At 71.5% G+C, this 112,870-nt stretch carries 99 protein-coding genes, 3 tRNA genes and 1 pseudogene (1 of these 103 only partly in view); 60 read left to right on the top strand and 43 right to left on the bottom strand.

What is annotated here, in order from left to right; translation table 11 throughout:
- Nucleotides 1–21: 21 nt before the first annotated feature.
- Nucleotides 22–459 (bottom strand): DUF3052 domain-containing protein, encoded by a 438-nt coding sequence (locus tag ACIBL4_RS13130; RefSeq protein ID WP_010048512.1) that lies wholly within the window; start codon nt 457–459, stop codon nt 22–24.
- A gap of 459 nt (nt 460–918) precedes the next feature.
- Between ACIBL4_RS13130 and aceE the strand changes: the two genes are divergently transcribed.
- Nucleotides 919–3,666 (top strand): pyruvate dehydrogenase (acetyl-transferring), homodimeric type, encoded by a 2,748-nt coding sequence (aceE, locus tag ACIBL4_RS13125; RefSeq protein WP_399409264.1) that lies wholly within the window; start codon nt 919–921, stop codon nt 3,664–3,666.
- 83 nt (nt 3,667–3,749) lie between these two features.
- Nucleotides 3,750–4,484, top strand: coding sequence for a potassium channel family protein (locus tag ACIBL4_RS13120; protein ID WP_399409262.1), 735 nt, complete (start codon nt 3,750–3,752; stop codon nt 4,482–4,484).
- 187 nt (nt 4,485–4,671) lie between these two features.
- Here the strand turns inward: ACIBL4_RS13120 and ACIBL4_RS13115 are convergent, their stop codons facing one another.
- Complete coding sequence (locus ACIBL4_RS13115) at nt 4,672–4,983, bottom strand: small hydrophobic protein (RefSeq protein ID WP_399409260.1); 312 nt, start codon at nt 4,981–4,983, stop codon at nt 4,672–4,674.
- 235 nt (nt 4,984–5,218) lie between these two features.
- Complete coding sequence (locus ACIBL4_RS13110; RefSeq protein WP_399409258.1) at nt 5,219–6,844, bottom strand: MFS transporter; 1,626 nt, start codon at nt 6,842–6,844, stop codon at nt 5,219–5,221.
- 116 nt (nt 6,845–6,960) lie between these two features.
- Here ACIBL4_RS13110 and ACIBL4_RS13105 point away from each other — a divergent pair, with 116 nt between their 5' ends.
- From ACIBL4_RS13105 to ACIBL4_RS13095, 3 genes are all read left to right on the top strand, one after another.
- Nucleotides 6,961–7,593: a TetR family transcriptional regulator gene (locus ACIBL4_RS13105; protein WP_399409256.1), complete on the top strand. Its 633-nt coding sequence runs from the start codon at nt 6,961–6,963 to the stop codon at nt 7,591–7,593.
- A 73-nt stretch (nt 7,594–7,666) separates the two neighbouring features.
- A complete protein-coding gene (locus ACIBL4_RS13100) occupies nt 7,667–8,875 on the top strand; it encodes an alpha/beta hydrolase (protein WP_399409254.1) in 1,209 nt (402 codons plus the stop codon).
- Nucleotides 8,876–8,941: 66 nt separating this feature from the next.
- The gene (locus ACIBL4_RS13095; protein ID WP_399409368.1) at nt 8,942–9,811 is read left to right on the top strand and encodes a DUF4429 domain-containing protein; all 870 of its coding nucleotides are present in this window, start codon (nt 8,942–8,944) and stop codon (nt 9,809–9,811) included.
- 108 nt (nt 9,812–9,919) lie between these two features.
- Here the strand turns inward: ACIBL4_RS13095 and ACIBL4_RS13090 are convergent, their stop codons facing one another.
- Nucleotides 9,920–10,936, bottom strand: a complete 1,017-nt coding sequence (locus ACIBL4_RS13090; RefSeq protein ID WP_399409252.1) for an aldo/keto reductase — start codon at nt 10,934–10,936, stop codon at nt 9,920–9,922.
- The gene (locus ACIBL4_RS13085; protein WP_356929090.1) at nt 10,933–11,397 is read right to left on the bottom strand and encodes a MerR family transcriptional regulator; all 465 of its coding nucleotides are present in this window, start codon (nt 11,395–11,397) and stop codon (nt 10,933–10,935) included. Before ACIBL4_RS13085 ends, ACIBL4_RS13090 begins: the two co-directional genes overlap by 4 nt.
- A 98-nt stretch (nt 11,398–11,495) precedes the next feature.
- Between ACIBL4_RS13085 and ACIBL4_RS13080 the strand changes: the two genes are divergently transcribed.
- Both ACIBL4_RS13080 and ACIBL4_RS13075 read left to right on the top strand, forming a co-directional pair.
- Nucleotides 11,496–11,963: a GNAT family N-acetyltransferase gene (locus tag ACIBL4_RS13080; RefSeq protein WP_399409249.1), complete on the top strand. Its 468-nt coding sequence runs from the start codon at nt 11,496–11,498 to the stop codon at nt 11,961–11,963.
- 18 nt (nt 11,964–11,981) lie between these two features.
- The gene (locus ACIBL4_RS13075; protein ID WP_399409247.1) at nt 11,982–12,797 is read left to right on the top strand and encodes a serine hydrolase domain-containing protein; all 816 of its coding nucleotides are present in this window, start codon (nt 11,982–11,984) and stop codon (nt 12,795–12,797) included.
- Nucleotides 12,798–12,812: 15 nt separating this feature from the next.
- Here the strand turns inward: ACIBL4_RS13075 and ACIBL4_RS13070 are convergent, their stop codons facing one another.
- The gene (locus tag ACIBL4_RS13070; RefSeq protein WP_399409366.1) at nt 12,813–13,463 is read right to left on the bottom strand and encodes a pirin family protein; all 651 of its coding nucleotides are present in this window, start codon (nt 13,461–13,463) and stop codon (nt 12,813–12,815) included.
- A 61-nt stretch (nt 13,464–13,524) separates the two neighbouring features.
- On the opposite strand from ACIBL4_RS13070, the gene fasR reads away from it, so the two are divergent.
- The 5 genes from fasR to fabF all read left to right on the top strand — a co-directional run bounded on the left by fasR (nt 13,525) and on the right by fabF (nt 18,455).
- Nucleotides 13,525–14,727: a fatty acid biosynthesis transcriptional regulator FasR gene (fasR, locus tag ACIBL4_RS13065; RefSeq protein ID WP_399409245.1), complete on the top strand. Its 1,203-nt coding sequence runs from the start codon at nt 13,525–13,527 to the stop codon at nt 14,725–14,727.
- A gap of 89 nt (nt 14,728–14,816) precedes the next feature.
- A complete protein-coding gene (locus ACIBL4_RS13060; RefSeq protein ID WP_399409243.1) occupies nt 14,817–15,749 on the top strand; it encodes an ACP S-malonyltransferase in 933 nt (310 codons plus the stop codon).
- 16 nt (nt 15,750–15,765) lie between these two features.
- Nucleotides 15,766–16,767, top strand: coding sequence for a ketoacyl-ACP synthase III (locus tag ACIBL4_RS13055; protein ID WP_356929095.1), 1,002 nt, complete (start codon nt 15,766–15,768; stop codon nt 16,765–16,767).
- A gap of 81 nt (nt 16,768–16,848) precedes the next feature.
- Nucleotides 16,849–17,097: an acyl carrier protein gene (locus ACIBL4_RS13050; protein ID WP_003989952.1), complete on the top strand. Its 249-nt coding sequence runs from the start codon at nt 16,849–16,851 to the stop codon at nt 17,095–17,097.
- Between the two features lie 86 nt (nt 17,098–17,183).
- On the top strand, nt 17,184–18,455 hold the full coding sequence (fabF, locus tag ACIBL4_RS13045) for a beta-ketoacyl-ACP synthase II (RefSeq protein ID WP_399409241.1): 1,272 nt from the start codon (nt 17,184–17,186) through the stop codon (nt 18,453–18,455).
- A gap of 132 nt (nt 18,456–18,587) precedes the next feature.
- Here fabF and ACIBL4_RS13040 read toward each other — a convergent pair whose 3' ends face one another.
- Complete coding sequence (locus ACIBL4_RS13040; RefSeq protein ID WP_010048534.1) at nt 18,588–19,082, bottom strand: DUF3145 domain-containing protein; 495 nt, start codon at nt 19,080–19,082, stop codon at nt 18,588–18,590.
- A gap of 259 nt (nt 19,083–19,341) precedes the next feature.
- Here ACIBL4_RS13040 and ACIBL4_RS13035 point away from each other — a divergent pair, with 259 nt between their 5' ends.
- Both ACIBL4_RS13035 and ACIBL4_RS13030 read left to right on the top strand, forming a co-directional pair.
- A complete protein-coding gene (locus ACIBL4_RS13035) occupies nt 19,342–20,241 on the top strand; it encodes an SGNH/GDSL hydrolase family protein (RefSeq protein WP_399409238.1) in 900 nt (299 codons plus the stop codon).
- 15 nt (nt 20,242–20,256) lie between these two features.
- On the top strand, nt 20,257–21,228 hold the full coding sequence (locus tag ACIBL4_RS13030) for an aldose epimerase family protein (protein ID WP_399409236.1): 972 nt from the start codon (nt 20,257–20,259) through the stop codon (nt 21,226–21,228).
- A gap of 88 nt (nt 21,229–21,316) precedes the next feature.
- Here the strand turns inward: ACIBL4_RS13030 and ACIBL4_RS13025 are convergent, their stop codons facing one another.
- Nucleotides 21,317–23,797 (bottom strand): beta-glucosidase, encoded by a 2,481-nt coding sequence (locus ACIBL4_RS13025; RefSeq protein ID WP_399409363.1) that lies wholly within the window; start codon nt 23,795–23,797, stop codon nt 21,317–21,319.
- Between the two features lie 64 nt (nt 23,798–23,861).
- Here ACIBL4_RS13025 and ACIBL4_RS13020 point away from each other — a divergent pair, with 64 nt between their 5' ends.
- Complete coding sequence (locus ACIBL4_RS13020) at nt 23,862–24,443, top strand: TetR/AcrR family transcriptional regulator (protein ID WP_399409234.1); 582 nt, start codon at nt 23,862–23,864, stop codon at nt 24,441–24,443.
- Nucleotide 24,444: 1 nt separating this feature from the next.
- On the opposite strand, the gene ACIBL4_RS13015 is transcribed toward ACIBL4_RS13020, so the two are convergent.
- On the bottom strand, nt 24,445–24,834 hold the full coding sequence (locus tag ACIBL4_RS13015; protein WP_399409232.1) for a RidA family protein: 390 nt from the start codon (nt 24,832–24,834) through the stop codon (nt 24,445–24,447).
- Between the two features lie 49 nt (nt 24,835–24,883).
- On the opposite strand from ACIBL4_RS13015, the gene ACIBL4_RS13010 reads away from it, so the two are divergent.
- The gene (locus ACIBL4_RS13010) at nt 24,884–25,822 is read left to right on the top strand and encodes a LysR family transcriptional regulator (protein WP_399409230.1); all 939 of its coding nucleotides are present in this window, start codon (nt 24,884–24,886) and stop codon (nt 25,820–25,822) included.
- Between the two features lie 107 nt (nt 25,823–25,929).
- Nucleotides 25,930–27,210 carry a pyroglutamyl peptidase gene (locus ACIBL4_RS13005; RefSeq protein ID WP_399409228.1) on the top strand — a complete coding sequence of 427 codons (1,281 nt, stop codon included), beginning with the start codon at nt 25,930–25,932 and terminating at the stop codon, nt 27,208–27,210.
- On the opposite strand, the gene ACIBL4_RS13000 is transcribed toward ACIBL4_RS13005, so the two are convergent.
- Complete coding sequence (locus tag ACIBL4_RS13000) at nt 27,164–27,988, bottom strand: EI24 domain-containing protein (RefSeq protein WP_399409226.1); 825 nt, start codon at nt 27,986–27,988, stop codon at nt 27,164–27,166. The two genes, ACIBL4_RS13005 and ACIBL4_RS13000, sit on opposite strands and share 47 nt — an antisense overlap.
- 143 nt (nt 27,989–28,131) lie before the next feature.
- Between ACIBL4_RS13000 and ACIBL4_RS12995 the strand changes: the two genes are divergently transcribed.
- Both ACIBL4_RS12995 and ACIBL4_RS12990 read left to right on the top strand, forming a co-directional pair.
- Complete coding sequence (locus tag ACIBL4_RS12995; RefSeq protein WP_399409224.1) at nt 28,132–30,705, top strand: M14 family zinc carboxypeptidase; 2,574 nt, start codon at nt 28,132–28,134, stop codon at nt 30,703–30,705.
- Entirely contained in the window at nt 30,702–31,847 is a 1,146-nt protein-coding gene (locus ACIBL4_RS12990; protein ID WP_399409222.1) for a serine hydrolase domain-containing protein, read from the top strand. Before ACIBL4_RS12995 ends, ACIBL4_RS12990 begins: the two co-directional genes overlap by 4 nt.
- A 69-nt stretch (nt 31,848–31,916) precedes the next feature.
- Here the strand turns inward: ACIBL4_RS12990 and ACIBL4_RS12985 are convergent, their stop codons facing one another.
- A complete protein-coding gene (locus ACIBL4_RS12985) occupies nt 31,917–32,336 on the bottom strand; it encodes an organic hydroperoxide resistance protein (protein WP_399409221.1) in 420 nt (139 codons plus the stop codon).
- Between the two features lie 94 nt (nt 32,337–32,430).
- Entirely contained in the window at nt 32,431–33,453 is a 1,023-nt protein-coding gene (locus ACIBL4_RS12980; protein WP_399409219.1) for an NADP-dependent oxidoreductase, read from the bottom strand.
- Nucleotides 33,454–33,569: 116 nt separating this feature from the next.
- On the opposite strand from ACIBL4_RS12980, the gene ACIBL4_RS12975 reads away from it, so the two are divergent.
- Nucleotides 33,570–34,016 carry a MarR family winged helix-turn-helix transcriptional regulator gene (locus tag ACIBL4_RS12975; RefSeq protein ID WP_399409217.1) on the top strand — a complete coding sequence of 149 codons (447 nt, stop codon included), beginning with the start codon at nt 33,570–33,572 and terminating at the stop codon, nt 34,014–34,016.
- Between the two features lie 16 nt (nt 34,017–34,032).
- On the opposite strand, the gene ACIBL4_RS12970 is transcribed toward ACIBL4_RS12975, so the two are convergent.
- From ACIBL4_RS12970 to ACIBL4_RS12950, 5 genes are all read right to left on the bottom strand, one after another.
- On the bottom strand, nt 34,033–35,589 hold the full coding sequence (locus ACIBL4_RS12970) for a PLP-dependent aminotransferase family protein (protein ID WP_399409215.1): 1,557 nt from the start codon (nt 35,587–35,589) through the stop codon (nt 34,033–34,035).
- A 52-nt stretch (nt 35,590–35,641) separates the two neighbouring features.
- On the bottom strand, nt 35,642–36,343 hold the full coding sequence (locus tag ACIBL4_RS12965) for a B3/4 domain-containing protein (RefSeq protein ID WP_399409213.1): 702 nt from the start codon (nt 36,341–36,343) through the stop codon (nt 35,642–35,644).
- 1 nt (nt 36,344) lies between these two features.
- Nucleotides 36,345–36,950: a LysE family translocator gene (locus tag ACIBL4_RS12960; RefSeq protein ID WP_399409361.1), complete on the bottom strand. Its 606-nt coding sequence runs from the start codon at nt 36,948–36,950 to the stop codon at nt 36,345–36,347.
- A 94-nt stretch (nt 36,951–37,044) separates the two neighbouring features.
- Complete coding sequence (locus ACIBL4_RS12955; protein WP_399409211.1) at nt 37,045–37,725, bottom strand: class I SAM-dependent methyltransferase; 681 nt, start codon at nt 37,723–37,725, stop codon at nt 37,045–37,047.
- 109 nt (nt 37,726–37,834) lie between these two features.
- Nucleotides 37,835–38,653, bottom strand: coding sequence for a hypothetical protein (locus ACIBL4_RS12950; RefSeq protein WP_399409209.1), 819 nt, complete (start codon nt 38,651–38,653; stop codon nt 37,835–37,837).
- A gap of 243 nt (nt 38,654–38,896) precedes the next feature.
- On the opposite strand from ACIBL4_RS12950, the gene ACIBL4_RS12945 reads away from it, so the two are divergent.
- The 8 genes from ACIBL4_RS12945 to ACIBL4_RS12910 all read left to right on the top strand — a co-directional run bounded on the left by ACIBL4_RS12945 (nt 38,897) and on the right by ACIBL4_RS12910 (nt 49,467).
- Entirely contained in the window at nt 38,897–40,060 is a 1,164-nt protein-coding gene (locus tag ACIBL4_RS12945) for a mandelate racemase/muconate lactonizing enzyme family protein (protein WP_399409207.1), read from the top strand.
- 61 nt (nt 40,061–40,121) lie between these two features.
- Nucleotides 40,122–41,126, top strand: coding sequence for a zinc-binding dehydrogenase (locus ACIBL4_RS12940; protein ID WP_399409205.1), 1,005 nt, complete (start codon nt 40,122–40,124; stop codon nt 41,124–41,126).
- Between the two features lie 129 nt (nt 41,127–41,255).
- The gene (locus tag ACIBL4_RS12935; RefSeq protein WP_356929115.1) at nt 41,256–42,224 is read left to right on the top strand and encodes a hypothetical protein; all 969 of its coding nucleotides are present in this window, start codon (nt 41,256–41,258) and stop codon (nt 42,222–42,224) included.
- Nucleotides 42,225–42,366: 142 nt separating this feature from the next.
- A complete protein-coding gene (gene chvE / locus ACIBL4_RS12930; protein WP_399409202.1) occupies nt 42,367–43,479 on the top strand; it encodes a multiple monosaccharide ABC transporter substrate-binding protein in 1,113 nt (370 codons plus the stop codon).
- Nucleotides 43,480–43,511: 32 nt separating this feature from the next.
- Entirely contained in the window at nt 43,512–45,062 is a 1,551-nt protein-coding gene (gene mmsA / locus ACIBL4_RS12925; protein ID WP_399409200.1) for a multiple monosaccharide ABC transporter ATP-binding protein, read from the top strand.
- Nucleotides 45,059–46,303, top strand: coding sequence for a multiple monosaccharide ABC transporter permease (gene mmsB, locus ACIBL4_RS12920; protein ID WP_399409199.1), 1,245 nt, complete (start codon nt 45,059–45,061; stop codon nt 46,301–46,303). The genes mmsA and mmsB overlap by 4 nt, the downstream gene beginning before the upstream one ends.
- 56 nt (nt 46,304–46,359) lie before the next feature.
- Nucleotides 46,360–47,508, top strand: a complete 1,149-nt coding sequence (locus tag ACIBL4_RS12915; RefSeq protein WP_399409197.1) for an aldose epimerase family protein — start codon at nt 46,360–46,362, stop codon at nt 47,506–47,508.
- Nucleotides 47,509–47,670: 162 nt separating this feature from the next.
- Entirely contained in the window at nt 47,671–49,467 is a 1,797-nt protein-coding gene (locus tag ACIBL4_RS12910) for a pyridoxal phosphate-dependent aminotransferase (RefSeq protein WP_399409195.1), read from the top strand.
- Between the two features lie 83 nt (nt 49,468–49,550).
- On the opposite strand, the gene ACIBL4_RS12905 is transcribed toward ACIBL4_RS12910, so the two are convergent.
- The 3 genes from ACIBL4_RS12905 to ACIBL4_RS12895 all read right to left on the bottom strand — a co-directional run bounded on the left by ACIBL4_RS12905 (nt 49,551) and on the right by ACIBL4_RS12895 (nt 52,679).
- On the bottom strand, nt 49,551–50,990 hold the full coding sequence (locus ACIBL4_RS12905) for a family 43 glycosylhydrolase (protein ID WP_399409193.1): 1,440 nt from the start codon (nt 50,988–50,990) through the stop codon (nt 49,551–49,553).
- Nucleotides 50,972–51,952, bottom strand: coding sequence for an arabinan endo-1,5-alpha-L-arabinosidase (locus ACIBL4_RS12900; protein WP_399409191.1), 981 nt, complete (start codon nt 51,950–51,952; stop codon nt 50,972–50,974). The genes ACIBL4_RS12905 and ACIBL4_RS12900 overlap by 19 nt, the downstream gene beginning before the upstream one ends.
- Nucleotides 51,953–52,127: 175 nt before the next feature.
- Nucleotides 52,128–52,679, bottom strand: a complete 552-nt coding sequence (locus ACIBL4_RS12895; protein WP_399409189.1) for a YciI family protein — start codon at nt 52,677–52,679, stop codon at nt 52,128–52,130.
- A gap of 101 nt (nt 52,680–52,780) precedes the next feature.
- Between ACIBL4_RS12895 and ACIBL4_RS12890 the strand changes: the two genes are divergently transcribed.
- Nucleotides 52,781–53,512: an alpha/beta fold hydrolase gene (locus tag ACIBL4_RS12890; RefSeq protein ID WP_399409187.1), complete on the top strand. Its 732-nt coding sequence runs from the start codon at nt 52,781–52,783 to the stop codon at nt 53,510–53,512.
- Nucleotides 53,513–53,568: 56 nt separating this feature from the next.
- Here the strand turns inward: ACIBL4_RS12890 and ACIBL4_RS12885 are convergent, their stop codons facing one another.
- Nucleotides 53,569–54,222, bottom strand: coding sequence for a DUF4360 domain-containing protein (locus ACIBL4_RS12885; RefSeq protein WP_399409185.1), 654 nt, complete (start codon nt 54,220–54,222; stop codon nt 53,569–53,571).
- Between the two features lie 368 nt (nt 54,223–54,590).
- Nucleotides 54,591–55,049, bottom strand: a complete 459-nt coding sequence (locus tag ACIBL4_RS12880) for an Rrf2 family transcriptional regulator (RefSeq protein WP_356928340.1) — start codon at nt 55,047–55,049, stop codon at nt 54,591–54,593.
- Nucleotides 55,050–55,130: 81 nt separating this feature from the next.
- Between ACIBL4_RS12880 and ACIBL4_RS12875 the strand changes: the two genes are divergently transcribed.
- Nucleotides 55,131–58,103, top strand: a complete 2,973-nt coding sequence (locus ACIBL4_RS12875; protein WP_399409183.1) for a beta-galactosidase — start codon at nt 55,131–55,133, stop codon at nt 58,101–58,103.
- Between the two features lie 88 nt (nt 58,104–58,191).
- Nucleotides 58,192–59,298 (top strand): hypothetical protein, encoded by a 1,107-nt coding sequence (locus tag ACIBL4_RS12870; RefSeq protein WP_399409181.1) that lies wholly within the window; start codon nt 58,192–58,194, stop codon nt 59,296–59,298.
- A 13-nt stretch (nt 59,299–59,311) separates the two neighbouring features.
- Here the strand turns inward: ACIBL4_RS12870 and ACIBL4_RS12865 are convergent, their stop codons facing one another.
- The 4 genes from ACIBL4_RS12865 to ACIBL4_RS12850 all read right to left on the bottom strand — a co-directional run bounded on the left by ACIBL4_RS12865 (nt 59,312) and on the right by ACIBL4_RS12850 (nt 64,099).
- Nucleotides 59,312–60,826, bottom strand: coding sequence for an alpha-N-arabinofuranosidase (locus tag ACIBL4_RS12865; protein ID WP_399409179.1), 1,515 nt, complete (start codon nt 60,824–60,826; stop codon nt 59,312–59,314).
- Between the two features lie 101 nt (nt 60,827–60,927).
- Complete coding sequence (locus ACIBL4_RS12860; protein ID WP_399409177.1) at nt 60,928–61,782, bottom strand: carbohydrate ABC transporter permease; 855 nt, start codon at nt 61,780–61,782, stop codon at nt 60,928–60,930.
- A complete protein-coding gene (locus tag ACIBL4_RS12855) occupies nt 61,779–62,741 on the bottom strand; it encodes a carbohydrate ABC transporter permease (protein ID WP_399409359.1) in 963 nt (320 codons plus the stop codon). The genes ACIBL4_RS12860 and ACIBL4_RS12855 overlap by 4 nt, the downstream gene beginning before the upstream one ends.
- The gene (locus ACIBL4_RS12850; RefSeq protein WP_399409175.1) at nt 62,741–64,099 is read right to left on the bottom strand and encodes an extracellular solute-binding protein; all 1,359 of its coding nucleotides are present in this window, start codon (nt 64,097–64,099) and stop codon (nt 62,741–62,743) included. The genes ACIBL4_RS12855 and ACIBL4_RS12850 overlap by 1 nt, the downstream gene beginning before the upstream one ends.
- Before the next feature lie 237 nt (nt 64,100–64,336).
- Between ACIBL4_RS12850 and ACIBL4_RS12845 the strand changes: the two genes are divergently transcribed.
- Genes ACIBL4_RS12845 through ACIBL4_RS12835 form a run of 3 tightly spaced genes read left to right on the top strand, consistent with a single transcriptional unit; the run spans nt 64,337 to nt 67,562 of the window.
- Nucleotides 64,337–64,942 carry a toxin-antitoxin system, toxin component family protein gene (locus ACIBL4_RS12845; protein WP_399409173.1) on the top strand — a complete coding sequence of 202 codons (606 nt, stop codon included), beginning with the start codon at nt 64,337–64,339 and terminating at the stop codon, nt 64,940–64,942.
- Nucleotides 64,939–66,159 (top strand): MAB_1171c family putative transporter, encoded by a 1,221-nt coding sequence (locus ACIBL4_RS12840; protein WP_399409171.1) that lies wholly within the window; start codon nt 64,939–64,941, stop codon nt 66,157–66,159. The genes ACIBL4_RS12845 and ACIBL4_RS12840 overlap by 4 nt, the downstream gene beginning before the upstream one ends.
- Nucleotides 66,156–67,562 carry an NAD(P)/FAD-dependent oxidoreductase gene (locus tag ACIBL4_RS12835; RefSeq protein ID WP_399409169.1) on the top strand — a complete coding sequence of 469 codons (1,407 nt, stop codon included), beginning with the start codon at nt 66,156–66,158 and terminating at the stop codon, nt 67,560–67,562. The genes ACIBL4_RS12840 and ACIBL4_RS12835 overlap by 4 nt, the downstream gene beginning before the upstream one ends.
- 147 nt (nt 67,563–67,709) lie before the next feature.
- Here the strand turns inward: ACIBL4_RS12835 and ACIBL4_RS12830 are convergent, their stop codons facing one another.
- A complete protein-coding gene (locus ACIBL4_RS12830; protein WP_399409168.1) occupies nt 67,710–68,561 on the bottom strand; it encodes an SMP-30/gluconolactonase/LRE family protein in 852 nt (283 codons plus the stop codon).
- Nucleotides 68,558–69,331, bottom strand: a complete 774-nt coding sequence (locus ACIBL4_RS12825) for an IclR family transcriptional regulator (protein WP_356928330.1) — start codon at nt 69,329–69,331, stop codon at nt 68,558–68,560. The genes ACIBL4_RS12830 and ACIBL4_RS12825 overlap by 4 nt, the downstream gene beginning before the upstream one ends.
- 239 nt (nt 69,332–69,570) lie before the next feature.
- On the opposite strand from ACIBL4_RS12825, the gene ACIBL4_RS12820 reads away from it, so the two are divergent.
- Entirely contained in the window at nt 69,571–71,616 is a 2,046-nt protein-coding gene (locus ACIBL4_RS12820; protein ID WP_399409357.1) for a TerD family protein, read from the top strand.
- A gap of 42 nt (nt 71,617–71,658) precedes the next feature.
- On the opposite strand, the gene ACIBL4_RS12815 is transcribed toward ACIBL4_RS12820, so the two are convergent.
- A complete protein-coding gene (locus ACIBL4_RS12815) occupies nt 71,659–72,903 on the bottom strand; it encodes a PucR family transcriptional regulator (RefSeq protein ID WP_399409165.1) in 1,245 nt (414 codons plus the stop codon).
- A gap of 2 nt (nt 72,904–72,905) precedes the next feature.
- Complete coding sequence (locus ACIBL4_RS12810) at nt 72,906–73,058, bottom strand: hypothetical protein (protein ID WP_010042314.1); 153 nt, start codon at nt 73,056–73,058, stop codon at nt 72,906–72,908.
- A gap of 214 nt (nt 73,059–73,272) precedes the next feature.
- On the opposite strand from ACIBL4_RS12810, the gene ACIBL4_RS12805 reads away from it, so the two are divergent.
- The 10 genes from ACIBL4_RS12805 (at nt 73,273) to ACIBL4_RS12760 (ending at nt 85,269) form a co-directional block, all read left to right on the top strand.
- A complete protein-coding gene (locus ACIBL4_RS12805) occupies nt 73,273–74,268 on the top strand; it encodes a DUF3068 domain-containing protein (protein WP_399409162.1) in 996 nt (331 codons plus the stop codon).
- A 221-nt stretch (nt 74,269–74,489) separates the two neighbouring features.
- Nucleotides 74,490–75,641 (top strand): glycosyltransferase family 4 protein, encoded by a 1,152-nt coding sequence (locus ACIBL4_RS12800; RefSeq protein ID WP_399409160.1) that lies wholly within the window; start codon nt 74,490–74,492, stop codon nt 75,639–75,641.
- Complete coding sequence (locus ACIBL4_RS12795; protein WP_399409355.1) at nt 75,641–76,438, top strand: class I SAM-dependent methyltransferase; 798 nt, start codon at nt 75,641–75,643, stop codon at nt 76,436–76,438. Before ACIBL4_RS12800 ends, ACIBL4_RS12795 begins: the two co-directional genes overlap by 1 nt.
- Nucleotides 76,435–80,610, top strand: coding sequence for an alpha-(1->3)-arabinofuranosyltransferase family protein (locus ACIBL4_RS12790; RefSeq protein ID WP_399409158.1), 4,176 nt, complete (start codon nt 76,435–76,437; stop codon nt 80,608–80,610). Before ACIBL4_RS12795 ends, ACIBL4_RS12790 begins: the two co-directional genes overlap by 4 nt.
- Nucleotides 80,607–81,971 (top strand): condensation protein, encoded by a 1,365-nt coding sequence (locus ACIBL4_RS12785; RefSeq protein WP_399409156.1) that lies wholly within the window; start codon nt 80,607–80,609, stop codon nt 81,969–81,971. The genes ACIBL4_RS12790 and ACIBL4_RS12785 overlap by 4 nt, the downstream gene beginning before the upstream one ends.
- Nucleotides 81,968–82,702: a methyltransferase domain-containing protein gene (locus ACIBL4_RS12780; protein WP_399409154.1), complete on the top strand. Its 735-nt coding sequence runs from the start codon at nt 81,968–81,970 to the stop codon at nt 82,700–82,702. The genes ACIBL4_RS12785 and ACIBL4_RS12780 overlap by 4 nt, the downstream gene beginning before the upstream one ends.
- Nucleotides 82,703–82,717: 15 nt before the next feature.
- On the top strand, nt 82,718–83,623 hold the full coding sequence (locus ACIBL4_RS12775; RefSeq protein WP_399409353.1) for a hypothetical protein: 906 nt from the start codon (nt 82,718–82,720) through the stop codon (nt 83,621–83,623).
- Nucleotides 83,620–83,841, top strand: a complete 222-nt coding sequence (locus tag ACIBL4_RS12770; RefSeq protein ID WP_399409152.1) for a Trm112 family protein — start codon at nt 83,620–83,622, stop codon at nt 83,839–83,841. Before ACIBL4_RS12775 ends, ACIBL4_RS12770 begins: the two co-directional genes overlap by 4 nt.
- The gene (locus tag ACIBL4_RS12765; protein WP_399409150.1) at nt 83,838–84,665 is read left to right on the top strand and encodes an FkbM family methyltransferase; all 828 of its coding nucleotides are present in this window, start codon (nt 83,838–83,840) and stop codon (nt 84,663–84,665) included. Before ACIBL4_RS12770 ends, ACIBL4_RS12765 begins: the two co-directional genes overlap by 4 nt.
- The gene (locus ACIBL4_RS12760) at nt 84,640–85,269 is read left to right on the top strand and encodes a hypothetical protein (RefSeq protein ID WP_399409149.1); all 630 of its coding nucleotides are present in this window, start codon (nt 84,640–84,642) and stop codon (nt 85,267–85,269) included. Before ACIBL4_RS12765 ends, ACIBL4_RS12760 begins: the two co-directional genes overlap by 26 nt.
- Here the strand turns inward: ACIBL4_RS12760 and ACIBL4_RS12755 are convergent.
- Together ACIBL4_RS12755 and ACIBL4_RS12750 are read right to left on the bottom strand one after the other, a co-directional pair.
- Nucleotides 85,250–86,649: pseudogene (locus ACIBL4_RS12755) on the bottom strand (MFS transporter). The gene ACIBL4_RS12760 and the pseudogene ACIBL4_RS12755 sit on opposite strands and share 20 nt — an antisense overlap.
- A 52-nt stretch (nt 86,650–86,701) precedes the next feature.
- The gene (locus tag ACIBL4_RS12750; protein WP_399409147.1) at nt 86,702–87,571 is read right to left on the bottom strand and encodes a RimK family alpha-L-glutamate ligase; all 870 of its coding nucleotides are present in this window, start codon (nt 87,569–87,571) and stop codon (nt 86,702–86,704) included.
- Nucleotides 87,572–87,717: 146 nt separating this feature from the next.
- Between ACIBL4_RS12750 and ACIBL4_RS12745 the strand changes: the two genes are divergently transcribed.
- Nucleotides 87,718–88,788, top strand: a complete 1,071-nt coding sequence (locus ACIBL4_RS12745; protein WP_399409351.1) for a MerR family transcriptional regulator — start codon at nt 87,718–87,720, stop codon at nt 88,786–88,788.
- A gap of 82 nt (nt 88,789–88,870) precedes the next feature.
- On the top strand, nt 88,871–89,170 hold the full coding sequence (locus ACIBL4_RS12740; RefSeq protein WP_399409145.1) for a hypothetical protein: 300 nt from the start codon (nt 88,871–88,873) through the stop codon (nt 89,168–89,170).
- Nucleotides 89,171–89,184: 14 nt separating this feature from the next.
- On the opposite strand, the gene ACIBL4_RS12735 is transcribed toward ACIBL4_RS12740, so the two are convergent.
- Nucleotides 89,185–89,892, bottom strand: coding sequence for a FadR/GntR family transcriptional regulator (locus tag ACIBL4_RS12735; protein ID WP_399409143.1), 708 nt, complete (start codon nt 89,890–89,892; stop codon nt 89,185–89,187).
- Between the two features lie 196 nt (nt 89,893–90,088).
- On the opposite strand from ACIBL4_RS12735, the gene ACIBL4_RS12730 reads away from it, so the two are divergent.
- The 5 genes from ACIBL4_RS12730 to ACIBL4_RS12710 all read left to right on the top strand — a co-directional run bounded on the left by ACIBL4_RS12730 (nt 90,089) and on the right by ACIBL4_RS12710 (nt 96,073).
- Nucleotides 90,089–91,525 (top strand): SLC13 family permease, encoded by a 1,437-nt coding sequence (locus tag ACIBL4_RS12730; RefSeq protein WP_399409141.1) that lies wholly within the window; start codon nt 90,089–90,091, stop codon nt 91,523–91,525.
- Nucleotides 91,526–91,578: 53 nt separating this feature from the next.
- Nucleotides 91,579–93,036 carry an acyl-CoA synthetase gene (locus tag ACIBL4_RS12725; protein WP_399409139.1) on the top strand — a complete coding sequence of 486 codons (1,458 nt, stop codon included), beginning with the start codon at nt 91,579–91,581 and terminating at the stop codon, nt 93,034–93,036.
- A complete protein-coding gene (locus tag ACIBL4_RS12720; RefSeq protein ID WP_399409137.1) occupies nt 93,029–94,399 on the top strand; it encodes a carboxyl transferase domain-containing protein in 1,371 nt (456 codons plus the stop codon). The genes ACIBL4_RS12725 and ACIBL4_RS12720 overlap by 8 nt, the downstream gene beginning before the upstream one ends.
- A gap of 80 nt (nt 94,400–94,479) precedes the next feature.
- Nucleotides 94,480–94,707 (top strand): hypothetical protein, encoded by a 228-nt coding sequence (locus tag ACIBL4_RS12715; RefSeq protein ID WP_399409135.1) that lies wholly within the window; start codon nt 94,480–94,482, stop codon nt 94,705–94,707.
- A 328-nt stretch (nt 94,708–95,035) separates the two neighbouring features.
- Complete coding sequence (locus tag ACIBL4_RS12710) at nt 95,036–96,073, top strand: rod shape-determining protein (RefSeq protein ID WP_399409133.1); 1,038 nt, start codon at nt 95,036–95,038, stop codon at nt 96,071–96,073.
- A gap of 24 nt (nt 96,074–96,097) precedes the next feature.
- Here ACIBL4_RS12710 and ACIBL4_RS12705 read toward each other — a convergent pair whose 3' ends face one another.
- Nucleotides 96,098–97,051 (bottom strand): anti-sigma factor RsbA family regulatory protein, encoded by a 954-nt coding sequence (locus ACIBL4_RS12705; protein ID WP_399409131.1) that lies wholly within the window; start codon nt 97,049–97,051, stop codon nt 96,098–96,100.
- Entirely contained in the window at nt 97,048–97,404 is a 357-nt protein-coding gene (locus tag ACIBL4_RS12700; RefSeq protein WP_399409129.1) for an STAS domain-containing protein, read from the bottom strand. The genes ACIBL4_RS12705 and ACIBL4_RS12700 overlap by 4 nt, the downstream gene beginning before the upstream one ends.
- Before the next feature lie 186 nt (nt 97,405–97,590).
- On the opposite strand from ACIBL4_RS12700, the gene ACIBL4_RS12695 reads away from it, so the two are divergent.
- Nucleotides 97,591–98,286: an ANTAR domain-containing protein gene (locus tag ACIBL4_RS12695; protein ID WP_399409127.1), complete on the top strand. Its 696-nt coding sequence runs from the start codon at nt 97,591–97,593 to the stop codon at nt 98,284–98,286.
- A gap of 154 nt (nt 98,287–98,440) precedes the next feature.
- Entirely contained in the window at nt 98,441–98,590 is a 150-nt protein-coding gene (locus ACIBL4_RS12690; RefSeq protein ID WP_399409125.1) for a hypothetical protein, read from the top strand.
- Between the two features lie 172 nt (nt 98,591–98,762).
- On the opposite strand, the gene ACIBL4_RS12685 is transcribed toward ACIBL4_RS12690, so the two are convergent.
- Nucleotides 98,763–100,445 carry an SWIM zinc finger domain-containing protein gene (locus ACIBL4_RS12685; RefSeq protein ID WP_399409123.1) on the bottom strand — a complete coding sequence of 561 codons (1,683 nt, stop codon included), beginning with the start codon at nt 100,443–100,445 and terminating at the stop codon, nt 98,763–98,765.
- Nucleotides 100,446–100,637: 192 nt separating this feature from the next.
- Here ACIBL4_RS12685 and ACIBL4_RS12680 point away from each other — a divergent pair, with 192 nt between their 5' ends.
- Both ACIBL4_RS12680 and ACIBL4_RS12675 read left to right on the top strand, forming a co-directional pair.
- Complete coding sequence (locus ACIBL4_RS12680; protein WP_142164117.1) at nt 100,638–100,901, top strand: type II toxin-antitoxin system Phd/YefM family antitoxin; 264 nt, start codon at nt 100,638–100,640, stop codon at nt 100,899–100,901.
- The gene (locus ACIBL4_RS12675; RefSeq protein ID WP_399409120.1) at nt 100,898–101,152 is read left to right on the top strand and encodes a Txe/YoeB family addiction module toxin; all 255 of its coding nucleotides are present in this window, start codon (nt 100,898–100,900) and stop codon (nt 101,150–101,152) included. Before ACIBL4_RS12680 ends, ACIBL4_RS12675 begins: the two co-directional genes overlap by 4 nt.
- Before the next feature lie 435 nt (nt 101,153–101,587).
- On the opposite strand, the gene ACIBL4_RS12670 is transcribed toward ACIBL4_RS12675, so the two are convergent.
- The 3 genes from ACIBL4_RS12670 to ACIBL4_RS12660 all read right to left on the bottom strand — a co-directional run bounded on the left by ACIBL4_RS12670 (nt 101,588) and on the right by ACIBL4_RS12660 (nt 102,003).
- Nucleotides 101,588–101,664 (bottom strand) — tRNA-Ile (locus ACIBL4_RS12670).
- 188 nt (nt 101,665–101,852) lie between these two features.
- A tRNA-Asn gene (locus ACIBL4_RS12665) sits at nt 101,853–101,925 on the bottom strand.
- Between the two features lie 5 nt (nt 101,926–101,930).
- Nucleotides 101,931–102,003: transfer RNA gene (locus tag ACIBL4_RS12660), tRNA-Asn, on the bottom strand.
- A 160-nt stretch (nt 102,004–102,163) separates the two neighbouring features.
- Between ACIBL4_RS12660 and ACIBL4_RS12655 the strand changes: the two genes are divergently transcribed.
- The 4 genes from ACIBL4_RS12655 to ACIBL4_RS12640 all read left to right on the top strand — a co-directional run bounded on the left by ACIBL4_RS12655 (nt 102,164) and on the right by ACIBL4_RS12640 (nt 107,854).
- Nucleotides 102,164–102,469, top strand: a complete 306-nt coding sequence (locus ACIBL4_RS12655; RefSeq protein WP_086560002.1) for a YtxH domain-containing protein — start codon at nt 102,164–102,166, stop codon at nt 102,467–102,469.
- 171 nt (nt 102,470–102,640) lie between these two features.
- Entirely contained in the window at nt 102,641–104,089 is a 1,449-nt protein-coding gene (locus ACIBL4_RS12650; RefSeq protein ID WP_399409117.1) for an FGGY-family carbohydrate kinase, read from the top strand.
- Nucleotides 104,090–104,192: 103 nt separating this feature from the next.
- Complete coding sequence (locus ACIBL4_RS12645; protein WP_399409115.1) at nt 104,193–105,926, top strand: ABC transporter ATP-binding protein; 1,734 nt, start codon at nt 104,193–104,195, stop codon at nt 105,924–105,926.
- Nucleotides 105,926–107,854, top strand: a complete 1,929-nt coding sequence (locus ACIBL4_RS12640; RefSeq protein ID WP_399409113.1) for an ABC transporter ATP-binding protein — start codon at nt 105,926–105,928, stop codon at nt 107,852–107,854. Before ACIBL4_RS12645 ends, ACIBL4_RS12640 begins: the two co-directional genes overlap by 1 nt.
- 169 nt (nt 107,855–108,023) lie before the next feature.
- On the opposite strand, the gene ACIBL4_RS12635 is transcribed toward ACIBL4_RS12640, so the two are convergent.
- The 4 genes from ACIBL4_RS12635 to ACIBL4_RS12620 all read right to left on the bottom strand — a co-directional run.
- Nucleotides 108,024–109,316, bottom strand: a complete 1,293-nt coding sequence (locus tag ACIBL4_RS12635; protein ID WP_399409111.1) for an RNA polymerase sigma factor — start codon at nt 109,314–109,316, stop codon at nt 108,024–108,026.
- 86 nt (nt 109,317–109,402) lie between these two features.
- Nucleotides 109,403–111,325, bottom strand: coding sequence for a DNA primase (dnaG, locus tag ACIBL4_RS12630; protein ID WP_399409109.1), 1,923 nt, complete (start codon nt 111,323–111,325; stop codon nt 109,403–109,405).
- A 38-nt stretch (nt 111,326–111,363) separates the two neighbouring features.
- Nucleotides 111,364–112,629, bottom strand: a complete 1,266-nt coding sequence (locus tag ACIBL4_RS12625; protein WP_399409107.1) for an NAD(P)/FAD-dependent oxidoreductase — start codon at nt 112,627–112,629, stop codon at nt 111,364–111,366.
- A 167-nt stretch (nt 112,630–112,796) separates the two neighbouring features.
- Nucleotides 112,797–112,870 carry the 3' end of a deoxyguanosinetriphosphate triphosphohydrolase gene (locus ACIBL4_RS12620; RefSeq protein ID WP_399409105.1) on the bottom strand. It continues 1,204 nt past the right edge of the window, so 74 of the gene's 1,278 nt are visible here — the last part of the coding sequence; its start codon lies off the right edge, out of view; its stop codon occupies nt 112,797–112,799.

Below are 112,870 nucleotides of genomic sequence, written 5' to 3'. Positions count from 1 at the left end.
AACGGCTGACGTGCGGTACGGCTAACGCTTCGACTTGGCGGCCTTCGGCGTCGCCAGCCGGCTGCCGCTCCAGTCCTTGCCGACGCTGACGCTCTTGGACGCCGTCAGACCCGCCGTGGTGGCGGCTTCCGAGATGTCGCTCGGCTCCACATAGCCCGAACGGCCGGTCTTCGGCGTGAGGAGCAGGATCGCACCGCCCTCTTCGATGTACGTGGTGGCATCGACCAGCGCATCCGTCAGGTCGCCGTCGTCGTCACGGAACCACAGCACAACGGCGTCGGCCACGTCGTCGTAGTCCTCGTCCACCAGGTCGCCCTCGACGATGCCCTCGATGGCCTCGCGGAGTTCCTGGTCCACGTCGTCGTCGTAGCCGATCTCCTGGACCACCTGCCCGGGCTGGAACCCCAGCCTGGCGGCAGGGTTCGTCCGCTCCTCCGCGTGGTCCGCGGTCGCGCTCACGGGTTGCCTCCTGATCATTTCTTGGGATGTCGGAACCCCCTGCTCCTGTGAGCTCGGGGGAATCTCAGCCACGCGCGTGCGCGAAGCATTGGCCGTAGTCCACACGGGCGGGGCGGATCGCGCAAGTACCCGGCCGTTCAGACCGCCGAAACGGTGACGATCCTGGCGGTGTCACCGCAACTCCAGGCACACCATCATGGTCCGAGGTGACGCACACCACACCTTTCTGCCCTGTTTGGGCGTTTGGGAATCGTCTGGGGGTACGAGACTCGAAGGTATTCACCCCATACGTCACGGAGCCGGTCCCACGCCCGGGTTACCGCTGGGTAGAGATGACGTTTACGGCCCCGAGGTGGACCATGGGGAGCGGCGCGGCCCTAGGCGCCCCTAAGCGACAACGCCCGGCGACGACAGCGAAACAAGCGGCCCTCGCAGGCCCTCTGACAGGTAAGGAACAGCGTGGCTTCCGCATCCGATCGCAACCCGATCATCATTGGCGGCCTTCCGAGTCAGGTTCCTGACTTCGATCCCGAAGAGACGCAGGAGTGGCTCGACTCCCTCGACGCCGCCGTCGACGAGCGCGGCCGTGAGCGCGCCCGCTATCTGATGCTGCGGCTGATCGAGCGGGCCCGCGAGAAGCGCGTGGCCGTGCCGGAGATGCGCAGCACGGACTACGTCAACACCATCCCCACCAAGAGCGAGCCGTTCTTCCCGGGCAACGAGGAGATCGAGCGGAAGGTCCTCAACGCGACCCGCTGGAACGCGGCCGTGATGGTCTCCCGGGCCCAGCGTCCGGGCATCGGCGTCGGCGGCCACATCGCCACGTTCGCCTCCTCCGCCTCGCTCTACGACGTCGGCTTCAACCACTTCTTCCGCGGCAAGGACGAGGGCGACGGCGGCGACCAGGTCTTCTTCCAGGGCCACGCCTCGCCGGGCATCTACGCCCGCGCCTTCCTGCTGGACCGGCTCAGCGAGCAGCACCTGGACGGCTTCCGCCAGGAGAAGTCGAAGGCGCCGTACGCGCTGTCGTCGTACCCGCACCCGCGGTCGATGCCGGACTTCTGGGAGTTCCCGACGGTGTCGATGGGCCTCGGCCCGATCGGCGCGATCTACCAGGCGCGCATGAACCGCTACATGGAGGCGCGCGGGATCGCCGACACCTCCAAGTCGCACGTGTGGGCGTTCCTCGGCGACGGCGAGATGGACGAGCCGGAGTCGCTGGGCCAGCTGTCCATCGCCGCGCGCGAGGGCCTGGACAACCTCACGTTCGTCGTCAACTGCAACCTCCAGCGCCTCGACGGACCGGTGCGCGGCAACGGAAAGATCATCCAGGAGCTGGAGTCGATCTTCCGCGGCGCCGGCTGGAACGTGATCAAGCTGGTCTGGGACCGCACCTGGGACCCGCTGCTCGCCCAGGACCGCGACGGCGTGCTGGTCAACAAGATGAACACCACGCCCGACGGACAGTTCCAGACGTACGCCACGGAGACGGGCGCGTACATCCGCGACCACTTCTTCGGCGACGACCACCGGCTGCGGGCGATGGTCGAGAACATGACCGACGACCAGATCCTGCACCTGGGGCGCGGCGGTCACGACCACCGGAAGATCTTCGCGGCGTACAAGGCGGCCGTGGAGCACAAGGGCCAGCCGACGGTGATCCTCGCCAAGACGATCAAGGGCTGGACGCTGGGCCCGAACTTCGAGGGCCGCAACGCCACGCACCAGATGAAGAAGCTCACGGTCGACGACCTCAAGCGCTTCCGCGACCGTCTCCACCTGCCGATCTCCGACAAGGAGCTGGAGTCCGGCGTGCCGCCGTACTACCACCCGGGCCGGGAGTCGGAGGAGATCCAGTACATGCACGACCGCCGCAAGTCGCTCGGCGGTTACGTCCCCACGCGCGTCGTGCGGTCCAAGCCGCTGCCGCTGCCTGAGGAAAAGACGTACGCGACCGTGAAGAAGGGCTCGGGCCAGCAGTCGATCGCCACGACGATGGCCTTCGTACGCCTGCTCAAGGACCTCATGCGGGACAAGGAGATCGGCAAGCGGTTCGTGCTGATCGCGCCGGACGAGTACCGCACGTTCGGCATGGACTCGTTCTTCCCGAGCGCGAAGATCTACAACCCGCTCGGCCAGCAGTACGAGTCGGTCGACCGCGATCTGCTGCTCGCCTACAAGGAGGCGCCGAACGGCCAGATGCTGCACGACGGCATCTCGGAGGCGGGCTGCACGGCATCCCTGATCGCCGCCGGCTCGGCCTACGCGACCCACGGCGAGCCGCTGATCCCGGTCTACGTCTTCTACTCGATGTTCGGTTTCCAGCGCACCGGCGACCAGTTCTGGCAGATGGCCGACCAGCTGGCGCGCGGTTTCGTCCTGGGTGCGACCGCCGGCCGGACGACCCTGACCGGTGAGGGCCTCCAGCACGCCGACGGCCACTCGCAGCTGCTGGCCTCCACCAACCCCGGCTGCGTGGCGTACGACCCGGCGTTCGGCTTCGAGATCGCGCACATCGTCAAGGACGGCCTGCGCCGGATGTACGGCGGCTCCGAGGAGCACCCGCACGGCGAGGACGTCTTCTACTACCTGACCGTCTACAACGAGCCGATCCAGCACCCGGCCGAGCCCGAGAACGTGGACGTCGAGGGCATCCTCAAGGGCGTCCACCGCTTCAGCGAGGGCACGGCCGGCTCGATCCCGGCGCAGATCATGGCGTCGGGTGTCGCGGTGCCGTGGGCGGTCGAGGCGCAGAAGATCCTCGCGGAGGACTGGAACGTCAAGGCCGACGTCTGGTCGGCGACCTCCTGGAACGAGCTGCGGCGCGAGGCCGTGGCCTGCGAGGAGCACAACCTGCTGCACCCCGAGGAGGAGCAGCGGGTGCCGTACGTGACGCGGAAGCTGGCGGGCGCGGAGGGCCCGGTCGTGGCCGTGTCCGACTGGATGCGATCGGTTCCGGACCAGATCGCGCGCTGGGTGCCGCAGACGTACCAGTCGCTCGGCGCGGACGGCTTCGGCTTCGCTGACACGCGGGGCGCCGCCCGCCGCTTCTTCCACATCGACGCGCAGTCGATCGTGGTGGCGGTGCTGACCGAGCTGGCCCGTGAGGGCAAGGTCGACCGGTCGGTGCTCAAGCAGGCCATCGACCGGTATCAGCTGCTCGACGTGTCGGCGGCCGACCCGGGGGTCGCGGGCGGCGACGCGTAGCACGACGGAGTTTGTCAAGGGGTGGTGAGCCTCACGGGTACACCGTGGGCACACCGCCCCTTCACCTTTTCTACGATTCGGCCATGCAGCAGCAGTCGGCCCAACTCCGTTGGGAACAGCACACACAGCGGCCCCTGTTCGGCCTGGCCCTGGTCTTCGCCGTCGCCTATGCCGTGCCGATCGTCCGTCCCGACGCGAGCCGGGACGTGGTGGAGGTGTGCACGGCCGTCGAGTGGGTGGTGTGGGGCGCGTTCGCGCTCGACTACGTCATACGGCTCGCGCTCGCCGAGCAGCGGCTGGTGTTCGTCCGGACGCACTGGCTCGACCTGGGCGCGGTGTTGCTGCCGATGCTGCAGCCGATGCGGTTGCTGCGGCTGGTGTCGACGCTGCTGCTGGTCGGGCAGCGGGCGCGGATGGCCTCGCAGATAAGGCTCACGACGTATGTCGTCGGTGCGGTGGTCGGGCTGCTGATGTTCGGGTCGCTGGCGGTGCTGTCGGTGGAGCGGGACTCACCGGACGGGAACATCCGGACGCTCGGTGACGCGGTGTGGTGGTCGTTCACGACGATGACGACCGTGGGGTACGGGGATCATGCGCCGACGACCGGGCTGGGGCGGATGCTCGCGGTGGGCCTGATGCTGTCCGGGATCGCCCTGCTGGGTGTGGTGACGGCGAACATCGCGGCGTGGTTCATCGCGCGGTTCGAGAAGGACGATGTGGAGGAGCGGCGGCAGACGGAGGCGATACGGGAGCTGACGGAGGAGGTTCGGGCGTTGCGGGGGGAGTTGGCGGCGTTGAAGGGAACGTCCGTGGAGTAGCCCTCGGCGTTGACGCCCGGGGCGGGTGGGTGCGCAGCCCGGCGGGGCGGGGTGCCGCTGCGCCCACCCGTGCCGCCCTGGGGGTACCTCCCAGGCCCTTGAGGCACTGGAGGAGGAACGATTGTCCGCAGCTACGAAAGGTGGGCCCCCGGCCTGTGGCCAGGGGCCCTTCCCTCAGTTCCCCGGGTCAGAACAGCATGCCGTTGCCCGGGGTTGTCGCTCCTGCCAGCCAGATGATGGCCATGAGCGTGTCGATGGCGCCCAGGACCAGGGCGGCCACGGCCGTGGCCGGGCGGGAACCCGCCCACGTGCGGCCCATGGCGAGCCAGCCGCAGACGATCGCCACGGGGCCGAGGATGATCCCCAGCACGAAGAATCCGGCGACCGCGCAGATGACTCCGATGATTCCGAGCGTCGCGCGATCCGGCCCGGTCCGTGACCACGTCCGGCCACGTGAGCGGGGGTGCCTGCGCGTACCGTGTCCGAAGCTCGCCATCATCAACTCCCGTAAACCCTCAGTTGGTTGGGGTTCCGTTCGGGTACGACATGGCGAGTACCCCCAAATGTGGGCTCAATCCCGCTGCTTGCGCGCCGCCCCCCTCCGGCAGCGCGCCGCAGCGTCCGCCCTCCATGCCCTGCGGAGGACTTGACCCACTGTGACCTGCGATGCCCGCCGAAGGGGAGGGGTCGGCGGTTTTGTTCACCCTGATAGGCGAACACCCGGGATTCGACCGTCAGATGTGCGCGGCGCCCGCGCCGGCGCCCGCGTTCTCACCGCGCTTGGTGAGGAACGCCACCAGCACCGCCACCACGGCGACGCCGCAGGCGACGAGGGACGCCGCGCTCATGCCGGAGATGAACGTGTCGTGCGCCACGCCCGTGATCTTCGCGGCGATGGCGTCCGGCGTCCCCGGCGCCACCGGCGGGACACCGACCTGGACGGCCTCGGACGCCTGGTGCTCCTGCTCCGGGGTGAGCGGCGGGAGCCCCGCCTTCGTCCAGTTGTCCATGAGGTCGCTGTTGACCTTGGAGGCCATCACGGCACCGAGCACGGCCGTACCGAGGCTGCCGCCGATCTGCATGGCGGCCTGCTGGAGACCGCCCGCGACACCCGACAGCTCCATCGGGGCGTTGCCGACGATGACTTCGGTCGCGCCGACCATGACCGGGGCGAGGCCGAGGCCGAGCAGGGCGAACCAGAGCGACATGATGCCGCTGCCGGTGTCCGTCTCCAGCGTCGACATCCCGTACATGGCGATCGCGGTGAGCGCCATACCGCCCGCGAGCGGGACGCGGGGGCCGAACTTGGTGATCATCGCGCCGGCGAGCGGCGAGCCGACGATCATCATGCCGGTGAGCGGCAGCAGGTGCAGACCGGCGTCGACCGGGCCCATGCCGTGCACGTTCTGCAGGTAGAACGTCACGAAGAACAGGCCGCCCATGAAGGCGATGGCCATCAGGACCATGAGCACCACACCCGCGGACAGCGCCACGGAGCGGAACAACGCGAGCGGGATCAGCGGCTCCTTCACCTTCGTCTCCCAGAAGGCGAACAGCGCGAAGCCCAGCACGGAGGCGCCGAGGAACGCCAGCGTCTTGGCGTCGCCCCAGCCCCACTCGGACGGCGGGGCCTTGATGAGCGCCCACACCAGGCAGAACACGGAGGTCGACAGCAGGGCGATGCCCAGGATGTCGAAGGAGCGCGGGGCGTTCTCGGCGCGGTGGTCGAGGAGGATCCAGACGCCGAGGACGACGGCGAGGACACCGACCGGCACATTGATGAAGAACACCGACTGCCAGCTGACGTGCTCGACGAGCACGCCGCCGAGGATCGGGCCGCCGGCGGTGGACGCGCCGATGACCATGCCCCAGATGCCGATCGCCATGTTGAGCTTCTCGGCCGGGAAGGTGGCCCGCAGCAGGCCGAGCGCGGCCGGCATCAGCAGCGCGCCGAAGAGGCCCTGCAGGACGCGGAAGGTGACGACCAGCGCGATGCTGTCGGACAGACCGATGGCCCCCGAGGCGGCGGCGAAGCCGACGACGCCGATGAGGAAGGTCTGCCGGTGACCGAAGCGGTCGCCGAGCTTGCCCGCGGTGATCAGGGAGACCGCGAGGGCGAGGAAGTATCCGTTGGTGATCCACTGGACCTGGGCGAAGGTGGCGCCCAGGTCCTTCTGTATCGCGGGGTTGGCTATGGCCACGATGGTGCCGTCGAGGGCCACCATCATGACCCCCACTGCGACGGTGATCAGGGTGAGCCACGGGTGCCCTCGCAGCCCCTTGCCCGGCGTCGCGTCCGACGGCGTCGCCGGTGGCTTGCCCCCCGACCCCGTCGTGTCGATGGTGGTCTGACTAGTCATCCTTCGAGGCTAATGACAGTCACTGACAATTGACAAACCAATTCACAAGCCGGTAACTGACACGGCACCTTCCCTATAGCCTGAACTGGGCAAACACCGAAGAGAGAGGCACCTCTTTGAACCTGCGCGAACGCAAGAAACGGCGCACCCGGGACGCGCTGCTGCGGGCCGCCCTGGAACTGTTCGCCACGCGCGGGTACGAGGAGACGACCGTCGACGACATCGCCGCCGCCGTCGACGTCTCGCAGCGCACCTTCTTCCGCTACTTCGCGGGCAAGGAGGAGACGGCGTTCTACGTGCCGCGGCTCGCGGAGACCCAGGTCGTCGAGGCCGTACGGGCCCGCCCGCCGGGCGAGGCGCCGCTGGAAGCGCTGCGCCGGGCCGTGCTGGAGAGCTGGGACACGATCAACGAGACGATCGAGGAGATCGTGCCGGTCGAGCTCCACCTGCGCGTCTACCGGGTGATCGAGTCCACGCCCGCGCTGCTCGCCGCCCATCTGCGGCGGTCGGCGGAACTGGAGGAGGAGCTCGCGCGCATCATCGCCGAGCGCGAGGGGCTGGACGTGGACACGGACCCGCGGCCCCGCATCATCGTGGCCCTCTTCGGCGGAGTGGTTCGCGTCACCGAGCGACTGTGGTCCGCGGGGGACGACCTCACCCTGGAAGGAATGCGCCAACTCACCACCGCCTACCTCGATCAGGTGGGTCCGGCCCTGGCCGGGAACTGGCGTACGGAGCAGTCCCCTTAGCGCATCCCACGAAACGTGATCCCGGTCACTTGGTTAACGCGAGACCCTCTCGTTCTCCTAGTGTGTCCTTTCAGTGACTTCCTTCGACACCACCCCGCAGCTGAACGTCTGGCGCGCACTGCTCGCTCTGGCCGTCGTGTTCGTGATGCTGACGACCACCGGCTGGACCGCCCTGCGCAACCAGCGGGGCGACACGCCGCTCCAGGCCTCGCTCTCCGCCTGGGAGCACGGCCGGATCGGCGGTTACCGGCTGCCGGACCCGCAGTCCCAGCCGACGAAGCTGGCCCGCTTCTTCTCCTCGCTCACCGAGCGGGAACGCGCGAGCCTGGTCCGCAAGTACCCGCTCGCGGTCGGCAACATGAACGGCGCCCCGGTCGAACTGCGCTACCGCGCCAATCGCGTCGCGCTCGGCAAGGCACGCGAGGTCGAGCGGGAGCGTATGCAGGACAGCCGTCTCACCCCGTCCGGGAAACACGAGGCGCGCCGCCGGATGCACCGCTTCGAAGACCTCATGGAGAAGGGCCGCCACATCCTCGCCTTCGACCCCGACGGCTCGGGGCGCGTGGCAGAGGTCTTCGGCGACCTGCGCGAGGCGGAGCGGGTCTCGGTCGTCGTGCCCGGCGTGGACACCAACCTCCTCACCTTCCAGCGCACCCAGCGCAAGTACGCGGCGCCCGTCGGCATGGCCGAGTCCCTGTACACGGCCGAGCGGACGGCGAGTCCCTCGACCCGTACGGCCGTGATCGCCTGGGCCGACTACACGGCACCCAGCGGGCTCGGCATCGACTCGGCCACGGCGATGCGCGCCGAGGAGGGCGCCGTACGGCTGAACGCGCTGGTGCGGGCGCTGCCGGGCAGCTCGCCGGTCTCGCTGTTCTGCCACAGCTACGGCTCCGTGGTGTGCGGGGTCGCCGCCCACTCGCTGCCGGGCCGGGTCTCCGACATCGCGGTGGCCGGCAGCCCCGGCATGCGCGCGCAGAAGGCCGCCCAACTGCACACCGCCGCCCGGGTGTGGGCGATGCGGGACGCCGACGACTGGATCCAGGACGTGCCCTACCTGGAGTTCGGCGGGCTCGGCCACGGGGCCGATCCGGTGTCCGCCGGGTTCGGTGCGCGGGTGCTGTCGGCGCAGGGTGCCAAGGGTCACGCCGGCTACTTCGAGCCGGGTACGGCAAGTCTGATGAATTTCGCAGAGATCGGCGTTGGCGCATACCGCTCGGTGCACTGCGCGCACGAGGACGGCGTCTGCCGGACCGGTTTGTCCGGCACGGCCGCGGCCTGACGCGCGTAGAGGCGAAGAAACTGCGGTCTGCTCGGGAGGGGGACGGAGGAGCGCGTGCCGCATACGATGAGCCGCATGGGTGACGTACTGGCCGGATTTCATGCCGCCTGGGAGTTCGAGTCCGACTCCGTGCTCATCCGCTACGAACGGGGGATTCGAACACCCAGACTCTTCCAGGCGCTGGGGGAACGCCGTGTGCCCCTGGACGCGATCGCCGGGGTGACACTGACGCGCGGCAAGCGCGGCACGGTGGTGCTGCGCGTCGAGCCGCGGCCCGGTGCGGATCCGTTGATGGAGGCCGCCGCCGGACAGCTCAAGGACAGCGGCGATCCCTACCGGCTGGTGCTGCCCGCCGATCGGGAGGTCCTCGCGGAGTACTACGCCGACGAGTTGCGGTCGCTGCTGACGGAGTCGGAGTCCGGGCCGGCGGATCGGTTCCTGGTGGAGCCGCCGAAGGGGCCGCTGTCGTTCAAGGCGTACGACGGGAAGGCCTCGTTCGACGGGCGGACGGTGAACTTCCGGTGGTTCTGGACGGGGGCGTCGTCGGCGAAGTGGAAGGCCGGGGACCAGAGCTTCCCCGTCGGGGAGCTGAACGGGGTGGAGTGGCGCTCGCCCGAGGTCTTCGAGGGGCATCTGCGATTGCTGCGGCGCGACGAGTCGGGGGCCGGGGTGGTTGCGCAGGCCGACCAGGATCCTGCCGCGGTGGTGTTCGGGCTGGGGTACGGGCCCGTGCATGAGTCACTGCCGTTCGCCGCGGCGGTGTTGGCGGCGGTGCGGGCGTCGAGTCCGGTGGCGGCTGTGTCCGCGGGCGGGCCGCGGCGTGATCCTGCGGATATCGCCGAGCGGATTCGGCACCTTGGTGAACTGCATCAGGCCGGGTTGGTGACCGATGAGGAGTTTTCGGTCAAAAAGGCGGAATTGCTGGCGGAGCTTTAGCGTCTGCGGGGTGCTGCGCGCCGGCGGGTGCGGGTGCTTCGTGGCCGGTCGCGCACACGCGGCGGAGCCGCAGCAAATCGATACAGCCCCGCGCCCCTTATGTCCGCTTCACTCCCGTCCGGCGGAAGTGAAGGCCATGTCCGCGTAGCGGTTGCCTGCCACCTGGGCCGCTATGCCGTTCAGCAGGTCCAGTTGGTCGTCCGTCAGGACGATCCTGGTCGCTGCCGTGTTCTCCTCCAGCCTCATTGGCTTGCGGGTGCCGGGGATCGGGATGACCGGGAGGTGGTGGACCGCCGCCTGCTGCTGGACCCAGGCCAGGGCGATCTGGCCGAGGGAGGCGCCGTGGGAGTCGGCCACCGAGCGGATCAGCTCCAGCAGGGAGGCGTTGGTCGCCGCGTTGTCCCCGGTGAAACGGGGCTGCTGGCGGCGGAAGTCGCCCGGCGTCAGGTCCTGCTCGGCGTTGGTGAAGGAGCCGGTCAGGAAGCCGCGGCCGAGCGGGGAGTACGGGACCAGAGCCACGCCCAGGTCGCGGGCCGCGGGGACGACCTTCGGCTCGATGTCACGGCTGAACAGCGACCACTCGGACTGCACGGCCGTGATGGGGTGCACCGCGTGGGCGGCGCGCAGTTCGTCCGCCGTGACCTCGCTCAGGCCCAGGTGCTTGACCTTGCCCTCGCGGACCAGGTCGGCCATGGTGCCGACGCTCTCCTCGATCGGCACGTTCACATCGCGCCGGTGCATGTAGTAGAGGTCGATGACGTCGACGTCGAGGCGCTTCAGGCTCTCCTCGACGGCCTGGCGGATGTAGGGCGGGTCGTTGCGGACGATGCGGCGCGTCGGGTCGTCCGGGGGGATCGACAGGGCGAACTTGGTCGCGATGACGACCTCGTCGCGGTGTGCCTTGAAGAACGGTGACAGGAACCGCTCGTTCTCGCCGGCGCCGTACGCGTCGGCCGTGTCGTAGAGGGTGACGCCCAGTTCGAGCGCCCGTTCGAGGGTGGCCCGGGAGGCGTCCGCGTCCGAGGGGCCGTAGCCGAAGCTCATGCCCATGCAGCCGAGGCCCTGGACGCCCACCTCCGGGCCGTTGTCGCCGAGCTTCGCCGTTGTGATCCTGCCGTCCGTCATCGGGACCTCTCCGACGCCAGGGCCCGCCCGGCGTCCGCGTAGAAACTGATCTTCCGGTCGAGCACGGCGAGCGTGCCCCGGAGTTCGTCGATCCTGGCCAGCACGTCCTCGCGGGTCGTCTTCAGCAGCTCGAAGCGCTCGCCGTAGGTGTGGTCGCCCTCACGCACGAGTTCCGCGTACCTGACCATGTCGGCGACCGGCATGCCCGTCAGGCGGAGCTTGCCCACGAGGTCGAGCCAGTCGAGGTCGCGGTTGGTGTAGCGGCGCTGGCCGGTGTGGGACCGGTCGATGTGCGGCATCAGGCCGATGCGCTCGTACCAGCGCAGGGTGTGCGCCGTCAGGCCGGTCAGGGCGACGACCTCGCTGATCGTGTAGCGGTCCTCGCCGTCCGGACGCCGGTTCTGCTGGGGCGGGCCGGCGCAGCTGTCGGCCCTGGCACCCGTGGTCTCCATCACCGTCATGACCCCAACGCTAGAACCTTGGAGTGCACTCCAAGCAAGCGCGGACGGTAAGAAATCGGCAGGACGCTTCTTGATCCGGCTGGTTAACGTGGGGCGTCATGAGTGCCGTACGCCGCGCCCTGCCCGAGGACGCCGAGGAAGTCCTCCGTCTGCGCCAGATCATGATCGACTCGTTGTTCGGTGATCCCTCCGCGGTCTGGCACGGGGAGTCGCTCCCCACGCTGAGGGCCAAACTGAGCGAGCCGGACGGGGACTTCACGGCGTTCGTCGTGGACCACCCGGAGCGGCCGGGGGCGCTGGCGTCGCTGGTCGCCGGGACGATCGACTACCGCATCGGGAAGCCGGGCGAACCGCGGGGCATGGTGGGCTTCGTCTTCAGCGTCGCCACCGACCCGTCCGCCCGGCGCCGTGGATACGCGCGCGCGTGCATGACGACGCTGCTGGAGTGGTTCCGCGAGCGCGGCGCCCGGCGCGTACAGCTCACCGCCTCCCCGGAGGCCGAGCCGCTGTACGTCTCCCTCGGCTTCCGGCCCAAGCCCGACCCCTTGCTGGAGCTGACGCTCTGAGCGCATAGGCTCGAACCCATGTCGCTGAAGAGCCTCGCGTTGATCGAGAACTGGCCGGTTCCCACCGCCGCGGCGGGCGTCGTACGGGCGGACGGCACCGTGCTGGGCACCCACGGACCGGCCGGACAGCGGTTTCCGCTCGCGTCGGTGACCAAACCGCTCGCCGCCTACGCGGTTCTCGTCGCCTACGAAGAGGGGGCCGTCGAACTCGACGAGCCCGCCGGTCCGGCCGGGTCGACGGTCCGGCACCTGCTCGCGCACACCTCGGGCCTCGCCTTCGACGAGCACAAGGTCACGGCCCCGCCCGGGGAGCGGCGGCTGTACTCCAACGCCGGTTTCGAGCAGCTCGGCGACCACCTCGCGAAGGCGACCGACATCCCGTTCGGGGAGTACCTGCGGCAGGCCGTGCTGGAGCCGCTGGGGATGACCTCGACGACCCTGGACGGCTCTCCCGCCAAGGACGGCGTGTCCACGGTCGAGGACCTGCTGCGGTTCGCGGCCGAGGTGCAGGCCCCGCGGCTGCTGGACCCCCGTACGGTCGCCGAGGCGATGACCGTGCACTACCCGGGCACCAAGGGCGTCCTGCCGGGGTACGGGCACCAGAACCCCAACGACTGGGGGCTCGGCTTCGAGATCCGCGACTCCAAGTCCCCGCACTGGACGGGCTCTTCGTCCTCACCCCGCACGTTCGGACACTTCGGGCAGTCGGGCACGTTCCTGTGGATCGACCCCGACGCACGGGCCGCGTGCGTGGCGCTGACGGACCGGCCGTTCGGGCCGTGGGCGATCGAGGCGTGGCCGGCGTTCACGGACGCGGTGCTGGCGGAGCTCTAGAAGCGGCCCGGAGTTCTAGGCCATCTCCCAGACCAGCAGCTCGGCCTCCGTCACGCCCTCGGCCTCCAGGCCCTTCGCGTCGGTGATCCGGGCCGCGTCGCCGGTGCTCAGCGTCTCGCCGTCCAGGCGTACGTCCCCGCGTACGACGTGCACGTACGCGAACGCCGCGTCCGGTACGGCCGTCCGCTCCCCCGGCCCCAGGCGCCGGACGTGCAGCATCGCTCCGGCCTCGGGGACGGCGTAGGGCGTCGAGTCGGCGATGCCGTGGACGACCTCGTAGTACGGGTCGCCGCCGGGGCGGAGCGGGGCCAGCCACATCTGGACGAAGATGAGGCGGCCGGGGCCGTCGTTGCGCTCCACGTGACGCACCCCGCCCGCCGAGCTGAGCCGCTGGACGTCTCCGTGGCGCACCACCGACTCGTGCCCGGTGGAGTCCCGGTGCGTCAGCTCGCCCTCGACCACCCAGGTCACGATCTCGGTGTGGCTGTGCGGATGCTCGTCGAAGCCGGCGCCGGGCGCCAGGTGCTCCTCGTTGCAGGCGATCACCGCGCCGAAACGGAGGTTGTCCGGGTCGTAGTGGGGCCCGAAGGAGAAGGCGTGCCGACTCTCGATTCCGGCCGCCGGGTCACCGCCCTGGTAGCGCTCTTCGGCGCGCCGAATGTCCATCACGGAGTCCACCGTAGACCCGGCGACGCACCTTCCCGTCCGGATAAGGCAGTCTTGTCCCGTGCCCGAACCCGAAACCAGCAAGAACCAGGCCGCAGCCCACGTCCATCCGCATGCCGCGACGCTGAAGCGGCTGGAGAAGTCGTCCGGGTCGCTCGCCGCGCAGGCCATCGCGCGGATGGACGAGACGCTGCCCTGGTACCGGGCCATGCCCCCGGAGAACCGTTCCTGGATCGGTCTCGTCGCGCAGGCGGGTATCGCCGCCTTCACCGAATGGTTCCGGCATCCGGAAGCCCCGCAGGCCATCTCCACCGACGTGTTCGGAACCGCGCCGCGCGAGCTGACCCGGGCGATCACGCTGCGCCAGACCGTGGAGATGGTGCGCACCACCATCGAGGTCATGGAGTCCGCGATCGACGAGGTCGCGGCCCCCGGCGACGAGCGGGTGCTGCGCGAGGCGCTGCTCGTGTACGCCCGGGAGATCGCCTTCGCCACGGCCCAGGTGTACGCGCAGGCCGCAGAGGCACGCGGTGCCTGGGACGCCCGCCTGGAGTCCCTGGTCGTGAACGCCGTGCTCAGCGGCGAGGCCGACGAGGGCGCCGTCTCGCGGGCCGCCGCCCTCGGGTGGAACTCGCCCGAGCATGTGTGCGTCGTGCTGGGCACCGCGCCCGACGGGGACAGTGAGCTGACCGTCGAGGCCATACGGCGCGCGGCCCGGCACGCCAAGCTCCAGGTGCTCACCGGGGTGCTCGGCGACCGGCTGGTCGTCATCGCGGGCGGCAGCGACAACCCGCTGGCCGTGGCGAAGTCGCTCATCGGCCCGTTCGCGGCCGGGCCGGTCGTGGCGGGCCCCGTGGTGCCCGACCTCCAGGCCGCGACCCGGTCCGCGCAGGCTGCCGCGGCGGGCCTCAAGGCGTGTTCCGCCTGGCAGGACGCCCCGCGCCCGGTCCTGGCGGACGACCTGCTTCCGGAGCGGGCGATGGCCGGTGACCCCTCGGCCCGCGACCAACTGGTGGAGGAGATCTACAGACCGTTGGAGGAGGCCGGGGCCGCGCTCCTGGAGACCCTCAGCGTCTATCTCGAACAGGCGAGCAGTCTCGAAGGGGCCGCGCGGATGCTGTTCGTGCATCCCAACACCGTCCGCTACCGGCTTCGACGTGTGACTGACGTCACCGGCTGGTCACCCTCCGATGTACGCTCTGCGTTCACCCTGCGGATCGCGCTGATCCTGGGGCGTCTGGTCGATGGAGATCTCCAGCCCTAAGGTTTTGTCGGGGCTCGACAAAACCCCCTCGTGTTCTTCGTCCCTGTCCCCACGGGCGGCCGTGCCCGTCCCCAAGAGAGAGTGTGAGAGTGCTCGTACTCGTCGCTCCCGGCCAGGGCGCCCAGACGCCCGGCTTCCTGTCAGCATGGCTCGACTTCCCCGGTGTCCGCGGTGCCCTCGAGGCCTGGTCGGACACCGTGGGACTCGATCTGATCCGTTACGGCACCGAGGCCGACGCGGAGGAGATCCGCGACACCGCGGTGGCACAGCCGCTGCTGGTCGCGGCCGGACTGGCGTCCGCGTACATGCTCTTCGACGACCCGGCCGAGCTGCCGCGCAAGGTCGGTGCCCTCGCCGGTCACAGCGTCGGTGAGATCACCGCGGCCTCGCTCGCCGGGGTGCTCCCGCACGAGGAGGCGCTCCGCCTGGTCCGCACCCGCGGGCTCGCCATGGCCGAGGCCGCCGCCGTCACAGAGACCGGCATGGCCGCGCTCCTCGGCGGCGACCCCGAAGTGACGGTTCCGCACCTGGAGAAGCTCGGCCTGACCCCGGCGAACATCAACGGCGCGGGTCAGATCGTCGCGGCCGGCACCAAGGAGCAGCTCGCCGCGCTGGAGGCGGACAAGCCCGAGGGCGTGCGCAAGGTCGTCGCGCTGAAGGTGGCCGGCGCCTTCCACACGCACCACATGGCCCCCGCGGTCGACACGCTGGCGAAGGCCGCCGAGGGCCTGGCGCCCGGCGACCCGGAGGTCACCTACGTCTCGAACAAGGACGGGCAGGCGGTCGCCACCGGCACCGAGGTGCTGGACCGTCTGGTCGGCCAGGTCGCCAACCCGGTCCGCTGGGACCTGTGCATGGAGACCTTCAAGGAGCTCGGTGTCACGGCCCTGATCGAGGTGTGCCCCGGCGGGACCCTCACCGGCCTGGCCAAGCGTGCCCTGCCCGGCGTGAAGACGCTGGCCCTGAAGTCCCCCGCCGACCTCGACGCGGCTCGCGAGCTCATCGCCGAGCACAGTGCCTGAGAAGGAGCCCGAGAGCATGGCGAAGATCAAGCCCAGCAAGGGCGCCCCGTACGCGCGGATCCTCGGCGTCGGCGGCTATCGCCCGACCCGGGTCGTGCCGAACGAGGTGATCCTGGAGACGATCGAGTCGTCCGACGAGTGGATCCGCTCGCGCTCCGGCATCGAGACGCGGCACTGGGCCTCCGACGAGGAGACCGTCGCCGCGATGTCGATCGAGGCGTCCGGCAAGGCCATCGCCGACGCCGGCATCTCCGTCGAGCAGATCGGCGGCGTGATCGTCTCCACCGTCTCGCACTTCAAGCAGACTCCGGCCGTCGCCACCGAGATCGCCGACAAGCTGGGCACCGACCGGGCCGCCGCGTTCGACATCTCGGCGGGCTGCGCGGGCTTCGGCTACGGCCTCACGCTCGCCAAGGGCATGATCGTCGAGGGCTCCGCGGAGTACGTCCTGGTGATCGGCGTCGAGCGGCTGAGCGATCTGACCGACCTGGAGGACCGCGCGACGGCCTTCCTGTTCGGCGACGGAGCCGGCGCGGTCGTGGTCGGCCCGGCCCAGGAGCCCGCGATCGGCCCGACCGTGTGGGGCTCCGAGGGCGACAAGTCCGACACCATCAAGCAGACCGTGCCGTGGACGGACTACCGCGACGGGACGGTCGAGAAGTTCCCCGCGATCACCCAGGAAGGCCAGGCGGTGTTCCGCTGGGCCGTGTTCGAGATGGCGAAGGTCGCCCAGCAGGCGCTGGACGCGGCCGGGATCACCGTGGACGACCTGGACGTCTTCATCCCGCACCAGGCCAACGTGCGGATCATCGACTCGATGGTGAAGACACTGAAACTGCCGGAGCACGTCACGGTCGCCCGTGACATCCGCACCACCGGCAACACCTCGGCCGCCTCGATCCCGCTCGCGATGGAGCGGCTCCTGGCGACCGGCGAGGCGAAGAGCGGCGACACCGCGCTCGTCATCGGCTTCGGGGCGGGTCTCGTCTACGCCGCGACTGTCGTTACCCTCCCCTAGGCACGCTGTGCCGGATCATGCGGTCCGGCACAGGAGAAACACCTGCCACACCCTCTGGAACATCTACGAAGGAGCGCCGACATGGCCGCCACTCAGGAAGAGATCGTCGCCGGTCTCGCCGAGATCGTGAACGAGATCGCCGGCATCCCGGTTGAGGACGTCCAGCTGGACAAGTCCTTCACCGACGACCTGGACGTCGACTCGCTGTCCATGGTCGAGGTCGTCGTCGCCGCCGAAGAGCGCTTCGACGTCAAGATCCCGGACGAGGACGTCAAGAACCTCAAGACCGTCGGCGACGCGACCGACTACATCCTCAAGCACCAGGGCTGATCGACCGATCAGGCCTTTGGGCTGACTGCCCCGCCACCCGGCGGTGGCGCCGCTTAATCCTCGGATCCGTTGGAGAAAGAATTCCCGTGAGCTCGACCAATCGCACCGTGGTCGTCACCGGTATCGGCGCAACCACACCGCTGGGTGGCGACGTAGCCTCTACCTGGGAGGGCCTGATCGCCGGACGTTCCGGCGTCAAGCCCCTGGAGCAGGACTGGGCCGCCGAGCAGGCGGTCAAGATCGCCGCCCCGGTCGCCGTGGAGCCGACCGAGGTCATCCCCCGGCCGCAGGCCCGCCGACTCGACCGCTCGGCGCAGTTCGCGCTGGTCGCGGCCAAGGAGGCCTGGGCGGACGCCGGTTTCGAGGCGAAGGCCGGCGAGGACCCGGCCGTCGACCCCGACCGGCTCGGCGCGGTCATCGCCTCCGGCATCGGCGGCGTGACGACGCTCCTCGACCAATACGACGTGCTCAAGGAGAAGGGCGTCCGCCGCGTCTCCCCGCACACCGTTCCCATGCTGATGCCCAACAGCCCGTCGGCCAACGTCGGTTTGGCCGTGGGTGCCCGGGCGGGCGTGCACACGCCGGTCTCCGCCTGTGCCTCCGGCGCCGAGGCCATCGGCTACGCCATCGAGATGATCCGCACCGGCCGCGCCGACGTCGTCGTCGCCGGTGGTACGGAGGCGGCGATCCACCCGCTGCCCATCGCCGCGTTCGGCAACATGATGGCGATGTCCAAGAACAACGACGACCCGCAGGGCGCGTCGCGTCCCTACGACGTGGCCCGCGACGGCTTCGTCCTCGGCGAGGGCGCCGGTGTCGTCGTCCTGGAGTCCGCCGAGCACGCCGCCAAGCGCGGGGCCCGGGTGTACGCCGAGGCGGTCGGGCAGGGCATCTCCGCCGACAGCCACGACATCGTGCAGCCGGAGCCGGAGGGGCGGGGCATCTCGCACGCCCTGCAGAACCTGCTGGAGCGCACCGATCTGGACCCGGCGGAGATCGTGCACGTCAACGCGCACGCGACGTCGACGCCGGCCGGTGACATCGCCGAGCTGAAGGCGCTGCGGAAGGTGTTCGGTGACGACACCGACCACATCGCCGTGTCGGCGACGAAGTCGATGACCGGGCATCTGCTGGGTGGTGCGGGTGGTGTCGAGACGGTGGCGACCGTGCTCGCGCTGTACCACCGGGTGGCTCCGCCGACGATCAACGTGGAGAACCTCGACCCGGAGGCCGAGGCGAACGCCGATGTCGTCCGGGGTGAGGCTCGGAAGCTGCCGGTCGATGGGCGTATCGCCGCGTTGAACGACTCGTTCGGGTTCGGTGGGCACAACGTGGTGCTGGCGTTCCGGACGGTTTGATCCTGCCTTACGGCGAGTGGCCCGGACTCTTCGTGAGTTCGGGCCACTCGCCGTTCTGTTTCGCGTTGTATGCCGGGTGCGGGTTCGTGGGGGCTTGTCGCGCAGTTCCCGGCGCCCCTTAAAAGAAGGGCGCTACACCACCTGGTGGAGCCAGCGGACCGGGGCGCCCTCTCCTGCGTAGCGGAAGGGTTCCAGTTCGTCGTCCCAGGGCTTGCCGAGCAGCTTGTTGAGTTCGGCCTCCAGGTCCGTCTCGCCGCGCTGGCTGCGTTGCAGGGCCGCGCGCAGGCGGTCCTCGGGGATGAGGATGTCGCCGTGGATGCCGGTGACGGCGTGGAAGATGCCCAGGTCGGGCGTGCAGCTGTAGCGCTCGCCCTCGGCGGTGGGGCAGGGTTCCGCGGTGACCTCGAAGCGGAGCAGGTGCCAGCCGCGCAGCGCGGAGGCGAGCTTGGACGCCGTGCCGGCCTGGCCCTGCCAGGAGAACTCCGAGCGCCAGGTGCCCGGGGCGGCGGGCTGACGGATCCAGTCCAGGCTGACGCGCGTACCGAGCACCCCGGCGACGGCCCACTCGACGTGCGGGCACAGCGCGCGCGGCGCCGAGTGCACGTACAGAACTCCACGTGTCGTCACCGGAACCTCCGGGCAGAGCGGGACATCTTGGAAACGGGCGGAACGGCTGTGACCGGGAGGGTCACGTTGATGGCGAGGCTACCGTGCGGTGACGCAAGGAGTGTGACGTACGGTCGGTCCAGGTGCCGGGAAACTCCCGCCATTCACCCAGGGGGACGCTTGTACGGGTGTGAGCCGTTGCACCTGATCGGTCGGGAACCCTCGTGCGTTGTTATTGGTTGGGCAGACAGGCACGGCGCGGCGAGGGGATGGACCAGGGATGCGGAAGCGAAGCCACCGCTCGCGCGTCGTTCTTGCCGTGGCCGTGGCGGCCGCCCTGGGTGCCGCCGGGTGTGACGCCGTCGGGGGCGACTCCCCCGCCCCGTCCGCCACCGCCAGGCCGTCCCCCAGGCCCACGCCCCTGTGGGACCGCAGCCCGAGTTCCGTCGCGGCCGTGGGGGATTCCATCACGCGGGGTTTCGACGCCTGTGACGTGCTGTCGGACTGCCCGGAGGCGTCCTGGGCGACCGGCGCGAGCCCCGAGGTCGACTCCCTCGCCGTCCGGCTGCTGGGGCGGACCGGAGCGGCGAAGCGGAGCTGGAACTACGCCGTGACCGGGGCGCGGATGGCGGACCTGCCCGGGCAGATCGACCGGGCCGTGCGGCGGAAGCCGCAGCTGGTGACGGTGATGGTGGGGGCCAACGACGCCTGCCGGGCCACCCCCTCGGCGATGACCCCGGTCGGCGAGTTCCGCGCCGACTTCGAGGACTCCCTGCGCTCCTTGCGCAAGGCGCTGCCCAAGGCCCAGGTGTTCGTGGCGAGCGTGCCGAATCTGAAGCGGCTGTGGTCCGAGGGCCGCACCAGCCCGATGGGCAAGCAGGTCTGGCAGCTGGGCATCTGCCCGTCGATGCTGGGTGACGCGGACGCCCTGGACTCGGCGGCCAACCTGCGGCGGAACACGGTGCAGAAGCGGGTGGAGGACTACAACAAGGTCCTGAAGGAGGTCTGCGCCAAGGACAAGCGGTGCCGCTACGACGGGGGCGCGGTGTACGACTACCGCTTCGGCACCGCCCAGTTGAGCCGCTGGGACTACTTCCACCCGAGCGTGAACGGACAGGCCCGGTTGGCGGAGATCGCCTACCGGACCGTCACGGCGGAGCGGCCCTCAGCCGGGGGCTGACTTAGAGTTCCGCACATGAACGAACTCTTCGGCACACTTTCCGACGGCACGCCGGTGCACCGCTGGACCCTGGAGCGGGCGGGCGTCCGGGTGCGGATCCTGTCGTACGGCGGAATCGTGCAGTCCGTCGAGGTGCCGGACCGGGAGGGGCGGCCCGGGGACGTGGTGCTGGGGTTTCCCAGTCTCGACGGCTATCTCACGCATCCGGAGCCGTATCTCGGCGCCCTGGTCGGGCGGTACGCCAACCGGATCGCCGGGGCCCGGTTCCCGCTGGACGGGCGGACGTACGCGCTGGAACCGAACAACGGGCCGAACGCGCTGCACGGTGGCGTGCGGGGCTTCGACAAGCGGGTGTGGGAGGGGACGCCCGTCGAGCACGGGGTGCGGCTCGCGCGGGTCAGTCCGCACGGGGAGGAGGGCTTCCCGGGGCGGCTGGAGGTCTCGGCGACGTACACGCTCCAGCAGAGCGGTGCGCTGCGGATCGCGTACGAGGCGGTGACGGACGCGCCGACCGTGGTGAACCTGACGAACCACAGCTACTTCAACCTGGCCGGTTCCGGTGACGCGGGCGGCCATGAGCTGCGCCTGGCCGCCTCCCGGTACACGCCGGTGGACGCGGACCTGATCCCGACCGGCAGCCTGGACGACGTGACCGGCACGCGCTTCGACTTCCGCGAGGCCCGCAAGACCGGCGCCGGCTACGACCACAACTTCGTGCTCGACAAGGGCGTGACGGACGTTCCGGAACAGGTCGCCGAGCTGCACGACCCGGCGTCCGGGCGGGTGCTGACGGTGGCGACCACCGAGCCCGGACTCCAGCTGTACACCGCCGACCATCTGGGTGAGCCCTTCGCGCCCGGCGACGGCATCGCGCTGGAGACCCAGCACTTCCCCGACTCCCCGAACCGGCCGGAGTTCCCGGGCACGGTGCTGCGGCCGGGCGGGGTGTACCGCTCGGAGACGGTGTACGGGTTCGGCATCCGCTAGGGCGTGCCGGGGCTCTTGAGAGACCACGAGCCCCGGTCCAGGGGTCAGGTCCCGGACCGGGGCTGCTCTGTGGGGAACTTGTCCCGGATCAGACGTTAATCGTCGCGGTGATCCTGCGGTCCGTGATCGAGCGCCCGACCTGGATCTCGTACGAACCCTTCACACACGACCACGACATGGTCGTCTCGTCCCAGATCTCGAAGGCCCGGCGCGGCAGTTCGACGGTCGCCTCGACGCTCTCGCCGGGTCCGGCGTCCACGCCCGCGAATCCGGCCAGCCAGCGGGCCGGGCGGGCGGGGTCGGGCTCGCTCGGGGCGAGGTAGAGCTGGACGACCTCGTGGCCGGGGCGGTCGCCGGTGTTGCGGAGGCGGACCTTCGCGGTGGTGGTGTCGGCAGTGCCTTCAACCTCGACCGACTCGTAGGTCCAGTCGGTGTAGCCGAGGCCGTGGCCGAAGGGGTAGGCAGGGGTGCGGCCCTGCTTCTCCCAGGCGCGGTAGCCGATGAAGACGTCCTCGTCGTAGGGGAGTTCGCCGTCCTCCGGGACGACCCGGGTGACCGGGGCGTCGGCGAGGGAGCCCCAGGTGGTGGGCAGGCGGCCGCCGGGTTCGTGGGCGCCGGTGAGGACGTCGGCGAGGGCCGCGCCGCCCTCCTGGCCGGGGAACCAGGTGAGGAGTACGGCGGCGACGTCGTCACGCCACGGCATCTCCACCGGGGAGCCGGCGTTGACGACCACGACGGTGTCCGGGTTGGCGGCGGCGACGGCCCGGACCAGGTCGTCCTGGCGGCCGGGCAGGCGCAGGTCCGTGCGGTCGAAGCCCTCCGACTCGACGCGGTCGGTGGTGGCGACCACGACGACGGCCGTGTCGGCGGCCCGGGCGGCCGCGGCGGCCTCGGCGATCAGCTCGTCGGGGTCGCGCTGCGGGTCCTGGTGGGCGAGCGTGAAGCCGATGGTCCGCATGGGGTGGTCGCTGGACGGCGGGACGGTGCAGGTCAGGGAGACCTCGACCGGTTCGCCCGTGGTCAGGTCGACCCGGGCGTGGGGCACCGGGGAGCCGAAGAACGCCGCGAAGGGGTCGCCGTCCTCGGCGGGGCGCTGGACGTCGTCGAAGTACGTGGTGCCCGCGACGGTCAGTTTGAAGGGACCGAGGCCCTTGATGCCGAAGGTGTGCGTGCCGGTCTCGCGCGGGGTGAAGGTGCCCGTCAGCTCGACGGTCGCCAGAGTGTCGTGGGTGACGCCGTCCGGGAGGTCGTCGCCCATCCACTGGATGTGGCCGCCGGCGGCCGAGCGGGTGCCGATGACCGTGCCCTCGCTGTCGCGGCACACGGCGCGCAGCTCGAAGCCCTGGCCGGCCACGGGGAGTTCGGTGTTCGGGTCGGCGCCGAGGGCGTAGGTGAGGCTGCCGTCGGGGAGGGCGGCGGTGAGGCCGTCGAGCGGGGAGACGGTCCGGGCGGGGAAAACGGTGGCGGAGCCGCCGCCGAGGACGCGGGCGTCGCGGGCGGCGGCGCCGATCAGCGCGATCCTTCCGGGCTTCAGCGGGAGCGCGCCGCTGTCGTTGCGGACGAGGACGAAGGAGCGGCGGGCGATCTCGCGGGCGAGCGCCTCGCCGTGGACGGACTCGGGCAGGTCGGTGACGGCCGGTTCGGCGCCCTCCAGGACGCCGACCCGGGCGGCGAGGCGCAGCACGCGGCGGACGGCCTCGTCGACCCGCGCCTCGTCGGCCCGGCCGTCCCGTACGGCCTGCGCGAGGGCCTCGCCGTAGACGGTCCCCGGGCCGGGCATGGCGATGTCGAGGCCGCCGGCGAGGGCGCCGGTGGTGGAGCGGGCGGCGGTCCAGTCCGAGACGTTGATCCCGTCGAAGCCCCACTCGCCGCGCAGGACCTCGTTGACCAGGTAGTGGTGCTCGGTCATCGTCGTGCCGTTGACCGTGTTGTAGGCGGTCATGATGCCCCAGGGGTGGGCGTTCTCGACGATCGCCTCGAAGGGGGCCAGGTACAGCTCGCGCAGGGCGCGTTCGCTGACGAGGTTGTTCACCGTGAGGCGGTCGGTCTCGGCGTCGTTGGCGACGAAGTGCTTGACGGTGGTGCCGACGCCGCCGGACTGGACGCCCCGGACGTACGCCGCGCCGATCCGGCCCGTGAGGTACGGGTCCTCGCTGTAGGCCTCGAAGTGGCGGCCGCCGAGCGGGGATCGGTGCAGGTTGACCGTGGGGGCGAGCAGGACGTGGACGCCCTTGCGGCGGGCCTCCTGCGCCAGCAGCACACCGGCCCGGTGGGCGAGCCCCGGGTCCCAGGTGGCGGCGAGGGCGGTCGGTGAGGGCAGGGCGACGGACGGGTCGTCGGCGCTCCAGTGCACCCCGCGGACGCCGATCGGGCCGTCGGACATGACCAGTGAGGCCAGTCCGGCCTCCGGCAGGGCGGGCAGGCTCCACATGTCCTGGCCGGCCAGCAGCCGGGTCTTGGCGTCCAGGTCGAGTTTGCCGAGGGCGGCCTCGACCGCCACCTCGCGCCGTCCCTCTGCTGTCTCCGCCACGTCGGCACCTCCACGTCGAAAGCCGCTGGATGTCACCATCGTGCCCGGGTTACCTGTCATGCGGTAGGTTTCGTTACCTCCTAGTGATAATGACTGGTTCGACATGTCGTACGGTGACGCCATGAGGGCCAGGTCGAGAAGCGAGGAACGGCGCGCTGAGATCGTGCGGGCCGCCCTGGAGGTGATCGCCGAGCGCGGTTACCGCGGGGCGAGCCTGGCCGCGGTCGCCGAGCGGGTCGGGCTCACCCAGCAGGGGTTGCTGCACCACTTCCCGACGAAGGAGGCGCTGCTGGTGGCGGTGCTGCAGGAGCGGGACCGCTGGGACGCGCTGCCGGCCGGCCGACTGCGCCTGGACCTGCTGGCGTCGCTGGTCGAGTACAACGCCATGCGACCGGCCATCATCCAGACCTTCTCGGCGCTGCTCGGCGAGAGCGTCACGGAGGGGCATCCGGCCAGGGCGTACTTCACGGAGCGCTATGTCGGGGTGCGCGCCGGCACGGCCGAGGTACTGCGCGCCGAGTACGGCGACCGGCTGCCGAGCGGCCTCACCCCCGAGCGGGCGGCACCGCTCCTCGTGGCGATCCTGGACGGGCTGCAGTACCAGTGGCTGCTGGACCCTGAGTCGGTCGACATGGCGTCCGCGTTCCGGGACTTCCTGACACTGCTGGGCGAGAACGAGGACTGACCTAGCGGACGGCCGGGACGGCCGCCACGGCCTCCACCTCGACGAGGGCCTCCGGCCGGAAGAGCCGGGACACCTCGAAGGTCATGCTGGTCGGCGGGGTCCCGGTGAGGAACTGCCGTCGCACGGTGCCGTATTCGTCCAGCTTCGAGATGTCGGTCAGGTACGTGCGGATGCTGATCACGTCGGCCAGGGTGGCGCCGTGTGCCTCCAGCAGGGCGGCGAGGGTCTCGAAGACGCCCCGGGTCTGCTCGGCGAGGGCGTCGCCCTCCGCGATCTGGCCGGAGACGAACAACAGGACGCTGCCGTCGGCGTGTTCGACGCGGGCAACCTGCGAGTAGTACGGGCTGAGGGGCTGGGGTGCGGAGGCGGGGTTGTCCAGCGTGATCTGCATGCCGTCGACGCTAGGCGGGTGCCGTTGATGCGACAAGCGAATGTCTAGCATGGCCGCCATGCCGTACACGCATGACGAGATACCCGATCTCTCCACCGTCTGGCTGCGGGCCTTCCTGGAGGTCGCCCGGCACGGCTCGTTCACCGGGGCCGCGCGGACGCTCGGCTGGACGCAGTCGGCGGTGTCCCGCCAAGTCGCCTCGCTGGAGTCCGCGTTGGGCGGCGGCCCGCTCTTCGACCGGCTGCCGCGCGGAGTGCGGCTGACGGAGGCGGGCCGGCTCCTGGTGCCGTACGCCGAGACGGTCGCCGCCGCGCTGCTCGATGCCCGGCGCGACGTCGAAGCCCTGCGCGAGGCGGCCGGCGGACGGCTCCGGTTCGGTGCCTTCGCCACCGCAGACGCGGCCCTGGTGCCGCACGCCCTGGCCCGCTTCCGCGCCCGCCACCCGCGGGTCCGCGTGACACGCGAGGAGGGCTTCACCCCCGCTCTGCTGGACCGGCTGACGGCCGGTCACCTGGACCTGGCGATCGTGTCGACGACCGGCCGCGCCCCGCTGGAGGCGTACGCACTGCACCACCTCCTCGACGAGCCGCTGTACGTCGCCGTCCCCGCCGGGCATCAGCTCGCCGGTCATGAGGGCCCGGTGCCGCTCGGCCGGTTCGCCGACGCCGACTGGATCTGCGGCAGCGCCCGGCCCGAGGGCACCCTCCTGGACGCGGCCCTGCGCCAGGGCTTTCGCCCGCGTGTCGCCCACGTCGTCGGCGAGTGGACCGCCAAGCAGGGCTACGTCGCCGCCGGGCTCGGTGTGACGCTCGTGCCGGCGCTCGCCGCCGAGGCCGTCCGCCCGGACATCCGGCTGCTGCGGGTGCTCGACGAGGGCGCCCCGGCCCGGGCGGTGTACGCGGCGACCGTGCGGGGGCGGTCCCTGACCCCGGCGGCCGTGGCCTTCCTGGGGGCGGTGCGGGAAGCCGCGGCGGCCGTCCCTTCCTGATCCGCACGCGCGCCCCACCCATGGCGTGGACCATTCCCGTCACGCGATACTGCGGCCGTCCGGCACCACTCAGCGCACCCCCACTGCGACGGAAGGCCCGAACTCCCTTGATTCCCCTGCGTATCCGGATAGGTGTCCTCGGTCTGGCCCTGCTGAGCGGCTTCAGCACCCCGACGGCCGCGAGCGCCGCCGAGGCGGCCCCCTCCCCCACCGTCGAGGAGCGGCGGCTCGACCGGGCCGTCCCGCAGGAGATCCTGCGGCGCTCCGGATTCGACACCGTCGCCCCGAGGTTCGCCCGGGTCCTGGACGGGGCCCGTTCCTACGCGCAGGCCCGCCGGGCCGTCGTACGCGAGGGAACGCAGCTGTGGCGGCGGGCCGTCGACCGGGCGCAGGGGCGGGGTCCGGCGGAATATGAAGGGCGCGAAGCGCTTCCTTGGAAGGGTGGTGGCGGGCGACGGGCGGGCCTGAGCCGGGACGACGACCGGCCGCTGTACTGGGCGCGGCTCGCCCTGACGCGTGAAGTGCGCACCTGGGAGCCGGAGTTCGGCCTGACGGACGGGCAGCGGGCCGCGCTGCTGGACGAACTGGAGCGCACCTCGCGCGGCCAGACGGCCATCGGCTACCCGCACGGCAAGGGCCTGAAGCGGATCCTGGTCACCGGGTTCGACCCGTTCACCCTGGACCGGGACATCCGTATCTCCAACCCGTCCGGCGCCACCGCGCTCGCCCTCGACGGCACCGTGATCGAGACGGCGGACGGCCCGGCCCGGATCGAGACGGCCGTGTTCCCGGTGCGCTGGCGGGACTTCACGCAGGGCACGGTGGAGCGGACACTGCGGCCGTATCTGCCGAAGGTCGACCTGTTCACGACCGTGAGCCAGGGCCGGGTCGGGCGGTTCGACGTGGAGCGGACCAACGGGGCCTGGCGGGGCGGTTTCGCGGACAACGACAACATCGGCCGCACGGAGACCGTCCCCGTCACCGACCCGGCCTCGCAGCCGCAGTGGACGACGACCACGCTGCCGTACCGGGCGATCACCGCCGCGGACACTGGCCGTTTCCCGGTGTACGACAACACGAGCGTCACGGAGATCCCGGCGGGCGGCACGCAGAGCGTCGTCCGCCCGGACGGGCCGACGCCCGGCTCGACCGCCCGCGCGGGCGGCGGCGGTGACTACCTCTCCAACGAGATCGCCTACCGGGCGACGCTGCTTCGGGACCGGCTGGGGCTGCACGACGTCCTGCCGGGCGGCCATGTGCACACGCCCGTGCTCCAGTTCGACGCCGAAAACACCACGGAGGTCACCGACCCGGAATTCGTGCGGAACCGGCTGGACATCATCACGCAGGTGAGGACGATCCTGAAGGTGGCTGCGGAGGAGTCGTGACGGCCCCGTCGCCCTCCGCGCCGTCCTCCCGGTTCTCCTCACCCAGCAGGTCCCGCGCCATGAGGGTGGCACCGGCGACCGCGCCCGGCATCAGGAACACCGCGACGAACGGGACCAGGAAGGCCACGGCCAGCGGCGTGCCGAAGCCCCAGACGAGGGTCTTGCGGGAGCGCAGCAGGCCGAGGCGGGTGCGCAGTTCGACGCCGCGGCGCTGGAGGGCGACGGCGGTCAGTTCCTCGGTGAGGAAGAACCCGGTGACGAAGAACCCGATCACCGGTACGGCCGTCTGTCCGACGACGGGGATGAAACCGCACGCGAACAGCAGCACGCCCCACAGGGCGGCCCGGACGACGATCCGCAGGCTGTCCCGGGCGGAGATCCACAACTCCCGCCAGAGCGGCAGGCCCGACTCGGGGGCGTGACCGTCGGGGGCCACGTCCCGGTCGACCTTCTCGGAGAGGTTCTCGTAGAAGGGCTGCCCGATCAGCAGGGTCACCGCGGTGAACGTCACGACGGAGAGGAGCAGGGCGAGGGCGAACAGCACGGCGGTCAACAAGCCGCGAAAGAGCCCGAGCCACGGGCTCGACCAGTCGTCGGCGAACGGGGTGGCCCAGGCGACGGCGTCCTCGCCCCACAGCGCCAGCGCGACGAGCGCCGCCGCGTACAGGACGAGGGTGATCAGGCCCGGGAGCAGCCCGAAGCCGTACTGCTTGCCGTGCCGGGCCACCCACCGCTGGCCTTTCAGCAGGTACCGGAAACCCACCCCGAGATCGCTCATGGGAAAACCCTATCGGGGCAGGCCAAGCCGCTGACCGACAGGGCCGTACGGGTCACCGGTGACACCAAGGCGGCCTTGTTGCCGTTGAGTCGAACCGGTACACCTCGCCGTACCGATCTCAGGAAGCCCCTCAGGAGGTACGCGTGCGCACCACGAGAACCGTTCCTGCGAGACCTGTACTGATCGTCAGCCTCACCCTCGCCACGGCGGGTTCGCTCCTGCTCGGACCCGACGCGGCCGGCGCGGACCCGAAGCCCGTCACCCGCGAGGGCGCCGCCGTGGACGACCGGGCGGCGCAGGCTCCCGCGAGCGCGGCCCGGCGGGCCCTGGCCGCTCCCGAAGAGACCTCCACCGGCACGGCCACCCGCGGCTACCCCCGCCACCAGGTCCTCTCACCCGACCCGGAGAACCCCGGCGACAAGTCCCTGAAGCTGGGCCTCACCCCGTACCACGCGATCGCCCCGAAGCTGAACGCCCTGCAACGTCTCGGAGACCGGGTCAGCGTGGAGGTGACCGGCCGCTCGGCCGGCGGCCACCGCCTCTACCTCGTCACCGTCACCGCCCCGGAGACCGCCCAACAGGCCCGCGCCCAGGAGCGCATGCGCGAGCTGATCGAGAACGCGCCCGCGACGGCCGCCAAGTCCCCGGAGATCAAGCACGGTTACAAGACGCCGGTCTTCGTCAACAGCAACATCCACGGCAACGAGTGGGAGGGCACGGACGCCTCCTTGAAGATCGTCGAGCAGCTCGCGACGGCGAAGGACGCCAGGACCCGGGACCTCCTCGCGCACAGCCGCCTTTACTTCAACATCACGGCCAACCCGGACGGCCGTGTCGCCGGCACCCGCGCCAACGCCAACGGCTTCGACCTCAACCGGGACTTCGTCACCGCCTCGCAGCCCGAGACCCGCGCGATGCGCCAGATCGAGCTGGACAAGCAGCCGGCCGTCCTGCTCGACCTGCACGGCTACGTCAACGGCACCCTCATCGAGCCCACCACACCCCCGCACGGTGAGAACTACGAGTACGACCTCTTCCTGAAGAACAGCTACGCCAACGCCGTCGGCATGGAGTCCGCCGTCAACGCCCTCGGTTACACGCCCGCGAAGGACGGCGTCGAACCGGCCCAGATCCCGTTCCGCGACCAGGAGGAGGGCTGGGACGACTGGCCGCCGGTCTTCACCCCGCAGTACGCGGCCTTCCACGGCACGGTCGCCGCGCACACGGTGGAGATCCCGCTCGCGGTGAACAACGAGGAGTACGACGAACTGCCCGTCCCGGAGCTGCGCCGCCGCTCGGCGGTCAACACGGCCGTGGCGGGCGCGGCGATCCGGGCGACCCTGAACCACGTCCAGGAGCACCGCGCCTCGCTCGTCGCCGACCAGATCGAGGTCTTCCGCCGCGGCGCGGCCGGCAACCCGCAGGTGCCGGTGTCCCCGGAGACGGTCCCCGGCGTCCCCGGCATCGGCCCGGAGGACGTCTACACGACCACCTTCCCGCGCGCCTACGTCATCCCGCCCGGCGACTCCCGCACCCAGCGCTCGGCCCCGGCGGCGGCCCGCCTCGTCGACCACCTCCTCGCCAACGACGTCCGCGTCACCCGGGCCACCCGCCCGTTCCGGCTCGCCGGACGGACGTACCCCGAGGGCTCGTACGTCGTCGACCTGCACCAGCCCAAGCGCGGCATGGCGAACGCGCTGCTGGCCGACGGGCGGGACATCAGCGGCAAGGTGTCGGTGATGTACGACATCTCGGGGTGGAGCCTGGGCCATCTGTGGGGCGCCACGGTCGAGCGGGTGCCGTCGGGCAGCCTGCGGGGCGCGCCCCTGCGCCCGGTCACCGGCGCCGCACCGGTCGCCCGGGTGCCCGCCCACGGCGACCTCCGCCTGCGCCTGACCGACCCGCGCGAGGTCGCGGCCCTCAACTCCCTCCTCCAGCAGGGCGTTCCGGTACGCCGGAGCCCGGACGGCAGCGCGATCGTCCCGGCGTCGGCCCGCCGCGCGGCGGTCGCGGCCGCCCGTACGCACGACGTCTCCTTCGCGGCCACACGGCTCACCGGCGGCACGCCCCTGCGCCGCCTCCGGGTCGCCGCCGCCGTCACACCCGGTGAGCTGTTCGCCCTGCGGGAGATGAACTTCGACGTCACGCCGGTCTCGACAGCCGTCCTGAACGCGGGCTTCGACTGGTCCGGCACGGACGTGCTGTTCGTGTCCGCCGGCCTGGACCACGCCGCCCTGACCGCCCCCGCCCGCAGGGCCCTCGACGCCTTCCTCGACGAGCACGGCCTGGTCGGCCGGGGCGCGACGGGAGCGGCCCTGAACGCGGCGGCGGACCGGCTGGCCGTGAAGCCGGTCGCGGGCAACACGGACGCGAACGGTGTCGTACGGACACGGAACACGGGCCGCGTCACGCACGGCGCACCGGCGCACGCCTTCGTCTACGCCCCGCTGTGGTTCAGCGACCTCGGCCCCGGCGTACGGGTGGAGCAGTCGTACGCGACCGGGAATCCGCTCGTCTCCGGACACTGGCGCCCGCTGCGGGACGGCAGCGGCGGTCCCGCGGCGGCAGCGGGACAGGCCTCGGTGGTCAGCGGCGGCCGGACGGTGCTGTTCGGCACCGAACCACTCTTCCGGGACCACCCCAAGGGGCAATTCCCGCAGGTGGCGAGGGCATTGTTCACAGTGGCACACAGCGGTCCAGCTGAGGAGAGCGGATGACGCAGGAGATCCACGGCACGGTGGCCGACGGCTTCGAGGGGGTGCGCGAGGAGTTCGCCGCGTTCGTGGCCGGGGAGCGCCCGGACTACGAGGGCCAGCTGTGCGCCTACGTCCACGGGCGCAGGGTCGTCGACCTGTGGGCGGGGACCGACGCGGACGCCCTCTACGGTGTGTTCTCGTCCACCAAGGGCGCCGCCTACCTGGTCGTCGCGCTCCTCGTCCAGGACGGCACGCTCGAACTGGACCGCAAAGTGACGTACTACTGGCCGGAGTTCTCCGCCGAGGGCAAGGGCGCCCTGACCCTGCGCGACCTGCTCGCGCACCGGGCGGGTGTGGTCGGCACGGACACCGGCTTCACCCTCGCGGAGCTGGCCGACGACCGCCAGCTCGCCGAACGCCTCGCCGACCAGCGGCCGTTCTGGCGCCCCGGCACGGCGTTCGGCTCTCACGCGATGGTCAGCGGCGCCCTGGCCGGCGAGGTGGTGCGCCGCGCCACGGGCCGCACGCTCCAGGAGGTGTACCAGGAGCGGATCCGCACCCCGTACGCCCTGGACTTCCACCTGGGCCTGCCCGCGCCCCACGAGCCGCGCTTCCGCACCATCCAGCCGATGGCCCCGACCCCGGAGCAGCAGGCCCTCCTCGACGCCACGCCCACGGGTCCGCACACGCTCGCCTCCATCGCCTTCAACCGCAACGCCGCGGAACCGACCGACCTCGCCTCGCTGCCCAACATGCCGCTGGTGCGCGCCAAGGGCCCGGCCTCGGTGGGCGGGGTGGCGTCGGCGCGGGGTCTGGCCGGGATGTACGCGGCGGCGATCAGCGAGGTGGGCGAGCAGGCACCGTTGCTGAAGCCGGACACGGTGGCGGAGTTCGGCCAGATCCACTCGGTCGGCTACGACCTGGTGTCACGTGCCCACAGGGCGTTCGGCCTCGGCTTCCAGATGACGGCCGACGTGGCGCACCCGTTCCTCGGCGCCGGGACGATCGGGCACAGCGGCGCGGGCGGCTCACAGGCCTTCGCGGACCCGTGGAGCGGCCTGGCGTACGGCTACACGCGCCGCCGTTTCGCCTTCCCGGGCGGCGCGGCCCCGGAGAACGACCGCCTGGCGAAGGCGATCCACACGGCGGCGCTCTCCCTCTGAGGCCCGGGCACGGGCGGAGGCCGCACCCCACGTCCAAGGGTGCGGCCTCCGCGTACGCAACGACTGTCGTCAGATCAGCGTCACGGTGATGTTCCCGCGCGTCGCCTTCGAGTAGGGGCACACGTCATGGGCCTTCTCGACGAGTGACCGCGCGGTGCCCCGGTCCACCTTGGGAATGTCGGCGGAGATCTCCACGATGATCCCGAACCCGTCCCCGTTCCTGCCGAGGCCGACCTTCGCGGTGACGGTCGACCCCGTGAGGTCGGCCCTCTCCTGGCGTGCGACGACGCCGAGGGCGCCCTGGAAGCAGGCGCTGTAGCCGGCGGCGAACAGCTGCTCCGGATTGGTCCCGGCGCCGCTGCCGCCCATCTCCTTCGGCGGGTTGACGACGACGTCGAGCGTGCCGTCATCGGTGGCGACCCGCCCGTCGCGCCCGTTCTCGGCGGTGGCGACGGCGGTGTACAGGACGTCGGACTGCTGGATGGGCATGCGGTTGTGTTCCTTCGGTCGTCCGCCGCGGCTCGCGCCCGGGCCGAGCGGATTCGGAAAAAACTTACTGCATGCCGGAAAGCGGCAGAAGGCGTCAGAGCTTGACGATCATCTTCCCGGTGTTGTCGCCGCGCAGTACGCCCAGGAACGCCTCGAGGTTGTTCTCGATGCCCTCGACGACGGTCTCCCGGTACTTGAGCTCGCCGGAGGCGACCCAGGGGGCGACCTCGCGCACGAACTCCGGCTGGAGGTCGTAGTGGTCCCCGACCAGGAAGCCCTCGATGCGGCCGCGGGTCTGGATCAGGCGGGCGAGGTTCCGCGGGCCCGGGGCGGGTTCGGTGTTGTTGTACACGGAGATCATCCCGCAGACGGCGATCCGCCCGCCCTCGTTCAGGGAGCCGATGGCGGCCTCCAGGTGATCACCCCCGACGTTGTCGAAGTAGACGTCGATCCCGTCGGGAGCCGCGGCCCGCAGCTGCTCGCTCACGGGGCCGTCCTTGTAGTTGAAGGCGGCGTCGAAGCCGTACTCGTCGACGAGCAGCTTCACCTTCTCGGCCGACCCGGCGGACCCGATGACCCGCGAGGCGCCCTTCAGCTTGGCGAGCTGCCCGACCTGGCCGCCCACGGCGCCGGCGGCACCGGACACGAAGACGGTGTCGCCCTCCTTGAAGGCGGCGGTGCGCAGCAGCCCCGCGTAGGCGGTGAGGCCGGTCATGCCCAGCACGCCGAGGTACGTCGACAGCGGCGCGGCGTCCGGGTCCACCTTGACGGCGTTCTTCGCGGCCACGGCGGCGTACTCGCGCCAGCCGAGGAAGTGCAGTACGTGGTCGCCCACGGCCAGCCCCTCGGCATTGGAGGCCACGACCTCGCCGACGGCACCGCCCTGCATGACCTTGCCGAGCTCGAACGGGGCGACGTAGGACTTCGCGTCGCTCATCCGGCCGCGCATGTACGGGTCCACGGAGAGGTACTTGTTCCGCACGAGGACCTGTCCCTCACCCGGCTGCGGGACCTCCGCCTCGACGAAGGCGAAGTCCTCGGGCTTCGGCCAGCCGACGGGGCGGCTGACCAGGTGCCACTCGCGGCTGACGGCGGGGAGGGCGGGGGTGTCGGTCATGATGGCGCCTTTCCACTGACTCGATGGGTTCGGCTCGTAAGCAAATGCTTCAGTACCTGAAACAACCATGCTCCTGAAAATTTCAGGTTGTCAAATAACCGGGTACCCTCGATTCCATGGCCTCCACCACACCCGCCTCCCGGAACAGCCACCGCCCCGATCCGCTGACGCTCGAGGTCGTCGAGCTCATCGGGGAGGTCGTGGCGCGGTTCCACGAGGACTACGAGGCGGCGGCGGCGGACCACGCGCTGACCGGGGCGCAGGCGCGGTTGCTGAGCCTGCTGTGTCTCGAGCCGCTGCCGATGCGGAGGCTTGCCCAGCGGTTGAAGTGCGAGCCGTCGAACGTCACGGGGATCGTGGACCGGCTGGAGGCGCGGGGGCTGGTGGAGCGGCAGCCGGATCCCACCGACCGGAGGGTGAAGGTGGCGGCGGCGACGCCCGAGGGGCGGCGGGTGGCCCGGAGTCTGCGGGAGTCGCTGCGGTTCGCCCGCGAGCCGTTGGCCGGGCTCTCCGAGGGGGAGAGAGTGGCGCTGCGGGACGCGTTGCGGGGGATGCTGGAGTGAGGCTCGGGTGCCGGCGTCAGGCCGGCTCGCGCAGCGCCTCGCCGAGCGCCGCCACCCCTTCGGCGATGGCCCCCGGCGGCGTGGCCGCGTAGCCGAGGACGAGGCCGGGGCGGCCGGGCAGCTGCCGGTGCCACGACAGCGGCTGGCACTTCACGCCCCGGGTGAGCGCGGCGGCGGCGAGCTCGGTGTCCGGCACCTCCGTCGCATACGTGACGGTCAGGTGCAGGCCGGCCGCCGCGCCGTGCACGACCGCGCCCGGCAGGTGCTCGGCGATGGCGTCGATCATGGCGTCGCGGCGCCGCCGGTGACGGCCGCGCAGCAGGTGCAGGTGCCGTTCCAAGTCGCCGGACTCCATCAGCCGGGCGAGCACCAGCTGCGGCAGCACGGCATTGCCCAGGTCGGTGAAGCGTTTCGCGTCGGTCAGCGCGTCGAGGTGGCGGGGCGGCGGTATCACCCAGCCGATCCGCAGCGCGGGCGCGAGCAGCTTGGACACGCTGCCCATGTAGCACACCTGGTCGGCCAGCAACGCGCGCAGCGCGGCCACCGGCGGCCGGTCGTAGCGGTGCTCCGCGTCGTAGTCGTCCTCCAGGATCAGCCCGCCGTCCTTCGCCCACAGCATCAGCTCGCGGCGGCGCTCGCCACTGGTCACCACGCCGGTGGGGAACTGGTGAGCGGGCGTGAGCAGCACCGCGGGTGCCCCGGTGGCGCGCAGTGCGTCGACGCGCACGCCACCGTCGTCGACCGGTACCGGTGGGGTGGCCAGGTCCCCGTTCCGCAGGTGCTGACGGGTGCCGAGGGAGCCGGGGTCCTCGACCGCGACGCTGTCGATGCCGTCCGCCCTCAGCACGGGGTGCAGCAGCGTGAGGGCCTGCGCGGTGCCGGCGACGACCAGCACCTCGTCCGGTTCCACCCGGATGCCGCGGCTGGTAGCCAGCCAGGTCGCGACGGCGCGGCGCAGTCGTGGGGCTCCGCGGGGATCGCCGTAGCCGAGGTTCTCGGCGGACAGCTCGGCGAGCACGGCCCGTTCGGCGCGCAGCCAGGCCGCGCGGGGGAACGCGGTGAGGTCGGGCTGGCCGGGGGTGAAGTCGATGCGCGCAGGGGCGGCGCGCAGCGCGTCGAAGACGTCGGCATCGGGTTCGCCGGCGAACAGCGTGGCCGGCTCCGCACGGTCGGCGGTGCCGGCCGCCTGGCCCCGGCTCGGCCTGGTCCCGCGGGGCGCCGACGGCTGCACAGGAGGTGCCGCTACCACCACCGTCCCACCGCGCCGGCGCCCCTCGACATGGCCGTCCTCGGCCAGCCGCCGGTACGCCTCGGTGACCACCCCGCGCGACACGCGCAGTTCGGCGGCCAGCACCCGGGTCGGCGGCAGCCTGCTGCCCACCGTCAGCCGGCCGTCGGCTATCGCCTGCCGCAGCCGCCGGGCCAGCCAGTCCGCCTTGCCGCCGACGGGTGCGTCACCGGCGTCGAGCTGCAGGAAATCGGAGCCGTAGGCCGGGGATCCGCGGTCCGCCGACGCGGCTGCCGCCCTGGGTACGCCGGCCGTCCCGTCCGCTCCCTGTCTCCCCTGCCTCACCGGGCCGATGGTGTCACACGCCACCGCGGCTGCCGCGTGCTCACCAGGGGGCCTAATCGCCAAAGACGAACTCCGGTGCGGACGGGGTGAGAACGGCCGTCGCGGGGTCGGCCGGCCAGTGCGCGGCCAGTTCCTCGGCCACCGTCTTCAACAGCTCCGGCACGACGTCGGCTCCGCCGTCGTGCATGGCCTCCGCCACCACCAGGATCCGGCCGGTGCCCTCGCCGACGGCCGAGTGGCCGCTCTGCCGGTTGGTCCAGCGGCGGGCGTGCGCCCGGTCGGCGCAGTCGGCGAAGATCACCTCGCCGGGTCGGGGGTGCTCGGTGCCGCCGCCGAAGGTCGTGTACTGCTCGTCACCGCGGGCGTGGCGCACTTCCAGCAGCGGGCCGGCGATGCGGTCCCCGTCGAGGACAGCCACCGGCACCGCGTAGGCGACCGAGATCGCGTTGCACAGGTCGACCACCGGATGGATGCGCGGCAGTTCTCCCTCCTTCCTCAGCCGCCGCAGCAGCGACTCCGAGGCGCAGCGGTACTGCGTCGGCTTGAGCCCCATCCGGGAGAACGCCCGCCGCCAGGCCAGCACTTCGGGGAACTCGCTCTCGGGGGAACCGGCCAGCCGCGCCGCGGCCCGGGCCGTGTGTGCGGCGACGCGCGCTCCTACATCGGCGGCGGCATCGACGCCGGTGGCCCACAGCGCACCGGCGGCGAGCCCGGGGTGGTCGGACCAGATCGCGTCCGCGTGCCGGAAGCGCATCTCAGCCCACCGCCAGCCACGCGCTCAGGCCCACGAAGCAGGCGGCGAAGCCCCGGCGGATGCCGGTCATGACCCTCGGCGTGGCCAGCACGCGGTGCCGTACGGCGGCGGCGCACATCCCGTACGCGGCGAAGACGACGAAGGTCATCGCCATGAAGACGGCACTGAGCCGGAGCATCGCTGCGAGGGAGCCGGGCTCGTCGGCGGGCACGAACTGCGGCAGGAACGCGACGAAGAACATCGTGAGCTTCGGGTTGAGAAGGTTGACCAGAACCCCGGAAGCGATCACACGGGCCGCCGGCCGCGGCTCGGCCTCCCCCTCGACGGACAGCGCCTCCTTGTCGCGGAGCGTCGCCCACGCCATGTACAGGAGGTAGGCGGCACCGAGGTACTTCACCACCTCGTAGGCGACGACGCTGGTGTGCAGCAGCGCGGCGAGGCCGGTGATCGTCGCCACGAGGTGCGGCACGATGCCGAGGGTGCAGCCGAGCGCGGCGACCACGCTCGCCCGGGGGCCGTGGGACAACCCGGCGGCCAGGGTGTACACCACACCGGTGCCGGGGGTGACCACCACGACCAAGGTGGTCAGCAGGAACGCGATGCTCAAGGAGACCTCCATGACGTTCAAGGTCCTCCCACCCTGCCTCGGTCATGGTCCGGCGGACAGAGCCAAACCATGCCGGGTCGACGGGTCCATAAGCTCAGCGCAGCCGGCGCACGCGCAGCACGAGGTCGTCGGTGTGATGGGCGCCGGCGCCACCGTCGGGTGCCACGCGTGGCCGTTGTTCGTCCACCTCCACCTCCCAGTCGTCGTCGAGTGCGTCGACGACCAGCGAGGGCCAGACGTAGTCGGCCGGATCGAACCCGCTGTCGTCCGCTTGCCGGGTGTCCATCCCCGCGTGGTGGACGACGAGCAGCACGCCGCCGGGCGCGACGGCAGCGAGCAGCGCTCGCTCGGCCGCGGCGTCGGGGGTGCGCAGCAAGGCCGGGTACTGGGCGGAGACCAGGTCGAAGGAGGCCGGTGGGAGCGCCGCCTCGGTGAGTTCGGCGTGTACCCGGCGAATGGTGAGGCCGGCGTCCCGCGCGTGCCCGGCCGCCCGCTCCAGCGCGACGCCGGAGACCTCGAGCGCGGTCACGTCCCAGCCGCGGCGCGCGAGCCAGACGGCGTCCGCGCCCTCGCCGCAGCCGACGTCGAGGACCCGCCCGGGTGTGAGCCCGGCGGCCTCCGCCACGAGCGCGCCGTTGGGCCGGCCGCTCCACACCTGCTGTCGGTCGGCGTACACGTTGTCCCACTCGGCCCGCACCGCGGGGTCTCCGACGTATCCGTCGGCGGGCGAGGGGATTCCGGACGCGGACGATCCTGCTGCGATGTCATCGGTCACGGGCCCACCGTCACCCACCGGGTCACGGGTCCGCCACTCCTGTTGCCGGTCCGGCAAACCTCCGGCGGCGATGGGTCAAGGACCGATGGCGCGGGGCCTCACCCCGGCGCTACGTGCACCACCACAGGAAGCGGTTGCAGGTCTTCGAGGGGGACGGTTCCGGGTCCGGGGGTGCGGTCGTCGGGGCCGCGGTCCGGGTCGGGGCCGGGTCCGGCCGGTCGGCCGTCGGGGCCGATGTCGGGCGGGCGGCGGGCGGGTCCGCCGAGGCCGGGTCGGATTCCTTCGGTGTCTCGTCGTCCTTCGCGTCCTCGGACTTGTCGGCCTTCGGGGACCTGGAAGCCGACGGCGAGTCGGACACGCTGGGCGAAGGAGATCCTGATGCGCCCTCAGCCCGGGCCGCCTGGCCCTGGCCGCCCGTCTCCCCCGCCTCCACCGACGCGTCGCCGTCCGCCGACTCGCCCCCGGCCGCCGCCGGCTTCGGCGTCGACTTGGGCGCGTCCATGCCGAGCTCCGCGAGGCTCAGTCCGCCCGCCGCCAGCACGAACCCAGCCGCGACGAACAGCGTCCGGCGCCGCCGACGGCGATGCGCCGCGGCCTTCCGGTCCCGCCGGCTCGTCCCACCACCGGGGCCGTCACCGGCCGGCCCGTGCTCGCCGTCACGCCCGCGTCCGCGCCCACGTCGCCGGGCGGCGCGCCCCAACGGCTCGCCGTCGTCGCCGTGTTCACCGTCGGAGGCATCCGGCTCGTCCCGCTCGTCCGGCTCACCGGATTCACCCGAGCCGTCGTGCACGCCCTTCCCGCCGTCGGGAACGGCGTCATACCCGCCGTACTCCGGCTCGCGCCGGCGCAGCGCATCGGCCGGGGTGCCGCAGCCCGGGCAGGCCAGCGCGCCGTTGAGGTGCCGTCGGCACGGGTCGCAGTAGTCCATGTCGCGGGAAGATTAAGTTCCGCGCCGGTCACGTTCCTAGATCCAGCTGTGAAGGTTCTGTAGGGACACGCCGCCCCCATGGTTTCGAAACTGTCGAAACCGTTATGCGCGCGACCCATTGACACTCCCGCCGCCGCGTCCTTACTGTCACGCCAGCATTTCGAACGTGTGCCGAAATCTCGAACACGTCGAAGTGAGTGACTGACAGAGACCGAGCCGACGAAGCTGCGAGGGAAAACCGCCGTGCGCATCACCGGAATCAGCACACACGTGGTCGGGACGCCGTGGCGCAACCTGACGTACGTCCAGGTGCACACCGACGAGGGGCTCACCGGAGTCGGCGAGACCCGGATGCTGGGACACACCGACGCCCTCCTCGGCTACCTGAGGGAGGCCGAGGTCAACCACATTCTCGGTTCCGACCCCTTCGCTGTCGAGGACCTGGTCAAGCGCATGAAGTACGGCGACTACGGCCGCGCCGGCGAGATCGTGATGTCCGGTATCGCCGTGATCGAGATGGCCTGCTGGGACATCAAGGGCAAGGCCCTCGGCGTCCCCGTGTGGCAGCTGCTGGGCGGCAAGGTCACCGACAAGGTCAAGGCGTACGCCAACGGCTGGTACACCACGGAGCGCACCCCGGAGGCGTACCACAAGGCCGCTCAGGGCGTCATGGAGCGCGGCTACCGGGCGCTCAAGATCGACCCGTTCGGCACCGGCCACTTCGAGCTGGACCACAAGGAGACCCTGTACGCCGTCTCCCTGATCGAGGCCGTCCGGGACGCCATCGGCCCCGAGGCCGAGCTGATGCTGGAGATGCACGGCCGCTTCTCCCCCGCCACGGCCGTCCGCCTGGCCAAGGAGCTCGCGCCGTTCAAGCCGGCGTGGCTGGAGGAGCCGGTCCCGCCGGAGAACCTCAAGGCCCTGGAGAAGGTCGCCGCCAAGGTCGACATGCCGGTCGCCACCGGCGAGCGCATCCACGACCGGATCGAGTTCCGCGAGCTGTTCGAGAACCAGGCCGTGGACATCATCCAGCCGGACGTCGGCCATATCGGTGGAATCTGGGAGACCAGGAAGCTCGCGGCGACGGCCGAGACCCACTACATGCTGGTGGCCCCGCACAACGTCGGCGGCTCGGTCCTGACCGCCGCCTCCCTCCAGGTCGGTTTCACCTCCCCGAACTTCAAGATCCTCGAGCACTTCAACGACTTCGCGGACGCGGAGATCAAGAAGGTCGTGAAGGGCGCGCCGCAGGTGAACCCGGAGGACGGCTGCTTCCACCTGTCCGACGCCCCGGGGCTCGGCGTGGAGCTGGACGTCGACGCCGCCGCCGAGTTCCCGCAGCAGCAGGCCCGCTTCGACCTCTGGGCGGACGGCTGGGAGCAGCGCAAGCCCAAGGGCGCCCAGTGACCGTCCCGGCCCCGGAAACCCGGAACCGGCGACCGAAACCTTCGAAAACCTGAGGAGTGACGTGAGCACCGCGGTAGTGATCGACGCCCCGGGCGAGCACCGCCTCGTCCCGCACGAGCCCCGGCGGCCCGAGGCCGGCGAGGCACTGGTGCGCGTCCACGCCTCCGGGATCTGCGGCAGCGACCGCGAGGTCTACCAGGGCAACCGCCCCGAGGGGTACGTCCGCTACCCGCTCACCCCGGGCCACGAGTGGTCCGGGACGGTCGAGGCCGTGGGCCCCGGTGTCCCCGGGTCCCTCGTCGGCCGCAAGGTCGTCGGTGAGGGCTTCCGCAACTGCCAGGTCTGCGACCGCTGCCACGCGGGCGACACGACCCTGTGCACGGCCGGGTACGAGGAGACCGGGTTCACCCAGCCGGGCGCGATGGCGGCCACGCTGACGCTCCCCGCCCGTCTCCTGCACGCCCTCCCGGACGACTGCGACCTCACGGCCGCGGCCCTCCTGGAGCCGGCCGCCTGTATCGCGGCGGCCGCGCTGAAGGGCAACGCGCAGCCCGGCGAGCGCGTCGCGGTGGTCGGCACCGGCACGCTCGGCATGTTCGCCGTGCAGTTCCTGAAGGCGAACTCGCCGGCCGAGCTGCTGGTCGTCGGCACCCGCCGGGACCGTGAGGCGCTGTCGCGGCAGTACGGCGCGACGGACTTCCGCACCAAGGACCAGGAGCTCCCGGACGACTTCGACGTGGTGATCGAGACGGCCGGCTCCGCGGACGCCGCCCGGCTCTCCGCCGCCCTGCTCCGGCGCGGCGGCCGGCTGGTCCTGACCGGGATCCCGGCGCCGGGTGCCGACGGTCTGGACCCGACCGACCTCGTCGTACGGCAGCTGGAGGTGCACACCGTCTTCGGTGCTCCGCCGGACGCCTGGGCGCACACGGTGCGGGTGTTCGCCGCCGGGCTGCTCGACCCGCTGCCGCTGGTGACGCACGAGCTGCCGCTCGCCGAGTTCTCGCAGGCCATCGAGCTGGTGGGAGCCGGTGATCCGAAGGTGGGCAAGGTGTTGCTCCGCCCCTAGACGTACGCCGGTACGGGGGCAACCTGACGGCTCCCGTACCGGCGTACACCCAGCCTTGCCGTACGCCAGAGCCGTGCCGTACCCAGAGCCGCGAACCTCGTCCGAAATACCGAACCGAAGGACATTCCTGTGACCGACGCTTCCGCCACGGCAGCCCGCAGGCCCGGTGAGCAGGCGCTCACCACGCTGGGCCTGAGCGCGCCCGCCCTCGACCCCGCCGACGCCTCGCCGCACTCCTTCCCCGGCGGCGGCCGCTGGCGCACCGAGATCCCCTCGTGCGAGGGGCCCGAGGCGCTGGCGGTGGTCCTGAAGGAGGCCTCGCGGCTGGACGTGCCGATCCACCGGATCAGCCAGGGCAGCGGCGTGTGGATGCTGACCGATTCCGAGATCACCGAGATGGTCGAGTCGACGGCCGAACGCGACATCGAGCTCTGCCTGTTCACCGGCCCGCGCGGGACGTGGGACATCGGCGGGTCCACGCGCACCGACTCGCGGGGGGCCGGACTGCGCGCCCGCGGCCACGACGCCGTCGCCGGTTGCGTCGAAGACGCCGTGCGGGCCACGGAGTTGGGCGTCAAGTGCCTGCTCGTCGCCGACGAGGGCGTGCTGTGGACGCTGCACCGGGCGAGAGCCGCCGGCATCATCCCGGCCGACACGACGCTCAAGGTGAGCGCGCTCATCGGGCCGGTCAACCCGGCGGCGTACGCGGTGTACGAGCGGCTCGGTGCCGACTCGGTCAACGTGCCCAGCGACCTGACGCTCGATCACCTCACCGAGATCCGGCGGGTGTCGGGCGCTCCGATGGACATGTACATCGAGGCCCCCGACGACCTCGGCGGCTACGTCCGGATGTACGAGGTCGCCGAGCTCATCCGGCGCGGCGCACCGCTCTACCTGAAGTTCGGCCTCTCCAAGGCGCCCGGGATCTATCCCTACGGGCACCACATGCGGGAGCTGACCCTGGCCACGGCCAAGGAACGCGTGCGGCGCGGCCGGCTCGCCCTGGACCTCCTGGCCCGCCACGGAGCCGACGGTGACATGGCCCCGCTCGGGTCCCGGCTGCCGGGCGATCTGCAACGGTTCGAAATCTCGTCATAACGTTCCGGATACTCGTCTTCACAAAAGAAGACACAGCCGACCACAATCCGACACATCTCTTCTCGGTCTTTCCGGCCCGACCCCCCGGAGCGACTTCGCACCCCAGACCGAGCCCTGCACCCACACATCAAGGATGATGATCATGCGTAACCGCAGAGCCGCACTCGCCGCCATAGCCGGAGCCGCGTCCCTCGCCCTGACCCTGTCCGCCTGCGGGCAGAACAGCGAGGGCGGCAGCGAGGAGAGCGGGGGCAGCGCCAAGGGCGGCACCATCGGCATCGCGATGCCGACGAAGTCCTCCGAACGCTGGATCGCCGACGGCAACAACGTCAAGAAGGACCTGGAGTCCAAGGGCTACAAGACCCAGCTGGTCTACGGCGAGGACGACCCGGACCAGCAGGTCTCGCAGGTCGAGAACCTGATCACCCAGGGTGTGAAGGCGCTGATCGTCGCGGCCATCGACAACAAGTCGATGAACAACGTGCTCCAGCAGGCCAAGGACGCGAACATCCCGGTCATCTCCTACGACCGCCTGATCCTCGGCACGAAGAACGTCGACTACTACGCGTCCTTCGACAACGAGAAGGTCGGCGAGCTCCAGGGCACCTACATCGTCGAGAAGCTCGGCCTGAAGGACGGCTCCAAGAAGGGCCCGTTCAACATCGAGCTGTTCGCCGGCTCCAACGACGACAACAACACCCGCTACTTCTTCCAGGGCGCGATGAACATCCTGCAGCCCTACATCGACAAGAAGCAGCTCGTCGTCCGCTCCGGCCAGACCAAGCTCAACCAGGTCACCACCCTGCGCTGGGACGGCGGCACCGCCCAGAAGCGCATGGACGACATCCTGACCTCGGCCTACAAGCGCGAGCGCGTCGACGCGGTCCTCTCCCCCTACGACGGCATCTCCATCGGCATCCTCTCGGCGCTGAAGTCGGACGACTACGGCTCCAAGAGCAAGCCGCTGCCGGTCGTCACCGGCCAGGACGCCGAACTCGCCTCGGTGAAGTCGATCATCGCCGACCAGCAGTCGATGACCGTCTACAAGGACACCCGTCAGCTCGCCAAGGTCGCCTCGAACATGGTCGACGCGCTGCTGAACGACAAGAAGCCCGAGGTCAACGACACCAAGACCTACGACAACGGCGCGAAGGTCGTCCCGGCCTACCTGCTGGAGCCGGTCGCCGTCGACAAGACCAACTACCAGAAGGAAGTCGTGGACTCCGGCTACATCAAGGCAAGCGACCTCAAGTAACCGCCGGCTCACTCTGATTGGAAGGCACGACCATGGCGGGACCCGTCCTGGAAATGCGCTCGATCGTCAAGACCTTTCCCGGCGTCAAGGCGCTGTCGGACGTCACGCTGACCGTCCGGCAGGGCGAGGTCCACGCCATCTGCGGGGAGAACGGCGCCGGCAAGTCGACCCTGATGAAGGTCCTCTCCGGCGTCCACCCGCACGGCACCTACGAGGGGGACATCCTCTTCGAGGGCGAAGTCTGTGAGTTCAAGGACATCCGGGCGAGCGAGCAGCGCGGCATCGTCATCATCCACCAGGAACTGGCGCTGTCGCCGTACCTCTCCCTCGCGGAGAACATCTTCCTCGGCAACGAGCACGCCAAGGGCGGGTTCATCGACTGGAGGGAGACGCTGCGGCACGCCACCGAGCTGCTGCGGCGGGTCGGGCTCAGCGACCACCCCGACACCCGCGTCGCCGACATCGGCGTGGGCAAGCAGCAGCTCGTGGAGATCGCCAAGGCCCTGTCGAAGAAGGTGAAGCTGCTCATCCTGGATGAGCCGACCGCGGCCCTGAACGACGAGGACAGCGACAAACTCCTGGATCTCATCCTGGAGTTGAAGAAGCAGGGCATCACCTCGATCATCATCTCCCACAAGCTCAACGAGATCCGCAAGGTCGCCGACTCGGTGACGATCCTCCGCGACGGCCAGACCATCGAGACCCTCGATGTGAAGGCGCCGGAGACCACCGAGGACCGGATCATCAGCGGCATGGTCGGCCGCGACCTGGAGAACCGCTTCCCGGAGCGGTCGCCGCACGAGCCCGAGGAGGGCGTGGCGCCCGCCCTGGAGATCCGGGGCTGGACCGTGTTCCACCCGATCGACCAGCAGCGCAAGGTCGTCGACGACGTCTCCCTGACGGTGCGGCGCGGCGAGATCGTCGGCATCGCGGGCCTGATGGGCGCCGGCCGCACCGAACTCGCCATGAGCGTCTTCGGGCGGACGTACGGCCGGTACGCGGGCGGCACGGTCCTCAGGGACGGCAAGGAGATCCGTACGAAGTCCGTCCCGGAGGCGGTCAAGCACGGGATCGCGTACGTCACCGAGGACCGCAAGCACTACGGCCTCAACCTCATCGACACCATCAACCGGAACATCTCGCTGACCGCCCTGAGCAAGGTCGCCAAGCGCGGAGTGGTCGACGAGCACGAGGAGCGGCAGGTCGCCGAGGGCTTCCGCAAGTCCATGAACATCAAGGCGCCGACCGTCTTCGAGCCGGTGGGGAAGCTGTCCGGCGGCAACCAGCAGAAGGTCGTCCTCAGCAAGTGGATCTTCTCGGGCCCGGAAGTGCTGATCCTGGACGAGCCGACGCGCGGGATCGACGTCGGTGCCAAGTACGAGATCTACACGGTCATCGACCAGCTGGCCGCCCAGGGCAAGGCGGTCGTCTTCATCTCCTCCGAGCTGCCCGAACTGCTCGGCATGTGCGACCGCATCTACACGATGGCCGCGGGGCGGCTGACCGGTGAGTTCTCGCGGGCCGAGGCCTCCCAGGAATCGCTGATGCGTCAGATGACGAAGGACAAAGAGGTAACCCGATGAGCACGGACGTAACCGCCAAGAGCCCGGCCCCCGCGCCGCCGGGCAAGAGCGGAGGGGCCGCGGCCGACGGCCTGCTGCAGCTGGTGATGGACGGCATGCGCCGCAACATGCGGCAGTACGGCATGCTGATCGCGCTCGGCCTGATCGTGGTGCTGTTCGCCGTGTGGACCGACGGCGACCTGCTGCTGCCGCGCAACGTCTCCAACCTGGTCCTCCAGAACAGCTACATCCTGATCCTCGCGATCGGCATGATGCTGGTCATCATCGCGGGCCACATCGACCTGTCGGTCGGCTCACTGACGGCGTTCGTGGGCTCGATGGCCGCCGTGTTCATGGTCAAACAGGACCTTCCCTGGCCGGTCGCCGTGGTGCTGTGCCTGGCCGTGGGCGCGGTCGCGGGTGCCGTCCAAGGGTTCTTCATCGCGTACGGCGGCATACCGTCGTTCATCGTGACCCTGGCGGGCATGCTGATCTTCCGCGGTCTGACCGAGATCTTCCTGGAGGGCCAGACGCTCGGTCCCTTCCCGGAGGGCCTGCAGAAGGCCGCCAACGGCTTCCTGCCCGAGGTCGGCCCGAACACCAACTACCACAACCTCACGCTGCTGCTGGGCTTCGCCATGATCGCCTTCGTGATCTTCCAGGAGGTCCGTGACCGCAGGCGGCAGCAGGAGTTCAACCTGGACGTCCCGCCCACCAAGCTGTTCCTGCTGAAGCTGGTCGCGATCGGCGCCGCCGTGCTGACGCTGACCATGCTGCTGGCCAGCTACAAGGGCGCCCCGATCGTGCTGCTCGTCCTGGGCGTGCTGCTCGTCGGCTTCGGCTACGTGATGCGCAACGCGATCATCGGCCGCCACATCTACGCCATCGGCGGCAACCTGCCCGCGGCCAAGCTGTCGGGTGTGAAGGACAAGAAGGTCACCTTCCTGGTCTTCCTGAACATGGGCATGCTCGCGGCCCTGGCGGGTCTGGTCTTCGCCGCCCGCTTCAACGCGGCCTCTCCCAAGGCCGGCCTCAACTTCGAGCTGGAGGCGATCGCGGCCTCGTTCATCGGCGGCGCGTCGATGAGCGGCGGTGTCGGCACCGTCCTCGGCGCGATCATCGGTGGCCTGGTCCTGGGCGTGCTGAACAACGGTATGAACCTCGTCGGCATCGGCACCGACTGGCAGCAGGTCATCAAGGGCCTGGTGCTGCTGGCGGCGGTCGGGTTCGACGTGTGGAACAAGCGCAAGGTCGGTTCGTAAGTCAGATCGGGCCCCGCCGGACAGGCGGGGCCCTCTCCTTATCGGGAGCCGCACGCATGGAACTGAACAGACGCACGGTCATCGCGGGGGCCGCGGCGGCGGGCATAGCCGCCACGACGCTCGGCGGCACGGCGCACGCCACGGGAGGCAGGAAGCCGGTGAAGAAGCTCTTCGGCAAGCTCGCGGACGGCACCAAGGTCTACAGCTGGTCGCTGGAGAACGGCGGCACCCGCCTGAAGGTCCTCTCCTACGGCGGCATCGTCCAGTCGCTGGAGATCCCCGACCGCCGCGGCCGCTACGCCAACGTCTCCGCGGGCTTCGACAACCTCGACGACTACGTCGCCAAGAGCCCGTACTTCGGCGCGCTGATCGGCCGCTACGGCAACCGCATCGGCCAGGGCAAGTTCACCCTCGACGGCAAGAACTACCAGCTCTCCGTCAACGACGGCGAGCAGAGCCTGCACGGCGGCGCCAAGGGCTTCGACAAGCGCGTGTGGGACGTCGAGCCGTTCACCAAGGGCTCCGACGTCGGCCTGCACCTGTACTACACGAGCGTCGACGGCGAGATGGGCTACCCGGGCACGCTCAAGACCAAGGTGACGTACACGCTCACCAAGCACGGCGACTGGCGCATCGACTACGAGGCCACCACGGACAAGGCCACCGTCGTCAACCTCACCAGCCACGTCTACTGGAACCTGGCCGGCGAGGGCAGCGGCACCATCGAGGACCACGAGCTGCAGATCGCGGGCTCCCGCTTCACGCCCACCGACTCGGGTCTGATCCCGACGGGCGAGCTGGCGAAGGTCGCGGGCACGCCTTTCGACTTCCGCAAGGCCAAGCCGATCGGCCGGGACATCCGCGTCTCCCACCCGCAGCTGGTGACCGCCAAGGGCTTCGACCACAACTGGGTCCTCGACAAGGGCATCACCGCCCGGCCCGAGCACGTCGCCACCCTGCGCGACCCGGCCTCCGGCCGCACGATGAAGATCGCCACGAACGAGCCGGGCCTGCAGTTCTACTCCGGCAACTTCCTCGACGGAACGCTGACCGGCCCGTCGGGCCGCACCTACCGGCAGGGCGACGCGCTCTGCCTGGAGACGCAGCACTTCCCGGACTCGCCGAACAAGCCGTCGTTCCCGTCGACGGTGCTGCGGCCCGGGCAGAAGTACCGGACGACGACGGTCCACACGTTCGGCTGCTGACCGTCTTCACAGGTGGCACACATTTTCCTGAGGGAAACCTCAGTGGTTGAACAGTGTCACCGCAGCCTCCGTATCTAAGGGCGGCCCGCGCTCCCCCGCGCGGGCCGTCCTTAAACGTCGGGTCCGGTCGTCCCCAGCGGATCCGCCCTGTACGGAGGTTCCATGGCCGACAACGTCACGTCGCTGTTCCGCAGCACCGCGGCGCACAGCCCGTCGATGGCGGCGTTGACACGTGAGGGCGGCGAAGGCGCGGGACCGGTGGACTTCTGCATCCCCTGCAACCCGTACTTCCCGACTCCGGCCATGTTCGACGAGATGTCGGCCAGACTGCGCGACATCATCACGTACTACCCGTCCAGCGCCGACACCATCACGGCCGAGCTGTGCAGCCTGCTCCAGCTGCCGCCGCAGTGCGTGGCGATGGGCAACGGCTCCACCGAGCTGATCACCTGGATCGACCACCTGCTCGTCCGCGAGTCCCTCGCCATCCCCGTCCCCACCTTCGGCCGCTGGACCGACCAGCCCATGGAGACCGGCAAGCGCGTCGACATGTTCCCGCTCCAGGAATCCAGCGGCTTCGCCCTCGACCTGGCGCAGTACGCCGAGTTCATCCGCGCCCGCGGCACGCGCGTCGCCGTGATCTGCAACCCCAACAACCCCGACGGCGGCTTCCTGCACAAGCACGCCATCGTCCAGTTCATGGACGCCATGGCCGACCTCGACCTGGTCGTCATCGACGAGTCGTTCCTGGAGTTCGCGGACGCCGAGGCCGAGCCCAGTGTCGTGCAGGAGGCGATGCTGCGGCCCAACGTCATCGTGCTGCGCAGCCTCGGCAAGAACTTCGGCCTGCACGGCATCCGCTTCGGCTACCTGGTCGCCAACCCGGCGCTCGCCGGGCGCGTCCGCGCCATGCTGCCCAAGTGGAACCTCAACTCCTTCGCCGAGCATGTCGTCTTCATGCTGAAGGAGCACGGCGCCGAGTACGCGCAGAGCCTGCAGCAGGTCCGGCGCGACCGCCTCGACATGGCCGGCCAGCTGTCCTCCCTGCCCGGGCTGACGGTCTACCCGTCGCAGGGCAACTTCCTCTTCGTGCGCCTCCCCGTGGGCGCCGAGGGCACCGTGGTCCGGGACCGGATGCTCACCGAGCACCGGATCCTGGTCCGCGAGTGCGGCAACAAGATCGGTTCGTCCAGCCGCTTCCTGCGTCTCGTCGTGCGCCCCCAGGTGGACGTGCGTCGCCTGGTGTCCGGCCTGGAACAGGTGCTCTACGGGACGTCCAGGAGGGGAGCCGCCGTACCCGAGCTGGGCAATGGGACCAGCTACAGCTCGGGTACGGCGGCAGTGGACCGTCTGGTGAGCGAGACCAACGGATCCGGCATGCGCGGCCTTGCCGCTCAGGCCACCGGCGGCGGCCTTCCCGGGCCCGCCGCCGCTCCGGCCGCCGCCGGCACCGGTATGCCGCTCCCCGCCGCCGCGTCCGCCGTGCCGCCGGGTGCCGGGCCGGGCGGTGGGATGCCGATGCCGGCGGCGGCGCAGGTCGGGCAAGGCGGACAGACAGGGCTGGGTGGACAGTCAGGGCTCGGTGGGCAGTCAGGGCAGGGCGGGCACTTCGGGCAGATGGGGCAGCAGCAGATGCCGCAGGCCGTCCCGCAGTCCATGCCCCAGTCCGTGCCGCAGCCTGCTCCGCAGTCCGTGCCGCAGTCCGTGCCTCAGCCGGCGCCCCAGCCCATGGCCGCGCCGCCGCTGGCGCCTGTGGCGCAGGCACCGGCTCCGGTCCCGGCGCCTGCACCGGCTCCCGTGCCGGCCGCCACCGGGCCCACGCCGCCGGGGGTTCCCGCCCGGGGCGGGTTGACTGCGGCGCAGGTCAGGGGGACGAACGGGCTTTCGCCCGCGCCGGCGACCGGGTGGCCGGGGGCGCAGGCTTGGCCCAATGCGGCGGGGATGGGGCAGGCCGGGTAGTGCGGCGGGTGCGGGTCCGTTGTGGCTTGTCGCGCCCACGCGGCGGAGCCGCACATCAAGCACGGCCCCGCGCCCCTAGAGACCTACACTGCTGTCAATTTCCACTGCTGGCAGTTGTTGCTGAGCCATGACCACTGGCGTACGTCCGCGCCGTCCGCTGTCGAGCAGTTGGCCACGTCGGCCACCTTTCCGGTGGCCTGGTTGGTGATCCGGACGTAGCCGCTGTCGGTGGCTATGAACCGGTACCGCTGGCAGGTGTTGTTCAGCCAGGACCACTGGCGGAGGTCCGCGCCGTCGGCGGTCGAGCAGTCTGCCGTGTCGAGGACCTTGCCGGTGGCGGCGTTCACCAGGCGGTGGGTGTCGTCGCCCAGGTCCTCCAGGCGCCAGCGCTGGTTGGTTCCGCCGTTGCAGGTGTACTGCACGACGTTGGCGCCGTCGGCCGACGAACTGCCCGCGACGTCCAGGCACTTGCCGCTGTTGCGGTTGGAGACGGTGTAGGTCGTGGAGGCGGACGCCGGTTCGCCGGACGGGCCTGGCTGGGACGCCCCGAGCCGGATCGGCGTGCCGAGGTTCGGGGTGCCGTCGGAGTTCCAGGTGAACTTCTGGGCCCGGGTCGTACGGCCGTTGTCGCAGCCATCGGAGGCGGAGTCGTTGGCGTGGTAGACGATCCAGTTCTCGCGTCCGTCGGGTGAGGTGAAGAAGCCGTTGTGGCCGGGCCCGTACACCCCGCCCGCGTCACTGCGCTGGAAGACGGGCGTGGACTTCTTCGTCCAGGAGGAGGCGGACAGCGGGTTGGAGCCGGTGAGCTCCAGTTGCCCGAGTTTGTAGTCGGGGGTCCAGCAGCCGCTCGCGGAGTAGACCAGGAAGGTCCGGCCGCCGCGTTGCAGCACCTCCGCGCCCTCGTTGACGGTGCCGCCCTGCCGCTCCCAGGCGTACGTCGGCGTCGAGATCGTCGCGTAGGAGCCGCTGACGGTGTACGGGTTGGACATCGGCGCGATGACGAGGTTCTGCGTCCCGCCGGTGGTGATCGCACTGCCCAGCATGTACAGCCGGCCGCCCACGTTCATCAGGCTCGGGTCGAGCATCCAGGCGGAGTTGAGCTGCCCCTTGTAGGTGTAGGGGCCCATGGGGTCGGACCCGGTGCTCTCCAGCACGTGGCTGCGCTGCGTGGGGTTGTAGTCGGACACGTTCTGCCCGGCGACGTAGTACAGGTACCAGCGGCCGCCCACGAAGTGCAGCTCCGGTGCCCAGATGTTGCAGCACCGCGAGGCGGCGTCGCCCTTCCACACCTGCACGCTGGGCGCGGTGGAGAGCCCGGCCAGGGTGGCGGACTTGCGGACGGTGATGACGTCGGTCCAACTGGTCGTCACCAGGTAGTAGTTGCCGTCGTGGTAGGAGATCCAGGGGTCGGCGCCCTTGACGGACTTGACCGGGTTGGCGAACGAGGCGGCGCTCGCGGTGGGCTGGCCGAGGGTGAGGGCGAGCAGCAGGGCGGCCAGCAGGGTCAGTAGGCGACGGGCCATCCGCTGCTCCAGTTCAGGAGGTTGACGCCGAGCTTGGGCGTTCCGTTGTCGTTGCCGTCGTAGTAGTGGTAGACGATCAGGTCGCCGTCGGTGTCCTTCAGGATCGACTGGCCGCCCGGGCCGATGACGCTGCCGTGCGACTCCAGGACGGGCGTGCCGCCGTTGTTCCGCAGGTCGACGCCGTTCTTGTCGCGGTACGGCCCTGTGACACTGGACGCGCGGCCGACTTTGACCTTGTACGTCGAGCTGGTGCCGGCACAGCAGGTGTCGTACGAGGCGAAGAGGTAGTAGTACCCGTTCCGCTTGACGATGAAGGGTGCTTCGACGGCCTTGGTCCCGGTGGGGCGGGAGGCGAGGGAGTGGCGGGTCGTGTTGGAGGAGAGCTGCTTCCCGGTGGACGGGTTGATCTGGATCATCTTGATCCCTGTCCACCAACTGCCGAAGGACAGCCACCACTTGCCGTCGTCGTCCACGAAGAGGTTCGGGTCGATGGCGTTGAAGTCGCTTGCGGAGTTCGAGGTGTAGACGGTGCCCTGGTCGGTCCAGCTGCCCGGCCGGCCGGTGCTGGAGGTCGCGAGGCCGATGGCGGAGGTGTTCGAGCCGAACTTCGAGACGGAGTAGTACATCAGGTACTTGCCGCCGTGGTAGGAGATGTCCGGCGCCCAGGCCTCCGGCACGGAGGAGTAGTTCCGCCACCAGCCGGGCCGGCTGGAGAAGGCGTCGCCGCCGTTGCGGAAGGCCGTGCGGTCACCGGACGTCTTGCTGGCGATGCCGCCGCCGGTGGCGTAGAGCAGGTACTGACCGGACGAGGTGCGGACCATCGACGGGTCGTGGGTGACGATGTCGCCGGTGACCCGGCCGGGGTTGGGGTACGCGGACGCCGTGCTCGGCATCAGGGCGAGCACGGCGGCGGCAGGAAGGGCGAGCAGGGCGGTTCTCTTGCGCAGGATGGAGCGGCTCATACGGTCCTCCTTGCGGTGGGGGTGACAGCTGCTCGACATTTCGAACAGCGATCGCAAGTTCGAACGGACCGTAGAATCGAACCTGTTGCGCGTCAATGGTCCGCGCAGCAACAAACCACTCGGCTGACGTCGGCGTGCGGACCGGCACACGACCCGGATCGCGGACCGGCGTTCGTCACCGCCGTCCGCCGAACTCCCAGGCGTGCACCTCGACATCGGCATACAGCCCCCGCGTCAGCACGTCGCGCGCCGTCTCCCCGTCCGCGGCCCGGACCAGCGCTGCCGTGCCCAGCCAGGCGGAGCCGTCGTCGGAGAGCAGTGGACCGTAGGCGATCAGGTCGTCCGAGTCGGGTGGCGTGTCGAGGTCGGGCGCCGCCGGGGCCGAGCCCAGCCCGAGTACGAGGTAGCGGTTGCCGGTCGTCGGGCCGCCGGGGAAGTCCCACATGGTGCGGCCCAGGAGGTTGCGCCAGCGGCGCAGCATCACGTCCCGGTACGCGCCGGCCTGGTAGTTGGGCTCGTCGAAGGCGAAGGCGCGGGCGGCGGCGGGGTCCGGCAGGTCGAGGATGTGGACGCTGCCGGTGAGAGTTTCTCCGTCACTGGTGAAGGTCGGGCCACGGGCGATCATCTCGGTCGCGTACTGGTCCATGTACGACCAGTGCTGCTCCAGCAGCTCTTCGCGCAGCTGCAGCGAGCCGGGACGATCGCGGTGGTAACAGAAGAACTCCATGGCACAGACCCTTGCCCATGGGAGGGCAGCGGCTCAAGCGGCTTTCGGAGCAGGTGCCGGCATAAGGTCGGTCCGGCAGCAGCGCCGATTCGGGGGGGATCATGACGGCAGCCGACACACCACCCATCGTCTTCGTACACGGGACGCGGTTCAGCGCGGGACAGTGGAGTCCGCAACTCGCAGCGTTGCGAGGCGAGTTCCCCGTGACCGCCGTCGATCTGCCGGGGCACGGCTCCCGTTCCGCCGAGGCCTGGAGTCTGAAGGCGGCCGTGGAGGTCATCGCCGACGCCGTGGAGTCGCTCGGGTGCGGGCCGGCCCTGGTCGTGGGGCACTCGCTCGGGGGTTACGCCTCGCTGGAGTTCGCGCGGGTCCGCCCGGAGCTGTTGCGCGGGCTCGTGCTCGCGGGAGCCAGTGCCTCGACCCGTGGGGCGTGGGCGGTGCCGTACCGGTGGGTCGCCGGGCTCGTCCCGCGGCTGCCCGCGGATCGGCTGGCCGGGTGGAACGACTGGTTGCTGCGCAGGCTGTATCCGGCCGAGGTCGTCGATGACACCATCCGGTCCGGTTACGCCTTCCACGCCCTGCCCGCCGCCTGGGGCGAGGTGCTGGGGCGTTTCGACGCGGGCGCGATGCGTCATGTGGCGGCCCCGGTGCTCATCCTGAACGGCGAGAAGGACGGCGTCTTCCGGTCCGGCGAGACCAAGTTCGCCCGGGCGCATCCGCGCGCCCGCGTCGAGCTGGTCCCGAGGGCCGGGCATCTCGCGAACTTCGACGATCCGGATGCCTTCAGCGATGCCGTTCGCCGATTCGCCCGGCAGCTGGTCACCAGCGCATGACCTGGGCGGCCCACCCGGCCCGACGCCGGTGGGCCGGGGGGCCGCCCCTCATCCCGTCAGGACTTCGCCGGGCACTCCTTCCACGCCATGTGGTACACCGTGCTGATGTCCCCGTCCGTCGAGTCCATCGTCATGAAGCTGACCTTGTCGGCCGACTGAGTGCCGGCGTTGACCCGGAGCTCGGTGTTGATGTTGAAGTTGCGCTGGACTCCGCAGGGCGCGTAGACGAGTTGGGCCCAGTCCGTCTCGTCGGTGGCCTGCCAGTTGTCGTTGTAGGGGCCGCTGAAGGGGTGGTTCCTGGACACCGTGCTCGGGGAGCCCTGGAAGTAGTACGAGGCCCGCTGGGTGGCGCTCGCGCCGCGCTGGAGTGAGGCGAAGCCCCGGTAGTCGGCGCTGGCGATGGCGTACGTGAAGCCCTGCGGCACGTGGACGATCAGGCTGAGCTGGCAGTTCCTGCGGAACGCGGTCGGGTCGGAGCCCCCGCCCGCCTGGGCGAGGTAGTCGCTGTAGGTGACGGTGAACGCCGTGTTGTCCTCGGAGACGGCGACCGCTGCGGTGCCCTGCGGGCAGCCGGAGCCGTTCACGGTGGCGACCTTGATGACGATCTTGTCCGGGGGCGGGTCGTCGAACCCGGAGGACGGGGATTGTGCGGGGAGTGCGCTGGTGAGGAGCGCGGCGATCGCGCCGCTCAGAAGCAGGCCACCGGCCATGGTTCTCCCATCCGTTCGTGGGGGGTGGAACATGGAGGAGGCATGGGCATGTCAAGACGACAGCGCATGCGCGCCCGACCTGTGACCATTCCATGAAGGAGCTGTGAAGGCCGGGAGCGGTCGCATCGTACGCACGGCGGAGGGGGCGGGCCAGGGCGGTCTCCGGCCATTCACAGTGGCGGGATCACACCGGGGGAAGGGCCGCGGGGGCCGTTCCCCCGGGCCCCGTCGACACCAGCGGTACCCGCGGGCGCATAAGGTGCGTTACCAGTGCGTCAGACCCAGGACACCCCGAGGACGCGATGAGGATCACCCACCGGCACCCCCGCGGACGCGGCCCGTCACGGGTTCTCCCAGGCCGCGGCCCGTCAGGGGTTCTCCCAGGCCGCCGGTTCCGCCGCCAGCCGCTCCACCGGCTCGGGCAGCGCCCCCGCCGCGAGGTCGGCGATCGTCACGCCCTCCAGGATCCTGCGCACATTGGCCCGCAGGGCGATCCACAGCGGCAGCAGCGGCTCGGCCGTGCCGGAGTAGGCAAGGCCGGTCGGGCGCTCGCCGCGCACCGAGACGATCGGTCCGTCCACGGCCCGGATCACGTCCGCGACCGTGATCTGCGCGGCCTGACGGGCCAGCCGGTAGCCGCCGCCCCCGCCGCGCCTGCTGTCGACCACACCGCCGCGCCGCAGATCGCCGAGGATCCCCTCCAGGAACTTGTGGGGGATGTCCTGCGCGGTGGCGACGGCCTCCGCCTTGACCGGCCCTTCGCCCTGCCGGACGGCCAGTTCCACGACCGCTCGTACCGCGTAGTCCGCACGTGCCGAGATCCTCATACGACCATTGTCGCGGTCGGCCCGTAGACAATGACCCACCAGCACCACGTACGGCACGGCAGCACAACAGGAGGCGCTCCCTTGGAGCTCAGCAGGCGTACCTTCCACGCTCTCGCCGGCACGGCGGCGCTCGGCTTCACGCTGACCGGCAGCGGGTCGCCCACCTCCGCCAACCCGGCACGGACGGTGCCCACGGGCCCGCCGCCCCCGGTGCCGAGCGCGGACGGCAGGCGGCACGAGGTCGGCTTCGACCGGTACTCGCTGCTGGTCGACGGCCGGCGCCTCGTCCTCTGGTCCGGCGAGATGCACCCCTTCCGGCTGCCGAGCCCGTCCCTGTGGCGGGACGTGCTGGAGAAGATGCGTGCCCACGGCTACAACGCGGTCAGCGTGTACGTCGCCTGGAACTACCACTCCCCCGCCCCCGGCCGGTACGACTTCACCGGTGTGCGCGACCTGGACCTGTTCCTGCGCATGGCCGCCGAGACCGGTCTGTACGTGATCCTGCGGCCGGGCCCGTACATCAACGCCGAGGTCGACGCCGGCGGCTTCCCCGGCTGGCTGACCGCGACCGAGGGCACGGCCAGGACCTCCGACCCGACGTATCTGCGCTACGTCGACGAGTGGCTGACCGCCGTCAACGCCATCGTCGCCAAGCGCCTGTTCACCCGGGGCACGGGCACGGTCCTGCTGTACCAGATCGAGAACGAGTACGACGCGCACGTCGACGAGCCGGCTGGGCGCGCCTACATGTCCTACCTGTACGAGAAGGTCCGCGCCGACGGCATCGACGTGCCGCTGTTCCACAACGACAAGGGGCGCAACGGGGCCTGGGCCCCCGGGTCGTTCGGCACCGGCGGCGAGAAGGGGCGCTGGCTGTACGGGTTCGACGGGTATCCGGAGCCGGACGAGGTGCCGCCCGACTGGGGGCACTTCGGGGCCGGAGGGACGAAGGGCGGGGCCACGGCCAGTCCGCGCACGCCCGGGTTCGTGCCCGAGTTCGGCGGGGGCTGGTTCGACCCGTGGGGCGGGTCCTGGTTCGACGGGAAGGGGTACGCCGAGGCGCGCCGGACCCGGGACGCGGCGTACGAGCGGCGCTTCTACCTCACCAACCTCGCCAACGGCATCACGCTGCACAACGTCTACATGACGTACGGCGGCACCTCCTGGGGCTGGCTGCCCGCGCCGGCCGTCTACACGTCGTACGACTACGGCGCGGCCTTCGACGAGGCCCGCAACGCCACCCCGAAGCTCGCCCCGATGCACCAGATCGGGCAGTTGCTGCGCCACGTGCCGGACCTCGCCAGGCTGAACCGGGCGAAGGCCGTACGGGCCGCCGACGAGCGGATCAAGGTCTACCACCTGGCCAACCCCGACACCGGCGCCCACTTCTACGTCCTGCGCAACGACTCCGCCGAGGCGGTCACCTCGACGCTGCCGGACGCCGGGATCGACGTGCCGGTCACGGTCCCGGCGCGGGACGCCAAACTGATCGCCGCCGGGCTGAAGCTCGGGCAGCGGACGCTGGTGCACGCCACCGTGCAGCCCATGCTGAGCCTGACCGCCGGGCGCCAGGAGATCGCGGTGTTCGCGGGCCGGCGGGGCGATCTGGCGCAGGTCGTCCTGGACTGCGCGGACGAGCCGACGCCCATGCGGCTGGACGCGGAACCCGCGTGGTCCTGGAACCTCGGCAAGCTCAACGTCACCGCTCCGCTCGGCGCGGGCGGGCTGAGCCGGGTGCGGGTCGAGGGCGACGGCGTGGACACCCCGATGCTGCTGCTGTTCGCCGACGACGCGACGGCCCTCAGGCTGTGGCCGTACGAGACGCCGTCCGGCGCGCTCCTCGTCTACGGCCCGGCCCTGCTGCGGTCGGCGAAGCTGCACGGCTCCACGGTCCACCTCACCGGCGACACCATCGCGCAGACCGGCCTGGAGGTGTGGGGGCCGCGCGGGATCACCCATGTCACGTGGAACGGGCGCCCGGTGCCCACCCGGATCAGCGCCTCCGGCAGTCTGCTCGCGCTGCGGCCGCTGCCCGGCGTGACCCGGCCGGCGCTGCCCGCCCTCGACGGCTGGCGGCGGCGGACCGAGAACCCGGAGGCCGAGCCCGGCTTCGACGACTCCGGCTGGACGGCGGCCGACAAGAAGACGTCGTTCAGCACGACGCCCGTGCCCGGCGGGCAGCCCGTGCTGTTCGCCGACGACTACGGCTTCCACTACGGCGACGTCTGGTACCGGGGCGAGTGGACCGGCGAGGGCGGCATCGAGTCGGTCTCCCTCGCCTACAGCACGGGCACGCAGGGCCTGCTGATGGCCTGGCTGGACGGCGAGCCGCTGGGGACGCACCGGATGCCGGTACCGGACAAGGACCGGGCGCGGCAGGGCACTTGGGCGGCGAAGGCCACCTTCGACCTGTCGAAGGAGCTGCGGAAGAGGTTCCGTGAGGAGAGCCCGGAGCAGCGGCATGTGCTGTCCGTGCTCGTCCGGCGGATGCAGCACGACATGGACGGCACGGCGCGCGACACGCACAAGGCGGCGCGCGGGCTGACCGCCGCGGCCTTCGAGGGCGCCTCCCCGAAGGTGACCTGGCGGATCCAGGGCGCGGCGGCGCCGGATCCCGTGCGCGGGCCGATGAACAACGGCGGGCTGTACGGGGAGCGCGAGGGCTGGCATCTCCCCGAGTACGACGACGGGGACTGGAAGGACGCCGAACTGCCGCGTGCCGACCGGCGGCAGGGCGTCACCTGGTACCGGACGGGCTTCCGGCTCGACGTCGAGCCTGGCGTCGACGCCTCGATCGGGCTCGTCCTCGACGACGACCCGGAGCGGGCCTACCGCGTCCAGATCTTCCTCAACGGCTGGAACATGGGCCAGTACATCAACGACGTCGGGCCACAGCACACGTTCGTGCTGCCGAACGGGATCCTCCGCACACGTGGTGCCAACACACTGGCGTTGGCCGTGTTGTCCGACGGGACCACACCGTCGGGGCCCGGGGAGGTGCGGCTGACGCTGTTGGGCGCGGCGGCGGGAGGCGTGCCGGTCTCACCGGTGTGACCGGATCGAGCCGTCCGTGTGCATTGCCTTCTCCGGCGGGCTGGGCCACCGTTTGGCCTTTCAGGGCTGCCGACAGGGAGGGAACCTCGTGCGAAGACGGCGTTTCATCGGTGGATTAGGCGGACTGGTCGGGGCCGGGCTCGGGCTCGCCCCGCTGCGGGGTGGTACGGCCTGGGCGGCTCCCGGTCTCCTGGGTGAGCCCCGCGAGTGGCAGGCCGTCCCCGGCCCGGAGGCCACCCCGGCCGCGCAGTTGATCGACGTGGCGGCCGCGGGCCCCGACCTCGCCTGGGCCGTGGGCGAGGAGGGCCGCAGCGGGAGCGTACGGGGGACGGCGCTGGCGCTCGTGTGGGACGGCACGGCCTGGAAGCGCACCGGCCCCGGCTTCGCCGGCCACCTCGGCTCCGTCGCCGCCACACCCGACGGCTCCGCCTGGGCCGTCGGCACCGACACCTCCGGCACGGCCCGGCTGCTCGCCTGGGACGGGTCGGCCTGGCAGGAGGCCGACTTCCCCGGACGCGGGGCGGCCGGGACGTCCCTCACCGGGGTCGCGACCGGCCCCCGCGGGCACGTCTGGGTCTCCGGCCGCAACAGCGACGGCTCGGTGCTGCTGCACGGCCGCCGGGGCACCTGGACCTGGCTGGAGGCACCCCCGGCCACGACCACCGCCGCGCCCTCCGGCGTCCACCGCGCGCACTGCGGTGACATCTGGGTCTACGGCGATCAGCTCGTCGCCCGCTGGGACTCGGAGGCCTGGACGGTCCTGCCGGCGCCCGGCGGCATCCGGGCCGGCTTCACCGGGCTGCTCGCGGTCGCCCGCGACGACATCTGGCTGACGGGCTACGACTACGGCGTCGGCGGTCCGCCCGGCAAGCCCCCGGGTGTCCGGCTGCTGCACGGGAACGGCAGCACCTGGGAGAGCGTCACGGCCCCGTTCGGCGTCGGCATGCTCACCGGCATCGTGGGGGACGCGCAGGGGCGGCCGGACCGTATCGCCGGGTGGGACTTCTGGGACCAGACCCGGGCCCACTACCTGCGGTGGGACGGCACGGCCTGGGTGAGCGAGCGGGGGCCGGTGGCCACGACCCCCGTCGTCATGAACTCACTCGCCGCCGTGCCGGGTTCGGGCGGCTACTGGGCGGTCGGCACGACGTCCACCGCGCCGTCCTCGTCCGCCCGGGTGCGCATCGAACGCTGACCCGTCCGGCCCGTCACGCCAGCCGGATCACGTTCCAGGACAGCGGCTCCAGGACGGTGCTCAGCGTGCCGTCCTGGAGGGCCGTGCCGTCGCCCGGGTGCGGGGCGACCCGCTCGGGGTCGTCGAGGGTGTTGCGGGCGTCGGGGTCGGCGTCCGCGAGGACGCTGTGCTCGACGACCCGGGTGAGGTCGAGGCCGTTCAGGGCGACGTCGAGCGGGAGGGCCTCGGTGCGGCTGCGGTTCACCGCGAAGACCGTGACCGTGCCGTCCTCGGCGCGTACGGCGGTGGCGTGCAGCAGGTCCGTCTCGCCGTACTTCGCCGTCTCGTACGTCGGCGAGTCGACCCGGACGTCGAGGACCTGGCCGCGGCCGTACCGGGCGGCCTGGGCGAAGGGGAAGAACGTCGTCTGCCGCCAGGCCGGGCCGCCCGGCTCGGTCATGATCGGCGCGATGACGTTGACGAGTTGGGCCAGGCAGGCGACCGTGACGCGGTCGGCGTGCCGGAGCAGGGCGATGAGGAGCGAGCCGAAGACGACGGCGTCGGTGACGCTGTAGTTGTCCTCCAGCAGGCGGGGGGCCTCGGGCCAGTCGTCCTGCTCGAAGGTCTTCGCGCGGGCCTCCCACTCGGGCAGGTACCAGACGTTCCACTCGTCGAAGGAGAGGTTGATCCGCTTCTTCGACTTGAGCTTCGCGCCCACGTGGTCGGCGGTCGCGACCACGTTGTCGATGAAGGACTCCATGTCGACGGCGGAGGCCAGGAAGGAGTCGATGTCGCCGTTCTCGGGCCAGTAGTAGGCGTGGAGGGAGATGTAGTCGACGAGGTCGTACGTCTCCTGCAGGACGGTCGCCTCCCACTCGGCGAACGTCGGCATGGACTGGCTGGAGGAGCCGCAGGCGACGAGTTCGACGCCGGGGTCCATCTGGCGCATGGCCCGGGCCGTCTCGGCGGCGACGCGGCCGTACTCCTCGGCGGTCTTGTGGCCGGTCTGCCAGGGGCCGTCCATCTCGTTGCCGAGGCACCACAGCTTGATGCCGAAGGGATCCTTGTCGCCGTGGCTGACGCGGAGGTCGGACAGGGCGGTGCCCTGGGTGTGGTTGGCGTACTCCTGGAGTTCGAGGGCTTCCGCGACGCCTCGGGTGCCGAGGTTGACGGCCATCATGGGCTCGGCTTGGGGGCCGATCTTGCGGAGGAAGTCGATGTACTCGGAGAGGCCGAAGCGGTTGGACTCCGTCGAGTGCCAGGCGAGGTCGAGGCGGCGGGGGCGTTCTCCGGCGGGGCCGACCGAGTCTTCCCACTTGTAGCCGGAGACGAAGTTGCCGCCGGGGTAGCGGATGGCTGTTGCGCCGAGTTCGCGGATCAGGTCGAGGACATCTGTGCGGAGGCCCTTGTCGTCGGCGGTGGGGTGGTCGGGTTCGAAGATGCCGGTGTAGACGCAGCGGCCGAGGTGTTCCACGAAGCTGCCGAAGAGGCGGGGGTTGACCTCGCCGACTGTGAAGGCTGGGTCGAGGGTGAAGCGGGCCTTGTGCATGCTTGGCCTTTCGAGGTTCAGTTTCGTCTGCGGGTGGTTCGTGGCTGGTCGCGCCCACGCGGCGGAGCCGCGAATTGAGCACAGCCCCGCCGGGGCGCCATCTACTGCCCGGCCAAGCCGGTGTGCGCGACGCCCGCAACTATCTGGCGCTGGAAGAACACGAAGACGATGATCAGGGGCAGGCCCGCCATCAGGCCTCCGGCCATGAGTTGGGCCCACTGGATGCCGTAGGAGTTCATGACGGTCGCGATGCCGTTCGGCATGGTCATCAGGTCGGGGTTGTTGGTCACCATGTACGGCCAGAGGAAGTTGTTCCACGAGGCGATGAACGTGAAGATGCCGACCGCGGCGAGGGAGGGGCGGGAGAGCGGGAGGACGATGGTGAAGAAGACCCGCCAGCGGCCCGCGCCGTCGATGAAGGCGGCCTCCTCCAGTTCGCGCGGGATGCCCTGGAAGAACTTGTAGAGGATGTAGACCATCGCGGCGGGTGCGCACTGCGGCAGGATCATGCCCCAGTAGGTGTCGACCATGCCCATCTGCTGGACGGTGGTGAACAGCGGCACGCCGAGGACGGCGGGCGAGATCATCAGGCCGGCCATGACCAGGCCCATCAGGGGCTTCTTGCCGCGGAACTCGGTGCGGGCGAAGCCGTATCCGGCCAGTGCGCTCACCAGCAGCACCACGGACGTCACGCAGACCGAGACCACCACGGAGTTGACGAACCAGTTGGTGATGTTGCCGGTGTCGAAGAGGGCCTTCCAGGCCTGGCCGGTGACGTCACGCGGTAGCCAGTGCGGCGGTACCTCCACCGCCTCCGTCTCCGACTTGAGGGAGGTGAACAGGGCCCAGGCGAAGGGGGCCAGGAAGGCGGCCGAGACGGCTGCGCCGAGGAGGGTCAGGACGATCTGGCTGGGGGTCCACGGCTTGCGGGGCTTCGCCGGTACGGCGGTGGTCATCGGGCGCTCTCCTCACGGTTGCGCAGCAGCCACATCCGGGCGAGGGCGACGGCCGCGATGATCACGAAGAAGATGACGGAGATCGCGGAGGCGTACCCCACGCGGTAGCTGGTGAAGCCCTCTTCGAGGGTGTACTGGACGAAGGTGCGGGTCGATCCCTCGGGCCCGGGGAGGAAGTCCATCATCACGACGGCCTGGTCGAAGACCTGGAGCGAGGCGAGGATCTGGAGGGCGACGACGAGGCCGGTGATGTTGCGCAGCATCGGCAGGGTGATGTGGACCGTGCGGTGCCAGGCGTTGGCGCCGTCGAGCTTGGCGGCCTCGTAGAGGTGGCCGGGGATGCCCTGGAGGGCGGCGAGGTAGAGCAGGAAGCTGAAGCCGACCGTCCACCACAGGGTCTGGATGACGATGGCGAGCATCGCGTACGACTTGTCGGTCAGCCACGGCGTCTCGATGCCGAAGACGTGGTTGATCATCCCGGTGCCGGGGTTGAACAGCCACTGCCACAGGTTGGCCGCGACGGTGGACGGCAGCAGGAACGGGGCGAAGAAGCACAGCCGCCAAAGCCACTTGCCGCGCTCGATGTGGTGGGCGAGCATCGCCAGGAGGAAGGCGAGGACCGTGATGCACGGGACGACCAGGAGCGTGAAGTACGCGCTGTGGCCGAGGGAGTCCCACATCAGGGGGTCCTCGATTGCCTCGCGGTAGTTGTCGAGGCCGATGAAACGCGCGCCCTCGCCCGAGATGTTGGCGTCCGTGAAGCTGAGGTAGACGCCGCGCAGCAGCGGCCAGATCACGAAGAGCGTGAACAGCAGGAGGAACGGGGCCACGAACCAGCCGCCGTGCTGGAAGCCCTGCCCGCGGCGGAGGGTGGCGCTGCCGGCGGCTGTCCTGGCGCGGGCAGGGGCGGCGATGGTCCGGGCGCTGGTCTGGGCGCTGGTCTGGGCGCTGGTCGCCATCATGCGGTCGCACCTCCTTGTGCGGCTGTGCGGCCGTCCATGGGGTTCTTCATGGCGAGCAGTTGGGTGAGTGCGCTCTTCATCCGGCGGGCGGCGGTCTCCGGCTTGGCGGAGCCCATCGTCGAGGCGACGACGATCGGGCCGACGCGCTGGGCGAGGATGCCGGTGGAGCCCGCGAACCACACCTTCGGCTCGGTGGCCTGGTGATCCATGGCCGACACGTACTCGCTCTGCGGGTTCAGCGCCTTGTACGCGGCGGTGGACAGGGTCGGCGTGTACGCGGGGATGTGTCCGCCGGCGGCCCACTGCCGGGCATGCCGGACCACGTAGGCGGCGAGCCGGTGGGCGGCCTCGTCGGCGGGGCCGCCGCGGTCGGACTGGTGCGGCAGGACGAAGGCGTGCGACTCGGCGTGGGTGGCCGGCTTGCCGAAGACGGGCGGCAGCGGGGTCGCGCCGTAGTCGACCTTGGCCCCGGAGTAGACCGGTACCGACCAGTTGCCCTCCCAGACGAAGGGGGAGCCGTTGACGAACTGTTCGGCCCCGGCGAGGCCCGCGAAGCCCGGGTCGCAGTATCCGTCGGTGATGTGCCGACGCAGGAACTGAAGGACCTGGGTGGCCTTGCCGGTGTCGAAGGTGACCTCGGTGTGGGCGGCGTTGAACCAGGTGCCGCCGAGCTGGGTGTAGAAGGCGACGAAGAACCACCACTGGAAGTTCTGGTCGGTGGACCACATGCCGATGGTCTGCAGCCCCTTCTTGGTGGCCTTCCTGGCCTCCTTGAGGACGTCGAACCAGTCGTCGGTGGAGGTGACGGGCACGATCCGGCCGTCGTCGCCGAGCAGGCCCGCCTTCCTCAGCACGTCCTTGCGGTAGAAGCAGAGCTGGACGTGGATGTCGAGCGGGAGGGCGTAGAGCTTGCCGTCGATGACGGCGCGCTTCCACAGGGCGGGGTTGAAGTCGGCTTCCCGTACGCCGTACTTGCCGAGCAGGTCCACGTCCCAGGGGTCCAGGAAGCGGCCGGGTGAGAAGCCCGTGACCCGGCCGAGGTGCATGACGCCGAGGTCGGGTGCGCGGTTGCCCGCGGCGGCCATGGCGAGCTTGGTGTAGAAGGGGCTGCCCCACTGGAGGGTGGAGTCCTTCACCGCGATGTCCGGGTTGGCCTTACGGAAGGCGTCCAGCATGGCGATCATGTTGGATCCGTCGCCGCCGCTGAAGAGGTTCCAGTAGCGCACGCGGGTGTCGGCGTCGGCGGCGAGTGCGTCGGCGCCCGTGCCGAGCGCGGCGAAGCCGAAGCTGCCCGCGACGAAGAGTCCTCCGAGCCCGCCGAGTAGCTGCCTGCGATTCAGGTCAGGTCGTCCCATGCCCTGCCCTTACTGTCGTGTTCGATATACCGGAAGGTGCTCGTGACTTCGAACGGGACGGTAAAGAGGAAGCGCTTTCTCGTCAATGGTCGGCCCGGAACTTTGGTCACGGCTTTCGGGCAGGACCGGTCGTTCCCCGCTGCACTACCGGTACCGGATCGCATGACGCGAACACTTTCGGGCGCGTAGTCTCGGACGCGCGGCCAAGCCGCCGGCCGGCGCTGAGAAGGGGGAGCGATGGACATCGCGGGCGCGCGAGTGCGAGTCGCCACCGCGCTCAGGCGCTCGCGACGTGGGGCCGCCATGCGCCGCCTGGCCACCGAACTCGCCGCCGCGGTCCGGGCGCGGGAGCAGGTCCCGGACGGCGTGCGGTCGTTGTGCCGCGCGCTGTGCGAGGAGATGAGCGCGCGGCGCGACGGCCGTCCGGTCGAGCTGCGTTTCGAGCGGTTCCCCGACGAGATCGAAGTGACCGGGCTGTGGGTGGAGTTCCAGGACTTCGACCTGGTCATCGTCGAGGAGCGGGCCGAGGCGGTGCAGCAACTGGTCATCCTCGGGCATGAGTTGTGGCACCTGCACGCGGGGCACGGCCACCACCATGCCGCCGGTACGGCAGCGGCCCGGGCCCTGGACCGCGAGCCCGGCTGGAGGTCCGTGGCACTGACGGTCGCGGCGCGGGACGGCTCGCGCGAGCGGGACGAGGCCGACGCCGACGCGTTCGGGCACCGGCTGGCCGCCGCGTTCCGCTCCTTCGCGGACGGCACCGCCCCGGGTGAGCCGGACGCCGCGCTCGACCCGGTGCGACGGTCGATGGGCTACCGCGGACGGGGAGGCGGCGCGCGATGACCCACGCACGGGACGTCCTCGACACCTTCTCCGTCTCCTTCTGGCTGCCGATCGGCGCACTGACCGTCGCCCTCGTGATGAAGCTGCCCAGCCTGGTGAGGATGTGGCGGGACCCGATGCTGCGGGCCGTCGGCGGGCTGCTGCTGTTCGCCTGTGCCGTGTTCGTCTTCGCGTCCCCGGCGGTCATCGGCTGGACCAACCGCGTCACCGGCGTGCCGAACATCGCGGCGCCGCTGGTCTACTCGCTGCTCACCGCGCTGTGCGCGTCCTGGCTGCTGCTGATCGTCGCCTGGCGCAACGGCCTGGCCGACCGCTCGGCCTCGACGCGCCGCGCCGCCCGCTGGGTCGTCTTCGCCTACGCGGGCGTGGTCGTCGCCCTGTGGGTGCTGTTCTGGCTCGCGGACGTCCCCGTGGAACGCCGCCGGGACCTGGACACGTACTACGCCACCACGCCCTTCATGCGCGAGGAGATCCTGCTCTATCTCCTCGCGCACACCGTGGCCTGTTCGGTCACGGCCCGGCTGATCTGGAACTGGGTGCGCACCGACGGCCTCGACGCCTGGCTGCGCTGGGGCCTGAGGTTCCTGGGCGTCGGCTACGCGACGAACCTGCTCTTCGACGTCGCCAAACTCACCGCCGTCATCGCCCGGTTGACCGGCCACGATCTGGACTGGCTGAGCACCTACCTGGCGCCCTCGGCCGCCTGCCTGTCGGCCACGATGGTCGCGATCGGCTTCATCATCCCGCACGGCGGCCAGTACCTGCACGAGCGCTGGCGCATCCGGCTCGCCCACTGGCAGCTGCGCCCCCTGTACCTGCTGCTGCGCTCCGTGAACGGCGGCGGCGCCCCCTTCGCCCCGCGCGCCACCGGCGAACTGCGCCTGATCCGCCGGGAGACGTACATCCGCGACGTGCTCCTCCAGCTCTCCCGGCACCTCGACGAGGACCTGCGGGAACGCTCCTACGCCGCTGCCCTGGACCTCGGGTTCGAGCCCGGCCGGGCCAAGGCCCTGGCCGCCGCCGTCACGATCCTGGACGCCGTCGCCGCGCGGGAGCGGGCCCCGCAGTCCGACAGCGCCGCCTCCCCGTCCGGCCCCGACACCGCCTACCTGCTCCAGGAGATCCAGGCCGTGGCCCTGGCCCTGCGTCACCGCGACCACATCGAGGCGGTACGCTCACGCGCGGCCGCCCCCGGGAGAGAGAACGCCCGCGCATGACTGACCGTCCCACCCCCGCCAGAACCGCCGTCGTCCTGGGGGGATCCCACTCCGGCATGCTCGCGGCCCGTGCCCTGGCCGACTTCGCCGACAGGGTCGTCGTCGTGGAGCGCGACGCGTTGCCCGCCGCTCCCGGCCCCCGCAAGGGGCTGCCGCAGGCCCGGCACGCGCACATGCTCTGGTCGGGCGGCGCGCGGGCCATGGAGGAACTGCTGCCGGGCATCACCGGAGCACTCCGCGAGGCCGGGGCGAACCGGCTGCCGGTCACGACGGACGTCGTCGCCCTGGGGACGCGGGGCTGGTTCCGGCGCTGGGCCGAGTCCCACCATGTGATCCTCGCCGGCCGGGACCTGCTGGACGCGACCGTCCGCGCCCGGGTCCTGGCCGACCCGCGGATCGAAGTCGTCGAGCGGGCGCAGGCGGTGGGCCTGACCGGCACGGACACGGCCGTCACGGGCGTCCGCATCCGGCCCCGCGAAGGCGGCTTGGAGCGGACCCTCGCCGCCGACCTGGTCGTCGACGCCTCGGGGCGCGGATCCCGGGCCGCCCGGTGGCTGACCGCGCTCGGCCTGCCCCTGGCGGAGCGGCGCGAGGTCGACGCGGGCCTCGCGTACGCCAGCCGCCTCTACCTCGCCCCCGCCGCGGCCCGCGACGGCTTCCCCGTCGTCAACATCCAGCCCGACCGGCGGGACGGCGGACCGGGCCGGGCCGGCTTCCTGCTGCCCATCGAGGAAGGCCGGTGGATCGTCACCCTGTGCGGCACCCGGGGCGGCCGGCCGTCCCCGGAGAAAGACGACTTCGTCCGCTTCGCCCGTGAGGACCTGCGCCACCCCGTCATCGGCGAACTGCTCGAACGGGCCGAGCCGCTGTCCGACGTGGCGTTCACCCGCACGACCGTCAACCGCCGGCACTTCTACGAGCGGATGCCGGTGTGGCCCGCGAACTTCGCCGTCCTCGGCGACGCTCTCGCCGCGTTCAACCCGGTCTACGGGCACGGCCTGGCCGTCGCCGCGCAGAGCGCCCTGCTCCTGCGGGACACGCTGCGGCGGCACGGCTGGGCGGCTCCCGGGCTGTCCCGGCTGATCCAGAAGGCGGTGTCCCGCCCGGTCGGCGCGGCCTGGGACCTGGCGATCGGGCAGGACGTCTTCTACCCGGGCGCGACGGAGCAGGGCCCGACGCTGCGGGACCGGCTCGTGACGGCGTACGTGGACCGGCTGATGTACACGGCGACGGGCAACGGGCGCATCGCCCGCCGGGTGACGGACGTGACGTCGCTGGAGCGGGGGGCGGGCGTGTTGCTGACACCGTCGGTGATGGTCGCGGCGGCGGTGGGGCCGTTGCGGCCGACGTTGAGCGGGCCACCGCTGACGGCTGAGGAACGGAAGGCCGCAGGGTTGCTCTAGGCGGGGTGGGTGCGCGGAGCCGCCGGGTCGGTCCGGGCGGGGTGGGTGCGCAACCCGGCGCTGCGGGGTGCCGCCGCGCCCACCCGTGCCGCCTGGGGGCACCTCCCAGGCCCTTAAGGCACTGGGGGAGGCACGACTGCCCGCAGCTCAGCCCGCGAATGCGGGCTGCTCGAGCCCCTTGCCCACCCCCGGCACCACGAACACCGACCCCGCCAGTGCCGGCGGCTCCGTCAGCCCGACCCGAGCCGTCGTGATGTACAAGTCACTCAGCCCGGCCCCACCGAACGCACACGCCGTCACCAAGGGCACAGGCAACTCGATCACCCGGTCCAGCCGCCCCTCCGGCGTGTACCGCCGAACCGCCGCCCCCTGCCACAACGCCACCCACACACACCCGTCGGCATCCACCGTCAGCCCGTCGGGAAACCCCGCGCCGTCCTCGATCTCCGCGAAGGTCCGCCGCCCGGACAGCCGCCCGACCTCGTAGTCGAAGACGTCGACCCGCCGGGTCGGGGAGTCGATGTAGTACATGAGCCGGCCGTCGGGGCTCCACCCCGTGCCGTTGCTGACGGTCACGTCGTCGAGCACGACATCGACCGAGCCGTCACCGGTGACGCGGGACAGCGTGCCGCCCCCGGGCGCCTCGTCGTAGCGCATCGTGCCCGCCCACAGCGATCCGTCCGGCGCGACGGCCGCGTCGTTGGCGCGGCGGCCGGGAACCGGCTCACGGTGGAGCCACCGGAAGCTGCCGTCAGGGTCGAGGAGGCCGACCCCGTCGCGCAGGTTCAGCACCAGCCCTCCGCCGGCCCGCGGCTTGACCGCACCCACGTGCTGTTCCGTCCGACGGACCGTGCGCCGCCCGGTGGCCGGGTCGTAGGTGTGCACCCGGCAGTCCAGGATGTCGATCCACAGGAGCCGGCCGGCCGCCGCGTCCCAGGTGGGACCCTCGCCGAGCTCGGCCTCGGCCCGTACGGCGACCTCGTACGGCGTCGTCGTCATGCCATGCTCCGGTGGCCGAGGTGCTCGGACAGCTCGGCGGCGCCCTTCGCGGCGAGCTGCTCCAGCTCGGCGCGGCGCTCCTCGCTCCAGCGGATCATGGGCACGGAGATCGACAGGGCGGCGACGACCTGGCCGGTGCGGTCGCGGACCGGCGCGGCCACGCAGCTCACGTCCGGGTTGGACTCGCGGTTCTCGACCGCGAGGCCCCGCTCACGGATCTCGGCCAGGGTCTCGCGCAGGGCGGCCGGGTCGGTGATGCTGTTGGGGGTCATCGCGACCAGCTCGGCGCCGTCGGGGATCCGCGCGGCGAGCTCGTGCTCGGGAAGGGAGGCCAGCAGCATCTTGCCGACGGACGTGCAGTGGGCGGGCAGCCTGCGCCCGGCCGCCGACACCATCCGCACGGCGTGCGTGGAGTCGACCTTGGCGATGTAGATGACGTCCGTGTCCTCGAGGATCGCCACGTGCACCGTCTCGTCGCATGTCTCGGCGACGGACCGGGCGACGAGCTGGCCCTCGGCCGCGAGGTCGAGCTGCTCGGAGTAGCGGGCACCGAGCTGGTACGGGCGTACGCCGAGCCGGTAGCGTCCGGGCTGGCCGGGCACCGGGACGATGTACTTCCGGGCGGCGAGCGTGGTCACCAGCTCGTGCACGGTCGTGCGCGGCAGCTGGAGCTTGCGCACGATGTCGGGGGCGGAGAGCGTCCCGTCCCCGTCGAGGAAGAGCTCGAGAATGTCGAGAGCCCGGGTCACGGCTGGTACGAGGCGTCCCACGATCGGCCCCCTCCCTATGTGTTCTCAGGTGCCTGTGTTCGCGACATCAACGTTCGAGATATCAACAGGCGATCGGCATGACGAACATAGGCTAGCCACAGAGGTTTGCCCGGGCAATGGGCAGAGGCCCGCGGGCGGAAACCCGTGAGCACCCCACAGAAATGTGGCGTGCACATTAAAGTGCCCTGTGTGCGACACGTCACAGGTGTCGCAAGGGTGGGGGAATCTCTGTGCGTGACATGACCATGGGCTCGAACGTGTCTCTGACGGCCCTGAGCGAGAACACCGGATCGGCGATCGTGAGCCTGGGCTGGTCCAGTCCGAGCGGTGAGGGCGACGCCGACGTGTCCGTTCTGCTGCTGGGCGCGGACGGCAAGGTACGCAGCGACGCCGACTTCTACTTCTACAACAACCCGGTGGCCGCCGACGGCAGTGTGCAGCTCCTCGGCAAGGAGCCGACGGGGGACGGCAGCGAGGACCGGATCAGCTTCGACCTGACCGCGGTCCCGGCCGACGTGGAGCGGATCGTCGTCGCCGCGAGCCGGTACGAGGGCGCCCGCTTCGGCGAACTGCACGACCTGCGGGTGACACTGGCCGACGCCGTGGGCGAGAGCCTCCTGCGGTTCGTCATCGAGGACGCCGGTCCGGTGAGCGCGATCATCTTCGGTGAGCTCTACCGGCGCGGGGAGGAGTGGAAGTTCCGGGCTGTCGGGCAGGGCTACGAGAGCGGGCTGGCCGGGCTGGCGACGGACTTCGGCGTCGACATCGAGGACGACGAGGCGGAGTCCGCGGCGGCCGTCGAGGACGAGGAAGCGGAGTGCGCGGCGGTGGTCGCGGAGGAGCCATCCACCGTCGTCCCTCCCGACGCCCGGCCGCGGACGACACTGGAGGCCGTCCCCGCACCGCGCCCGCCGGCCGACGAGGAAGCCGCCCCGAAGAAACGGACGGCCCGGCCCCGGACCGCGAAGAAGAAGGTCACGATCCCCAAGGCGCCTGCGAAAAGCCTTGCCGAGAACGAGTCCTGGAGGCAGGCCCGGCTCTTTCCGGTGTCGGCGCTCAAGAGCGACCGGGACCGGGAAATGCGCGCCACGTCGGTGCTGCTGTCGGTGATGGCCCAGATCCCGGAGTTCGGCAGGCGACTCACCGCCGCCTTCGGCGCGCCGTCCGGCCGGATGGAGACGTTCACCGAGGTCTCCCTGCCGCACGGTGACACGCCCCGGCGCCCCGACGGAGTGATCCGTGTCGAGCGCGCGGGCAAGCTGTGGACGGCACTCGTCGAGACCAAGACCAATGGCAACGCCCTCAAGTCCGAGCAGGTCCAGGCCTATATGGACATCGCCGCCCGGCGCGGCTACGAGGCCGTGATCACGCTGTCGAACGACGTCGCGCTGGAGGGCAGCCCGCTGGTCGACGTCAAGGTCGACCGGCGGCGCAAGCACCAGGTGGCGCTCTGGCACCTGTCCTGGGCCGAAGTCGCCCATCAGGCCCAGATGCTGATCCGGCACGAGGGCGTCGGCAACGCGGCACACGCCTGGCTGCTTCAGGAGCTGCTGCACTACCTCCAGCACGACAACTCCGGCTGCCACGGCTTCCAGAACATGGGCTCGGCGTGGGTGCCGGTGCGCAACGGCATCGACGACGAGACCCTCTGCCAGGGCGACCCGCGCGCCTTGGAGGTCGTCGAGAGCTGGGAGCGGCTCATCCGCCAGGTGTGCCTGCGGCTGGGCGGCGAACTCGGGCAGAAGGTGCTGCCCGCCCAGCGCACCCGGCGCGGCACCGACCCCGGGGCCCGCCGCGCCCGTCTCGCAGACCAGCTGTGTCTGGAGGGCAGGCTGCACGCGGAGTTGCGCGTCGAGGGCGCCCCCGGCCTGCTCACCGTCAGCGCCGACCTGCGCACCGCCAAGCTGCGTACGTCCGTGGAGATCCCGGCCCCCGAGCAGGGCTATCCCCTGACCTGGGTCAAGCGCCTGGTCCGCCAGCTCGCCGAGGCACCGGCGGACCTGCACGTCGAAACCCTGGTGGACGGCCAGACGGGAGGCCCCCGCGGCACGCTGGAGCGGCTGCGCCCGGAGCCGGGGGACCTGCTGCCCAAGGACGGCGCCACGCGGATCACCGGTTTCCGCCTGTCCCTCCTCAAGGGCATGGGCAGTGGCCGGGGCAACGCGGAGTCCGGCTTCATCCGCAGCGTCGACGACGCCGTGCACCGCTTCTACACCTCGGTGGTGGTCCACCTGGACGCTCCCGCATCCGGGCGGGCCGCGGCGAAGGAGCGGGCCACGGTGTGACGGCGCGGTGGCGGTGAACCCCGCCGGGTGCACCGGCCCGGCTCACCGCCGACCCCGCACCGCCCCCAGCTCCCCCCGCAGCCGCTGCGCGCGCAGGACCAGTTCCAGTTCGAAGCGGCGGTCGGGGTCGTCGATCTCGTCGCCCCACAGTTCCCGGATCTGGCGGAGCCGGTAGCGGACGGTCTGGGGATGGACGCCGAGCCGGGCAGCGACCTCGGGGGCTCCGCCCCGGGTCTCCAGCCAGGCCAGGAGCGTTTCCGCGAGGCGGCGGCCGTGGGTGGGGCCGCAGTGGGTCAGGGGGGCCAGGCATCTGCGGGCCAGGTCGTCGATGAGCTCCTCGGGCTGGAGGAGGACCAGCGCCTCGGTGTGCTCGGTGCAGTAGAGGACCTCCCCGGAGGGGAGCAGGTCCCGTTCCATGAGGCGTACCGCGGCCTCGGCCCAGCGCAGCGACTTCGCCGCGTCGGTGAGCGGGACCGGCGGGCCGATCGCGCCCGACCAGCCGGCCAGGGCCCGGTGCAGGAGCTCGGGGCGGCCTGCCGCGTCCGGGTCGGGCACGACCATGCGGGGCTGCTCGTACTCCATGTCGAGCAGCACCCCCTGTCCGACCGCGGGGGCCATGGCCTCCCGGGCGGGGCGCAGCAGGACACCGACCGCGACCTTCCCGGGCAGGGGCCAGCCGATCCGGGCGGCCCGTTCGGTCAGCGCCTCGGCGGGGTCGCCGCGGTGGTGCTCGGCCAGCAGGAGTTCCATCAGCCGGCGCTGGAGGCGCAGGCGTTCCCCGGCCTGGCGGGCCGCGGCCTCGGCGTAGCCGCGTACGGACTGGTCGACCAGGCCGTCCAGGTACTCGTAGCCCGCGTCGACGAGTTCGTACATCGCCGGGGGCGGGATCTCCACGCGCTGGCCGATGTCGGCGAAGCGGCGCCAGGCCAGGCGTACGCCCATGCGGTAGATGGCCTGGAGGGAGTCGAGCGAGCGGCCGTTGAGGCCCTCGCCGCGACCGAAGTCCTGGAAGACACCGGGCGGGACGGTGGGCCGGCCCTCCGAGTGCTCCAGGTGCTGCACGAAGACCTCGATGGCGCGCCGGATGCCGACCAGGGCCATGGGCTCGCCGGAGTCGTCCAGGACGACGGGCAGATGCGGGTACTCGCGCTGTATCTCGCAGAGGATCTCCTCGGCGAGCGCGGGCGCCTCGGCCATGGCGATCGCCGCGAACCGGCGCACCTGGAAGCGCGGTACGTCGTGCCAGGCGGAGCGCGTGGTGAGGGTTCCGGTGCGGGCGGCCGTCACCGTCAACTCCCCTGCCCGGCCTGCTCGTAGGTGATCAGCGGGGTGTTCGGCTGGTCGGGCGTGGCTTCGAGCAGCGCGACGACGCCCAGCGCGGCGCCCACGGCAAGGGCGGCGGCGAGCGCGACGGTCAGCGCGGCAGCGAGCAGTCTCGACATCGCAGGGTCAGCCTCTCTGTCCGGATTCGTCCGGATATCGTCCGGAGGTTGCCCCACCCCGGCACCCCGTCCCTGCCTGTCGCGCCCAGTCTCGACAAGCATTGACACCCCGTCAAGAGCGGCCTACGGTTCCCGGCCCAGCCGTACACGCGCTGTTTCCCGCCGTGCCGGCCCTCTCGTACGTCGAGCCGTCCCAAGCCACTGGAGTGCCCGGATGCGCCGTACAACCTCCCCCTTTTCGCTGGCCCTGCTGGGTGTCGGAACTTTCCTGCTGGTGCTGGCGCCCCTGCTCGCCTGGTACGTCCAGCCGCGTGCCGCGGTGAACCCGATCGACATCGACACCACCGCCGTCTACACCGGCCGGGGCAGCGTCTTCGACACTGACCGGATCGAGACTGTGCCCGACCGGAAGATCACGGTGACCCAGCGGGTGCGCGGCAACGTCGAGGACAGCGAACGCAGCGGCAACGCCGTCTGGGACGTGACGACCACGGTCGACACCGACAAGTCGCTGCCTGCCGCCGACCCGCACGACGCTCTGGAGTTCACCCCGCACCGCTGGGTGATGGACCGCAAGACCACCCGGCCCGTGCACTGCTGCGGCGAGAAGCCGTACATCGAGGGCGAGGCCTATCTGAAGTTCCCCTTCGACGTGCAGAAACGCTCGTACCAGTGGTGGGACAACACCCTCGGCGACACGGTCGTCCTGCGCTATCGCGGCACCGAGAAGGTCCAGGGCTACACCGGCTACAAGTTCACCGGCTCCGTGCCGCCGACCAGGACCGGCACGCGGATGGTGCCCGGCAGCCTCGTCGACCAGCCGGAGCGGCCGCAGGTGCTGGCCGAGGAGTGGTACTCCAACCACGGCTTCGAACTGGTCGTCGACCAGGCCACCGGCCGCGTGGTCTACGCGCAGACCGGGCCGAGGCGGACGCTGCGGGCGCCGGGCAGGAAGAAGGACGCGGCGGTGCTGCTGGACAGCCGGAAGATCTCGTTCACGACGGCGACGCAGAAGGAGGCCGTGCGGCAGGCGAAGCGCGACAGCGGCCAACTGCGCCTGGTGGGCACGACGTTGCCGATCGGGGCCGGTGTGGCGGGTGTGGTGCTCGCGGTGGTGGGTGGCGTTCTGGTGGCGCGTGGGCGGAAGGAGCCGGAGCAGCCCACTCCGTCCGATACGTCCGGTACGCCCCAGCCCACCCTCACGATGTGATGTGACGTCAGCTCTAACAAAGCCCGAAATTGTCACGCCGGTGAGTAGCCGTGGAGAACGTCCGGGCGAAAACTGTCCAACCCCACCCGAGCACAACCCGTCCACACTCCCCTCCCAGGAAGGGCTCAGGCCCCCCACAGCCAGACCCCCCAGAGCCACACCTTCCAGAGACACACCTTCCCCACGCTGAGTTCCGCACCCCGAGACGAGTTGGAGCACCCATGCCCCAGCACGTACCGTCCTCGCTGCACGCCGCGCTCCCCAGCGCGGAGCAGCACCTTCCGGCGCTCCCCCCACATCCGCGCCGGATCGTCTTCCTCGCCCATCGCGATCTGGACAACCCCTCCGCCGGCGGCTCCGAGCTGCTGGTCGACAAGCTCGCCGACGGCCTGACCCGGCTCGGCCACCAGGTGACACTGCTGTGCGGGGGCCCCGCGGCCTTCCGGGACTACCGGGTCGTGTCGGCGGGCGGCCCGTACGGGCACTATCTGCGCGCCCGGTCGGCCTTCGCCCGCCAGGTCGGTGACTGCGATCTGCTGGTCGAGGTGTGCAACGGCATGCCGTACCTGGCGCCGCTGTGGCACTCCGGGCCCACGCTGTGCCTGGTCAACCACGTCCACACCGACCTGTGGAAGATGCGCTTCGGCGGGCCGCTGGCGCCGGCCGCCCGGATCGGCCGAAGACTCGAGCACTGGGCGCTGACCGGGGCACAGCAGCGGAGTCTGCTGGTCGCGGTCTCCTCCTCCACCGCGCACGCGCTGCGCGCGATCGGCGTGGAGCGGGACCGCATCCGGGTCGTGCACAACGGAGTCGAGGAACCGGGGCCGCGGGCCGAGCGGTCCCCCGAACCGTTGTTCGTCGCCGTCGGCCGGCTCGTCGAGTACAAGCGGATCGATCTGCTGCTGCGGTTGTGGGAGCGGGTGCGGCCCGTCACCGGCGGGCGACTGGTCATCGTCGGGGACGGCCCCGAGCGGGCGAGACTTGAGCAACTCGCCGGTCCCGGCGTGCAGTTCACCGGATACGTGTCCGAGGCCGAGAAGCATCGGCTGCTGTGCGCGGCCTGGTTGCTGCTGCATCCCTCCGCCGTGGAGGGGTGGGGACTGGTCGTGACGGAGGCGGCGGCGCGACAGACGCCGACCGTGGCGTTCGACGTGCCGGGGCTCAAGGACTCCGTGGTCGATGGTGAGACGGGGGTTCTCGCGCGCGGTGAGTCGTCGTTCGCGGCGGCGTGGTGTGCGCTGGCCCTGTCCGGGCGTCGGCGGGAGTTGATGGGGAAGGCGGCTCGGGAGCGGGCGGCGCAGTTTCGGTGGGACCGGACTGTGCGGCAGTTCCGTGTGGTTGCCGCGGAGGCGGTGAGGGGCTGGGCTCCGTGATGCGTCGTGCGGTCCGCCGTGGCTGGTCGCGCCCACGCGGCGGAGCCGCAAATGTCACAGTCCCGCGCCCCTATCTACACGACCCCTCGTTTCGTAGATCTCTTGCCCTGTTCCGTGCCTTCCTCCACGAGCAGGACGATCCCGAAGCCTGCTACTCGCTGCTCGCCCGGGACGCCGTCGATCAGGTCGAGGCGTACGACGGGCCCGTCGCCGGGCGTACGGTCCTGGACGTCGGTGGAGGCAGCGGGTATTTCACCGAGGAGTTCCGCCGCCGCGGGGCTCATGCCTACCTGTTCGAGCCGGACATGGCCGAACTCGGCGAGAAACCCCCCGACTCGGCCGTCGTCGCCGACGGATATCTCCTGCCCCTCCGGGACGGCGTCGCGGACGTCACGTTCTCCTCGAACGTGCTGGAGCACGTCGCCGACCCGGAGACGTTCCTGAGCGAGCTGGCCCGGGTGACGCGGCCCGGCGGGCTGATCTACGTGTCGTTCACCAACTGGCTGTCGCCCTGGGGCGGGCACGACTGGGCCCCGTGGCACTACTTCGGTGCCGAGCGGGCCCGGGCCCGCTATCTGCGGCGGACCGGCAGGCCCGCCAAGCACACGCTCGGCGAGAACCTGTTCGCGGTGCACATCGGATCCACCCTGCGGCAGGTGCGTGCCCGGGACGACGTCACGGTCGTCTCGGCGCGCTCCCGCTACTGGCCGTTCCTCGCGGAGGCCGTCGTCAAGGCGCCCGGCATCCGCGAGTTCGCCACCTGGAATCTTCTCCTCATCCTGCGGCGGTCTACATGACAACCACGGTCCAGGCTCCTCCACCGGCAGCCGTCCCCACCACCGCGACCGCGGCGGGCCCGCCCGAGGGCCCGCGGTCGCGGCGCTGGCTGCTGGGCTGCTGGGCCGTGGCGTTCGTGCTGTTCCTGGCCGTGCAGCCAGGGCGGCAGACCTTCGACACCAAGCTCGGTGTGACGGTCGACCCGGGTCAGTTCCTCGCCGACCTGGGGCAGTTGTGGCACGACCGGGCCGGGTTCGGCGGGATCCAGGACCAGTACGTCGGCTATCTGTGGCCGATGCTGCCGTTCTACTGGCTGTGCGACCTCGTACAGCTGCCGGTGTGGCTGGCGGAGCGGCTGTGGATGTCGCTGATCGTGTCGGTCGCCTTCTGGGGTGCGCTGCGGCTGGCCGAGCGGCTGCGGGTGGGCAGTGGCGCGTCCCGGCTGCTGGGGGCCGTGGCGTACGCGCTGTGGCCGGTGTTCACCACCGTGATCGGGTCGACGTCGGCCGCCGCGCTGCCCGGCGCGTTTCTGCCGTGGGTGCTGCTGCCGCTGACGAACGAGCGGTACGCCGCCCGGGTCGCGGCGCTGCGGTCGGCGCTGCTCGTGCCGTTCATGGGCGGTGTGAACGCCTCGGCGACGCTGGCGTCCCTGCTGCCGGTGGGACTGTATCTGCTGTCCCGGCCGCCCGGGCCGAGGCAGCGCAAGCTGATCGCCTGGTGGGCTCCGGCCGTGCTCGTCGTGACCGCCTGGTGGTGGGTGCCGCTGCTGCTGCTCGGGGTCTACGGCGAGAACTTCCTCCCCTATATAGAGACGGCGCGGACGACGACGGACACCATGTCGGCGACCGAGGCGCTGCGCGGCGCCGGGAACTGGGTCGCCTATCTGCACTTCGGTGAGGCGTGGCTGCCCGCGGGGTGGGCCGTGGCCTCGTCGGTCGTCGTGATCGTGTGCTCGGCGTTCGCGGCCGGGCTCGGTCTCGCCGGGCTCGCCCGGCGGGACATGCCCGAGCGGCGGTGGCTCGTGCTGACGGTGCTCGTGGCGGCGCTGGTGCTGCTCGCCGGGTACGGCGGCGCGTTCGGGGCGCCGTTCCACGGGGCCGTGCGGGGCTGGCTGGACGGGTGGCTGTCGCCGTTCCGGAACATCTACAAGTTCCAGACGGGCCTGGCGCTGGCGTTCGTGCTGGGCCTGGCGCATCTGGTGGGTGTGGCCGCCGAGTCGCGCGGGGCCCGCCCGGTGCGCGGCCGGCGCTTCGCCCCGCTGGTCGCGGCGGTGCTGATCCTGCCGGGGCTGCTGTGGCCGTACCTCAACGGCTCGATCCTCAACCCGGGTTCCTTCCAGAAGCTCCCCGCCTACTGGCAGGCCACGGCCGACTGGCTGGAGAAGTACTCGCCCGACTCGCGCGCCCTGGTCGTCCCGGCGACCGCGCACGGCATCTACACCTGGGGCTCGCCCATCGACCAGCCGCTCGACGTGCTCGCCGAGTCGCGGTGGGCGCAGCGCGACTACGTCCCGTTCGGCACGCCCGGCAACCGGCGCGCGATGGACGCCGTCGAGCAGGCGCTGCTGTCCGGTGCCGAAGTCCCGGGGCTGGCCGACTACTTGAGCCGGGCGGGGCTGTTCTACGTCGTCGTGCGCAACGATCTCGACCCCGACCAGATCGGCTACGTGCCGACCACGACCGTCAAGCGGACCCTCGAACAGTCGGGGTACGAGCGGGTGACGGGGCTGGGGCCGGTGATGACCGGCGGCCGGCTCGCGCACGACGCGCCGCTCCAGGTCGAGGGACTGTACCCGCGGCAGCGGGCGGTGGAGATCTACCGGCCGACGGGGCAGGACGTGGTCCGGCCCGGGCAGGCGGGACTCATGCCGGTCTCCGACACGGCCGTCGTGTCCGGCGGCCCGGAGGCGCTGCTGCCGCTGGCGTCGCGGCTGCGCGGCCGGGCGACCGTCCTGACCGGCGACCACCACCCGGGGCTCGGCACCCCGGCGGTGCAGGTGGTGGGCGACGGGATGCGGCGCGCCGACACCCGGTTCGGCGTGGTCAACGCCGGTACGTCGTACACGTACACCCGCGACGAACGCAACGCGCCCGACGCCCAGCAGGACCCGGGCGAGAAGCCCCGCCAGATCCTGCCGACCGAGGGCATGGAGCACCAGACGGTGGCCGAGCTGCGCGGCGCCCGCTCGGTGACGGCCTCCTCGTACGGCAACTGGCTCTTCCACCTGCCGCAGTACGACCCGGTGAACGCCTTCGACGGCAACCCGGACACCGCGTGGACGGAGGGCTCGCCGGAGACCCCGGACGGGCAGTGGCTGCGCATCGGCTTCACCGGCTCCTACGACATGCCGTCCTCCTTCAAGGTCACGCCGCTGCCGCAGGAGAGCGTGCGGGCCGCGGCGACGAAGGTGCGGGTGGAGACGGAGAAGGGCGAGCGGACGAGCTTCCTGCGGCCGAACGGAACGGCGCAGCGCGTCAAGGCGCCCGAGGGCGGCACGCGGTGGATGAAGCTGACGATCGTGGACTCGGTGGAGCGCCGGGCCGGGCTCACCGGCGCGGGCTTCTCCGAGATCGACCTGCCGGGCGTACAGGTGACGCGGCTGCTGCGGCTCCCGGTGGACGCGGCCGACGCGACCGCGGACGCCACGGTCGTCTCGCTGCACCGGACCTCCGACCCGACCGGCCTCTCCGCGACCGGCACCGAGGCCGGCCTGCACCGCCGCTTCACGACACCGGCCGCCGGGACGTACGAGGTGACGGCGAGCGCGGTGCCGGTGCCGGGCAAGGAGCTCGACGAGCTGCTGTATGAGGTGGCGCCCGAGCAGCAGTCCCGGATCGTCGCCACCGCCGACTCCACGGCGCGCCTCGGCGCGGGCCTCGCGGCACGCAACCTCACCGACGGCGACCTGACGACGGCGTGGATCGCGGGCGACCGGCCGACGATCCACCTGCGCTGGGACGGCAAGCAACCGGTCGGAGAACTGGTCCTGGCCCCCGCGGGCGGCCTGTCCACCCGCGCCTCCCAGGTGCACATCAGTTCCCCGGACGGCGCGGCGATCGCCGGCGTCGACGAGAACGGCTGGGTCCGCTTCCCGCCGATCACCACGGACCGGCTCGACATCACGATCACCGAGACGGCCCCGCTGACCCTGCACAACCCGGTCGCCGACGAGGATCTGCGGCTGCCCGTGGGCCTGACGGAGGCGTATATCCCCTCCCTCGACCAGTACCGCACCCCGCAGCCGGACGGCACCCGCAAGTTCTCGCTGCCCTGCGGCAAGGGGCCCGACGTGGCACTGGACGGCGAGCTGTACCGGACCGGTGCGAAGGGCACCGTGCGTGACCTGGTGGAACGGCGGCCCGTCGAGGTGACGCTCTGCCAGCAGAACAGGAAGGACGCCGAGCTGGAGCTGGCCTCGGGTGACCACCGGCTGGAGGGCGGCGATGCCGGCCCGCTCGCGCTGACGGACGTCACCCTGACCCGCGGGACGGTCCCGGAGGCCGCCGCGGCCGGGCGTGAGCTGCGAGTCCAGGACTGGCTGGGCGACCGGCGCGAGGTGTCGGTCGGCTCGGGCGCGGCCTCGTACCTGACGACGTACGAGAACTTCAACGACGGCTGGAAGGCCACCCTGAACGGCAAGGAGCTCACCCCGCTGCGGCTGGACGGCTGGCAGCAGGGCTGGCGGATCCCGGCCGGCGCGGGCGGCACGGTCAAGCTGTCGTACGAACCGGCCACCACGTATGACGCCGGATTGATCGGCAGTGGCGCCGGCATCGCGGTGCTGCTGGGCCTAGCGCTGTGGCGCCGCCGCGCCCCCAACCCCGACGCACCGCAACCGGCCCCGCCGCTGCCCGGCCTGTGGCTCGGCACGGTGGCGCTGACGCTGGTCGGGGCGGTGATCGCGGGCTGGCTGGCGCTGCTGGTCCCGGCACTGGCGCTGCTCGCGGCCAGGCGGCACGCGCTGCTGGTGCCGATCGCGTTCGTGGCGCTGGCGGGGGCGGGCATCGCTGCCGCGTTCGGGGCCGGGGAGCCGGTGGGCGCGGGCGAGGGAGCGTTCGGCCGTACGGCCCAACTGCTGGCGCTGATCGGCCTGTTCGCTGGACTGGTGAGCCTGCGGGAGGGGCCCTCCTCCGAGGCACCGACGCAGCAGCTGCCCAGGACGACGGACACGGGGAAGGGCGAGCCCGCATGACGGCACCGGTACGCATCCCGTTCCCGGTGGTGGACGAAGTGTCCCGGCACTGCCTCCAGGAGCAGGAACCGGAGACGGTCCACATCGAGGTCCACCTCCCAGGCCCCGTCGACCAGACCCGCCTGCGCAAGGCGTTCACGGAGGCTCTGCACCGGCATCCGCGGATCCTGATGCGGGAGGCGCGGGGGCCGTGGTACCGGCGGCGCTACGAGTGGGAGCTGACGCCGGAGCCCGATGTGGAGGTGGTGACCTTCACCCCGCCGGGGCCACGGGCACTCCAGGACGCCAGGACCCGGGCCCTGACGGAGTCCCCACCCCTGTCGATGTCACCACCGATACGGCTTGAGGTAGTTGGCTCAGTTGCGGGCAGTCGTGCCGCTGGGGCGGCTCCCGACCCACCGAGAGCGGCACCCCGCCAGGGCGGGCGAGCGCCCCAACCCGCCCAGGACACCCACACCGGCACCGCACAAGGCACAGTCCTCTTCCTCACCATCAACCACACGGCCCTGGACGGCCCGGCCTGCCTCCGAATCCTCGCCACCGCTGCCGAGTTGTACGGAGGCAGGGACAACGCCCCCGCAGCACCCCCAACCCGTACACCCCAAGCCCTCCAAGACCCCCCGGACACCCCGACCACCTGGTCACCCCCCGCGCGGGTAGCCCCAGGCACTCCGGACCCCTCCCCCGGCAACGGCATGCTGGTGACGGAGCTCCCCCTCCCCCACCGCCCCAAGGGTTCCCCCTACACCGTCAACGACCAGCTCATGGTCACCACGGCCCTGACCATCACCCACTGGAACAGGGAACACGGCGCCCGCCCCCGCCCCCTCCGCATCACCATGCCCGTCGACGACCGCCCCCGCGACACCACGATGCCCATAGGCAACGGCACCCGCCTGGTGGAAGTACCCTTCGCCTCGGACGAGTTGGACCACCCGGACATGTCCGCCCTCCTCCGGCGCACCGCGGAGCGCACCCGCGCGCTGAAGTCCCTGCACCGCCCCCAACTGGGCCACGGCGCCGCCCTCCTCACCACCCCCTGGGCCCCGGTCGCCGCCCGCGCCGCCCTCACCCGCGCCCTGCGCCGCGCCGCCGCGCCCTGGACGTCGACGACCCTGCTCAGCAACATCGGCCGTATCCCCTACCCCCTGGACTTCGGCGAGGAGACGGGCCGCGCGCACGCGGTCTGGTTCTCCGCGCCGGCCCGGATGCCGCGCGGCCTCACCGTGACCACCGCCTCCACCGCCGGCCGTCTCCACCTGGCCCTGCGCTGGTCCCGGGCCCTGCTCAGCCACGGCGACGGCGCCCACCTCCGCGACCTGTTCGAGCACTATCTGCACACCACGGAGGTGACCCCGTGACGAGCGCCCCCGCCCGGCCCTCTCAGTTGCGCGACTTCTACGAGAATCCGGCCGTCCCCGTCGCCTCCGGCACCCCGCGCAGCCTCCGCCAGGCCCGCATGCTGGCCCGGGCCCTCGGCCCGGCGGGCCGAAAGCCGCAGACGATCCTCGACATCGGCTGCGGCGACGGCACGGCCGCCGCCACCGCCGCGCCCCTCCTCCCCGGCCACCGCGTCATCGGTGTCGACTGGTCCCAGGACGCCCTGAGGCGAGCCCGCACCCGCATCCCGTGCGCGGTCCGCGGTGAACTCACCGGCGGTGGGCTGCCGTTCGCGCCGGAGTCGGCCGACGCCGTGCTGTTCAGCGAGGTGATCGAGCATCTCGTCGACCCGGACGCGGCGCTCGACGAGATCCGCCGGATCCTGCGGCCGGGCGGCCATCTGATGCTGTCCACGCCGAACCTGGCCGCCTGGTACAACCGCGCCCTGCTGCTCGCCGGCGTCCAGCCGGTCTTCTCGGAGGTCAGCCTGCGCGGCATCCACGGCCGCCCGGGCCGGGAGGTTGTAGGGCATCTGCGCCTCTACACCGCCCGCGCGCTGCGGGAGTTCGTCGCCGCGTCCGGGTTCACGGTCGTGACGCTCGAAGGCGCTCCCTTCCACGGCGTACCGCGCCCGCTGCGGCCGCTGGACCGGCTGGCCTGCGCCCGGCCGCAGCTCGCGTCGATCCTGCTGCTGCACGCCAGGAGGACGTAGCCCATGTGGTGGGGAGTGGCCGCGGCCCTGCTGGCGAACACCCTGTACAGCCTGGGCTTCGTGCTGGAGAAACGGGCGCTCACCGCGCTGCCCGAGGTGACGATCCGGCGGCCGGCCCGGCTGTTGCGCCTGGTTCTCGGCAGCCCCCTGTGGATCGGCGGTTCCCTCGCCCTGGCCGCCGGTTTCGGCGCGCAGCTCGTCGTCTACCGCACCCTCCCGATCGCCGCCGCGCAGGGCATCTTCGTCTCCGGCCTGGTGCTGCTCGTGCTGCTGTCGGCCCGGCTGCTCGGGGAGGAGACGAGCGGCCGGGAGCGGTACGCGCTGGCCGCGATCCTGCTCGCGCTGCTGATGGTGGTGCTGTCGCTGCGCGAGGGCTCGGACACCGTCAGCCAGGAGGCGCCGTACCCGTTGATCCTGCTGGTGTGCGTGCCGTCGCTGGCGGCCGGGCTGTGGCTGTACGGCTCCGCCGAGCGGCGGGCCCGCAACCGGCACCGGCGGCCGACGACCGGCGTCGAGTACGGCGTGGCCGTGGGGCTGCTGTACGGCGTCAGTTCGCTGGCCATCAAGGGCGTGTCGAGCCATCTGACGACCAGCGGGATCGGCGGCGCGGTGCTGGACCTGCTGAGCTCCCCGTATCCGTATCTGCTGCTGTTCACCGGCGTGTTCGGCCTGGTGATGTCGCAGGCGGCGCTCCAGCGCTGCCGGGCCTCGCTGATCGTGCCGGTGTGCACGACCGTGACGTCTCTGTTCACGGCGGTGCTCGGCACGCTGTCGTTCGGCGAGGCCCTGCCGGACGAGCCGCTGCGGCTCGCGCTGCGGGTGGCGGGCACGGCCCTGGCGGTCGCCGTGCTCCTGACCATGCCGAAGCACGACCCCGCTCCCCAACCCCCCGCACCAGCCAAGGAGTTGGCCTCCCCATGAAGCCCGACGACCCCATACTGAAGATCCTCGCGTGCCCGCTCGACAAGGGCCCGCTGCATCTGCTGGCCGAGGAGGCCGGGCAGGAGGGGGCGCTGTACAACCCGCGTCTGCGCCGCCGCTATCCGATCGTCGACGGCATTCCGCAGTTGCTGCCTTCCTCGGGCGAGCAGGTGCCGGACGACGAGCACGAGGAACTTGTCCAGAGGATGACCCCATGACCAGCCTGGCCGCCCGGCTCGCTCCCCTCCTGCCCGCCCGCCTGGTGGCCGCGACGGCCCGGGCCCTCTACCCCCGGTTCGAACCGGAGCTGGCCCGGCTCGTCGAGCTGTGCCCGCCGGGTTGCGGTACGGCGGTGGACGTCGGCGGCTGGTACGGGCCCTGGACGCACCGGCTGTCCGGCCTGGCCGAGCACGTGGTGACGATCGAACCGGTGCCCCACCTGGCCCGTCTGCTGACCGCCGCCGCCCCGCCGAACGTGCGGGTGATCCGTGCGGCGGCCTCGGACCGCCCGGGCATCGCCCGCCTGTGGCTGCCGTCGGACGACTCGGGCGACCGGGGCGTGTCCTCGCTGGTCCGGCGCGACATCCACGGCCGGGCGCTGGACGTCCCGTGCGTCACGCTGGACGAGCTGGGCCTGCGCGACGTCGGCTTCATCAAGATCGACGTGGACGGCAACGAGCCGGCGGTCCTGCGCGGGGCGACAGGCCTGCTGGCCCGCGACCGGCCCGCCCTGTTCGTGGAGCTGGAGTCCCGCATCCAGCCGATCGCCCCGGTGGTGACCTACCTGTCCCTGCTGGGCTACGACGGCTGGGTCCTGCCCGGCGACAGCTGGGTGCCGCTGGCGAAGTTCCCCCTGGAGGAGCACCAGGCGGACGCCTCCTACGTCGTCTCGCACGGCCTGCTGCGCCGCGTCCTGCCGTACGACGCCCTGCGCGGCCCGCGCTACGTCAACTCGGTCCTCTTCCTCCCGGACGGCCGCCGCCCGGGCACCGCGCCGGTGGGCGACGATGGTGCCCATGCCCTCCGGAAAGCGCCCCGCTAGCCCCTTCACACCGCTCGACTTCCAGCTGGTGCTGCTGCGCCGCATGGCCGACCACAACCCGGATCCGGTGGAGGACGCCCGTCACCAGCTGGGCGCCTCCCTCGCGGACATGCGCGAGGCCAACAAGCGCTGGCAGGCGATGGTCCGCTCCCCGCGCTCCCGCTCGCCCCTGTCCCGCTACCGCTCGGTCCTCGGCGAACCCGAGTCCCGCACGCCCCGCCGGATCGGCGACCTCGACTGCGAGTCCTGGCTCTGGCCTCTCCCCCTCTGGCCCGACCTGCGCTTCGAGGTGCTGACCGCCCCGAACGGCGCGGTGTGGAACGAGTGGCTGGTCCGCGCCCCGGGCGCCCAGGGGCCCGTGCTGCGCACGCTCGACGACCTCACCCCCTGGTCCTGCACGGTCGACGAGGCGGCCCGCGCCTTCGCCCCGGCCCGTCCCCTGGAGGGCACGGCCCCGACCCTCCCCCACTGCCTGAACGGCGTGGGGGTACCCCCAGGCCTGGCGTTCACCGCGCCGGACGCACAGGGGGCGCGGTGGGAGGTCGTCGCGGAGTTCACCTGGGGGCTGTTGCAGCGGGTGGCCGTCACCGGCCGTCAGGAGTGAGGGGCTCCGGGGGCCCCTCGTCGGACCGCCGGGGCTTCGCGGGTACGCAGCGCCATGCCAGGCCCGCGGCGGCCAGGTACGCGAGCGCGCCGATGAGCATGCTGGTGCGGAGGCCGGTGCCGAAGTCGGTGGCGGAGGCGAGCAGGCTGCCGCCGAGGGCGACGCCGGTGGCGCTGCCGATCTGGCGGGCGGTGTTGAACAGGGCGGAGGCGGCCCCCGAGTACGCCGCGGGGGCGGTGCCCATCACGGTGGCGGTCGAGCCTGTGAGGGCGAAGGACGTACCGAATCCCGCGGCCGTCATCGGGACCACCAGCAGGGCGTATGCGGGGGTCGGCGCCGGCCGCGGCCCAGCCGGTCAGCCCCAGGGCGGCCAGCAGCATCCCGGAGACCACCAGGGGGCGGTCGCCGGTGCGCCGGGCCAGCCGCCCGGAAAGGACGGAGGCGGACATGGTCATCACCACCGCCGGGAACAGCGCGAGGCCGGTGCCGAGGGCGCTGTAGCCGCGCTGGTGCTGGAACTCGAGGCTGGCGGTGAACACCATGCCGTAGAAGCCGAAGTTGAACAGCAGGCCGATGCCGGCTCCGCCGCTCATGGCACGGGAGCGCAGCAGGGGGCGGGAGGACCGGGGACCGGGCGAGCCGCTCACGCACCACGAACGCCACGGCGGCCAGTACGGCCAGTGCCGCACCGGCGAGCACGGCCGGATCGGTCCAGCCCCGCCGTCCGGCCTCGTTGAGCGCCCCGGTCAGCAGCGCCACCGCCGCCACGACCGCGCACTGCGCCGTCCAGTCCAGCGGCCGGTCGGCACGCCGGGGCGAGCGGGCCACGTGCCGCAGCGTCAGCACCAGACAGGCCACGCCGACGAGCAGGTTGACGAGGAACACCCAGCGCCAGCCCACCGTGGAGACGAGCAGCCCGCCCAGGAGCGGCCCGGCCGAGGCCGCGATGCCCGCCATCGAACCCCACAGCCCGAAGGCCCGGGAGCGTGCGGCCCGCTCGGGATAGGCCTGCTGGAGCAGGGCCAGGGAACCGGGCACGATCAGCGCCGCGCCCAGCCCCTCGACCAGCCGTGCCGCCACCAGGAACCGCGCGCCGGGCGCGAGCGCGCACGCGGCGGAGGACACGGTGAACACCGCCACGCCCGAGCAGAACACCCGGCGGTTGCCCAGCCGGTCCCCCAGCGCCCCGCCCGTCAGCAGGAACCCGGCGAAGATCAGGGTGTACCCGTCGGTGATCCACTGGATGCCGGTGAGCGAGGCCGACAGCTCCCGCCCGATCACCGGCACGGCGACGTCGATGACCGTCACGTCCAGGATCACCATGAAGTACCCGGCGCACACCGCGAGCAGCGGTGCCCAGGACCGTCGCTCGGAGGGCATGGCCCTACCGCTACACCAAAAGCCTCACCGAGGGACGTATGTCCGCGCGTGATCAGCCGGCGGCGGCCAGGACCGCCTCGACCACCCTCGGCACGGACTCCGGGTGCAGCCACAGGAACAGGTTCGGCTCGACCAGCTCCAGTTCCATCACGCACGGCTCCCCGTCCGCCCCGGTGACGAGGTCCACGCGCGCGTACAGCAGGTCCTGCTGCCCGGGGACGGCGGCCAGTGCCCGCTCGGCGACGTCGAGTTCGGCGGCGGTCGGCTCCCAGGGTTCGAGGTCGGGGTGGGCGACCTTGTCGGCGTCGTACGGCGTGCCCGGCGCGAGGACCGCGCCCTTGCGGCTGGCGTGCAGCAGGCGCCCGCCGAAGAACTGCAGGGCCCGCTCGCCGGCGGAGTCGATGCTGCGCATGTACGGCTGCACCATCGCCGTGAAGCCCTCGGCGTGCATCCGCTTCAGCTGTCGTACGGCCGATTCGTGCTCGTCGTGCGTGTAGCGGGCGGCGAAACGGGCGCCGGCGCCGGAGGTGGGCTTGACGACGTACTCCTGGTCGTCAGGGAAGTCGGCGGGCTCGCCGGGCGCGATGTACCGGGTGGGGACGACGGGCACACCGGCGGCCGCCAGATCCCCGAGGTACCGCTTGTCCGTGTTCCACCGCACAACCCCGGGCGGGTTGGCGAGCCGCGTCAGCGTCCCGCACCGCTCCACCCACGCCGCGAACTCCTCCGTCCGCCAGCTGTAGTCCCACGTCGACCGGATCACGGCGAGGTCGAAGCCGCCCCAGTCGGCGCCGGGGGCGTCCCACGGCACGGCGACGGCCTCGGCACCGGCGTCCCGCAACGCCCGTACCAGCAGCGGAAGGTCCTGGTCCTTGCTGGGCTCAGGACCGGAGTCGTAGGTGACGAGTGCGATACGGGGCACGAGGGCTCCCTCTTCGTGCGATCGGGTGATCGACCGGCAGGTTAACAACCGCCGGTGGAACCAGAACAGCCCGCTTGACCTTCACCTTCGGTGAAGCCCCAGCATCGGTGGCGGAACCGGAGGGAGGTGGCGAGGTGCACCGCGACATGCTGACGATCGGCGCGTTCGCGAAGGCGTGCCGGCTCTCGCCGAAGGCACTGCGCCTGTACGACGAGCTGGACCTGCTGCGGCCCGCCCGGGTGGACCCGGACACGGGATACCGGTACTACGCGGTCGGGCAGCTGGAGCCGGCCCGGCTGGTGGCGTGGCTGCGGCGGCTGGGCATGCCGCTGGCGGAGATCCGCCAGGTGTGCCGGCTCCACGACCACGACTCCACGGCCGCCGCCCGCGAGATCCGCGCCTACTGGGCGCGTGTCGAGGCGGAGACGGCGGTGCGGCGGGACCTCGCCGCGTTCCTCGTCGATCACCTGACAGCGGACTCACCCGAGTCCCGAAAGGACACCGCCATGCTGGAACTGCGTTACTCCGCCCACTCGGACACCGGTCGCGTCCGCCCCGCCAACCAGGACACCGCGTACGCGGGCACCCGGCTGCTCGCCGTCGCCGACGGCTTCGGACCGGCGGGCGCGCCCGCGAGCAGCGCCGCCGTGGAGGCACTGCGCTTCCTGGACACGGACGAGATCCCGGCCGGCGGGGTCCTCAACCTCCTGGAGGACGCCGTGCGGGGCGCGGCCCAGGCCGTCCGGGACGTGGCCGACGGCGCCGACGACATCGGCACGACCCTGACCGCCCTGCTGTGGACCGGCTCGCGGCTGGCCCTGGTGCACATCGGCGACTCCCGCGCCTACCTGCTGCGCGACGGCGAACTGTTCCTCATCACCCACGACCACACGGTCGTCCAGTCGATGATCGACGAGGGGCGCCTGACGCCCGAGGAGGCCGTCTCCCACCCCCAGCGGGCCTTCCTCCTCAAGGCCCTGACGGGTGACGGCACCCCCACGATCCCGGACCTCCGCCTGCACGACGCCCTCCCGGGTGACCGCTATCTGCTGTGCTCCGACGGCCTGTCGAGCGTGGTCCCCGAGGACCGGATCCGTGAGCTCCTCACCCCGCCCACCGCCCCCGACGAGACGGTCCAGTCCCTGGTCACGGCGGCGAACGAGGCCGGCGGCCCGGACAACGTCAGCTGTGTGGTGGCGGACGTCGTGGCGGCGTGACCCGGACGGCCCAGGACCACGGGCCGTGCCCCGCCCCGGCGGATCTACTGAGCGAGGACACCGATCACAGGAAGGGATTCCCATGGCTGCTGTGCTGTCCCTGCGCTGGGCCGGGGTGACGCCCGAGCAGTACGACGCGATGCTGGACGAGGTGCGCTGGGAGGAGCAGGTGCCGGACGGGCTCGTGCTGCACGTGGCCTGGTTCGAGGCGGGTGCCCTGCACGTGACCGACGTGTGGAACGCCGAGGCGGACTTCGAGCGCTTCTTCGCCGAGCGTCTCGCCCCGGCCGTGCCGAAGGTCGGTCTCGCCGGTGAGCCCGAGGTCCGGTTCGCGCCGGCGCACCGGCGGCTCGTGGCGCCCGGTGCCGCCGGGGCCGCCTGACAGCCCGGCCCGCCCTACCCCTCCTCCTCCGGCTCCCAGTCCAGCAACCGCACCTTCGCCACCGTGCGGACGTGACGCCGCATGGCCGTGGCCGCCTGGCGGGGCTGCTGTGCGGCGATCGCGTCGAGGATGGCCTGGTGCTGGGAGAGGGAGCGGGACGGGCGGCCGGGCTGGCGAAGGGACTCGGTGCGGCTCTCGGCGATCTGGTCGGTGATGGAGCGCATGAACTCCGCGAGCAGAGCGCTGTGGGCCGCCGCCGTCACGGCCGCGTGGAACAGCCGGTCGCCCTCGACGCCGTGACCGCCCGCCGCGATCTCCTCCGACATGTGCGCGAGCGCCGAGCGCATCGCCTCCAGGTCCTCCTCCGAGCGGCGCTCCGCGGCCAGTTCGGCCAGCTTCGTCTCCAGCGCCTCCCGCGCCTCCAGGACGTCGGGCAGGCGCCGGCGGCGTTCCACCATCCGCTCGACCGGCTCGGTGTCGAGGCTGTCCCGCACGAGGTACGTGCCGCCCCCGTGCCGGGCCTCCACCAGCCCCTGGACCTCCAGCACCACGATCGCCTGCTTCACCGAGGCGCGGCTCACCCCCAGCCGCTGGGCCAGGTCCCGCTCGGGCGGCAGCCGGTCGCCGGCGCGCAGGCCGCCCTCGGCGACGTACTGCCGCAGCCGCTCAAGCACCTGCTCGTAGAGGCGCTGTTTGGCCATGGGGCGCAGGGCGTCGGTCATGGAGTCCCCCTCTCGCCGGGAGCGTAACACCGGCCCCTTGCGGTGGCCGAGTGGCTGAACCAATTCTTACGCACCCCCTTGACGGACGCCCGGGCCGCACCCACGCTGTTCAGCCAAACGCACCCGAGTGGTTCAGCCACTCGACCACTCTCCTGGGTGCTCCCAGCCGCTCCGGGGCCCAACGACGGGAGCCCGTATGTCCCCCGAACTCATCTCGATCCTCGTCCTCGTCGTGGTGTTCGTCATCGCCACCACCCGTTCCGTCAACATGGGCGCGCTCGCCTTCGCCGCCGCCTTCGGGGTCGGCGGGCTCGTCGCCGATCTCGACGCGGACGGCATCTTCGCCGGCTTCCCCGGCGACCTGTTCGTCGTCCTGGTCGGCGTCACGTACCTCTTCGCGATCGCCCGCGCCAACGGCACCACCGACTGGCTGGTGCACGCCGCCGTCCGGCTCGTGCGGGGGCGAGTCGCGCTCATCCCCTGGGTGATGTTCGCGCTGACCGGCGCGCTCACCGCGATCGGCGCGGTCAGCCCGGCCGCGGTGGCGATCGTCGCGCCGATCGCCCTGAGCTTCGCCGCCCGGTACGGGATCAGCCCGCTGCTGATGGGCGCGATGGTCGTCCACGGCGCCCAGGCCGGCGGCTTCTCCCCCATCAGCATCTACGGCTCGATCGTCAACGGCATCGTGGAACGCGAGAAGCTCCCCGGCAACGAGGTGGTCCTGTTCCTGTCGTCCCTCGCGGCGAACCTGGTGATCGCGGCGGTGGTGTTCGTCGTCTGCGGCGGCTTGAAGCTGTGGGCCCAAGGGGCGGTAGACGACGGCGCGGGGGACGGCGGCGGCAGCCCCGCTCCGGCTGCGGGCACTCCCGCCCCCGTTGCGGGCAATCCCGCCGCCGCTGCGGGCAATCCCGCCGCCGCTGCGGGCAGTCGTGCCGCTGGGGCGGCACCGGTCCCACAGAAAGCGGCACCCCGCGACGCCGGGCTGCGCACCGACCCGACCTCAGCAACCGGCACGCTGAGCCCGGAAACGACCAGCCTCACCCCGGCCCGCATAGCCACCCTCACCTCCCTCCTGGCCTTGGTGGTCGCCGTCCTCGTCTTCGACCTGGACGCCGGCCTCACCGCCATCACCCTCGCCGTCGTCCTCAGCACGCTGTGGCCGGAAGACAGCCGCAAGGCGACAGGCCAGATCGCCTGGCCGACCGTCCTCCTCATCTGCGGCGTCCTCACCTACGTCGGCGTCCTCGACGAGATGGGCACCATCACCTGGGCGGGCGAGGGCGTAGGAAACATCGGCGTCCCCCTGCTGGCAGCCGTCCTGCTCTGCTACATCGGGGCACTCGTCTCGGCCTTCGCCTCCTCCGTGGGCATCATGGGCGCCCTGATCCCCCTGGCCGTGCCGTTCCTGGAACGGGGCGAGATCGGCGCGATCGGCATGGTCGCCGCACTGGCCGTGTCGGCGACCGTCGTGGACGTGAGCCCGTTCTCCACGAACGGCGCACTCGTCCTGGCCGCCGCCCCGGACGTCGACCGCGAGCGTTTCTTCCGGCAGCTGATGGTGTACGGAGGGATCGTGGTGGCGGTCGTACCGGCGGCGGCGTGGCTGGTCATGGTCGTGCCCGGATGGGGATAGACAGCCCCGCCGCCCACGGACAACCGCAGGCAACAGCTAAGGAGATGTGACGCGTGACCCCCCTCTTCCCGGCCCTGACCGAAACCCTGACCGAGGCCCCGGCCGACCGCCCCGCCCTCCGTTTCGGCGAGCGCTCCCTGACCTACGCGCAGCTCGCCGCCGCGGCCGGCGCACTCACGGGCCGCATCGGCGAGGCCACGCGGGTCGCCGTATGGGCGACCCCCACCATGGAGACCGCCGTCGCCGTCGTCGCCGCCCTGCTGGCCGGCGTCCCCGCCGTACCGCTCAACCCGAAGTCGGGCGAGAAGGAACTCGCGCACATTCTGTCCGACAGCGCGCCCGACCTGGTGCTCACGTCCCCGGACGACCAACTCCCCGCGCCCGTACGGGACCTTCCCCGTCTCGACGTCGACGTGCACGGCACCGGGCCGGTCCCCGAGGACCACGCGGACGACGAGGACCCGGCACTGATCGTCTACACCTCCGGCACCACCGGCCCGCCCAAGGGCGCCGTCATCCCGCGCCGGGCGATCGCCTCGACCCTGGACGCGCTGGCCGACGCGTGGCAGTGGACGGGCGACGACGTCCTCGTCCACGGACTGCCGCTGTTCCATGTGCACGGCCTGGTCCTGGGCACCCTCGGCCCGCTGCGGCGCGGCGGCTCGGTGCGGCACCTGGGCCGCTTCAGCACGCAGGGCGTGGCCCGGGAGCTGAACGCGGGCGCGACCATGCTGTTCGGCGTGCCGACGATGTACCACCGGATCGCGGAGGCGGTGACCGGCGACCCGGAGCTGGTCAAGGCGCTGACCGGGGCGCGGCTGCTGGTGTCCGGGTCCGCCGCGCTGCCCGTGCACGACCACGGGCGGATCGCGACGGCGACGGGGCGGCGGGTGATCGAGCGGTACGGCATGACGGAGACGCTGATGAACACCAGCGTCCGTGCCGACGGCGAGGCCCGCCCGGGCACGGTCGGGGTGCCGCTGCCGGGCGTGGGGCTGCGGCTGGTCGAGGAGGACGGCTCGGAGGTCACCGCGTACGACGGGGAGACGGTGGGCGAGATCCAGGTGCGCGGGCCGAACCTGTTCACCGAGTACCTCAACCGGCCCGACGCCACCGCCGCCGCCTTCACCGCCGACGGCTGGTTCCGCACGGGCGACATGGCGGTGCGCGACCCCGACGGCTATGTCCGGATCGTCGGCCGCAAGGCCACCGACCTGATCAAGAGCGGCGGTTACAAGATCGGGGCGGGGGAGATCGAGAACGCGCTCCTGGAACACCCGGGGGTGCGGGAGGCCGCCGTCACCGGGGAGCCGGACGCCGACCTGGGCGAGCGGATCGTGGCGTGGATCGTCCCGGCGGATCCCCAGTCCCCGCCCTCACTCGACGAGTTGGCGGACCACGTGGCGGGGCGGCTCGCCCCGCACAAGCGCCCGCGGGTCGTCCACCACCTCGGCGCCCTCCCCCGCAACGACATGGGCAAGATCATGAAGCGGGCGCTGCCCCATGACTGAGCGCCCCGCTACCGAGCGCCCCGCGGCCGAGCGCCTCTCCGCCCGCGCGATCGCCGACGCCCTCGCCGACGACGCCACCTTCACCGAACTGCCCGCCCCCATAAGGGACTCCAAGCCCGACGGCCCGCTCGGCTGGCCCGGCTACGACGCCCTGCGCGCCCGTGCCGCCGAGCGCACCGGCGAGCGGGAGTCCGTGGTCTGCGGCACCGCCCGCGTCGGCGGCACCCGGGCCGTGCTGATCGCCTTCGAGTTCGGCTTCCTCGGCGGCTCGCTCGGCGAACGCACCGGCGACCGGCTGGAGGCGGCGTACACCTACGCCCGTGAACACCGCCTCCCGGTCGTGCCGCTGGTCGCCACGGGCGGCAGCCGGATGCAGGAGGGCATGCTCGCCCTGACGCAACTCCAGCGCGTGGCCCGGCAGTCGGCGCTCACCCGGGAAGCAGGGCTCGCGCAGATCGCCGTGCTGCGCGACCCGACCACCGGGGGCGGCTGGGCCACCCTGGGCGCGGGCGCCGACGTCGTCCTCGCGCTGCCCGGGGCCCAGGTCGGCTTCGCCGGCTCCCGGGTGCGGCCGGCGGACGCGGACCCGGCGGCGTACACGGCCGAGGCGCAGGTCGCGGCGGGCGCGGCGGACGCGGTCGTCCGGCCGGAGGAGCTGCGCGAGACGCTGGGCCGGTGGCTTCGGCTGCTGACGTGCCCGTCCGGCACGCCGGCCCCGCCGCCCGAACCGCTCGGCGACGAAACGGGCCTGCCCGCCACCGGCTGGGACGCCGTCCGGCGCGCCCGCTCGCCCCGGCGCCCCCGCGCCGCCGCCTACCTGGACGTCTACTTCTCCGACCGGGCCGCGATCAGCGGCGACCGCTGCGGCGGCACGGACCCGGACGGCATGCTGTGCGGCTTCGGCACGCACGAGGGCCGTACGGTCGCGTACGCCGCGCAGACCGGAACCGCGACCCGCCCCGCCGGCTACCGCACCGCCGCCCGTCTGATCCGCCTCGCGGACCGGCTGGGCGTCCCGGTGCTGACCCTCGTCGACACCCCGGGCGCCGCCAACGACGCGGCGGCGGAGCGGCAGGGCGCGGGCGCCGCGATCGCGGACCTGTTCGGCGCGGTGGCGGGCGCCCGCACCCCGGTGACGACGCTGGTGATCGGCGAGGGCGGCTCCGGCGGCGCGCTGGCGCTGGCCGCGCCCGGCAACACCTGGGCCACCCCGGACAGTTACTTCTCGGTGATCGCGCCGGAGCTCGCGGCGGCCATCCTCAAGCGGCCGCCGCGCGAGGTGGAGGCGACGGCGGACCAGCTCCGCATCCGGCCGCAGGATCTGGTGGAGCTGGGGGTGATCCGGGGGACCGTGGGACCATGAGTCCGGTGGTGCCCCCACACACCATCAAGTACCTTCCGTCACAATGGATATGTCCAACGCGACGGACCACGGGGGGTGTCATGGACGGGTTGGTCGAGTTCAGAACCGGTGACGGTGCCGTGGTCGCGGTCGAGGCGGTGGAGGAGCCGTCCGGCTCCCGCCTGGTCTCCCGGGGCGACGGCACGGTCCAGGCGACCCGCACCTTCGAGGGCGCCCCGCCGCCCGGCAGCTCGACGAAGCGGGCTGCGAAACCACCGTCACCTCCCTGGCCCCACTCCTGGAGGCCGCGCGCTCCCTTTGAGGCCTAGGGGGTGTCCGTAAAGTCCCGTCGTCCGCCCGGAGGGCGGGCCCTGCGGCTTGCGGTGCGTGCTCTGGGTGCGGCGAGTGGGGGCACCTCCCACGCCCTTAAGGCAGTGGGGGGAGCGTGCCGGGCGTCGCGGGGCAGGCTCGACTCTGCGGACACGCCCTGGAAGGCCGAACCGCCCGTTCGGCGGCGCCCCGCCCGGCCCCCTCCGGAAGGCGCCCCCGTCCCCTCCCGCGCACGATGCGAGGGAGGCCCGCCGCCCGGCGGCCCCACGTATGCGAGGCCCGCCACCTGGCGGCCTCCCACGGTCTGTGCTCTCGGGAGGACCTGCCATGACCGCCAGTCTGGAGCAGTTGCGCCGCTGCCACTTCGCCGTCGACCTCGGGGCGGCGCGCACACGCGTCTACGTCAAGGGCGCCGGGCTCGTCGTCGACCAGCCCTCCGCCGCCGCCGTGAACACCCGCACCGGCGCGCTGATCGCGGTCGGCGAGCTCGCGGAGAAGATGACGGGCCGCACCCCGGACTACATCCGGGTGGTACGGCCGGTCTCCGGCGGCACCGTCGTCGACATCGAGATGGCGCAGCGCATGCTGCGGCACCTGCTCGGCGACAAGATGCGCCGCAGCCTACGCCGCAAGCCGATCCTGCGCGCCGCGGCCTGCACCCCGCACGACGCCGACCCGCTCGCCCAGCGCGCCGCCATCGAGACGCTGGTCGGTCTCGGGGTCCGCCGCGTGGAGCTGGTCGACACGCTGATCGCCGCCGCCGTGGGCTGCGGACTGCCCGTGGAGCAGCCCGAGGCCACCATGATCATGGTGTGCGGTGCCGCGGCGACGCAGGTGGCCGTGCTCTCCCTCGGGTCGATCGTCACCGCCGAGCGCATGCCGGTGGGCGGTGAGGCCGTCGACCACGCGATCGTGCAGCACCTGCGCCACGAGCACGAACTGATCCTGCCCAGCCAGTCGGTACGGCCGCTGCAGCTCGCCCTGTCCGGCAACGGCCTCACCCCGCACGGCCCGGCCTCGACGGAGATCCACGGGCGGGACGTCGCCACGGGCCTCGCCCGCTCCGTCCAGGTCGACACCGCCGCCGTGCGGGACGCCATCCAGACGCCGCTCACCGCCATCCTGGACGGCATTGGCAAGGTGCTGCGCTCCTGCCCGCCCGACCTGGTCGCCGACCTCGCCGACCGGGGCATCATGATGGTCGGCGGCAGCGCGCTGCTGCCGGGCCTGGACCAGATGCTGCGTGAGGCGACCGGGATGCCCGTGCACATCGCCGAGCGCCCGGACGTGTGCGCCGTGCAGGGCCTCGGCGCGATGCTGGAGGGCAGGATCGAACCGCTGGCGCTGGATCCGCTGGGCTCCTGAGCCGCCGGGGTACGGGGCCCGCCCTCAGCGGGCGAACCAGCAGCGCACGGTCGTCCCGCTGTCGCCCCGGTGCACCCGTACCAGGTCGGCGATGAGATTCACCAGCAGCAGCCCGCGCCCGCCGCGCTGGTCCCGGGGCACGGGCCGGCGCCCGGCCAGGACGTCCGCGAGCCGCCCTTCGTCGCGCACCTCGCACACCACGTACCCGTCCTCGGTCCAGACCCGCAGCACTCCGGAACCGCCGCCGTGCACCACGCTGTTGGTGGTGAGCTCGGCCATGGCGAGGGCCAGGTCGTCCAGCTTGACGCCTGTGAGCCCGAGCCGCGTGCCCTCCGTCACGGCCACGTGCCGGGCCTGGGAGAGCGAGCCGGAGTCGAAGGCGAACGTCAGCGCGTCCGGCACGGGCGGCAGCGCCTCGTTGTAGCGGTCGACGACGTCCCCGGGCGCGTACGCGTCGCTGCCCTGCTCCATCCGGGAGCCGGAGGGGATGACCGTGGGATGGGTGGCGTAGGCGTCGGCGAGGACGTGCTCGGGGAGCTGCTCGGTGTCGTACGGGCACAGGATGGTCGCCGTACGGCCCCGGAAGGCCGCGTTGATGAGCGCCTCGTGCTGGACACAGGCGGGGTACTCCGTGTCGGAGCGCCCGGCCCAGATGGGCTCGCCGATGATCCGCACCCGGCGTCCGGGCGGCTGGGCGTCGGCGAACGCGCGTAGCACACCGGGGATGATCCGCCCGGGATTGCGGCCGGCCTCGCACATGTCCAGCAGCCGCACCGACTCGGCGGCCTCGCCGAGCGCGTCCCGGATCAGCGCGAGGTTCTTGCCGGGCACCGCGACGGCCACGGGTTCGCCGGCCGCCAGGCCCTCGCGCACGAAGGGCACGGTGACGTCGAGGTACTCGGCCTCGTCACGGTAGAAGAGCGCGGGATGGACGAAGGGCTCGAGGGGGCCGAAGGGTTCGGCGACGGAAGCGGTCATGACACCGACACCTCGATCCCGGTGTGGTCGGGCCACAGCAGGTCCAGCGTCCGCCGCAGAGCCGGCGGCGGCTGTCGCACCACGAACCGCTTGCCGGCCCCGAGCTGCCCGGCGGCAGCCGCGAGCGCGCCCGCGCCCGCGACGTCGACGAACGTCACGTCGGACAACTCCAGGTAGTACACGTCCTCATCCTCGCGAACGGCCTGCTCCAGTACGCCTTCCCAGATCGCACGTGTCGTCAGGACGACCTCGCCCGCCGCCCGGACACCCTGCCGCCCGGCCAACGGGAACACCGCCAGGCCCGGCACGGGACCGCTGGACCCGGCTGCCGGCACCCGATACTGAGTGTTCAAGCCCCTCTCCCCACGCTTGTGGACCACAGCGCTCGTACCCGTCCGGGAGAGGCTCATTCCCCGTTGTCGTGTGTACTACGCCGTACGGCGGGCAGGCGAACCTCACACCGACGTCCACGGGGGCGAGTGACGTCGTGCGGTTCCGCGAGGAGGAACACGACCGAAGAGGACCGAGAAGGCGGTGACATGACGTCTGCGGCATCACCACAGCGCACAGGAGGGTTGAACACACTGGTCATCAGTGGCCGCGTGGACGCGGAACAGGCCGAGCTCACCCCGTGCGGTGAGCTGGTTCACGGCTGCACGGACACACTGGCCAGGGCCCTGGCCGAGCTGCCGCCCACGATCACGCGGGTGGAGCTGGACATGGCGGGCGTGCACTTCATGGACACGGCGGGCCTGCAGTTCCTCGACGTACTGGCCGACTTCGCCCGGCAGCGCTTCATGACGGTCACGACCACGAACTGGAACGGCCAGCCGCGCCGGATCCTGGAACTGGCGGGCCTGGACACGACCGACCCCCTGCGTCCCGCGCCCGACCCCGACCCCGAGCCCGCCCAGCCGTCGGCCCCGGCCTCCTCCGCGGTCGCCCTGGAACGCTCGGAGCGCCTGCACGTCCTCCAGGAGGAGGTCGAGCAGCTCCGCCAGGCCATCGCCTCCCGCCCGGTCATCGACCAGGCCCGGGGCATCCTCATGGCCACCCACGGCTGCACGTCCGACGAGGCCTGGCACATCCTGCGCGAGACCTCCCAGCTCTCCAACACCAAGCTCCGCGACGTGGCCGCCGCCGTGACGGCCGGCGCGAAGCCCGACGGGCCCCGCCCGTCCCCCGAACTCCGCGAGGCCTTGCAGCGAGCCCTCACCCGCCGGGGCCGAACCTGACCCGGGGCCGGAGGAACCCTCCCTCGGCCGCCGCTCCGGTACGTCACCGGCCCGGCCCAGGGTGCACCGCGGCCCATCGGGGTACTCGGCTGGCCACGGCCGGAGCGCGGGACCCGCCTGCTCCGGTTCCACCGGCACGGACAGGAGGAATCCGATGAGCGACCACACCCCGTCCCAGGCCGAGGGCGACCGGGACGACCAGCAGGACGCGCCCGAGCGCACCACGCCGGCGCACCCCACCCCGTCCCAGGCGGAGGGCGACCGCGACGACACCGCCACGGAGGAAGACGACACCGGCTCCTGACAGGGCCCCGGCCCACATGCACCAGGGCCCTTCTGACACGTCGCACAACCTGGACGTGCCGTCCTCGTTGTGAGCGGTGTGCCTCGCGCGAACAAATTGCCTTCCGGCGGGGAGAGCCGGCCCCTGTCCCTGTCGTTCTCCCATCGCCGATGAGCCCTGTGCCGGAGCCCTTTCACAGCCCGTACCGGTCGAGGATGCTCATCAGCTTGCGCCGACGTTTCAGTTCGGCCCGCAGGCCGGCGAGATGGCCGGTGAACGCCTCCTGCGTCCCCAGCGCGCGATGGCAGTCACGGGCACCCAGCAGCAGCCGGGCCAGACGCTCGTAGGCACGGTCGCCGGTCGGCTCCTTCAGCCGCTCGACCAGCCTCAGGTAGACCGCGAGCGCCTCGGCCGGGTGCGTCTCGCGCGACAGGTCGGCCAGGCGTTCCCACTGCCGGTCGTCGGCGAGGCCGGCGGCCTCGCGCCAGGCCGCGTCCACATCGCCGTCATCGAGCAGCGCGTCGATCAGCACGGGGCCGCCATACCGGCCGCCGCGCTCACGGCGGGCGTCCTCCCTCAGGACGGCCAGCGCGGCCACACGCTCGGCCTCCCAGCACTGCGCCGCCTGAGCGGCAGAGCGCAGCTGCTGATAGGCGGCCAGAGACGGCTCGGCCTGGAACCGGTCCCGGCGCACCCCGACCACGTCGGCCGGCCGCCCCGCCTTCGCGTAACGGGCACACACATAGTCGACCAGGTGGCCATCGATGTGCGTCTCGGCGGCGCAGTCCCGAAGTCCGCGCTCCGCCCACGTGAGCGCCTCGTCCGCGCGACCCGCCGATTCGAGTTCCTCGGCGATGCGCAGATGGGCGGCACCGGACGGGTCGAGGTCCTGTGCGTACAGGGCGACCAGCGCGTCGACGTCGCCCTCCGCCTTGACCAGGCGTTCCATCAGATACCGCTCCGCCCACCCGGACGGCCTGCGCCGCCGCGCCTCGGCCGCCAGCTGCCGCAGGCGGGCAAGCCCGCTCGGTCCCAGCACCTCGGCGTAGCCGAGCGGGTCCAGGTCCGTCACCCCGCTGCCGTTGCCGAGGACCTGGCCGACCAGCCACTCGGCCAGCCGCTCCGGATCGGGGCGCGCTACTCCGCACGCCTCCCGATGGGCCTCGACCACCGTGTCAGCGGCCTGCCCGACCACCCCGTCGGAGTCGTCGATCTCCTCGTACGCCTCCCCCAGCACCCGGATCGCCTCCTCGGCCAGACCGACCGCCTGCGCCGCCTGCCCGCCGGCGGTCAGGGCGCGCAGCGCGGCCGCCGCCTCTGCCACCTGCTGCGCATACCCGGAGGCATCGGCGTACTCGACGTACCCGTACCGGGCGAAAGGCCGCGGATCGATCAGCGCCAGGATCCGCTCCCGGACGGTACCGAGGTCGGAACGAGCAGCGGCGGCCCGCAGCTCCAGGCGCCGTCGCAGCCCGCGGTCCTCGGCGATCTGCTCCCGCACCAGCGCCAGGAGTTCGTCCCGTGACAGCGTCCCGAGCCACGCCTCCAGGCCGGAGGCCCGTGCCCGTGCGGCGGCCCGCTGACGCGGGATCGTCCTCGCCCGCCGCAGCACGGTCAGCCCCACCGCCACACAGTGCTTGCAGAAGTTGCCCTCCTGACCGTACGGGCAGTCACACCACCCCGAGAGCCCGTCGTCCCCACCCAGGGTGAGCTCCACCTCGTAGGCATCCGTCCCCTGCACCACGGCCGTGACCGAGCCCTCCCCCACCTCCAGCCCGCTCACCGCGTCCAGATACCCCAGCCCCCGCTCGAAGGACCGAGTCCCGGCCAGCGCCCGTAGATCGTCCTCGCCGAACCCCACCACTTTCGGTGACACACCGGTATTCAACCGCGGAAGGCGGGGCGGGGAGTCCCGAAGATCTCAGCTATCCCCCTATGAGGGGCCGCAAGCGATGCTCTCGGTGCCCCATCCCGACCTGACGCGCGTCGGGCTCGACCGGGGCCGCCTTGTGGACACGATCAATACTCGTACTATATCTTGTACAAGTCGAGAAGGGAGGCGGCAAGCATGTCCATCACCGCCAGCGAGGCGCGCCAGAACCTGTTCCCGCTGATCGAGCAGGTCAACGAGGACCACGCTCCGGTTCACATCACTTCCCGCAAGGGGAACGCCGTCCTCATGTCCGAAGAGGACTTCAGTTCGTGGACCGAGACAGTGCACCTCCTGCGCTCTCCCAAGAACGCCCGTCGCCTGCTCGACTCCATCGCCGAGGCGGAGGCCGGCAAGGCACAGCATCGCGAGCTGATCGACCCCGATGCGGAGCGTGCGTGAAGATCTCGTTCACGACCCACGCCTGGGAGGACTACACCTACTGGGCCGAGAACGACCGCAAGATGGTCAAGCGCATCAACAAGCTGATCGACGACACCACGCGCGACCCTTTCAAGGGCATCGGCAAGCCGGAGCCCCTGAAGGGTGACCTGTCGGGCTACTGGTCCCGGAGAATCGACGACACGCACCGGCTCGTGTACAAGCCGACCGACGATGAGCTGATCATCGTCCAGGCTCGATACCACTACTGACACGGCCCGAAGAATCTGCACGGGTCCCGAAGCGCGCATGACGCTGAGGCGACGCCACCCCAGAACTGCAGCCGCCCAGCCACGCGAGAACACACACGTCGCGGTTCGAGATCCGCACCGTCGAGGCGAGCTCGGCCCTCGAGGCCCGCCATGCGCGCCGAGGCGAACCGCCCGACGCTCTCCACCTCTGCCAGGAGGATCAGTGCGGTGGTGAGCGCCCCCACGCCAGGCAGCGCCGAACGCCCTGCCCTCGGGCCCGCGCCCGCGCCGGGCATCTCACCAGCGACCTGACGCGCCCCCTGTTCGCCTCCGCCACAGCAGACCCGCACGAGGCCGACCGGCCACGGGACGAGGCCCACCGCCGAGGACAGCGCGACCAAGCCGCACTACCGTTCCCGAACCTCGCGTCCCCTGCGTATCCCCTGGGCCTGCGAGTGGTGGGGCGGGTGGGACTCGAACCCACGGCCGACGGATTATGAGTCCGCTGCTCTAACCGGCTGAGCTACCGCCCCATAGCGGCGTGTCGCGTACATGTGTGCGCGCCGTCTGCCGCAGCATAGCCGCTCATACGATCTCCTGCTTCGGCTGGGCGGCTGCGCACGGCCTTCGTGACCATGAGGACTGCGCCCGGCGCCGCGCGGTTCCCGGAAGATCGGAACGGACATGAAAAAGGACCCCTGAGGGGTCCTCGTTCAGCGTGCTCCCCCGACTGGACTCGAACCAGTAACCTGCCGGTTAACAGCCGGCTGCTCTGCCAATTGAGCTACGGAGGACCGAGCTCCCCGGACTGGACTCGAACCAGTAACCTGCCGGTTAACAGCCGGCTGCTCTGCCAATTGAGCTACCGAGGAAGGTCTCGTTTGCATCGAACGTACCTACCTGGGTATTCGCCAGGGGGCGCGTGCTCGCTGCGAGACATACATTAGCGCAAGCAGGGGGGTGCTCCGCCAATCCGTACTCCCCGGCGCCCCACGCCGTACCGGAGACCTACGCAAGGGAAGGGTGAGCGCCATGCGTTACCGGCTCACGTTCGTCGCCGGAGTCGTCCTGGGTTACGTGCTGGGCACGAGGGCCGGACGCGAGCGCTACGAACAGCTGAAGAAGTCGGCCCGCCAGTTCGCGCAGAACCCCGCCGTCCGCAACACCGCGGAGTCGGCGGCCCACCAGGGCCGTGAGTTCGCGGGCAAGGCGTACCACGTGGTGAGCGACAAGGTGGGCGACCGCGTCCCCGACTCGGTGGCCGACCGCGTCCGCCACCTCAAGGAGCGCGCCACCCACAACGGCGGCGAGGACGACTGGGGCACAAGCAATACCTGATCTCCTGATGCCGAGTGGGACCGCGCCCCTGAAAGGGGCGCGGGGCTGTATCGATCTGCGGCTCCGCCGCGTGAGCGCGACCAGCCACAACGAGCCCGCACCCGAAACCCGGCGACACCCCCGCGGCGCCCACGGACCGAGCCAGCGCAGCGGTACGGCAGAATTTTCGCCATGGGGATAGTCGCCGGGTTGGACAGTTCACCCGATTTCACTCGTATCGTCGTCTGTGACACGGACTCCGGAGCCGTGCTCAGGCAGGGATATGCGCCGCATCCGGTGGAGAGCCCCGACAGCGGGGGCCGCCCGTCCGACGTCGACCCGCAGGCCTGGCTGCTGTCCCTGGGCGAGGCCGCGGGCGGCGGGCTGCTGGAGGGCGTGCAGGCCATCGGCGTCTCGGCGCAGCAGAACGCCGTCGTGCCGCTGGACGCGCAGGGCAACACCGTGCGCCCGGCGATGGTCGGCAGCGACAAGCGGACGCAGGTCGCGGCCGCCGACCTGATCGACGCGCTCGGGGGCCGCGAGGCGTGGGCGCAGGCGGTGGGGTGTGTGCCGCAGGCCGCGCAGCCGGTGACGAAACTGCGCTGGCTGGCGCGGACCGAGCCCGAGAACGCGCAGCGCACCGCGATCCTCCTGCAGGCGCACGACTGGCTGGTGTGGCAGCTGCTGGGGCGCCCGGTCCGCAGGACCACCGACCGGGGCGGAGCGTCCGGTACGGGGTACTGGTCCGCGGCGACCGGCGCCTACCGGCCCGACCTGGTCGAGCTGGCGCTCGGGCACCAGGTGATGCTGCCGGAGGTGATCGGCCCGGCGGACGCGGCCGGTACGACGCCGGAGGGGCTGCTGATCTCCGTGGGGACCGGCGAGACCATGGCGGCGGCGTTCGGGCTCGGCATCGGGCTCGGGGACGCCGTGGTGTCGCTGGGCGCGTCCGGGTCCGTGATGGCCGTGCATCCCGAGGCGCTGGTCGACGGCTCCGGGATGATCACCGCGCTGGCCGACGCGACCGGCATGCACCTGCCGGTCGTCACCACGCTGAACGCCGTACGGACGCTGCGCGGGACCGCCGAGCTGCTGGGGCTGCCCGATCTGGAGAGCCTGTCCGAGCTGGCGATGAAGTCGACGCCGGGGGCGCACGGCCTGGTGCTGCTGCCCTATCTGGAGGGTGAGCGCACACCGAACCTGCCGCACACGGCGGGAACCCTGGCGGGGCTCAGGCGTGAGTCGATGAAGGCGGAGCACCTGGCGCGGGCCGCGTTCGAGGGCATGCTGTGCGGGCTCGCGGACGCGCTGGACGTGCTGCGCGCCCGGGGCGTGGAGGTACGGCGGGTGTTCCTGCTCGGTCCGGCCGCCGAACTGCCCGCCGTGCAGGCGGCCGCGCCCTCGCTGTTCGGGACGCAGGTCGTGGTGCCGCAGCCGGCGGACTACACGGCGATCGGCGCCGCCCGGCAGGCGGCCTGGGCGCTCGGGGCGTCCCAGGGCACGCTCGACGCGCGGACCCCGCCGGCCTGGCAGGGCGCGGTCGCGCAGGTGCTGGAGCCCGGGGAGGAGCTGGCCGTGGGGCAGGCGGTCCGGCAGCAGTTCGTGTCGGTGCGGGAGCAGACGCACCCCGGGGCGTTCTGACCGCCTGTTGGGTTAATTCGGTTGAGGTAACGCGGGTGGAGTGTTCGACGATAGGGGCCAGGGGCAACCAACCCGGCCCCGTCGCCCACCCGAGAGAAGCAGCGTGCTCATACCACTTCTGCGGGTCCATCTCAGGCCCTACAAGAAAACCATCGCCCTGCTGGTGCTGCTGCAGTTCCTGCAGACCTGCGCCACGCTCTATCTGCCCACGCTGAACGCGGACATCATCGACCAGGGTGTCGTGAACGGCGACACCGGCTACATCCTGAGCTACGGCGCGTTGATGATCGGCATCTCGCTGGTCCAGGTCGTGTGCAACATCGGTGCCGTGTACTACGGCGCCCGTACGGCGTCGGCACTCGGTCGGGACGTGCGGGCTGCCGTCTTCGACCGGGTGCAGTCGTTCTCCGCGCGTGAGGTCGGTCACTTCGGGGCGCCCTCGCTGATCACCCGTACGACGAACGACGTCCAGCAGGTGCAGATGCTGGCGCTGATGACGTTCACGCTGATGGTGTCGGCGCCGATCATGTGCGTGGGCGGCATCGTCCTGGCGCTCGGTCTCGACGTGCCGCTGTCCGGGGTGCTGGTGGCGGTCGTGCCGTTGCTGGGCATCTGCGTGACGCTGATCGTGCGGCGGCTGCGGCCGCTGTTCCGGGCCATGCAGGTACGGCTGGACGCGGTGAACCGGGTGCTGCGCGAGCAGATCACCGGCAACCGCGTCATCCGGGCCTTCGTCCGGGACGAGTACGAGCAGCAGCGCTTCCGGAAGGCCAACACCGATCTCACGGACTTCGCGCTGGGCACCGGCAACCTGCTCGCGCTGATGTTCCCGATCGTGATGACGGTGGTGAACGTGTCGTCGATCGCCGTGGTGTGGTTCGGCGCGCACCGGATCGACAGCGGGGGGATGCAGATCGGTGACCTGACCGCGTTCCTCGCCTATCTGATGCAGATCGTCATGTCCGTGATGATGGCCACCTTCATGTTCATGATGGTGCCGCGCGCGGAGGTGTGCGCGGAGCGCATCCGGGAGGTGCTCGACACCTCGTCGAGCGTCGTGCCGCCGTCGGCGCCCGTGCGGGAGCTGCGCCGGCACGGTCATCTGGAGCAGCGCGGGGCGGGCTTCCGCTATCCGGGTGCCGAGGAGCCGGTGCTGCGCGGTGTCGACCTGGTCGCCCGGCCGGGTGAGACGACCGCCGTCATCGGCTCGACCGGCAGCGGCAAGTCGACCCTGCTCGGGCTGGTCCCGCGGCTGTTCGACGCGACCGAGGGGCAGGTGCTCGTGGACGGCGTCGAGGTGTCGGAGCTGGACCCGGAGCTGCTCGCGAAGACCGTCGGAATGGTGCCGCAGAGGCCGTATCTGTTCGCGGGCACGGTGGCGACCAACCTGCGCTACGGCAACCCGGACGCCAGCGACGAGGAGCTGTGGCACGCGCTGGAGGTGGCGCAGGCCAAGGAGTTCGTGGAGCGGCTGGAGGGCGGGCTCGACGCGCCGATCGCGCAGGGCGGGACGAACGTCTCGGGCGGTCAGCGGCAGCGGCTCGCGATCGCCCGGACGCTGGTGCAGCGCCCGGAGATCTACCTCTTCGACGACTCCTTCTCCGCGCTCGACTACGCCACGGACGCCGCCCTGCGGGCCGCGCTCGCGCAGGAGACCTCGGAGGCGACCGTGGTGATCGTCGCCCAGCGGGTGGCGACCATCCGGGACGCCGACCGGATCGTCGTCCTCGACGAGGGCCACGTCGTGGGCACCGGACGGCACCACGAGCTGATGGCGGACAACGAGACCTACCGGGAGATCGTGCTCTCCCAGCTCACGGAAGCGGAGGCTGCCTGATGGCCGGGCCCATGGGGCGGATGATGGCCGGGGGCGGCCCCGACCAGCGCTCGCTGGACTTCAAGGGGTCGGGCAAACGGCTCGTCGCGCGGTTCCGGCCGGAGCGGCTGACCATCGGCGTGCTGCTGCTGTGCGTGGTGCTCAGCGTCGGCCTCAACGTCGTCGGGCCGAAGATCCTCGGCAAGGCGACCGACCTGGTCTTCGCGGGCATCGTCGGGCGGGACATGCCGGAGGGGGCGAGCAAGGAGCAGGTCCTCGACCAGATGCGGCAGCGCGGCGACGGTGATGTCGCCGACATGCTGCGCAGCACCGACTTCACACCCGGCGAGGGCATCGACTTCACCGCCGTCGGACATGTGCTGCTGCTCGCGCTGGGCGTGTTCCTGGTGGCCGGGCTGCTGATGGCGGTGGCGACGCGGCTGGTCAACCGGGCCGTGAACCGCACCATGTTCCGGATGCGCGAGGACGTGCAGACGAAGCTGTCGCGGCTGCCGCTGTCGTACTTCGACAAGCGCCAGCGCGGTGAGGTGCTGTCCCGGGCGACGAACGACATCGACAACATCGGGCAGACGCTCCAGCAGTCGATGGGGCAGCTCATCAACTCGGTGCTCACCATCATCGGCGTCCTCGCGATGATGTTCTACGTCTCCTGGGTCCTGGCGCTGGTCGCGCTGGTGACCGTGCCGCTGTCGTTCGTCGTCGCCACGCGCGTGGGCAAGCGGTCGCAGCCGCACTTCGTGCAGCAGTGGCGTTCGACGGGCAAGCTGAACGCGCACATCGAGGAGATGTACACCGGGCACGCGCTCGTGAAGGTGTTCGGGCGTCAGGAGGAGTCGGCGCAGCAGTTCGCCGAGCAGAACGAGGCGCTGTACGAGGCCGGGTTCCGGGCGCAGTTCAACAGCGGGGTCATGCAGCCGCTGATGTTCTTCGTGTCGAACCTCAACTACGTGCTGGTCGCGGTCGTCGGCGGACTGCGGGTCGCCTCGGGCTCGCTGTCCATCGGCGATGTGCAGGCCTTCATCCAGTACTCGCGGCAGTTCTCCATGCCGCTGACGCAGGTCGCGTCCATGGCGAATCTGGTGCAGTCGGGTGTCGCCTCTGCGGAGCGGGTCTTCGAGTTGCTGGACGCGGAGGAGCAGAGCGCCGATCCGGTGCCGGGCGTGCGGCCCGAGGAGCTGCGCGGGCACGTGGCGCTGGAGCACGTGTCGTTCCGCTACGACCCCGAGAAGCCGCTGATCGAGGACCTGTCGCTGAAGGTCGAGCCCGGGCAGACGGTGGCCATCGTCGGCCCGACGGGTGCCGGCAAGACGACGCTGGTGAACCTGCTGATGCGGTTCTACGACGTCACCGGCGGGCGCATCACCCTCGACGGGGTCGACATCGCGCGGATGTCCCGGGACGAACTGCGCGCGGGGATCGGCATGGTGCTCCAGGACACGTGGCTGTTCGGCGGCACGATCGCGGAGAACATCGCGTACGGGGCGTCCCGGGAGGTGACCCGCGGGGAGATCGAGGAGGCGGCCCGGGCCGCGCACGCGGACCGGTTCGTCCGGACGCTGCCGGACGGGTACGACACGGTGATCGACGACGAGGGGACGGGGGTCAGCGCGGGCGAGAAGCAGCTGATCACCATCGCGCGGGCGTTTCTGTCCGACCCGGTGATCCTGGTGCTGGACGAGGCGACGAGTTCGGTCGACACGCGTACGGAGGTGCTGATCCAGAAGGCGATGGCCAAACTCGCGCACGGGCGGACGTCGTTCGTCATCGCGCACCGGCTGTCGACGATCCGGGACGCGGACGCCATCCTCGTCATGGAGAACGGGTCCATCGTCGAGCAGGGCGGGCACGAGGAACTGCTGGCGGCGGACGGGGCGTACGCCCGGCTGTACAAGGCGCAGTTCGCGCAGGCGGCGGCTGAGGTCGACTGACGGGTCGCCCGGCGTTGGGGCTGGGCGCGGGTGGGTGCGCAACCCGGCGCTGCGGGGTGCCGCTGCGCCCACCCGTGCCGCCCCAGCGGCACGACTGCCCGCAGCTGGGGCGGCCTGTTTGGGGGCGCGGGGAACTGCGCGACCGGCCCCCGCCGGCCCGCAGGCGGCATCAGTCCAGGTAACCCCTCAGCTGGTCCGCGAAGGCGTGGTCGCGGAGTTTGTTCAGGGTCTTCGACTCGATCTGCCGTATCCGTTCCCTGGTGACGCCGAAGATGCGGCCGATCTCCTCCAGCGTGCGGGGGCGGCCGTCGGCGAGGCCGTAGCGGAGCTGGACGACCTTGCGTTCCCGCTCCCCCAGCGTCGACAGGACCGCTTCCAGGTGCTCCTTGAGGAGGAGGAACGCGGCGGACTCGACGGGGCTGGTGGCGTCGCCGTCCTCGATGAGGTCGCCGAGGGCGACGTCGTCCTCCTCGCCGACGGGCGCGTGCAGGGACACCGGCTCCTGAGCGAGGCGCAGCACTTCGCTGACGCGCTCCGGGGGCAGGTCGAGTTGGGCGGCGACCTCTTCCGGTGTCGGCTCGTAGCCCCGTTCCTGGAGCATGCGGCGCTGGACGCGGACGACCCGGTTGATGAGCTCCACGACATGAACGGGAACGCGTATCGTGCGGGCCTGGTCGGCCAGGGCGCGGGACATGGCCTGGCGGATCCACCAGGTGGCGTAGGTGGAGAACTTGTAGCCGCGGGCGTAGTCGAACTTCTCGACGGCCCGGATGAGTCCGAGGTTGCCCTCCTGGACGAGGTCGAGCATGGTCAGGCCGCGCCCGACGTAGCGCTTGGCGACGGAGACGACCAGGCGCAGGTTGGCCTCGATGAGGCGGCGCTTGGCCATCCGGCCCATGACGACGAGCCGGTCGAGGTCCAGTGCCAGCTGGCTGTCCAGGTCGGGGGCCAGCCGCAGCTTCTCCTCGGCGAACAGGCCGGCCTCGACGCGGCGGGCGAGTTCGACCTCCTCGGCGGCGGTCAGCAGGGGGATGCGGCCGATCTCCCGCAGGTACTGGCGGAACAGGTCGGAGGAGGGGCCGCCGGTGTCGGGGCGGGCTCGCGGCGGTTCGACGGGCTCGGGAGCCTCGGTCGTCTCGACGGCTTCGGCGGGCGGCTCCTCCGGTTCCGTCTCGGGGCGGAGCACGACGCGGCCTTGCGCCGGGACCGCGGGGAGGACGTCGTCCTCCCCGTCAGGTGCGGCGCCGTCAGCGCCGATGGCGCCGCTGACGTCGGTCTGGGTGAGGGTCTGGGTCTGCACGGGGGCGACCTCCAGGATGATCGCTGCCAAGGCGGGCGGCAGCGGTACTTCGGGGGCGGAGTCGGCGGCCTCGCCGCTGTCCGTCCCGTACGCGATGAGCGGAACCGCGGGGGTCTGGGACCCGTCGGGGACGGATCGGCCGCGCTCCGAGGACTCAGGCACCGGAACCCAGTGTGGGGTAAGACACATCGTCGCCACGAGGGGCGTGCGATGACTTTTTGCTTCCGGTCCGTGACCGCGCGGTGACCTCAGAGCGCGGCGGCGCCGTGTTCCCGGAGGGCCTGGTCGTACTGCTGGAGGACCCAGAGCTCGTTCTGCACGGCGGCCAGCTGGGCGGGGTCGCCGTGGGTGCCGAGGCGGGTGAGCTGGCCGGTGATGTCGCGGATGCGGCGTTCGACGGCGCGGCGGCGGACGGTGACCAACTGGGCGCCCGCGTAGGTCTCGTCGACGCCCTTCACGCCCTTGTGCAGCAGGATCGCCTCGACGGCCAGTTCCGTCACCATCGCGCGGACCGTGTCGTCCGGGGCGGCCTCGCGGACCTTCACCAGGTAGTCCTGGGGGTCCGCGACGCCCAGTTCGGCGCCGCCGGCGTCCAGGATGGCCTGGCGTACGGCGGCGTAGGGCGGGGCGGTGAACTCGTCGACGCCGTACGCGTCGAAGGCCGGTGAGACCAACTCGGGGCGCTGGAGGGCGAGTTTGAGGAGTTCGCGTTCGGTGGCGTAGACGGGGTTGCGGAGGTTGAGGGCCGGGCCGCGGGGGCCTGCGGACGGCTGGGTTGCGGCGTACTGCTGGGATCCGTGCTGGTGCCGGTCCGGGGCGGGGCCCTTGCCGCCTCGGTCGCGGGCCCAGCGGGCCAGCTGGGCCACGCGTTTGACCACGAACTGGGTGTCGAGGATGCCGAGCATGCCGGCGAGCTGGACGGCGACCTCGTGCTGGGCGCCGCTGTTCTTGATGCGGGCGACGATCGGGGCGGCCTCGTCCAGGGCGGCGGCGCGGCCGGCCGGGGTGTCGAGGTCGTAGCGGCTCACGATCTGGCGCAGGGCGAACTCGAAGAGCGGGGTGCGGGGTTCGACCAGGTCCGCCACCGCCTCGTCGCCCTTGGCGAGGCGCAGGTCGCAGGGGTCCATGCCGTCGGGGGCGATGGCGATGTACGTCTCGGCGGCGAACTTCTGGTCGTCCTCGAAGGCGCGCAGGGCGGCCTTCTGGCCGGCCGCGTCGCCGTCGAAGGTGAAGATGACGCGGGCCGAGCCGTTGTCCATCAGCAGCCGGCGGAGGATCTTGATGTGGTCGCCGCCGAAGGCCGTGCCGCAGGTGGCGATGGCGGTCGTCACCCCGGCCAGGTGGCAGGCCATGACGTCCGTGTAGCCCTCGACGACCACCGCGCGGCTCGTCTTCGCGATCTCCTTCTTCGCCAGGTCGATGCCGTAGAGGACCTGGGACTTGCGGTAGATCGGCGTGTCGGGCGTGTTGAGGTACTTGGGGCCGTTGTCCGCCTCGTAGAGCTTGCGGGCGCCGAAGCCGACGACCTCGCCGCCGATGTCGCGGATGGGCCACATCAGCCGGCCGCGGAAGCGGTCGATGGGGCCGCGGCGGCCCTCCTGGGCGAGGCCGGAGAGCAGGATCTCCTTGTCGGTGAAACCCTTGCCGCGCAGATAGCGCGTGAGGTGGTCCCAGCCCTGGGGGCTGTAGCCGACGCCGAAGTGGACGGCGGCGGCCTGGTCGAAACCGCGCTCGGCGAGGAAGACCCGGCCGGTGTCGGCCTCGGGGGACGTCGCGAGCTGTTCCGCGTACCACTCGGCCGCGATCTTGTGGGCCTCGACCAGGCGGATCCGTTCGCCGCGCTGGTGGGAGGGGTTGTACCCGCCCTCCTCGTAGCGCAGGGTGATGCCCGCCTGGCCGGCCAGGCGCTCGACCGCCTCCGAGAAGGAGAGGTGGTCGATCTTCATCACGAACGTGATGGTGTCGCCGCCCTCCTGGCAGCCGAAGCAGTGGAAGAGTCCCTTGCTCGGGCTGACCTGGAAGGACGGTGACTTCTCGTCGTGGAACGGGCACAGTCCCTTGAGGTTGCCGCCGCCCGCGTTGCGCAGCTGGAGGTACTCGGACACCACGGCGTCGATCGGGACCGCGTCCCGTACCGCCTTCACGTCCTCGTCGTTGATCCGTCCAGCCACGCAGCGATTCTACGGGGGCGCGGTGACAGTCCTGACGGCTACGAGGCGAGGCTGTCCAGCGGTGCGTGCGGGTCGGCCAGCGCCTCCGTGTCCACCCGGGCCCTGGAGCGGATCAGCTGCTGGATCTTGTCTGTGACATCCCACACGTTCACGTTCATCCCGGCCAGCACCCTGCCCTCCTTCACCCAGAAGGCGATGAACTCGCGCCGGCTCGCATCGCCCCGGATCACCACCTGGTCGTAGGTCCCCGGCGGCGCCCAGCCGGAGTACTCCATGCCGAGGTCGTACTGGTCGGAGAAGAAGTAGGGCACGCGGTCGTACGTCACGTCCCGGCCGAGCATGCAGCGGGCGGCCGCCGGTCCGCCGTTCAGCGCGTTGGCCCAGTGCTCCACCCGCATGCCGGTCTCGAAGAGGGGGTGGGGGAAGGAGGCCACGTCGCCGGCCGCGTAGATGTCGGGGTCGGAGGTGCGCAGCCGCTCGTCGACCACGACGCCGCCGCCGCGCGCCCGCTCGGCGATCTCCAGCCCGGCCGCCTCCGCGAGAGCGACCCGCGGGGCCGCGCCGATCGCGGCCAGGACGTCGTGCGCCGGGTGTTCCTCGCCGTCGTCCGTGCGGGCCGCGAGGACCATGCCGTCCTGGCCGACGATCTCGGTGAGCCGGCTGCCGAAGTGGAAGCGGACGCCGTGGTCGCGGTGCAGGTCGGCGAAGAGCTGGCCGAGCTCGGGGCCGAGGACGTGGTGCAGCGGGGTCGGCCCGCTGTGGACCACGGTGACCTCCGCGCCGTACTCGCGGGCCGCCGCCGCGACCTCCAGGCCGATCCAGCCGGCGCCCGCGATCACGAGGTGCCCGTTGTCCCGCCCGAGGTTGGTCAGGACGTGCTTGAGCCGCTCGGCGTGGGCGAGCCGGCGCAGGTGGTGGACGCCGGCCAGGTCCGTGCCCGGGATGTCCAGGCGGCGGGGCTCGGCGCCGGTCGCCAGGAGCAGCTTGTCGTAACGGACGACCGTGCCGTCCTCGCCGAAGCGGACCGTCCTGGCCGCTCGGTCGATCGCGTCGACGGTCTGGCCGAGATGCAGCTCGATGTCGTTCGCCGCGTACCAGGCGGGCTCGTGCACGAAGACGCTGTCGCGTTCCTCCTTGCCCAGGAGGTAGCCCTTGGACAGCGGCGGACGCTCGTAGGGGTGGTCGCGTTCGTCGCAGATCAGTATCACCCGGCCGGTGAAGCCCTCCGCCCGGAGCGTCTCGGCCGCCTTGGCGCCGGCGAGTCCGCCTCCGACGATGACGAATGTCTGATCCGCGTCGACCACTTGGTGCCTCCTCGTAAGGGTGTCGCCACTTGCGAGCGTCCCGCACGGAGCGTGATGCGGGAAGAGGGAGTGACCCGATCAGGCCACGGAGGGTCACGATCGGGCGTGCCGTGTTCCCTTGTTTCCCGGGTGTCGTCCCCTGTTTCCCAGGGGTGTTCCCACCAGTCTCATGCGTGCCCTGTCAGACGGGCGTGAAGCGAGCGGGCGGAGGTGTCGGTGAGGGAGGCGATCTGGTCGACGA

It is taken from the genome of Streptomyces sp. NPDC050416 (assembly GCF_044458845.1).
Taxonomy (GTDB): Bacteria; Actinomycetota; Actinomycetes; order Streptomycetales; family Streptomycetaceae; genus Streptomyces.
The sequence above is the reverse complement of the archived record's forward strand: the minus strand, read 5'-3'. Positions and strand labels throughout refer to the sequence as shown.

Excerpts from the sequence above, each read along its gene's own strand:
- ACIBL4_RS13000 (WP_399409226.1), bottom strand. The coding sequence starts at position 27,988 with ATGAGCGATCTCGGGGTGGGTTTCCGGTACCTGCTGAAAGGCCAGCGG.
- ACIBL4_RS12860 (WP_399409177.1), bottom strand. The coding sequence starts at position 61,782 with ATGACCACCGCCGTACCGGCGAAGCCCCGCAAGCCGTGGACCCCCAGC.
- ACIBL4_RS13015 (WP_399409232.1), bottom strand. The coding sequence starts at position 24,834 with ATGCAGATCACGCTGGACAACCCCGCCTCCGCACCCCAGCCCCTCAGC.
- ACIBL4_RS12760 (WP_399409149.1), top strand. The coding sequence starts at position 84,640 with ATGCCCTCCGGAAAGCGCCCCGCTAGCCCCTTCACACCGCTCGACTTC.
- ACIBL4_RS12765 (WP_399409150.1), top strand. The coding sequence starts at position 83,838 with ATGACCAGCCTGGCCGCCCGGCTCGCTCCCCTCCTGCCCGCCCGCCTG.
- ACIBL4_RS12640 (WP_399409113.1), top strand. The coding sequence starts at position 105,926 with ATGGCCGGGCCCATGGGGCGGATGATGGCCGGGGGCGGCCCCGACCAG.
- ACIBL4_RS13080 (WP_399409249.1), top strand. The coding sequence starts at position 11,496 with ATGAGTGCCGTACGCCGCGCCCTGCCCGAGGACGCCGAGGAAGTCCTC.
- ACIBL4_RS12900 (WP_399409191.1), bottom strand. The coding sequence starts at position 51,952 with ATGAGCCGCTCCATCCTGCGCAAGAGAACCGCCCTGCTCGCCCTTCCT.
- ACIBL4_RS12655 (WP_086560002.1), top strand. The coding sequence starts at position 102,164 with ATGCGTTACCGGCTCACGTTCGTCGCCGGAGTCGTCCTGGGTTACGTG.
- ACIBL4_RS12690 (WP_399409125.1), top strand. The coding sequence starts at position 98,441 with ATGAGCGACCACACCCCGTCCCAGGCCGAGGGCGACCGGGACGACCAG.
- ACIBL4_RS12740 (WP_399409145.1), top strand. The coding sequence starts at position 88,871 with ATGGCTGCTGTGCTGTCCCTGCGCTGGGCCGGGGTGACGCCCGAGCAG.
- ACIBL4_RS12720 (WP_399409137.1), top strand. The coding sequence starts at position 93,029 with ATGACTGAGCGCCCCGCTACCGAGCGCCCCGCGGCCGAGCGCCTCTCC.
- ACIBL4_RS12895 (WP_399409189.1), bottom strand. The coding sequence starts at position 52,679 with ATGGAGTTCTTCTGTTACCACCGCGATCGTCCCGGCTCGCTGCAGCTG.
- ACIBL4_RS12745 (WP_399409351.1), top strand. The coding sequence starts at position 87,718 with ATGCTGACGATCGGCGCGTTCGCGAAGGCGTGCCGGCTCTCGCCGAAG.
- ACIBL4_RS12785 (WP_399409156.1), top strand. The coding sequence starts at position 80,607 with ATGACGGCACCGGTACGCATCCCGTTCCCGGTGGTGGACGAAGTGTCC.
- ACIBL4_RS12880 (WP_356928340.1), bottom strand. The coding sequence starts at position 55,049 with ATGAGGATCTCGGCACGTGCGGACTACGCGGTACGAGCGGTCGTGGAA.
- ACIBL4_RS12950 (WP_399409209.1), bottom strand. The coding sequence starts at position 38,653 with ATGGACTACTGCGACCCGTGCCGACGGCACCTCAACGGCGCGCTGGCC.
- ACIBL4_RS13070 (WP_399409366.1), bottom strand. The coding sequence starts at position 13,463 with ATGGACATTCGGCGCGCCGAAGAGCGCTACCAGGGCGGTGACCCGGCG.
- ACIBL4_RS12840 (WP_399409171.1), top strand. The coding sequence starts at position 64,939 with ATGACCCACGCACGGGACGTCCTCGACACCTTCTCCGTCTCCTTCTGG.
- ACIBL4_RS12695 (WP_399409127.1), top strand. The coding sequence starts at position 97,591 with ATGACGTCTGCGGCATCACCACAGCGCACAGGAGGGTTGAACACACTG.
- ACIBL4_RS13110 (WP_399409258.1), bottom strand. The coding sequence starts at position 6,844 with ATGACTAGTCAGACCACCATCGACACGACGGGGTCGGGGGGCAAGCCA.
- ACIBL4_RS12850 (WP_399409175.1), bottom strand. The coding sequence starts at position 64,099 with ATGGGACGACCTGACCTGAATCGCAGGCAGCTACTCGGCGGGCTCGGA.
- chvE (WP_399409202.1), top strand. The coding sequence starts at position 42,367 with ATGCGTAACCGCAGAGCCGCACTCGCCGCCATAGCCGGAGCCGCGTCC.
- ACIBL4_RS13050 (WP_003989952.1), top strand. The coding sequence starts at position 16,849 with ATGGCCGCCACTCAGGAAGAGATCGTCGCCGGTCTCGCCGAGATCGTG.
- ACIBL4_RS13085 (WP_356929090.1), bottom strand. The coding sequence starts at position 11,397 with ATGACGGTGATGGAGACCACGGGTGCCAGGGCCGACAGCTGCGCCGGC.
- ACIBL4_RS12830 (WP_399409168.1), bottom strand. The coding sequence starts at position 68,561 with ATGACGACGACGCCGTACGAGGTCGCCGTACGGGCCGAGGCCGAGCTC.
- ACIBL4_RS12845 (WP_399409173.1), top strand. The coding sequence starts at position 64,337 with ATGGACATCGCGGGCGCGCGAGTGCGAGTCGCCACCGCGCTCAGGCGC.
- ACIBL4_RS13115 (WP_399409260.1), bottom strand. The coding sequence starts at position 4,983 with ATGATGGCGAGCTTCGGACACGGTACGCGCAGGCACCCCCGCTCACGT.
- ACIBL4_RS13020 (WP_399409234.1), top strand. The coding sequence starts at position 23,862 with ATGTCGTACGGTGACGCCATGAGGGCCAGGTCGAGAAGCGAGGAACGG.
- ACIBL4_RS12915 (WP_399409197.1), top strand. The coding sequence starts at position 46,360 with ATGGAACTGAACAGACGCACGGTCATCGCGGGGGCCGCGGCGGCGGGC.
- ACIBL4_RS12805 (WP_399409162.1), top strand. The coding sequence starts at position 73,273 with ATGCGCCGTACAACCTCCCCCTTTTCGCTGGCCCTGCTGGGTGTCGGA.
- ACIBL4_RS12985 (WP_399409221.1), bottom strand. The coding sequence starts at position 32,336 with ATGCCCATCCAGCAGTCCGACGTCCTGTACACCGCCGTCGCCACCGCC.
- ACIBL4_RS13075 (WP_399409247.1), top strand. The coding sequence starts at position 11,982 with ATGTCGCTGAAGAGCCTCGCGTTGATCGAGAACTGGCCGGTTCCCACC.
- ACIBL4_RS12885 (WP_399409185.1), bottom strand. The coding sequence starts at position 54,222 with ATGGCCGGTGGCCTGCTTCTGAGCGGCGCGATCGCCGCGCTCCTCACC.
- ACIBL4_RS13030 (WP_399409236.1), top strand. The coding sequence starts at position 20,257 with ATGAACGAACTCTTCGGCACACTTTCCGACGGCACGCCGGTGCACCGC.
- ACIBL4_RS12800 (WP_399409160.1), top strand. The coding sequence starts at position 74,490 with ATGCCCCAGCACGTACCGTCCTCGCTGCACGCCGCGCTCCCCAGCGCG.
- ACIBL4_RS12735 (WP_399409143.1), bottom strand. The coding sequence starts at position 89,892 with ATGACCGACGCCCTGCGCCCCATGGCCAAACAGCGCCTCTACGAGCAG.
- ACIBL4_RS13120 (WP_399409262.1), top strand. The coding sequence starts at position 3,750 with ATGCAGCAGCAGTCGGCCCAACTCCGTTGGGAACAGCACACACAGCGG.
- ACIBL4_RS13090 (WP_399409252.1), bottom strand. The coding sequence starts at position 10,936 with ATGACGGACGGCAGGATCACAACGGCGAAGCTCGGCGACAACGGCCCG.
- ACIBL4_RS12890 (WP_399409187.1), top strand. The coding sequence starts at position 52,781 with ATGACGGCAGCCGACACACCACCCATCGTCTTCGTACACGGGACGCGG.
- ACIBL4_RS13035 (WP_399409238.1), top strand. The coding sequence starts at position 19,342 with ATGCGGAAGCGAAGCCACCGCTCGCGCGTCGTTCTTGCCGTGGCCGTG.
- ACIBL4_RS13055 (WP_356929095.1), top strand. The coding sequence starts at position 15,766 with ATGGCGAAGATCAAGCCCAGCAAGGGCGCCCCGTACGCGCGGATCCTC.
- mmsB (WP_399409199.1), top strand. The coding sequence starts at position 45,059 with ATGAGCACGGACGTAACCGCCAAGAGCCCGGCCCCCGCGCCGCCGGGC.
- ACIBL4_RS12710 (WP_399409133.1), top strand. The coding sequence starts at position 95,036 with ATGACCGCCAGTCTGGAGCAGTTGCGCCGCTGCCACTTCGCCGTCGAC.
- ACIBL4_RS12795 (WP_399409355.1), top strand. The coding sequence starts at position 75,641 with ATGCGTCGTGCGGTCCGCCGTGGCTGGTCGCGCCCACGCGGCGGAGCC.
- ACIBL4_RS12650 (WP_399409117.1), top strand. The coding sequence starts at position 102,641 with ATGGGGATAGTCGCCGGGTTGGACAGTTCACCCGATTTCACTCGTATC.
- ACIBL4_RS13025 (WP_399409363.1), bottom strand. The coding sequence starts at position 23,797 with ATGGTGACATCCAGCGGCTTTCGACGTGGAGGTGCCGACGTGGCGGAG.
- ACIBL4_RS12905 (WP_399409193.1), bottom strand. The coding sequence starts at position 50,990 with ATGGCCCGTCGCCTACTGACCCTGCTGGCCGCCCTGCTGCTCGCCCTC.
- ACIBL4_RS12865 (WP_399409179.1), bottom strand. The coding sequence starts at position 60,826 with ATGCACAAGGCCCGCTTCACCCTCGACCCAGCCTTCACAGTCGGCGAG.
- ACIBL4_RS12835 (WP_399409169.1), top strand. The coding sequence starts at position 66,156 with ATGACTGACCGTCCCACCCCCGCCAGAACCGCCGTCGTCCTGGGGGGA.
- ACIBL4_RS12820 (WP_399409357.1), top strand. The coding sequence starts at position 69,571 with ATGACCATGGGCTCGAACGTGTCTCTGACGGCCCTGAGCGAGAACACC.
- ACIBL4_RS12770 (WP_399409152.1), top strand. The coding sequence starts at position 83,620 with ATGAAGCCCGACGACCCCATACTGAAGATCCTCGCGTGCCCGCTCGAC.
- mmsA (WP_399409200.1), top strand. The coding sequence starts at position 43,512 with ATGGCGGGACCCGTCCTGGAAATGCGCTCGATCGTCAAGACCTTTCCC.
- ACIBL4_RS12855 (WP_399409359.1), bottom strand. The coding sequence starts at position 62,741 with ATGGCGACCAGCGCCCAGACCAGCGCCCAGACCAGCGCCCGGACCATC.
- ACIBL4_RS12810 (WP_010042314.1), bottom strand. The coding sequence starts at position 73,058 with ATGTCGAGACTGCTCGCTGCCGCGCTGACCGTCGCGCTCGCCGCCGCC.
- ACIBL4_RS12980 (WP_399409219.1), bottom strand. The coding sequence starts at position 33,453 with ATGACCGACACCCCCGCCCTCCCCGCCGTCAGCCGCGAGTGGCACCTG.
- ACIBL4_RS12910 (WP_399409195.1), top strand. The coding sequence starts at position 47,671 with ATGGCCGACAACGTCACGTCGCTGTTCCGCAGCACCGCGGCGCACAGC.
- ACIBL4_RS13010 (WP_399409230.1), top strand. The coding sequence starts at position 24,884 with ATGGCCGCCATGCCGTACACGCATGACGAGATACCCGATCTCTCCACC.
- ACIBL4_RS12790 (WP_399409158.1), top strand. The coding sequence starts at position 76,435 with ATGACAACCACGGTCCAGGCTCCTCCACCGGCAGCCGTCCCCACCACC.
- ACIBL4_RS12680 (WP_142164117.1), top strand. The coding sequence starts at position 100,638 with ATGTCCATCACCGCCAGCGAGGCGCGCCAGAACCTGTTCCCGCTGATC.
- ACIBL4_RS13095 (WP_399409368.1), top strand. The coding sequence starts at position 8,942 with ATGAGCCGCATGGGTGACGTACTGGCCGGATTTCATGCCGCCTGGGAG.
- ACIBL4_RS12730 (WP_399409141.1), top strand. The coding sequence starts at position 90,089 with ATGTCCCCCGAACTCATCTCGATCCTCGTCCTCGTCGTGGTGTTCGTC.
- ACIBL4_RS12975 (WP_399409217.1), top strand. The coding sequence starts at position 33,570 with ATGGCCTCCACCACACCCGCCTCCCGGAACAGCCACCGCCCCGATCCG.
- ACIBL4_RS12705 (WP_399409131.1), bottom strand. The coding sequence starts at position 97,051 with ATGACCGCTTCCGTCGCCGAACCCTTCGGCCCCCTCGAGCCCTTCGTC.
- ACIBL4_RS12990 (WP_399409222.1), top strand. The coding sequence starts at position 30,702 with ATGACGCAGGAGATCCACGGCACGGTGGCCGACGGCTTCGAGGGGGTG.
- ACIBL4_RS12965 (WP_399409213.1), bottom strand. The coding sequence starts at position 36,343 with ATGCGCTTCCGGCACGCGGACGCGATCTGGTCCGACCACCCCGGGCTC.
- ACIBL4_RS12715 (WP_399409135.1), top strand. The coding sequence starts at position 94,480 with ATGGACGGGTTGGTCGAGTTCAGAACCGGTGACGGTGCCGTGGTCGCG.